We start from the raw sequence: 115,343 nt of genomic DNA, 5'->3' as shown, positions 1-115,343 counted from the left end.
TTTTGATCGTTCTTCTAGCCTGGCTATTTCTAGGAGTAAGGCTTTCCATCGCTGATTTACCGCTGGCAATGGAACCGGGTATCAAAGTTACTGAAGGAATTAGTCGGAGCTGGGAATTAACTGGAAGCAATTTTTGGCGGTTAATGCTGATTCTGTTCGTAACGCTTCTCATTACGTTTCCGCTTCAAGTGGTGGTACAGCTCCTTGTAGGTCTGGTGCAGGAGGCAACAGCTCTGCTGATGCCGGAAGATTCTGCAAGTTTTGCCGCGATCACCTCTCTGATCGGATTCATTCTGGGGTCGATATCGAGTATTTTTCTGCTGCCTTTATGGCAGGCAATCAAAGCCGTTATCTACTACGACTTGCGAAGCCGGCGGGAAGGGCTCGATCTCGAATTACGTGACTGGGGCGATCGCCTCCCCCCTGCCTGAGCCTTATGAAGTACTTCAACCGTTTTACCCTGGCTACCCCCGAAAGCGTTGAACTGGAGTTCGCCTTAGCCGGGATTGGCAATCGCGCTCTGGCTCTGCTGATTGACTATCATGTTCTCGCTCTGGCATGGGTTCTGGTCACCCTGCTGTGGTTTACAGTCTCACTACAGCTAATGGACTACCTGTCGCAACTACAGACAGACTACAGCTCAGTACCCCTGTGGCTGTTGGCCATTTATTTGCTAGTAACCTTTGCCCTCTACACGGGCTACTTTGTCTTTTTCGAGGTCAGCTGGCAGGGGCAAACTCCGGGTAAGCGGTTTGCAAAAATCCGGGTCATTCGAGATGATGGCCGTCCAGTTGGCCTTTCCCAGGCAATCTTGCGCACCTTGCTGCGGCCCATTGATGATCTGTTTTTTCTGGGGGCACTGCTGATTGTGATTGGCAAACAGGAGAAACGGATTGGCGATCGCGTTGCAGGCACGCTCGTCGTTCAAGAAAATCGGCCCATTCTTAAAAACGACTTGCACTGTTCTGAAACAGCCCAAACTTTAGCCGTGAAACTGCCCGAACTCACCCAATTAGAGCAGTTACAGCCGGATGATTTTGCAGTTATTCGGGAGTATTTGCGACGCCGTCCAACCCTTACCAAACGCTCTCGTGGTGAACTCAGTATGAAACTGGCTCACCAGATTAAAACCCTAATTCAGTTAGAAACCATACCGCCTGAACTGACATCCGATGATTTTCTGGAGGCCGTATATCTGGCTTATCAGGGGCGATCGTCTTCCCCTCTTCCTGGGGAATCAACAGGCTATTAATACACTTCAGTTCGGGATAAGCTGAAGTGCTCATTTTGGCGTGCGCAAAGCGCACGCCAAAATGAGCGTTTTCGAGTGCCGCGCAACGCGCGGCACTCGAAAACACCCTTAACCCGAACTCAGGTTAATACCGTTTTTATATGAATCCGCCCTGAATAACCTCGGTTCGGGATAAGCTGAAGTGCTTATTTTGGCGTGCGCAAAGCGCACGCCAAAATGAGCGTTTTCGAGTGCCGTGCGTCGCGCGGCACTCGAAAACGCCCTTAACCCGAACTCAGGTTACGTAAGTCTGCCATATCAGGTGATTTTGATTGGTGTGATGGGTCAAACACACTACATCCAACAAAAATGCATATGTCCTGCAAAGCTTAAAAATGTATCCTGCATAACTTAACCTGACCTTTACGTCCGGACATTACAATGCCAACGTTTGGCTATTCGAACGATTAGGATCCACCAGAACTATGGCATTCAATCTTTTTTCTAAGCGCACGGCTTCACTGGCTGTGTTGACGGCTGTTACGCTCTCTCTGGCTGCCTGTGGCAGTGGTACCAGTACAACGGCTGAGTCACCAGAAGCGGGTGCAACGGCAGAATCTCCTGCTGCGGGTAACCTCAGCGGAAGTATTCTGGCCGATGGTTCCAGCACCGTCTTCCCCATTACTGAAGCCATGGCGGAAGAATTCATGGCGAAGAATCCCGGTGTTCAGGTTACGGTAGGGACCTCTGGTACGGGTGGCGGCTTTGAGAAATTCTGCAACAACGAAACTCAGATCTCTAACGCGTCGCGCGGCATCAAAGACGAAGAAAAAGAAAAGTGCGCAGCGGCTGGTGTTGAATTCGTTGAAATTCCCGTTGCTACTGACGCTCTGACTGTTGTGGTCAACCCCGAGAATGACTGGGCAAGCTGCCTCACCATTGAAGAATTGGCCACAATCTGGGGTCCTGATGCTCAGGGTAAAGTTAGCAACTGGAACCAGGTTCGCTCTAGCTTCCCCGATGCACCTCTAGCTTTGTATGGCCCAGGCACCGACTCCGGTACCTTTGACTACTTCACCGATACGGTCAATGGTGAAGAGGGAGACAGCCGGGGTGACTATACCGCTAGTGAAGACGACAACGTTCTGGTACAGGGCGTTGAAGGCGACAAGAATGCATTGGGCTACTTCGGCTATGCCTATTATGCTGAGAATCAGGATAAGCTGAAGGCAGTTGAGATCGATGGTGGAGAAGGTTGCGTTGCACCTAACGAAGAAGACGTACTGAATGGCACGTACAAGCCCCTGTCTCGTCCACTGTTTGTTTATGTGAACAAGGCAGCTCTGGCAAAACCAGAATTTAAAGCATTTGTTGACTTCATCACAGATCCTGCTAATAAGCAATTTGTGAGCGAAACTGGATACGTACCCCTTTCCGATGAGCAATACACGGAAGCGAAGGGTCTGGTTAGCCAGTAACCAGCAATTGCAATAATGTCTAGGTCTGCTTTAGGTTCTCTGTGCAGACCGTAGTTGGGTCAGATTTGCTTTTTGCAAGTCTGACCTTTCCAGAACCAGTGCATTGAATTTTCTAAATCTATGAGACGGCTAGAGAGCAAGTCGAGGATTTATCCATGACAGAGAGTGCCCTGCCACCTGCTCGGCAAAATTCCGAGCTATGGCAACCCAATCGGGCCAAGAGCAAACGAGAAGAAGGATTGGTTAAGCTCGTCTTTGGGTCGTTTGCCCTCATTTCGGTTCTCACCACCCTGGGGATTGTTCTTTCCCTGATTACCGAAACGATCAAATTTTTTAGACAGGTGCCTCTGTGGAACTTTTTGACAGACACCCAATGGACACCGTTATTCACCAATCCCAAGTACGGGATTTTTGTGCTCATTAGCGCGACCTTTCTGACCTCTTTCATCGCGCTCCTGGTGGCAGTGCCCCTGGGTTTGCTGGCAGCTATTTGTTTAAGTGAATATGCCCCCCGAAAAGTGCGTGCTTGGCTGAAGCCCGCTCTGGAAATTCTGGCAGGGGTGCCAACTGTCGTTTTTGGCTATTTTGCATTGCTGTTTGTTACCCCTATTCTGAAAAGCCTGGTACCTGGTCTTCAGACCTTTAACGGCCTCAGTGCAGGGTTGGTTCTCGGTGTTGCGTTGCTACCCACAATTGCCTCCTTAAGTGAAGACGCAATCTATGCCGTCCCTGGAAGCTTGCGCCAGGCAGCCTACGCAGTAGGAGCGACAAAGCGAGAGGTCATCACAGGAGTTGTGCTACGAGCTGCACTCTCCGGTATTGTCGCCTCAGTTGTGCTGGCAGTTGCCCGCGCTGTTGGGGAAACCATGATTGTGGCCCTAGCTGCGGGCCAAAACCCAACCTTGACGCTCGATCCACGGGTTGCGATCCAGACTATGACCTCCTTTATTGTGCAGGTCTCCGGGGGCGACATTCCCGTTGGTTCGCTGAAGTATGACACGCTTTTCGCCGTGGGTATGACGTTATTTGTAATTACCCTGGCCCTGAACACATTTAGCTTCTGGTTTGTGCGGAAGTACCAGGAGAAATACGAATAATGGCAACTACGAATCCTAAATCCTTTTCCTCAGGTGGTTCTGCGGCCAACGATAGTCTGTTTGACTCTAATCTGAAGCAGCGCTACCGCCTTGATGCTATTTTCAGGGCCCTGACGTGGATAGCGACGTCAATTGGGTTGATTGTGCTGGCTATTCTAATCATTGATACCTGCATTGATGCACTACCTCGTCTCAACCTAGACTTTCTGACGAGTTTCCCTTCCCGCCGAGCTGAACGCGCTGGAGTTGCCTCGGCACTGGCAGGTACGGTCTGGTTATTGCTAATTACAGCAGCCTTTGCGTTTCCCATTGGTGTTGGGACTGGAATTTACCTGCAAGAGTTTGCTAAAGATAACTGGTTCACCCGCATGGTGGAAATCAACATTAGCAACCTGGCAGCAGTTCCGTCTATCATTTATGGATTGCTGGGTCTTACAGTCTTTGTTCAGGCGTTGCGCCCTATCACTAACGGTCGTAGTCTTCTGGCTGCTGGTTTAACCCTCGCTCTGTTGATTCTTCCAGTTATTATTGTGGCGACACGGGAAGCCTTGAAGGCAGTGCCAGATGGGTTACGGTTGGCAGGCATGGCCCTGGGTTCTACTCGCTGGCAAACCGTTTGGCATCATATCCTCCCCCTGGCTTTCCCCGGAATTTTGACAGGAACGATTCTGGCTCTGTCTCGAGCCATCGGTGAGACCGCTCCCCTCATTGTGATAGGTGCACAAACCTTTGTAGCATTCTTACCCAATGGGCCTTTTTCGTCCTTCTCTGCTCTTCCCATTCAAATCTTTAACTGGACCTCTCGACCCCAAGAGGCTTTCCATGCAAACGCTGCTGCTGGCAGTATTGTTTTGCTAGTAGTGCTGTTGTTAATGAATGCCACTGCGATCTACCTGCGGAATCGCTTCCAGAAAGAGCGTTAGTGGCCGACGAATACAATACGACAGTTTATGGTTTATCAAGTTTCACCTGACCAAGGGTTATCCCTCATGCAGTCAAATACTATGATTGGTACGGATCTGACATTTCGTGTTGAGCGGGCAAATTACTACTATGGCCCGGTCCTGGCAGTCAAGGACGTATTCTTAGAGGTTCCCGAACGAAAAATTACGGCGTTCATTGGCCCCTCGGGCTGTGGCAAAAGTACGGTACTTCGCTGCTTTAACCGCCTCAACGATTTGATTCCCGGTGCTCGAGTCGAGGGCAAGATCTCGTTCCGGGGTACCAACATTTATGACTCGAGAGTGGATGCAACAGAGTTGCGTCGCCGGGTTGGAATGGTGTTTCAGAAGTCAAACCCCTTCCCTAAGTCGATCTACGAAAATATTGCCTTTGGTGCCCGCATTAATGGCTACAAGGGCAACATGGACGACTTGGTAGAGCGGGCTCTGCGGGGAGCTGCTCTGTGGGACGAAGTGAAGGATAAGCTGAAGGCCAGTGGTCTGTCTTTGTCGGGTGGTCAACAGCAGCGCTTGTGTATTGCGCGGGCGATCGCCATCGAACCCGAAGTTCTTCTGATGGACGAACCCTGCTCGGCCCTCGACCCGATCTCCACCCTGCAAATTGAAGACTTGATGCAGGAGTTGAAGACCAACTACACCATCATCATCGTGACCCACAACATGCAGCAGGCCGCACGGGTATCCGATATGACGGCCTTCTTTAACGCTCAGCAGAATGATAAGGGTGGCAAGCAAGGCTACCTGGTCGAGTATGCTCCTACCGAAACAATCTTTAACCACCCGGCACAGCAGGCCACGAAGGATTATGTGAGCGGCCGTTTCGGCTAAACCACTGGGTGAGGTTGAGCAACTCTCTTCGAAAGGGTAAAGCCAACCAGCATCCAATCGCTTTTGTTGGGAGTAGGACAGGTTTGTGTCTAAAACCGTCATCCCCTGGCATCGGTGAAAGACTGTTTTCCAAGGACGTTTCAAAGATTTTTGCCTGTGCTTCTTTTGGGGGTACGGGCCATTTTCGTTAATCCCTATAGGGCGCATTAGAGCTGTGCCAGCTGACTCCAATCCAGTCAACGCAACTTCATGGCGGGAGCTTTGAGGAGAGTAAATGGAGGCTGTTAGCCAAAATCTTGACTGGCTCTGACGGTGTCCCAGGGGCCGCTTCAAGGCGCTAAACTGTGGACTATTGTCTTCTAAGCGTTCAGGTACAACGGCAGAAATCAACATCAAACGTCCGTAACGGTGGGATGGGGTGCTGTAGTTACTGAGGTTTAGTGGCGAGCAGTGTTTTCGGATGGGCCTTATGCAACCTTCCCTGTCGGCTGGAGTAACTCTTCAAAATCGTTATCGCCTTCTAGGCATTTTGGGGCAGGGCGGGTTTGGCCGTACCTATCTTGGGGAGGACTTAGGCCGCTTCAATGAGCGATGTGCCATTAAAGAATTTATTCCTCTCCAGACGGGGGATAGCGCGATGGCGAAGTCTCGGGAGCTGTTTCGCCGAGAAGCCGAAATTCTTTACCAAATTTCCCATCCCCAGATTCCTCAGTTTCGCGCCACCTTTGAGGAAAACCAGCGCCTGTTTATCGTGCAGGACTATGTGGCCGGAAAAACCTACCGAGAATTGTTGAACGAGCGGCAATCACAGGGCATGGCCTTCTCCGAATCGGAAGGGTTGCAACTGCTGCGGCAACTCTTGCCTGTACTGGCTCACATTCATGCTCGAGGCATTATCCATCGCGATATTGCGCCGGACAATATTATTCTGCGGCAATCTGATTATCAGCCGGTGTTGATTGACTTTGGGGTGGTGAAGGCGATCGCCACTCAAATTCAACTCCAGGGCAGCACCGGGCAGTCTAACGTCACTACCGTTGGCAAGCTGGGTTATGCCCCCAGCGAGCAAATGCAGACTGGGCGGGCTTACCCCAACAGCGACCTGTATGCTTTAGCCGTGACCGTTGTGGTCTTAATGACCGGGCATGAGCCCCAGGATCTCTACGATGACATCAGTTTGACCTGGCACTGGCAGCGCTACGTCCAGGTCAACCCCAACTTTGCGGGGATTCTGAATAAAATGCTGAGCTATCGGCCGGGCGATCGCTATCAATCCGTTGCCGAAGTGGCCAAAGCTTTACAAGACATTGGCGCTTCTCCTATAGGGCAGACCGCAGCGCCTCCTACGGCCCCAGCCACTTATCCGGCAGCCGTGCCCCAGCACACCCTGCCTCCCCTACCCAACCCAGCCGCCCAAGCTCCTGATCTATCGCACATGCAGACAGTGGCCGTAGGCCGTCGGGCTGTTCCGTCCCCAACGGGCATGGACCCAAACGCATCCCGCTCCCGTCGCGCGGCTTATCCACAAACGGCTCAAGTGCCAGGGGTCCAAACACAACGGAGTATGTGGGACAACCCCCTATCGGTGATTGGGATGGGGTTAGGGCTGGCCCTCATTACAGGCATTGCCTCCTGGGCTGTGGTCAGTGCATTGATGAATTTGCAGGCTTCCAGGCCAGACCCTACACCCACCGTGACAGCGACTCCCACAGTCATTCCCACCGCTTCTGCGACCCCCTCTCCCAGCCCAACGGATAGCCCCTCCCCAGACGACGAGCCTGTGGTATTTGACCAACGGGTTAATCTGGAAGCGGATTCCCGTTCAACCCTACGGGGCACCTTACGAGCCAACCAGGCGATCAACTACATCGTTTCTCTGGATGCAGGGGACTCCCTCGCAGCTCTTCTGGAGGCAGACAACATGGTGATGAGTGTGCTGGATGCCAACCAGGATCCTTTAGATGGCCCCACGGTAGATGTAACCCGGTGGCAGGACACGGTCAATGAAGCCGGGGACTACATTCTTCAACTAAGGCCAACGGGGAATGCCGATCGCGTAGATTATGCCCTGAACCTGCGGCGTGAAGCCACGATTCCCAACCCACCCCCTGATGAACCGGATGAACCCGATGAGCCCGACGATCCCAGTCCTTCTCCCGACCCGGATGTTAGTCAGGAAACGATTAGCGTGAGCCCGGGTAGTAGCACGGAGGTGACAGGGCAGGTGCAGAGCGATCGCATCCAACGCTACTTAGTAGCCCTCTCTCCTGGGCAGGTCCTGAAAGTGGATGTGCTTCAAGGCGACGTATCGATTAACCTGCGAGAACCAGCCGGGCAGTCTACCGGGCAGGTGAGCGGTAGCAGTGGGCAGGTTGAAGCAGCAACCCGTGGCTATTATCAAATTGATGTGTCTGGCAACCAAGTTGTTAACTTCGCGCTGCGGGTTGAGGTTCAATAAGGTTAGAGGATGTCGTTTTAATCCAGGAGCTTTGACTTGAACGCGCTGTTGATCGCAGGAACCGATTGCCAGGTCGGCAAGACCGTTTTGACATCCGCTCTCGCTGCTTACTGGCAGAGTTACTATGCTGGGCGATCGCTCGGCATTTTTAAGCCAGTGCAGGCAGGTGGAGGCGATCGCGACCTCTATCAACGGCTCTTTTCCCTACCTCAAACCCTTCAGGAAATTAGCCCTGCATACTTTGATGCCCCCATTGCCCCACCGCTGGCTGCCCATCAGGTCGGGCAACGCGTAGATCTGGCTCTGATTTGGAATACGTTTGAGAACTTAGCCAGTCAAAAGGATTGGGTGCTGATCGAAGCCTTCGGTGGATTGGGCTCCCCCCTGACGGACGATAGTACCGTTGCTGACTTGGCCTGGGATTGGCGCTTACCCACGGTGTTAGTGGTGCCGGTGCGAGTGGGGTGTATTGGACAGGCGATCGCCCATGCAGCCCTGGCTCGTGAATGTCGCATTCACCTGAAGGGCATTGTGCTCAATTGCGTTGAACCCTGTAGCCCCGAAGAAGCAGAGCAATGGGCCCCCATCCGGTTAATTCAGAAACTCAGCGGGGTACCCATTTTGGGAACCATTCCGCATCTAGAAGACACTACCAACCTCAACAAGTTAGCCCATGTGGCTTCTAACCTTGAGTTGGAGCGGCTGATTCCTCTGAGTCTCTGGCAGTAACCGTTGGTTTCGAGCCATTACACCTCCTACATAAATCGGTTCTTGAGGGCAATAATTCATGCAGGAGGTCTATTGTTTTCGAACCGTTGTTTCCAAACATGCAGAAGCGCCCGATGCCTAGAGCACCGGGCGCTTTTCACGACATAATCCCCAGCTAGAGCTTCAACTAAACTCTGGAGGGCTCGGGAGGAGTGGGCACCTCAGGGGCATCCCAATCCGTGTGGAAGAACTGGCCTCGAGGCTGATCCACACGCTCATAGGTGTGAGCCCCGAAGTAATCGCGCTGCGCCTGGGTCAGGTTTTGCGGTAGAACTGCACGACGGTAGCTGTCGAAGTAATCCAATGACGCACTAAAGGCGGGAACGGGGATACCGTAACGGGCCGCGTAGGTAATAACCTCGCGCCATGCTCCTTGCCGATCCAGAATGGTCTGTTTAAACTCGGGAGCCAGCAGCAGGTTGGGTAGATTCGGGTCTTGCTGGAACGCATCCTTAATCTTGTTCAAGAAGCGAGCTCGGATAATACAACCCCCTTTCCAGATGCGAGAAATTTCGCTCAGGTTGAGGTTGTAGTTGAACTCTTTGGAAGCCCGACTGAGCAGCGCCATTCCCTGGGCGTAAGAGCAGATCTTCGAACAATAGAGGGCATCCCGTACCTGGTCCACAAAGGTCTGGATGTCACTGTCCAACCGGCCCGATGGCCCGGTGAGCTGCTTCGATGCCATCACCCGCTCTTCCTTGATAGAAGACATGATGCGGCCATTCACCGCTGCAATGATGGTAGGAATTCCAACCCCTAAATCCAAAGCTGTTTCTACCGTCCATCGTCCGGTACCCTTCTGACCGGCAGCGTCTACGATCATATCCACCAGGGGAGCCCCAGTCTGAGGATCGTACTTGCGGAAAATATCAGCGGTAATTTCAATCAGGTAAGAGTCCAACTCATCGGTGGTGTTCCACTCGGAGAAGACATCATGAAGTTGGGCGGCTGAGAGCCCACCGACGTTTTTCAGCAGATCGTACGCTTCAGCAATCAACTGCATGTCGCCATACTCAATGCCGTTGTGCACCATTTTGACGTAGTGACCAGAGCCACCAGGGCCGATGTAGGTGACGCAAGGGCCATCGTCGACCTGGGCCGCAATCTTGGTGACAATGGGTTCAACCGCTTCATAAGCCGCAGCTGTGCCACCGGGCATCAGACTGGGGCCATTCAACGCACCGGTCTCACCACCACTAACCCCCATGCCCATAAAGCGCAGGCCAGTGGATTCCAACTGTTGCACTCGTCGTTCGGTGTCTGTATAGAGGGAGTTGCCTCCATCGATGATCATGTCACCTTCGTCCAGCATCGGTTTGAGCTGGTCAATCACCGCATCAACGGGACCACCCGCTTTCACCATCACCAGAATTTTTCGGGGACGTTCCAACGACTGGACAAATTCTTCAAGGGAATAAGCGGCTTTAACGTTTTTACCCTGTGCACGGGTCGCGGCAAACTTTTCGGTAACACTTGCCGTCCGGTTATAGACAGCGATGGGAAAACCATTGCGTTCAATGTTGAGGGCCAGGTTTTCGCCCATCACGGCCAAACCAATCAGACCAAAACTGTATGTCATAAGACCTGCCTGTGTGTCTATGGCTGAGCAATTCTGAACAACACCGGGGCTGAGAGCATTCTGTCTAGGATGACAAACAATCCCTGCTTATCCAGGTCAACCCTGGCCAATGGCGCGGCTGCAATCCTCAGGGTTGTCTTTATCAGAGTAGACAACTTTTCTCGATAAACTCGTCTACCCAAAGATTTTCTTTATGCCTGACCGCGATTTTGGTCAAGAGCTTCCGGGGATCACCTTTACAATCCGTAATATTGTCACCGTTATGTAGTGAAAGTGACGTTGAGGAAAGGAGGCGAGGCTTCATACACGTCCTCTCTCTGGCCAAGAGTGAGGCGAAAGGGCTCTCCGTAATTCTTCCAGCGCTCCTGGTCCGAAACTTAGGACACGCTGGATAGAGGAAAAATTAAGCGACAGCTCCAGACAATGAAAATACAGCTTGAGATGCATGGCAACCTGCCTGGTCTGATTGGGGGCTGAGTTCACTAATACAATATGACCAAAAAATTTATGCCTTATGGGGTAGAAGGTTTAATCACAAATTCAATCTCCCCAGCGGGTATAGAGGTGCAGGTTAAATCACCGAGTACGCCTATCTCAACATAGGCAAGCTCATAGTGCTGAGTATTAGGAGCAAATAAGGGGGAGGAGGGCGATCGCCCTCCTCCCCCTTATATACCCAAGAAACTGTGAATTGCTTGAGAGAACATACAGAGCCTTTTGCAAACTGCCTTCCAGGGCAATTCACTTCAATTCGGCTTGATCCCAGCAATTCTCAGTATGGGCATCAAAGCCAAGAGTTCACGCCCTACGGGCGTGAACTCTTGGCTTTGATGCCCGAAAACCGCGCGCCAAAGGCGCGCGGTTTTCGGGCCTGATTTCAAAATGAGAATTGCTGGCTTGATCCCGACGAGAGAAGGTTGGGAGCGATCGCACAATATAATGAGGGGCGTACTTTTGATTGATCAGGTTGGTATCGCGGGCATGTCTGATGTAACGAATGCAAATGATTTGGTGGGTGCGGATGCGGTGGATACAGCGATCGCCCAGGGAATCGATTTTGATGGCACCCCCATCCCTGCCGAAAAGTTGAACTTATATAACAAAGTTATGGGTCTGGAGGCCGGACGGCAACGCAGCGGGGTGAGCAATACAATGCGCTCACGCATTGTCCGCATTGGGGCCAAGCACATTGCTCAAGATGAGCTCAATCAAATGTTACAGAATGCGGGGTTCGCACCCCTCAAAGATAAAGAAATCGCATTCTATTATGGGGGGAAGTGATAAGCCTTAAGGCGTAGTTCCCAAATCCCTTTTCACATGATTGATTTTGCCAGCTTGTTCGATTTTTCCCGGCAGCATTGTGTAGCGATCTGTGCGGTTCTGGTGCCAGCAAATTTGCTCGCGACTTTTCAAACCCTCCTTTTTACGGGGCTTCATCGTCCTGCCAGCAGCCGCCATTGGATTACTCTGGCCGCTAGCACCTATGCCCTCTTGATGCTGCTGCATGTCATGACCTGGTATGTGATTGGGGTAGTGATGGCTCCGACCTTCATCTTGATGGGGTTAGGGCTGTTTTGTATCACCGTGAATGGATGGGCGATCGCCCGTCCCCAGAGTCTAGAAGCCTTCCTCCGTTCACTGGTGCTGTTTATTTCCCACCGAGTACGCCAATGGAACCGACTGAAACCTCAAACTTAATTCTGGGCGGAGTGGCGATCGCCATCCTTCTGTGTGGATTTCTGATGATGTTCACAACGATCTTTACAACCCGCAGTCGATAAAAAACAGTTAAAGAGGTTGACGTTTTGAGTCTTCTAAAGACGAAAAATCAACCTCTTTCAATAGACCTCCTGCATGAATCGATTTGTGAGAGCGTGAATCGTTGCGCCGCGCAGCCGCGCAACGATTCACGCAGGATGTCTAATATGTATGTGCATTAAATGCAAAAAGTGTCCCGCTGCCTGCGACGGCGGGACACGGACAGTTAAACACCGATTTCAGTGTGAAATATCTATCTCCCGTCATCCCGATAGATGTGACGCTTTCTCAAACGTCCATATACCCCTTTCCTGTGTTTTACTCAACAGGATTTACGCATTTATGTTGTAGTTGAGGCGCGGAGCACCTTAACTACAACATAAATGCGTAACCCGAATTCGGATTACGGGCGTTTTTGAGTGCCGCGCAACGTGCGGCACTCCGAAATGGCACTTCAGCTTATTCACTTGCTCGAACTCATGAGCAGTTGGTGTATCAAAAAACGTAACCCGGAGTGGAAGAAAGGGCGATCGCCCTAAGCTTTAAACATCACTCCTTATGCGCCGCGCAGCTCCTCCGGGGGCTGCGATTTTTATGCAAACCAACCCAGGTGAAGGATAGCTTCCTCGATAGCCTGGCGAGCTGACCATCCTACAGCCAGTCCCAGTGCCGAGGTAAGAGTCATGAATAGCAACGCCTGCCACTGGTTTAAGCCAGCATTCTGAAGGTCAAGCCGGGCCAGGACTTCGGCGGCGGCTACAAGTACAAAGTACTCAAAGACGTGGTACCACATCAACGCCAATGTCACGGAGAAAGCCGCAACCATGACAACCGAAAAATATCCCAGGTCAGACTCCAGCCAATTCTTTAAGAAGGTGCGAAATCCGCGAGAGAATGTCGTCAGCAACAAGGCCTGAAACAGCGCGAATACGGCTACGAGAATCCACACAAATCGGGGTGCCGTAATTCGGTATAAAAACCAGCTCAAGACGCTATAGGCTGACATCAAAAGAACCATTGAGGTCAGGAGAGAACGCACTGGAGAGGGGCGAGAGGAAGCCATAGTTTCTCGTTACAAGTTGGTAGAAATGGCATCAACTGGGCAGGTAGGGATGCACTGTTCACAGACAATGCATCGCGATCGCGTAAACATCAGCTTAAAGGTTGTGGGGTCCAGGCTCAGAGCTTCTGTTGGACAGACTCCCGTACAAAGCCCACAGTGAACGCAGACGTCTTCTGCAATTAAGATTTCACGGCTGGCTGTAGAAATGCCGATATCCTGCGATCGCAACCACTCCAAGGCCGCGTCCAACTGATCAATATCACCCGACAGCTCAACCACCAGGGTACCCACCTGGTTGGGAGCAACCTGGGCCCGAATAATATTGGCTGCTACATTAAAATCCTTTGCCAGCCGGTAAGTGACGGGCATGTGCACAGAGCGTTTAGGAAACGTGAGAGTGACGCGTTTTTTCACAGGAAAGCCTTGGGGGTGAGTTCCGCTAGACTGGGAAAGAGGGGCCGTGTGGCCCAGCTTGATGAATCTACCTAAATTTTAGGCGCATCTTTGCGACGCATATGACCCTGAATTCCCCAAATCCTTCCTCTGCTGAACCCACCACGACCTCAATGGCCGGGCGGGTGCGTAACTTCTTAATTGCCCTGGTGGCGATCGCCCTGAGCGCCGCTATTTTTCTAGGCCTTCAAACTGAGTCGGGCTCCTCTTCCTTGACCGCTCAAGCAGAGGCATCCACCCCTCTTGATATGGCCCTGAGTAATGGCAAACCAACCTTGATGGAGTTCTATGCCAACTGGTGTACCAGCTGCCAGGCTATGGCTCCCGACATGGAAGCCTTGAAGCAGGAGTATGGCGAACGCATCAATTTCGTCATGCTCAATGTAGACAATGACAAGTGGCTGCCAGAGCTGATGCGGTATCGGGTGGATGGCATTCCTCATTTTGTATTTTTGAAGCCGGATGGGGGAGCGATCGCCAGCATTATCGGGGAGCAACCACGCCCCATTCTGGCGGCTAATTTAGATGCTCTGGCAGCCGGTAGCGACTTACCCTTCGTACCCCGCCAGGGACAGGTTTCCCAGCTGGAGGCAGCGTCCAACCGCAACCCGGTTCAGGATGATCCTCGCAGCCACGGAGCACAAGTGGTCAATTAACGGCATAGCTGTTTAATCCCCTTATGGAAAGCGGGCAGTGCTGAGCACCGCCCGCTTTCCATAAGGAAATTTAAGCGAATTTAGAGCCCACCAGCGGCCGATTGTTCCAGGTAGGAAGCTTGTTCCCGTAGCATTTGAGCCATTTCTGTATTACCTTGCTGAGCATAGAGATCAGCAGCACGGTTGTAGTTGGCGACAATGTTGCGGGCTTCCTCTGGGCGGAGTCGGGTGGCTTCCGTGTAGAGCGCATCGGCCATATCTAAATAGGCAACTGGCTGGTTGGGATCTGCCTGGGTAGCTTCACGAAAAGCATCGATCGCCCCCAAGAAATTACCAGACTGAACAAGGTTAACCCCGCGTGCATACGCCTCATCGTAAGCCGTAGCGGGACGCACATTCACCGTGTAGCTACCCGCTTGACCGTAGGAAGAACGGGCTAAAATTTTGTAAGCTCCCGTGCTGGGCAAGGTGATGATAATGGTGGGGTTTTGGCTGCGGGCGTAGTCTTCGTTGGTGGCCAGTTCTGTGCCGTTAGGAGACAGCAAGGTCAACGCCCCGTCAAACTCGGTGCTGGTGAGGCTAATAGCAACTCGTTGCCCCGCTGTGCCGTTGTAAACATGCTCGCCCTGGAGAGAGCGGAGACTTCCCTCCCGCTCCAGAATAGGAGTTTGAGCTAGGGCCGCTGAGGAAAAGCATGCACTTCCAGCAAGGGTGGCGATCGCCCCCATTACACCAAGGGCACGGAGCGGCAACATCATTCGAGTCATAAAATCTCCCTAAAAATTGAAAATATCTGGCCACAGCCACATCCCCTACGAATCTCTCCAGATGTCGCCCCGGTCAGTGTTCTTTCACACTATGATTCAAAGCAAGATGGCCTGTTTCCTGATAACTCTATCGTTTGTTTTTCAGGCAAACAAAAAAATCTTGAGTGACCCGGAAAACATCGCAAGGATTAACCCGCCTTTAATATATAGTTTGAGAGGGTTCTAGCCGTTCGTCACCCTCATCTAATTCATCTTCATCTACTTTATTTAGCTCAGTCTAGCCATGCCCCTCCCCCGTGTTCTCAGTGCCATTGTTGCCATTATTCTTGCCGTGGGGATGACGACCCTGGGGGGTTGGTATTACACCGTTGGAATTGCGCTGCTGGTCTACTTAGGGCAGTTGGAGTTTTTTCAGTTGGTCCGGGCAAAAGACATTGTCCCTGCAGCCAAGACAACCCTGGTTGTCAGTCAGGTGTTGCTCGTGATTTCCACTGCGGTCCCTGGCCTGGCAGATGCTGTCGTTCCTGTAGCAGGGACGTTTATCTGCTTTTATCTTCTGTTTCAGCCCAAGCTCGCAACGATTGCAGACATCTCTACCTCAATTTTGGGGCTGTTTTATGGGGGATACTTGCCGAGCTATTGGGTGCGATTGCGATTGCTCGGTCAGGACGATGTGGCAAACCTGCCTCTCAGTGGTTATTGGCCTGGCAATCTGGATCTCCGGCATATGCCTATGGGCTTGACTGCAACGCTACTGGCCTTTGGCTGCATTTGGGCGGCTGATATTGGAGCCTATGTGTTTGGCAAATTTTTTGGCCGTACCCGTCTCTCCAACATTAGCCCTAAGAAGACAGTCGAGGGAGCAGTTTTTGGGGTGATGGGCAGTGTTACGGTAGGGGCGTTTGGTTCATGGTGGCTAGATTGGGGTGGTTTTCCTCTCACAGGCATGGCTCTGGGGCTGCTTATTGGCATTGCTAGCCTACTGGGAGATTTAACAGAGTCCATGATGAAGCGGGATGCTGGGGTAAAAGACTCTGGACAACTTATCCCAGGGCACGGTGGAATTTTGGATCGAGCCGATAGCTATGTCTTTACGGCACCACTGGTGTATTACTTTGTGACACTACTGGTGCCACTTTTGCCCTCTTAAACAAAGGTTGAAGTGCCCATTTTGGTGTGCTTCGCGCACCAAAATGGGCGTTTTCGAGTACCGTGCAGCACTTGAAAACGCCCTTAACCTGAACTCAGGTTGCACCGTAAGGCTGAGTCTCACTGTGCAATGTTGATGAAAGTTTTAGCGAAGCAACAGACTATACCGTTGTTCCAATAACTCTGCCAGACGTGGGTCAGTAAAGTCAGGAATAACCAGGGTAGGGTTAAGGGTTTCTAGATAGTCAGCAGGGTGGCCACTGGCGATCGCCACTGTTGCAATGCCCGCTGCGACTGCCGACTTGATTCCCGATGGAGAGTCTTCAAACACAAGTGCTTCCTCAGGGGCGACTCCGACTCGTTGCAAGGCAGTCTGATACGGCAGCGGATCAGGTTTCCCACGGGGTAATTCCTCCGCAAGCACCACGATAGGAAAAAGGTCTATCCATCCCAGCACTTGCAGCATAAAGTGTGCGTTTTCACGGGGAGCATTGGTGACGATCGCCCGCCCTAAATCCTGAGCTTGCATCCACTCAATCACCTGCGACGACCCTGCCAAAGGTTGTAAATTTCGGGCGCGCTCCCGAAAGGTTGCTTCTTTCAAGTTACTCAGTTTCTGCCGCTCGGTTGCATTTAGATGGGGAAGCAGATCCTGCAAAATCTGATCGTTCAAGCGCCCACTGATGTGCGTGTTATAAAAACCTTCATCCATGGCAATGCCATGGTCTTGCAGAATGGCCTGCCAGGTCACATAATGCACCGGATCTGAGTGAGTCAGGGTGCCGTCAAGATCAAAGAGGAGAGCTTTCAGCATGGTGAAACAGTAGCCTGTGATTTTTTAGCGTAGCGACACCGCCGCCACGCTAAAAAATCACGGATAGAAGAGTTGTTGATACACTTCACGCGCAAACAGCAACCGTTTAATGAATAACCTCTTGGGCAATACCCTCAATCACCCGAGAAAGAGAGTTTTCGGGATACTTCAGCGAGAAGATGCCACTGCTGGCTAGCACCATCATTTCATCGGAGTGGGGCAAAATTCCTGCAACATGGCTTCCATAGGTTTCTTCAACCCGCACCTTGAGCTGGTCAAAATCAAACACCGTAGGAGCTTTATTAACTACCATCAGCAGTTTGGGTACCTCCAGCTTACGGGCCACATCGACCGTTACTGCAGTCCCCTGATAGTCTTGCTGGTCAGGGCGCAGGATCAGAACCAGTACGTCAGAAATCGTGATGGAAAGGAGGGTTTCTTCGTTGAGACCGGGATGGGTATCGATGAGCAAGTAATCTAGATCAAGTTCTTCAATCAGTTCCTGAAATCCTTCATTCAGGAGACCAACGTCGTAGCCTTCCCGTAGAACCCGAGCAATCTCTCCGGCCTTGACACTAGAGGGCACCAGAAAGACTTTGCTGTCATTGGTACCGCGACCTTCCAAAACATGGGTGACGTCATAAGCCACTTCGGCAATGCTCCGCCGCCCCCACAGGTAATCGTTGAGAGACTTGGTAATACTATCCTCGTCAAAACCAAACAGGACATGGATTCCGGGAGATTGAATGTCTGTATCCACAATACAAACCCGGTTTCCCATCCGTGCGATGGTGGCTGCCAGATTAGCAGTTGTATTCGATTTGCCGGTGCCGCCTCGGTAGGAATGGATTGAGACGATCTTGGCCATGACATACCTCCAAACGCAGGGCTATTCATAAGGGGAGCAGTATTGCTCTATCATGCAGCGACTGTAACCCAGATATCCTCGCATGATTGATCATCCAGGGGTCAGGGTACTAGATTCAGGAGCTGCGACAGAGGCGCAATGCTAGAGATACTAAGGGGGAACGGCATTTTGAGCAACTCTTTGAGCGGAGATTTGCTCTCTAGCAAGAATTAACCCAAAACGACTGCCAGTGCCTGATCAATTGCGGTGCCCCCAACACTTAAATTTAAAATCTTTTGTAGAGGCAAATATCCTTCAAAAAATTTCTTGGCAGGTTACTACAGATATTCGAGGGGGTTCACGGGTTCGCCATTGCGACGCACCTCAAAATGTAAGTGAGGCCCAGTGGAAAGGCCCGTGGAGCCCACAGCGGCGATCGCCTGCCCCCGTTCAACCGATTGCCCCTCCTGCACAAATACACGACTGGCATGGCCATAGAGTGTTGTTAGGCTGTCACCATGATCGATAATCACAGCGCGGCCATAGCCGCCGTACCACCCAGCAAAAATAACCGTTCCCCGGTCTGCTGAGTAGATAGTACTTCCATAGGCCGCTCCAAAGTCTACGCCAGCATGGAAGCGGCGGTAACCCAGGATGGGATGAACACGATATCCAAAGCCACTGGTCAGGGGGGCACTACAGGGGAGACTAAAGATCCCAGTACCCCGTACTCTCAAACGGCTGCCAGCCGCCAGGCTGAGCCGTTGGCGAATCAGACCCGCAATGTTATTTGAATCGCGTTCCAGTTGATTCTCGGCAACCTCCAGGGCCTTGCGATCCTGGTTTAAGCGATTCACCAACTGTTCCTGAGTTTTGGCTTGTGCTTCGAATACGGCTTTACGGGCCAGGAGTTGCTGACTAATCAGTGCAATTTCATTCTTTTGCTGCTCAACCGCAGCATGGCGGCGATTGATGTCCTCGGCAATGGTTTTGAGATGATCTAGAAAATCCCGGTCAGACTTGTAAACCCGTCGCAGTTGCGATCGCCGCTCCAAAAACTCATTAATATTCTGGCTATTTAACAGCACAGCCCAACCCTGGCTTCCCTGCTGTCGTTGCAGGAATTGTAGCCGGGCGACCGTCGCGGTTTGTTGCTTCTGGAACTGGTCTTCAGCTTTTGCCAGTTCTGCTTCAAGGGCTTTCAGACGGGCTTCGGCAGCTTTGAGTTGTTGCTCGTTTCGGCGCACCTCATCGGCTGTCGTTTTGATCTGATCTTGCAACCCATCCAATCGATTTTTTGCCGACTTCTCTTGTTGCAGGAGCTGGTTACGCTCGCGCTCCAGACGCTGGCGCTGTTGGTCAATCTCCTGGCGTTGTTGCCGTAACTCATCGATCGATTGGTTAGCCTGAGCAACTTCTATGGTTTGGGCAGGGAGTGCAAAGGCGGGAACAGCTCCTAACCAGACACCGCAAACTACGACCCCCACGCCGATGAGAGCAAGGCAACGATGCCAAACGCTGTAATGATAATTCCGGAACCTCTGTTGAGCCATTGCAAGTGGCGAGCCGTAAGCCGAGTTTTGAACAAACTAACCCCTGAACTAAGAAGCAGCCACCAGAGGGCTGACCCCAGAAACACCCCAAACACAAGGACAAGCGCCGTGGTGCGATCGCCCGCCGCTGTCGCCAACCCCAACCCTGCAAATACTGCTACAAACGACAAAATAGTTGCCGGGTTGGTTAAGGTTAACACCAGGGTGGAGCCATACACTCTCCAGAGAGTATCGCCTTGAGCAGAGACCGCTTGCTCCGCTGGTTTGGAACGGAATGTGCAAACCCCCAGGTAGATCAGGAAGATCCCGCCCACCAGACGAAACCAGAAAACCTGCTGCATCAAGATAGCAGAAATTATAGTCAATCCGAAGGCCGCGATCGCACCATATATAGCGTCAGCCGTAGCCGCCCCCAATCCCGATAGCAACCCGGCAATCTGACCGCGCGCGAGGGTTCGCTGAATACACAGCAAACCAATCGGGCCCACGGGGACGGCGATCGAAAACCCAATAACGAAACCCCGCAAGAAAAAATTAGTATCCATGGTTTTCTCCATCTTCCTGGCAGACCCAGGGCGTTTTCGAGGAGTTGGTTTTTCATCCCGACAGGTACGAAAAACCAACTCCTCTAGGATTCGGGAAGGGGTAAGGGGATTTGGGGAGTTTCCTTAACTGTGGAAAGAGCGATTGTGGTACGAGTGCGTAAAACCCCACGAACCTGCTTAATCTGATCACTAATAATTTGCTCTAGATGGCGCGTGTGACGGCACCGTACTTTAAGCCAGTAATCATCCTCGCCAGCCATGTGGTGGCATTCCTGAATTTCAGGCATTTGTTGCACCACCATCAGGAATTCAGCTCGGTGCTCAGGCCGCTCCAGGGTGACCGCTACATACGCCAACAAATCCATTCCAACAGCAGGAGCATTAACCAGAGCAGCATAGCCCTGAATCACCCCTCGCTCCTCCAGACGACGGACCCGATCCGCCGCGGCTGGAGCCGAAAGCTGTAAAACACCAGCCAAATCAGACCAGGTCATCCGCCCCTGCCCCATCAACTGTTCAACGACTTTATAATCTAAAGAATCTAGGCTCATGGCTTAACTTTATAAGGTAAATTGGCGTTTTAAAGCTAGATAGACAACATTTTTTCTAAGTAGATGGCGATCGCTCAAAAGAAATGCCAATCTGGAAGGGAACCTCACACGTTACACAAAGCGTCTACCTATAAGATTCACCTATATTGGCTTCTGACCTATGGCGTTTAACCGTTTTCAATGGCATATTGCCCTCGCATTTCTAGGGATGGTGCTGGCCCCGGTAGCAGCCTCTGCTCAGACCCAGTTCCCTGTGAATGATGCCCTAGCAGATATTCGGGGGGGTACCTCCATACCGATTTACCTACCTGAGGTCTATCCTGTTTCTGAGCCCGTCTATGTGAATGGTTTGACGAGCCCCGATGGGTACTACCTCACCCTTGACTACACCCCCAATTGCGAAGGCGCGACCGCTTGTAGCGTGGGGAACCTGACCGCTGAGCAGGATGGCTATCGCTATACCGAAAGTGACCTTGAGGCAGGCGATCGCCTCGAAACCGTCCCCTTGGCCAATGGGGTTACAGGTCAGTTTGTTAATCTTTGCGGTGCCTATTGTTCCGCTATCTTGCAATGGGATATGCAAGGGGTGCTCTACACCGTTTACATGAAGAATGGCTCTTTGGAAGATGTTGTCGAGATCGCCAACTCGGCGATTCAGGCAGGGCCAAGAAACTAGGACGGAAAGCACAAGAAAACGCGAATGCTTTGATAAGCAGAAATCAAAGGGCAGGGAGCAGCAGGAAAACTTGCATGCTTTCTGCCTTTTCCTATTAACAGAAACGCCTTCTGACCGTCTGTCCCTTGCCTTCGCTAAAATAGGCCCATAGCGCTACGGGCGATCGCCCATCTACGCCATTTTTATGGATTCTTCCAAAATTGTTTTAACGGGTTTGAAGGCCCATCATTTTCGCCATCCCCTTGACCTGGAGGCAACTCAAGCACTTCAGCAGATTCCTGGGTTGGACATCATCATTCGCAGCGTGCTGGGGTCGGTTGGGGAGCAGTTCTTTCAGTTGGAGAACCTGGCGTCTGGGGTGCAGGTAAGCGAGAAGCAGTTACCCCATCTCCACGAGCTTCTATTGGACGCCTGCAAAATTCTGGAGTTAGAGCCGCCCCAACTCTTCGTTAAGCAGAATCCAGCTCCCAACGCTTACACCTTTGCTATGCGTGGGCAACAGCCCTTTATTGTGCTGCATACCTCGCTCATTGACATGCTGACGCCCGAAGAAATTCAGGCGGTGATTGCCCATGAGCTAGGCCACCTGAAGTGTGAGCATAGTGTTTACTTAACCCTGGCAAATTTGTTGATTCTGGCGGCCAGCACAACCGTTTTAGGGTCGATCGCCGCCCAAACCCTTCAGGAGCGCATGATGGAGTGGGTGCGCTGTGCCGAGTTTACCTGCGATCGCGCAGCTCTGTTGGTCACTCAAAATCCTCGTACAGTGGCCTCGCTGCTCATGAAGCTGTGCGGTGGTTCTCCCGCCTTGGCCCCCATGCTAAACCTGGATGCGTTTCTAGAGCAGGCCCGAGCCTATGAAAATTTGAGCACCTCCGAAATGGGCCGCGTACTGCGTCAAGCCCAGACGGCGCAACTTACGCATCCGGTTCCAGTGCTGCGTGCGAAAGAAGTCGATCGCTGGGCAACCAGTCCAACTTACGAAAATCTTTTACAACGGCGCACAATCCTATATAATAAGGAAACCAAGCCCGAGGGCGGGTGGCGGAATTGGTAGACGCACCACACTCAAAATGTGGCGGCTTCGGTCATGCGAGTTCGAGTCTCGCCCCGCCCATTCACATTACATAGAAAGCGCGGCGTTATGCGCCGCGCTTTTCATTGAGTCCCTACAGCGCTTTTCGTTTGAATCAGCTATGGCTGTCTTTGTGAAAGCCGCGCGGAACGCAGTTCTCACAGAAGCAACCAGATTTTAAGCACTTGAAAAGCGCTGTAAGGCAGGTTCTACAGATAGGGCATTACTTATCGCGGGCAGACCATACACCTGACACCAACATCAGCATGCCACCTGCGAAGAAGGCGATCGCAAACCCTGCTGGAATGATATTCATCCAATCTATGTTTTCCACAGTGCTCCTCTGGGTCGTACTAACTCGTCTACAGCTACAGCTATCAGGTTAAGCCAAAAGGAAAGAGCGGATGCGAAGCATCCGCTCTTTCCTTTTGGCTTGAACGAGACTGGACTACCCGGCTTGGGCACGACGGACTGTAGCGATCGCCGTCTGAGCCACATTGCGCCAGTCGGTTTCATCGCTATAAACCCCTTTGACCAGTTCTCCCTGAGAAAAGACCCGACAGAACAGTACGCTTTCATCGGACCCGGCCTGGGGGGCAATGGTGAGAGGATATTGTAGTTGGGCCGGGGTAAGTTGGGCGACTGCACTCAACAGCCCTTTGCTAAAGTTGGAATCGTGACCAGCCTCAACGATATAGGGGCGATCGCCCTGGAAAAACGCCTGCAACTTAACCGTTTCCCGCCCTCGCCGTTCTAGTTTGGGAAAGGAAATATCGGTTAGATAAGCGGTTAGAGCCGTTTGAGTAACGGGTGTGACGGCGCCATCAGTAACGGTATACCAGAGGCATCCGTTGGAGCGATTGGCATAAATCCGCATGGCTCCTGCGCTGTCATGCAACCCAAGCTGGGGTTTATCAAGTTTGGCCAGAATTTGTTGAAGCAGGTGGTTTTGCTCTCGGAGTACCAGCATCAGAGTGTTGGTCAGGTCTTGCGTTTGAAGCGTGGAGGTCATAATAAGAACCCGAGGGATAGGGGGTACAGAAGTTATGCCCCTGAGGAGTGCGACAAAATCTAGTTTTTGTGCACAAGGTACACAAAAACTAAACTTTTCAAGACTCTACAAGCATCAATTCTGATGATTGCAGGCGCGATCTGAAATCAGCCAGCTCATCCGGGGGAAGCAGGGTTAATTGGGTCGTTTGATGGCGATCGCCTTCAGGTAGCCATGGCATGACTGATTCTGGACGGGCAGGCAATGCATCCAACACAGCACGGCACCGGGCGATCGTTTCGTTTGAAATGTAAGCTTCCATCATTTGATCCTCTAGAAGATGTTCGAAACGCTGATTGGTTAAGGGGGCTAACCCAAGGACATCAGCCATTCCTAATCTGCTCTAGCAACCCCTTCGATGCGTTCTGGCATTAGAGAAAAGGGGTCAATGACATAGTTAGCAAGGGATCAGGGCTATTCTGCTCCCAAAAGCTTCATGCCTGTAAAATAATATTAGTACAAGTGTTCTAATTTGTCTTGTTTTCGTTCGTTATTCTTTCTGGCGGTTGCTAGCAACGGGTGCATCCCACGTTTGCAAATTTGGAAACCCACTTTTGTAAGTGAAGCGGACGAAGCCCGCTTCACTTACAAAAGTGGGATACATCCCCAGCAACCGAGGCTTGTTTCTTGTGAGGGGTCAGCTGCCTCTCCTCTCACGATAAACAAACAAAATCGTGATCAAGGGGAATTCACGCGAAATTTTTAAGGTCGTGCCTTAGAGTAAAAGCAGTACTCAACCAGGGTGAGAACAGAGTATGGTCGAAATCCTGGCCGCCCTTTCTATCTCAGCGGCAGCAGGAATCCGGGTCGCATTGCCATTGTTACTCATTGGCATACTTCGGAGCGATATTCTGTGGACGAATATGCCAATCCTTTCACGGGTGCCGCCCAGTGTCGTAGTGGGCGTTTTGGTGAGCTGGTCTTTGGTAGAGTTGATGCTCTCGAAAGACCGCCTGATGCATCGATTTCTGCAAACAATTCAGCTAGGGTTAGGGCCGATTGCAGGGGCGATCGCGGGCATTGGTGTCGCTCGCACCCTGGGCATTGACGCCTCGATCACCCCCCTTATCGGGATTACCGGAGGTGTCCTGGCCCTGGTGCTGCAACTGGTTCAGGTTGGCTGGTTTTACCGCATCAACAATATTCCCCTCTGGGTGATCTTTGCGCAGGATGTCCTTTGCGTTTCTCTGGCAATTTTCGCCTTTGACGCCCCCGAACATGGCGGTCTACTTGCTCTCCTACTCCTCTGGCTGGCGATCCGCAGCTCTAAGGAATGGCAGCGCTGGTATCGCCACCAGGCCGCTCCAGACTATAAAGATGATCCTCGACGAGGGAAAGAAGACCCGGACTGAAGCTGGTGGATGGTTGTTAGAGAAGCGGCGTTTTGTGCTGTTTTCATAACAATCATCCATAGCTCTAGAACAGTTTCCTCATGCTGGCAATCTCTCCATTCCCATGCCAGCAGTTCTCATTATGAGCTTCAAAGCCAAGATTGCGCGCCCGTTGGGCGCGCAATCTTGGCTTTGAGGCCCGAAAACCGCTTGCCCTCGGCAAGCGGTTTTCGGGCCTAATTCCATACTGAGAATTGCTGTTCCCATGCAACCTTTTACCCAGTGCGATACATTACTTAGGTGCATTGCCCCAAGAGATGGGGCGTGGTAACTAGAACTGCAATGTCTGACTTGCCTGAGACGGAAAATAATCCTTTAGGGGATTTGCCAGAGCGATTAATTAAACATACCGTGCGTTATGCCGATCACCGGGCGGTGAATCGGGAGGCCTTGACGCCCATGATGCGGCACTACGCGGAGCTGAAGGACGAGTATCCACACGCGTTGTTGCTGTACCGCGTGGGTGATTTTTTTGAAACCTTTTTTCAAGATGCGATCGCCGTTGCTCGTGAATTAGAACTGGTGCTCACCAGCAAAGATGCTGGCAAAGAAATTGGTCGGGTGCCTCTAGCCGGCATTCCCCACCATGCGCTGGATCGCTATTGTGCCTTGCTGGTAGAACGGGGATTTGCCGTCGCGATTTGTGACCAAACTGAGGACGCTTCTGAAGTTCAGGGGCGACTGGTACAGCGCGAAGTGACACGGGTGATCACCCCAGGCACAGTGCTGGAAGAGGGGATGTTGAATGCCCGTCGCAACAACTATCTGGCCGCGGTGGTGATTGCAGGAAATCATTGGGGATTGGCGATCGCTGATGTCTCCACGGGAGAATTTCTCACCACCCAGGCCAGTGAGCTGGATCAACTCACTCAGGAACTCATGCGCCTGCAACCCTCTGAGGTGCTGGTGCCCACTGATGCACCGGATTTAGGGCGGTTACTGCGTCCGGGGGAAGGGGGTGCTGGAAGTGGCTTACCTGAGTGTTTCCCGCCGAGCTTTTGCTATACGTTGCGATCGCAGTCTCCCTTCATCCTGAGCGAGGCCAAGCAACGATTGTTGGAGCGGTTTCGAGTGCGATCGCTGGAAGGCATGGGCTGTGAACACTTGCCGTTGGCCGTACGCGCAGCGGGAGGATTGCTGGCGTATTTAGAAGAAACCTCGGAACGTCAGGTGGAACTGCCGGGACAACCCAAATCCAATAACCGCATTCCGCTACAACCCCTTTGCACCTATACCCTGAGCGAGTTTTTGGTGTTGGATCACCAGACTCGCCGCAACCTCGAAATCACACAAACTCAGCGAGATGGCACATTCCACGGCTCCTTACTTTGGGCGCTGGATCGGACAGTAACCGCCATGGGCGGGCGGCGATTGCGACGTTGGCTATTGCAGCCATTGTTGGATCGGAAGGGCATTGGCGATCGCCAGGAAACCGTGAAAGAACTCGTCACCCATGGTCTTTTGCGACAACACCTGCAACAACTGCTGAAACAGATCTACGACCTGGAGCGGCTGACCGGACGAGCCGGGTCAGGCACCGCCAATGCCAGGGATTTATCGGCTTTAGCAGATTCGCTGATTAAGTTGCCAGAGCTAGCGGCAGTGCTGGCAGAAGCGGCTTCCCCCTACTTAATGGCGCTGCAATCGGTACCCATTGAATTGGAGGAGTTGGGTCATCGGCTCCGGGCGCATCTGGTGGAGCATCCCCCGCTCTATCTGACTGAAGGAAATCTCATTCGTTCAGGCATCCATCCCCAACTGGATGAGCTGCGGCAAAAGCTGGATGCGGACCAGCAGTGGATCGCCAACCTGGAGAGCCAGGAACGCCAACGTACAGGTATTTCCAGCCTCAAGGTGGGCTATAACAAGGCGTTTGGCTATTACATCAGCATTTCGCGGGCCAAGTCAGGAGACAAGGTGCCTGAAGGCTACACGCGCAAGCAAACCCTGACCAACGAGGAACGGTACATCACCTCTGAGTTGAAAGATCGGGAAACTGCGATTTTTAACGCCCGCGATGCAATCAACAAGCTGGAATATGAAATCTTCGTCGGCTTACGGGAAGAGGTGAGCCAATACGCCGAGCCAATTCGGGAGGTAGCCGGGGCGATCGCCGCCGTTGACGTCCTCTGTGCCTTTGCCGAAGTCGCCATCTACCAAAACTACTGCTGCCCCACCATCACAGAAGGAAGACAAATTGCCATTGAGAATGGCCGCCATCCCGTCGTTGAGCAATCCTTACCCGCCGGTTTTTTTGTGCCCAACTCCGCAATGTTGGGAGCCACCGCCCAGGGGTCTGAAGAGAAGGTTCCAGATTTGATTATCCTGACCGGACCCAATGCTAGCGGGAAGAGCTGCTACTTACGCCAGGTGGGGTTGATTCAACTCATGGCCCAAGTGGGTAGCTTTGTGCCCGCAACTCGGGCGGAATTAGGAGTGTGCGATCGCATTTTCACCCGCGTTGGAGCTGTGGATGACCTGGCTACGGGACAATCGACCTTTATGGTGGAGATGAATGAAACAGCCAACATCTTGAACCATGCGACGGCGCGATCGCTCGTTCTTCTGGATGAAATTGGTCGGGGTACAGCCACCTTTGATGGATTGTCGATCGCCTGGTCAGTGGCAGAATATTTGGCAAGCGAGTTGCGCGCCCGCACCATTTTTGCGACTCACTATCACGAGCTGAATGAGCTGGCGTCGTTGCTGCCCAACATTTCCAACTATCAGGTTGTCGTGAAAGAGCTACCTGATCAGATTATCTTTTTGCATCAAGTGCGTCCGGGAGGAGCCGATCGCTCTTACGGAATTGAGGCGGCCCGGTTGGCAGGCTTGCCTCCCTCCGTCATTCAGCGGGCGAAGCAAGTCATGGCACAAATCGAGAAGCACTCTCGTATTGCCGTAGGCTTACGCAAATCCGGCTCCACGTCTGAGCTGCCATCCAAGAAGCGAAATCTTGTGTCTGAGGATTTGCCTTCCAGTCAGCTCGATATTTTTAGCCTGTAGGGTCAGATGTTCTCCAGCATGCCTGCCATTTCAGCAAGGCTTCGGTAAAATCAGCCCAAACCAACTGAGCTGAGCGCATAGTTTGGACAGTGCAGTCAAGGGCAACCCTGTGTACGATGTCCAATCCCTTACACCGATGGAACTCATGATGAAAGGTAGACCCTATGGCAATGTTTTTTGATGTGTTAAGTGCGATCAACAACCCTAACCTTCAGGGAAATGTTGCGCAGCTTGAAACAGTAGTCAACACCGTTCAGCAGTTTGCAGCGGATCATCATATTCCACCTTCGACGATGCAAACGATTTTGTCTGCGCTGGGGGGTTTGGTACAGGCAAACATACGGCACGGCGGGCTCGGCAGTGGTCAATTAGGAAATTTGTTGGGTCAAACCCTGGGCGGTGGCGGAGCCGCAGGAGTGCAAGCGCTTTTCCCACCCCCAATACAGCAGCAGTTTGCCCAGGAAGTCGGGCAGCGTACAGGTCTGGATACTGGCGTGATTCAGGCGGGGCTCCCCTTACTGTTACCGGCAGTGCTTAAGCTGTTAAATATGGGAAATCCTAAATCGGAAGCGGGTGGAGCTAATCCCCTGTTAACGATGTTTTTGGATGGCGATCGCGACGGCGATACTGATCTTGGAGAAGTATTCCGACTGGCAACCCACTACATCAACCCCGAAAAGGTTTAGAAATTCGTAAGAAACGTTGTTTTCTCTACTTTGCACGTAAGAATTAACACTTCTAGAACCTTGCCCAACCGCTTTTTTAGGAGAAATCCATGTCAGATGCCACTTTTTCGCGCGACGAAATGACGCAGTTGGCTGCCGCTGTTATGGTCACTGGGATGGCCGTCTCTATGGTGGATGTGGGAATTGTCTCATCGGCCATTGAGGCAACGGCCATGGGTCAGGAGATTGCTGCTGCATCGGAACGTTATCCGAACAATGCCATTATTCAAGCGCTCTTTTCTCAGGAAGCTGTGAAGCAGGCCCGTGAGGAGGGGAGCTTAAATGTTCAGCTCACCCCCGATGAGGTGAAGCCCGAGACCGTCGTGGATACGGCGATCGCGCGCATTCAAGCGGCCTTAGCAGTCCTTAGCAGCAAGGCTAGCCCTGAAGACATTCAGCAGTACAAAGAATTCATCTACTCCTGTGCAGAGCGGGTTGCCAAAGCAGCGGGCAGCGGATTGTTCGGCTCAGGCAGCACAAAGGTCAGCGATAAGGAGGCCATAGCCTTAGAACGCATCAAAGCTGTTTTAGCGCTATAACCCTCGCTTACATCTCAGAAAAGCTTTATTGTGCGAGGACGAAGTCCTTGCACAATAAAGCTTTTGTTTTGGAACACCGCTGGGCAGAAATTTTAGCGGGGTGCTGTCCAGGTTTTAATAACACGACCTGTAATCACTTGCTCCAGCCAGGGCGTGTTGTAAGAGCGGGATTGAAGTACTTGAGGGGTAATTCGCCAGCGATCGCTTGGGTCAAACAAAACCAAATCAGCCGGTGCTCCGGGAGTAACCCCTGTAGGGGTCTGTTGAAGACAGGTCTGGGGAGAGAGACTTAAAGCTTTCCATAGCGTCAGGGCTGACCATTTTTCGCTAGCCACCAGCCCCTGCCAAAGAAGCGGCAGTGCTAACTCCAGCCCAATGACCCCAGGAGGAGCTTCAGCGAAAGCAACCGTTTTCTCTTCATAGGTGTAAGGGGCGTGGTCGATGGCGATCGCATCAATCACCCCTGATTCAACTCCCTGAATTAACGCCATCTGATCTGCTGAAGTGCCCAAAGGCGGCTCTACGCGCAGATTGGGGTTATAACTCTTGAGATCACTGGTGTTTAGCAACAAATGTAACCAGGTGGTGCTGGCAGTAATGGGTAATCCCTTCTGTTTTGCATCGGCAATCAGCTCGACACTGCGGGCTGTAGAAACCCGCATGACATGCACAGGGGTACCGATGGTTGCCACACACTCCAGCAAGGTAGCCAGAGCCGTTGTTTCTGCCAGGGCCGGAGTACCCGGTAAACCCAGTTGAATGGAATCCATCCCCTCGCGGGCAACCCCACTGCCCTGAAGTTGGCGATCGCACCCCCACAAAGCCACAGGTTTCTGCAGTGGATGGGCGTACTCTAACACCCGACGCAGCAACAATGGATTTTGCAACGGTTGGCCATCAGCGAATCCGATCGCCCCCGCTGCCGCTAAATCCGCCAATTCTGTCATTTGCTGCCCCTGCACCCCCTGGGTTAAGGCTCCCCATAGATGCAGACGTGGGCCTGTAGCTGGCCAGTGGGATGTAGCCCAGGTTATGCCTGTGGGGGAATCAACGGTCGGATCAGTATCCGGGAGCAGGGTTAGTTGAGTGAAGCCACCTGCGATCGCTGCCCGTGCCAAAGTTTCCATGGTTTCGCGAGACTCATTTCCTGGCTCACCAGAATGGCTGTACAAGTCAACCAGTCCTGGTCCTAATACCAGCCCCGTACCATCTCGCACCTCTGTACCTTCCGGTACGTCAGTAATGTGCTCGGTAATATCCCGAACAACGTCAGACTCTAGCCACACATCCGCGCAACTATCCCGTCCATTTAGGGGATCGAGTACGCGAACCTGACGTAACAATTCACCAGCCATAAACCAGAAGACCCTGTGCAGAAGCACCAACTTGGAGGCCAAATAGCCTTATTTCATTGTCCATTGTCGGGCACCCGGAAACTTTTCAAAATAATCGTTTTCATCCAAACTCTCAATCCCCTCAGACCGCTATGTTGCGACAGCGAGTAGCTCAACTCAATTACATACAGCACTTTTAAATTTATGCAGGAGGTCTGGTGAGGTACAAGAGGGGGATGCGGGACTTCGTTCCACATCCCTCTCTCATACCCCACGAAGTAGAAACATGCTGTAGATGGGTGAGGGATGATTTCGTTCCCCCGACGGATACGGAGCAAAGCCGAAATTTGCGATGGTACCGACAGCATCAATGCGTGGGAACACAACGTCATGATTGGTAATCGTTTGAGGACTGCTGCACTACTAGGTTTACTGAGTGGCCTGTTAGTGCTGGCTGGATACTACCTGGTAGGAGATGAGCGAGGCTTGTATGCGGGGTTGGCGATCGCCGCCTTCACCAGCTTTAGCTCCTGGTTTTACTCAGACAAAGCTGCTCTGGCTGCCTTCCAAGCTCAACCTATTTCGCAGGCAGAGGCTCCTGACCTGCATGCAATGGTACATCGGTTGAGCGATCGCGCTGGAATTCCCACTCCTCAGATCTACATCATTCGCAACGAGTCACCCAATGCTTTTGCCACAGGCCGCGACCCCAACCATGCTGCCGTTGCGGTAACGGAGGGAATTTTGAATTTGCTGACACCTGAGGAGCTGGAAGGGGTTTTGGCCCACGAGCTAACCCATGTCCGTAACCACGACACCCTGACCCAGGCCGTCGCCGGAACTCTGGCCGGAAGCCTGACCTTCCTGGGGCGGATTCTCACCTTTGGTGCCTTATACTTCCCCGTTTCAAACAACAATCGTCGGGGTGGTAATCCACTGGCCATTTTATTCCTGGTTATTCTAGCCCCGATTTCAGCCTCCATCATTCAACTGGCGATCTCCCGCACCCGTGAGTTTGCCGCCGATGCCGGAGCCGCTGAGATCACTCACAACCCTATGGCACTGGTATCAGCGCTGGAAAAACTGGAACGAGTTGGCCATCAGATTCCTATGAATGGGAACCCTGCCATGTCCCCGCTGTTGTTTATCAATCCCCTCTCTAAAGAAGGTTTGGAAGTCCTCTTCCGCACTCACCCCTCCACCGAAAATCGGATTGAGCGCCTCAAGCAGCTTGCAGCAAGCTTACAAACACCTGCGATGGCATCGTAAAAAGTTAGCCAATTTCTCAAAGGATGGGCGGTGCTGTATACTGCCCATCCTTTTTTACAGTCATTTTTTACAGTCATTTCGGATGCTGGAGTGTAAGCCCTTTACCATCCGAAATGACATCTTCAATTCTTGCCCCATAGCAAAAGAAGGTTGAATTTTACAGGATACGTCATTGGAAAGACGTTATCCATGAATACCCTTTTTACGATCAGAACAATTGAAGGCAATCCTTCAGGCACTACTTCTGTGGCATCCAAACAACACGCCCAGAATGGAACGTGTGAAGCCGCTATACAGGATTTAACAGTCATGAATACAACGCAGACTCGGCCCCTGGCGGTCGTAACAGGTGCGTCCAATGGAATTGGTTTCGAGCTAGCCAAACAATTTGCACAGAATGGATTCGATTTAGTGGTCACCTCCACAGGGCCTAGCATCGAAAAAGCAGCCGAGGCATGTAAAGCCTTTGGTGGCCAGGTGCAGACTGTGCAGACAGATCTAGCAACCTATGATGGCGTCGAGAAGCTATACAGCGAAATCAAAGCAACAGGCCGACCGGTAGAGGCGATCGCTCTCAATGCTGGGGTTGGAGTTGGTGGCGAATTTGCCCACGAAACTGATTTGAAGGATGAACTCAATCTCATCAACCTCAACGTCGTATCCACTGTTCACCTCGCCAAGCGGGTCGTGAAAGACATGGCGGATCAGGGGCATGGGCGTATTTTATTTACGTCCTCGATCGCCTCCATCATGCCCGGTCCCTTCGAGGCGGTTTATGCCGCGTCTAAATCCTTCGTCCATTCCTTTGCCGAAGCACTCCGCAATGAGTTGAAGGATACTGGGGTAACCGTCACGTCATTGATGCCAGGACCAACGGATACGAACTTCTTCCACCGGGCAGGAATGGATGATACGAAAGCAGGTTCGGAGCATAAAGACGATCCGGCGCAGGTAGCAAAGCAGGGTTTTGAAGCGCTGATGGATGGCAAAGATTCCATCATTGCCGGGTCCTTGATGACCAAGGTGCAGGGCACGGTGAGCAAGGTTCTACCGGATATGGGTAAAGCCGCACAGCACCGCCAACTGACAGAACCCGGTTCAGGTAATAAGTGAGGCAATCGTTATGACAGAGAAATTTAAGAAGGGCGATCGCGTCGAATGGCATTCCTCCGGCGGCACATCACAGGGCGTGGTCAAGAAAGTGATCACAGAACCTACAGACTTCAAAAACCATCACTTTGCAGCCTCTAAGGATAAGCCCGAGTATCTGGTGGAAAGTGAGAAGAGCGGCAAGGAAGCCATCCACAAAGGCGAGCAGTTGAAGAAGATCGCAGAGGATTAACCATGGCACACCACACCGCAACAGACAACGAGACGGCCCTGCGGGAGTTCCGCGAGGCGGTTAATATGTCTGCTAAGGAACTCGATGCCTGGCTCAAGACCGAAGAATCCAAATCCGTCGGCTGGAAGGAACATGAAGGCGACGAATCTACCGGCCATCAATCAGGGCGAGCCATCGTGGAACTTCTACGCCATAAAGGCAACGATTACTCTGACGAGGACTATCATCAGATGCGCCGCGTCGTCAGCTACGTACATCGTCACCTCGCCCAACGTCCGTCAGGCGACATTGAAGACACTCGCTGGCGCTATTCCCTCAAGAACTGGGGACACGAGCCCTTGCAAGACAAGTAGCAACGCTGGCTAACCATCACAAAAAATGTGCGAGGCACTTTATGCCTCGCACATTTCCTAGTGGCAGTACACTAGACCTCCTGCATGAATCGATTTCTGAGAGCGTGAATCGTTGCGCGGTGCAGCCGCGCAACGATTCACGCAGGAGGTCTACTACAATTCCCACAAATCTTAGACTTTCTGCATGAATGGTTGCGCGGCAAGGTCGCCCCCTAGACTGCGCTAACGGTTGGGCTGTAAGCCTCAAAATAAAAACTGGATATCTAACGTTTTGAGGTTAAGGATGTGCAAGTGGCCCCAGGTTTCATTCCAGGTGGCAATTAATAGGCCGTGGGCATCGAAGGGCACGATTGCAGTTGCTGGAAAGGGCAGATCAATACGGCCAACCCGCTGCCCGTACTCATCCAACATCAAAACCTGTCCCTTGGCATCAGCAACAACATAACCCCAGGGAGCTACAGCAATAATTTCAGGAACAATGCCTAGCGCAAATCGGCTGATGCGGTAGGGTTTTAGATCAATCGTCACGAGAGATTGAGGATCACGGCGATCGCTCACCACCAACCGATAGGGAAATGCCGTTTTAACCACCTGCCCCATCTGAATCGGCAGTTCAAATCGCCCCAAATGCTTACCACGCCGCGCCAATACATCCATCCAGGAAGAATGCGTCTCAGCCTTCGAACGTTGGGAAATGGCGACCAGGTGGCGATCGTCGAGAAATACCAGATGTTCAACCTGGGTCTGGGCCTGGGCATAGGGTACTGAAACCAGGCGAGGTGGGACATTCTCCGATTGCAAAGATAGCACTCGGAGTTGCCAGGTCGGCAGATCAGGTTGGGGAGCTGCGATCGCCAACCATTGCTGTTGCGGAGACAACGCCGCGATCGCCCCTGGCTCCAAATGGGTTAGTGGCACAGGGGGAAGGTCTGCCCGGTATGACCAATTAATCTGATAAAACGCCCGCTCGGTTAGCGCATAGCACCCCTCAGAAGTAGGCACCAGTTGCCGAATCGGGTCTGGCAGCTTAACCGTATGAGAAAGGTAAGAAATCGGGTTTTCTGTTAAAGCCGTTTCACGCTGCTCTATGCTGAGAGCCTTGCCTTTGGCAACACATAATTTCAGTAGTGCCGGAAAGGGCTTAAACAGTTTTTGATTCTGCTCAGGCAGGGGAGCGATCGCCTGAAAGGGCTCCCCAATGCGATCGGTACGATTTTCTGACAGGCTGGCTGGGGTTAGCTCTGTGTTCGACTGCAGCAGTGGAATTGTGACAGGTTGCCTTTCGATCGAACTCAAAATGCCATCAGCTGCGGCTGCCTGTTTCAACGCGAGCAGCATGTCCCCCGCCGTCTGGAAGCGTCGAGCCACTAGTTTCTGAAGAGCCATCAGCAAGACCGGATACCAAACTGGGGCAATGGCATCTGGAAATTTTAGTGGCTTGTTCAGATGGGCTGACATCAGCTCGCCGGGAGTACCTGAGAAGGGGCGATCGCCCGACAGCAACTCAAACAGCAACACGCCAACCGAGTACAAGTCTGAAGTCTTGGAATACTGCCCGTAGAACCGTTCTGGAGCCATATAGGCCGGTGAGCCCGTATTGCCGGTGCCTGAGTGAGGGTCCGCAGCTTCGCTTTCCTGGCTCAACCGTGCAATTCCAAAGTCAGAAATTCGCGCTTTCCAACCATGAGGCTCTAAATTCAGCAGAATGTTCTCTGGCTTGATGTCACAATGCACAATCCCCCGTTGGTGCGCTTGCTCCAACCCTGAGAGAATATCCATCGTGAGCTTAATGCTTTGCGGCAGGCTGAGGCGTGTGTCCTCCTCCATCAAGCCCCGCAGTGTGCCCCCTTCGCAGTAATCCATCACCAGGTAGCGTCCGGTGCGAGTGTGCTCCAGGGAGTGGCAGGTAACAATATTGGGATGTTCCAGGCTCAACAAGAACCTCAGTTCCCGCAGAAACTTGTGCGTTGGAAAGCGCTCGTGATCCAGGTCTTTTAAGGCTACAAGCTGCCCGGTACGGCGATGCACCGCACAGTATACACGTCCGAATTGCCCCTGTCCGACCAGCCCTAACAGTCGATAACGTGAACGCCTCAGATCTTTTCCCGGCAATCCCAATGGAGTAGACACGACAGCTTTAGACCGTGAGGACGGTTGAACAGGGGTAGTTTAACGTTATAGCTGGGATCTCTGCTAGATCACCTATGACAGAGATCTCCGAAACCCATGGCTTAGCTGCAGAGCTGTTGAATGATGGCATCGTGCTCTAGATTGGTGACCATCGTTTCGGCAGGCTCCAGACGTTTGGGTAAGCCCACGATAAAACGGTTACAATCTGCTCCCATGGACTCACACGTCGTTTGGACACAATGCAGCTCTCGCCCGGCAAGCTGGCTGAAGAAGGAAGCTAAAATCCCTGCTTCTAAGGGGCACATGGGTTGGTTCTGTTTGGGAGCCAGGCGAGCGTAGGGAGAATTGGTGATTTTAACCACCAGCAAACCACGGTGTTGATGGGATTCATCCAGTTCAATCTTGCCCCAACCGTGGGTAATCCAGCACTGCTGCAATGCTTGAATAAATTCCACCATGGGCATGTCTGATAGAGGCGTGCCGTAATAGTCAGTCAGTTCTTCGCAAAAGCGGCTATAGAGGTTTTTACCCCACCAACGGCCGCAATTGAACAATACCAAACGGGAAGCCTGTCCAGTTTCCCTATCCAAGCCAGAGTAAATAGCCTGAATGAGTGTCTCTGGAAGGGCCAGTAGGCGATCGCCCTGACGGTTTTCCAGCAAGCCCATCTCCAGGTCACTGCGAACATAGGCATCCGTGGCGAAATAGTTGCCCGGAATTCGGTTATTTACCAATAAATCAGCGACGGAAATCATAGGAGTCTCTCAGCTTAGTTCTAATGGTTCTGACGGTTGCCCTCGGCCAATTGCCCGGGAGAGGTGAACCGTCGTGCACTTACCACCCCAGAACCGAGGCGGTGAGGGGTTCTTCCGCAGCACCCAGGAGGGTGTTTTGAGCCAGGGCTAACAGCGGCTTCAGCAGAGCCACTTGAGCCGCACTCAGAGACTGAGCTAGATGCTTGTCAAGCAGAGTGTAGAGTTGGGTTTCAATCTGGGGGGTGTCGTAGGCTTGAATGGATTCTTTGAGCCAGCCTTGAATGCGGCCTTGCACAAAGCTTTCATCCTCCAGCAACATACCCATAGCGCAGTAGCGCAACACCAGCAACGCGTTGCGGATACTCCGCTCTAAGCGAGGCTGAGACTCGCCGGGCATGGCAGCAACCAGATCATCAGCAACCTTTTGCATGATGTCGAGTTCGCGATCGCGTAACACCCGATAGGTATCCAGACGCTCAGGTAGAGACGATACATATTGGCTGAGAACACTCAGTTCTTCAGGCTTCAGATAACGGTTTTCAGCTTCATCAAAAACGGATTCGAGTTGTGGGTGCATAGGTTTTCATTCTAAGAAAGTGAAGGACTTGGATAACTAAGGGGGTTAGAAGAGATCCGAAAAGTCATCCAGGGTGAAATTATTGGCGGGCTCCTCCAGCAACTCTGCCAGGAAGTTGTCGGCAGCAGGTGGAGCGACGGCGGCGTCATCATCCCAATTCACCGCCGCAAAGAACTGACCGACCGTCAAATCACGGCTCAAATCTTCCGCAGTGGGGTTCTCTGCAACCTTCTGTTTAATCTCTTGAATCTCGGGTGGGTTATCGTCCCAATTGACGGAGGAGAAAAACTTCCGGGTTGAGGTTTGGAGCCAGGCATCCATGGAGATATGAGGTTTCGAACCGTTGGTATGGAGAAGAGTAGCACTGCTCATGACAACCTTTCTCCAGAACGCAGCCGTTTTTCAATGTCGCGGGCGGTTGCACCTTCATTCATCCAGAAGGAAGCCGCATCAATCCGGTCTTGGCCCCCCAGCAGGAACTTGCAATAGGTTTCGCCCATGGAGTAGCACTGAATTTCAATACAACTCAGTTGCTTTTTCACTAGCTCAGTGAAGAATCCGGCAAATAAACCGGCGTAGATATAACAAACCGGCTTACCCACATCTCCCAGCGTGCGAGCTACAGCGGAGTCAAAAATGTTGATGAACATGAAGCCTTGTTTGCGATCGCCCATGTCCACTTCCCAACGCCCCCAACCCTGAGAGGTGAAGGGCCACCACCAGGTTTCTAGTAGAAAAAGCAGATTGGTTTGGCGAATATTCCGCTCAAATTCTTTCTCAAACCACTTCTCGAAAAAGAAAGCATCCTTCTGGCCCCACTCACAACCAATGGTGTACATAATGGCGGCAGAGGAGTCACCAACTTCTTCTTCGAGGCCCTCAACAAGGCCAATAATAAAGTCTTCGGTGGTCAGGAGGTTTTGGCTCCCGTTCCAGTCCATAATCGTGCCCTTGTCAGGGTCAAATTGAAAGAAGTCACGGAACCCATAGTGGTTATGTTTTTTAGGGTTACGGAGCTTTAGTATGCTATCGGATGCAGTCACCATAGGAATCCCTTAGCTGTACTGAACTATGTATGCGTTGTGTGCTTTCGCCCCAATGACAGGCTATTTAAATCCATCCCATGGGAGTGCAGGATTCATGCCGAAGGGCAAAGTTCGAAAGTGCTTGGTAGATACTTCAACCATTCGGGAAGGCATTGTAGGCGGTAGCCTATCGCCAACGTGCTATCATCTCTAACTTCCAATTCCAGTGTTCCCTTTAGGGGGTAGATTAAACCCTGGGTGGGGTGGTTTCCTGTAGATTTTTGTGAACTTAAGTCAGAATTACAAAACTCAGAACTGCCAGAAAACATCACGAAATAGAAGTAAGAGTAACGCCATAATCTGTGACGAATCTTCTTCTAGAATTGCCCGTTATTAGCTCAGATATAACGGGTCGTGTTGATTTTTTTACAAATATTGATTGTCTCTTAATAGGACACGGAGATACCAAGGAGTTCAGGGCGAACCGATAGGAATCCGGACGGTGCCTTGAGGGAACCTGGGTTCGGGTTAAAGGCGTTTTCGAGTGCAGCGTGTTACGCGGTACTCGAAAACACCCTTCTTGACGTGCGCCTCACGCCAAGGTTATGCGCGGGCTTGCAACTCAGAATTCACTTGGCGCACTACTCGTCCTAAGCAGCGGGAATCAACCTATGTGTAAAGATTAGGAAAGATTAGGGTGGTTCATGTCCCTCCCCTCCACAGATGGGCATGGGCAAACTACCTCCCGCCTTCCGCCCATGAACCCATCACCCTCTGCCTTATTCATTCAACGTATTCAGCAAAAACTGTGTAATCGACTCTGGCTGAATAGTTTCCAGGTGACGGGTGTGAACGATGTCAAAGGCAGCGCCAGCTTCCTGAAGGTTTTCATCGAGGGCGGTGAGGAAGCCAGTAGCGATCGCGTTATCCCCAATCTGCAAGAAACTAATGCCCAGTTCCTCATCAGAGTCCATCTGGTGGGTAGCCTCCCGAATGGTTCGCGCCACTGCCATACGATCTTCGGGCTCCCCATCCAGCAAAATTACAAGCATCTCGCCATTAGGTTGAGTTTGTCCGGCAGTTTTTCGCGTAAAGTAGCTGTCCAACGCAGCTTTTAGTACGGTTTGAATTTGTACTTTGCGAGGTGGGTAATTATCTTTAATCACCGATAACAAACTTCCACTGGTCACATTTTCGTACTGGAGAAACTCGCAATCCCTTTCGTTTCCCTGACAAGCGACATAGAGTGTAATTCCATCAGGGTCAAAGGTTTCGCAGGTTTGGGCTAGCATCACAATAGATTCCAGGGCAGCGTTCCAACGCTCGGAAAAATGTGGTGGGTTAGGAGCAAATTCGTCGGCTGTACGGGCAATAATCAACGTATAGTCGCGGTTCTGGAGAAGGTTAGTATCCATGAGGTACCACTGGCTTGAAGGATTTTTGCTCAGGGAGGACAATTTTTTTGATGCCCTCCAAAGAATAGCAACTTCACCAGATTCAGCAATAAAAAACCAATACTGAGTCTTGATATAACCTTTGTTGCGCCAGCTAGAACATCCGGAGCGAATGGGAGCAGTGCTCCCATTCGCTCCGTTTTATTGAGTGTGGCGTGTAATGGAAAAAACACTCAATAAAGACGCCATCACGAACCAACGGCAAACAGCAATGTGTCGAATGGAGCTATGAAATGGGATGTGGAACCGTAGTTCCACATCCCATTTCATAGCTCCATTCGGTTACGGGCAAAAAGTTATGAAGAGCAATGAACACTAAGGTAAAGCATCTTGCAGCGTGTATAGAGCGTAAAGCGATCGCAGATACCACATCCGCAAACCGGGTAATGGAAAAGCCTTCAACGGCTGGCGATAGACAGCGGAAAAATCAGTGAGCTGAGCTTGATCTGTCATGATCTGAGCGATCGCCCGCCCACTCCAGGTCGCTGCTGCAACCCCGTTTCCGTGATAAGCCAGAGCATAGAAAACACTTGGATCTTCTGCAAAGCTGCCAATGTGGGGCGTAAGGTTAGCGCTGGTACAGGCTAAACCATTCCAGAAATGGGTAATTTCAACCTCGCTCCAGGCAGGGAACGTACGACGGAATTGCTGAGTTAAAACGTGGCGGCGGCGATCGCTCTCCTCCTGCGAACCCACCATTCCCCCACGCCCACCAAACAAAAATCGACCATCCGCCAATAACCGGAAGTAAAACAATAAGTTCTGCGTGTTGAAGACAGGAGTTTCTGTGTGCCAGCCCTGGGCTGCTAATTCCTCTGAGGTAAGGGGTCGCGTAGTGAGAATATTGGACATCACAGGCAGGAGGCGCCCCTCAAAGGCTGGGAAAAGAGCTTCTGATGTATAGCCGTTTGTCGCAATCAGTACGCGGCGGGCAACTACAGTTCCTCCAGGCGTGTGCAATTGATGCTTGGCGTCCGTTTTCTCCCAGGCTTCGACAGGGCTGTGAGCATAGAGGGCGATCGCCCGCTGCCTGACAGCCGTCGCCAACCCCTGCACATATTTCATTGGATTCAGGCCAAACCCGACCCCCAGCCATAAAGCACCATAACCTTCAGGGATTTGAAGAGCTTTCTCGGTCAGCTCCTCAGACGTCCAAAGAACACAGGGATACTCTGCGACATCTTTAAAGAATGCGTACTGGTTCTCCAATGCCGATCGGCGCGAGGGACGGTGAGCCACCTGAATCTCTCCATTTCCTTGCGCGTCAATGGAAAGATTGTACTGCTGCGCCAGGTGACGAACCAGTTCCACACCATCCCGCTGGTGCTGAAAAAAGCGATAGGTTTCGTCCCGGCCAAACCGTTGCAACAACTCCTCATCTGAAAGACGGGTAGAGCCAACACAGCAAAATCCACCATTGCGACCAGAGGCACCCCAACCGGGAGTTCCTGCTTCAAGGATGCAAACCTGCTCTCCCGCTTCAGCTAGATGCAATGCCGCAGAAAGTCCAGTAAAACCACTCCCGATGATGGCAGTATCGCAGTGAAGAGTATGGCTGAGGGGCGGGTCTACCATCGGTGAGGGAACCGTTGTTTCCCAAAAACTTCCGACGGGACGGGTGCGATCGTACATTGACGTATCATAAAGCCTGGCCATGGAGCACCTGCTCTGATAGAAGCAGAGAAAAACCACACGAATGGGTACACCATTCGCCATAATGGGTTGGCTCTGCGTGAACAAATTTGTTCATTGGGTAGTCTAGTAGAGAAGCAGAAAACGCTTCTTGGATAGACTGGCCTGGATTGAATTGTTGTTGTATTAGCGTTCCGTTTTGGAGTTGAGTTTCAATGAGGAAGTTACGGCGCGATCGCCACTACCCCCGGTCTTCTGCCACCACTGTGGCCGTAGCCGCTACTTCGCCTGTGTTTTCGTCCCGCAGCCTGGATCTGATGTCCCTGGCGCTGTGCTCCTGTGCATTGACCCTACTGTGTCACTCGGCGGCTAACCTCCCGACCTCGGGGGTTACGGCCAACAACTCGATGACAACTCAGTCAGGGCCAGCACAGAATGTGGGAGCCTCGGTTCAGCCATTCACCCTGACCTCCCCGCGCCCATCAGTCAAAGCGAACGACGCAGACGAGTAATCTAACCCAACCCAGGCTGATGGAATTAGGCTTTGGGTGTGCCGTGGCTAGGGCAGGGCGGAGCCTGAATGGATCGATCAAGCCAACCGGTGGCCTGCTGTAAGCGGGCTAGCGCTTCCTCCGGTTGATCCTTGAGCAGATAGACCAGGGCGATCGCCGCTTGTTCTGCGGCCCGTGCTTTGCGGTTAGATTTGAGGCGGTGCCAGTCGTTGGGGCCAATAGCCAGGCGAGCGGCAAGCGCTTGAACCAGTTCAACGTCAGAAAGATCCGCCAGGGCGGCAGGACCGGCCGTTGCTAGACCGTTGCTAATCAGGGGTTGGGCTTCGGTGGATTGTGTCATTGGAAGAACCTGAGGGGTGCTGTCAACCGATATAGACCCTTCATTCTGTCGGGCTGTTTTGGGCAGAATAGGGTAAATACCCGTATTTCTATTCTTTTAGCCTACATGAACTCTCCCAATGATGCGCCCACCTCCCATGAGCCAGATATTGAACTAACCCTGGCAGAGATTGAGCGATCGCTTGAACAATTTAAATCTCGCTATGCTCAGGTCAAACGCGACCTGGATGAGCAGGCCGAGTTGCAAGACCAATTGCGCCAGGCTCAAGCAAGCTACCGCCGAGAGAAAACCCCTGCCATGAAACAGGAAGTTCGCCAGATTCAGCAGCGCTTAGAAGAATTAGAAATCACGCTGGAAAGCCAACTCGTCTCGTGGGGTTGGGTGCGAGAAACCTTTTGGCAAGTGGTGCGGTTTGGAGGATTGGGCATTGTGGTGGGTTGGTTACTGCGATCGTGGGCAGGGTAAGCAGCAAAGCCTGGAGTTTAGCCCGAAATCCATGGTTCGCGTTATGAGGACAAGAGAGCGTGGGTTTAACCTGCGCGCTCTTGTTCTCATAACGCAACCACCCATATAGCAATCTGCAAGTGCGTTAAGCACACCACCGTACCTAATCAACGCGCACGCTATAAACAAAATCCCGGCCTTCTGGCCGGGATTAATTGGGTGAGGAGCATGATGCTCTTATTTAAAGTACCGGGCTCGTGTGGCAGCCATGTGTCGAAGGTGAGACATTTTTGTTGGCGCATCTCATCAGAAGCAGCCCCTATGCCACTCTTTATTGGCTTACAGCGCTTTTCAAGCACTTAAAATCTGATTGTTTTTATGAGAGCTGCGCTCCGTGTGGCTCTCATAAAAACAACTGTGGCTGATTCAAGCACAAAGCGCTGTAGTACAGGTGTGGTAGCTTAGGAAAACTTGTCAGTTGATGGACATTGATGACACCCACTGCGCCTCCCGCCTGGAAAGTTGGGCTAATAGTTACCATCGGAATTCTGGCTGTTTCCGCATCGGCAATTTTCATTCGCCTTGCTTTTCAAATATCCGGGGAAACGGGCTTTGGGTTTAGCCTTGTTCTATCCGCATCGCGCCTCACCATTGCGGCCCTCCTATTCGCCCCAGCCTGGCGGAATGTAGGCATTCCTGGAGCCTGGAAGCGGGGATGGCGTTTTTCTGTAGGTGCTGGGATATTTCTAGCCCTGCATTTTGCCTGCTGGATTACGTCGTTGTCTTATACCTCTATTGCAGCGTCGACAGCATTGGTAACGACCAATCCCGTATGGATGGCGTTGTTGTCCTGGTTGTGGTTTAAGGAGAAACCGGGTCGACAGTTAACCTTGGGAATTGCGATCGCTCTTCTAGGAAGCCTCCTGGTCGGACTTGGAGGGGCAGGGACCAGTGGAGCGGCGTTGAATCCTGCCTTAGGTAATGTGTTAGCGTTAGTGGGGTCCTGGGCTGTGACGCTGTACTTTTTATTGGGTCGAGAGGCTCAACGGTGCGGCCTCGATATCAGTGGTCATGCCGTCTTAACGTATACGACAGCAGCATTGGTGTTATTGCCACTGCCACTATTGCTAGGCAGTAAGTACACCGGATACCCACCCCTGGTCTACCTTTGCATTGCCTTGATTGGGCTCTTTCCTCAAGCGATTGGACATACGAGTTTGAATTGGGCCGTTCGCTGGGTTTCGCCGACTCTCGTGACGCTAACGATCCTGGCAGAACCCGTTGGTTCAAGCATTTTGGGACTCTTAATCTTTCGGGAAGACCCAGGAGCGATCGTCTGGATAGGAGCGGCTATCATCCTGGGCGGCGTTGCGATAGCCGCTCTTAGCCAGAGATCGCTTAAACAGGCAGGCGAATGATGAAGCTGAAAGCCAGAGGAATAGTTTGCAAGGTAAATTTTTCTGCACTAAGTGCATGAACAACCTTCTCTAAAGGCTGGCTTCTTCCGGTAGGGAACTTCGATAGTCATCCACGGTCGAGAATAGGGGAAATAAACGTTCAACCCCTGCTAATTCCAACAACATATGGGCTTGTCCATACAGCGAGGTCAAAACCAGTACAGCTCCACGTTCATAGGCCATGCGACGAGCAGCAACTAAGCTTCCTAGCCCGCTACTGTCCATAAACATGACATTTCTCATATCTATTACCAGGTGCTTTGAGCCTGCATCCAGTTTTTGACGAATCCAAGACGTGAGATCCGAAGCATTACTCGCACTTAGCATACGAGTAGGTTTAAAAACGTCAATCTTTGCCATAAGCAACCACGGTAAGCTCAAGTAAATTAGCCGTAATAGTTGAGAGCACCCCGATCGCTAGCACGGGAATACATAGCAGGTTTTTCCTGTTGGATAAACCTATTTGCTTTCAAAAAGACCGATGGGTAGAGGCTTTAGAAGGCGATAGGCCGGCTTGCCAACCTGACAGCTTTTGTTGGAGATGCAAGGGTAAGGCCGTTCTCTCAAGACCTATCTGCAGGTCACATTCATAGATAGGGCTTAAGAAGGCACAGTTCTTGAACCAGATTAGAAGAGTACAAGACGTTACTCTCTTAACCTAAATTCCATGAACTCAAGAGGCAGGATTCGCGAGGTCTAGGCAACTTCTTTAGACCTATCCTTATTCCTTATGTTTTCAACCTTACAGTTTGTAATACGGGAGAGATCAGCTTGAGAGGCCACTTTATAGTGAATTTAAGAACAAGCCCCTATTTGTTAAGTGATTATCCGGTTTCTCTCTCCTCGCTCGACCTCTAGCGTTGTTTTTCTGAGCCAGGTGCCGGGGTATGAGCGGTTTAACCTATTAGAAGCATTTAACGGGGTGCATCCCAGTTTTGTTAATGTGGCGGGCGACGCCCGCCACATTAACAAAACTGGGTTTTCAATCTGCAAAAGTGGGATGTACCTCATTTAACGTCACTGAATACATCCGCTTCCGGTCTGGAGGCACGAGAGAGGCTGTATCAGCCTGCTGGCTGGAAAACTTGCTTAGAATAACGGAAAGACCGAAATTGTAGAGGGTCATGGGCAAGTATTTCTACGTTATCTACGACGGGTTATGCAACCTCTGCGTAAATCTCGTCAAGCTGTTAGAACAACTCGACCAGGGCAAAACCTTTCAATACGTGCCCATGCAAGCGGAGGAAACCCTGAAAAACCTGGGCATTACACCGAAAGATTGTGAACAGGGCATGATTCTCCTGGAAACCGATGAGCCGTTTCGTCGCTGGCAGGGCAGTGACGCTGCTGAGGAAATTGGCCGAATTCTACCCATGGGGTTTCTATTTGTGGAGGCCTATCGTCGGTTGCCAGGATTGAAGTGGATGGGCGATCGCGTCTACGAGCAAGTGCGCGATAACCGCTATGACTGGTTTGGAGGGCGCGATCGCCTCTACGAGTCAGAGTATCCCGTCTGTGAAACAGGTCATTGCAAACCCTAAATTGAGGGTGATGAGACAAATCACCACCCGCAATATTTACGGTCGAACCCGTCTCACACGGCGGGTTTGTTGACGTGCCTGTTGCAGCCTGCGGGTTAAGTACTGCGTATCTGCCGACTGTCCCCCGTAACGCCAATGCAAATAAGCATTGGATATTTCATCCACGATATCTACAGGGATCGGGGCTTGTTGATAGCGCACCTGCCGAGCAAACTCCAGAGGTGTTTGCACAGAAGACTTTTGAATGCCTTGGGATTCTAACCACTTCAACATGCGCTGGTAGAGCGATTCCATGGGGGGTAGCTTGGCGAGCCAGCGCTGATAACGCCAGGAACTCCACCCACTCCAGGCGATCCATCCCAAAAATGCCAGCCCCGTCACCAGACCCGCACCGAGCAAAATGCCCACCCATCCCCGATTAAATAGGGTAGTCAGCTCTGCAAAGATCCAAGCGACTGTTCCAGCGATCCACTCAAACACCCCACCCAGTAATCCAGCAATCGGTGAAGGAAGCCATCCGGCTATCCAATTCCAAAACTGCCGCAGTACGCTGAAGGCTTGATAGTCGTTAACGGTAGGTGGTATGGCTTCCATCCCAGGAATTGGGTTGAAGGCAAACCACCCATAGCCGCTAATGTAAACTTCAGTCAGGGCGAAGGCATCCGTGTTTTTGACAACGTAGTAGCCCGTAAATGGGTTGAACTGTCCCGGCAGAAATCCAACCACTAACCGTGCCGGAATCCCGACAGAACGCATCATCAGGGTCAGTACGGTGGAAAAATGATCGGGATATCCGCCCTGATAACGATACAGAAATGCTTCGGCTAAATCTTCAGAACCACCAAAGAAGGGTAGATCTGGCTGAAGCGTGTAGTTCTGCTTGAGATACTGGGCTAAGTAGAGCGACTGCTCATAGGGAGTGGTAATGGGAGTGGGGGCAGCATTCAAGATGTCTTGAGTCGTTTTTTGAATGCGTTGCTGCAAGGCATCAGGTACTCCCAGATAATTTCTAATAACTTCTTCGGGATAGCGGCGGGAGTTGCGTTGCAGTTGGGTGCGATTCCGGTAGGGAACATCTGAGACCACCGTATAGGTCAAGCCTTCGGAAAGCGGAACTGGCGCACGCAGCCCTCCATCCAAATCAATCGCCACCTCCTTGGTGGGGAAGTAGAGCTGGCGAGCTTCATACATCACAGGAATGACATTGGGTAACTCTGCCACCACTGTGTAAGACTGGATCACTTCTTTCCGACGACCGAGAGTGGGCTCCAGGGGCAAGTTGAAGCGGAACGTCCAGTTCGGGCGATCCAACTTACGCATTTGCTCAGGTTCGTTGCGAGAAATCTCCCAACCCTGGCCTGTGTAGTGATCGAACGCGAGTACGCGGAGGAACCCTTCGGCTTGCGATCGCACCCGCATCACCACGCGAGGCGTCAAAGTCCCCCGCAGGTTCTGATTGATGCGACTGCTGAAGCCGTAGTAGGAATAGTCATCCATCTGCCCGGCCCCGGTACCGCTTTCCTGGCCAGTGCCCCCCGTTCCATTACCAACCCCATCTCGCACATAACCGGGATTCGTAATGGTTTCGGCGTTGAATTCACCCTGGAAGTTAATGGGGGCACTGACCGGAAAGTTGCGTAACTGGTAGCCAGGAAATCGGGGCATGACCGCAAAAATTGCCAGGCCCAGGGCCAAGATAATGGCCAGAAATGTACCCAGACGTCGGAGGGATAGATCCGATCGCACGCCTCGGAAGGAGGGAGCCGACAGCCCCAACCTGGAGCGGTAGTCCAGCATCAGGACAGGGATGGCGATCGCCACAAAGGCCAGTAAAATCGGTGCAAAGAGGAGCGTCTGGCTGAGGGTGGCGGCAACCCCCATCAAGATCAACCCAATCACCAGGGAATAGCTCAAGTCTTTGCGCCGGGGCAGGTCAAAGCTGTGGAAGACCTGTAACTGAATCAACAGCTCTGCCAGCACCAGCCGCGTGTCGTTGCTATCCCCAACGAGCCTCATGAAAAAGACCGCCAAGGCAATCAGCATGGCGATCGCAATACAAAATTTAACGGGAATATTAGCTTTATACCGGCGATACCAACTCCAAAAGCCCCCGATGATGCTCACCGGCACAGCCCAAAAGCTAACTCCCGGCGAATCCACGACATCCGCCGCCGCTACGTCAATAGCAATGACCCCAACAATGACCAGTAGCTGCACCAGTACCCGCAGAGGAACCGAATCTTCCACCTCTGCCGGATCTGTAGATGCCAGAGTTCGCCGGAGTGCCTGAAATTTTGCGGGATCAATGAAACCAGAGCGTCGTGGTAACCCAGTGGACATTGTGTGAAACCGAGCTATTTATCCACCCTATGCTAACGAGGCCATGCGGCCACGTCACCTATGCCTCATCGAGCAGGGAAATCTGGAAGAACAGCATGGGTTGGTCAGGTAGAACCAGAGAGACTTCCAGGGGGTAAGCCCGACGCGGTGCCAGATCAAACAGCTCAACGCTGAGCAGTCCGGCGTCAGGACGCTGGGCCATCACCTCAGACTCCATGCCACGAAATTCCATGCGACCACCACAAGGCAATTCGCCACGCACCCGCAGGCTTCCAGACTCAGAAGACTCGGCCCGCAGACGAATGGGGCCTGCTTCGGTCTGCCACTCCCGGCTCACAGGACCATGGGTGCGGGATACAGACAGAGTCAGATTTTCAATAATTTCACGAGCAGCCATCAACGAGAGGGCCATCTTTTGGGTATCCGTTGCCGCGTCATAATCCACAGGCAGCGGAGCATCCTTTGTCACCAGCGCCGCTTCGCTAGAACGGGCGGGTGCCGCCATGACCAGGCTGGCTAGATTATTAAGACTGGTTTCTTGATTGGGAAATAGAGATTCCACCGCACGTACCAGCCGAGTCCCTTCCTGAAGGGAGGATTGCAGAACAGCTTGGCACTGCTCCAACAGGTGCTCCAGCAATGAATCAGGAAGCTTCAGCGGTACGTCCAACTGACGTAGCTGGGTCATCCAGAAGCGCACAGATGCGGGCTCTGCTTCGTAATCGAGCAATTCCCCTTCCCAGGGGAACAGGGGCGGCTTCTGCTCGATCTCGGCACGTAATCGCCGCTTAATTAATGAATAAAAACGATCTTGCACAACAGAAAACTCTCCTGGTTTGGATAGTGGGGTATCACGAAATGAAAAAACGTCCGACCGGCGAGCCTGCCCTTCGGAATTTAGGGCTGTCTCAACGTCGAGCTCGTTTTTATTATTCAGTTCCAATGGATTGAGGCTCTGACTGTTTGCCTCGATTGAGGGATCGAGGCTCCCTGATGGCGCTTCTTCATCGGTCAGAGCCAGTTGTTGCAGAAGCCAAGACATAAACTGCTCAGCTTCTGATTCTCTATTCATCGGTCGATACCCCTGCTCCGGAAACTAAATTATTTCGAATTTCCCATGCCTGTTCCAGTAGTTTAGACCACTGTTTCTGAACTTGATTCACTGTGCAACCAAGATTTTGAGCGATCGCCATATCCGACGCTCCCTGTTGCTTCAATCTCAACAGGTCAGATTGAGCCCCCGTAAGGCGTCTAAGCAGAGTCTCCCATTGAGCTGGCGTTAATCCTAAGTTTCTTTCCAGATCCGCTTCTAACCATTGATGCACTAATTCCCAATGGTGTGCCAGGGCAAATCGGATCAGGTGATATTTAAAGCGTTGCTGCAAGTAGTCTCGCTGCCGGGGAGTTAGGCCCAAAATTTCCTCAATTTCATGGGCCGGGAGATCCCGAAGTCGCAGCGCAAAGTAATCAGCACAATCTGATTGCTGCCGCTCCTCCAGGTAACTCATCAACTCCGTAACAACGGTTTTGCGGAGAGTATCTTCGGCTACTTCAGGCTCCTGAGCCACCATTTGTTCCCGCAACTGTTGCAGAGGAGCCGCACTCCGGGGCTGATCCGATTCGCCATTACCCCCCTCAGCTGCCTGCTCAATGTCAACGGAAGTTTCCGGGGGCTGTTGCTGAGAAAAGGTTTGGGCTCTCAGGATAATCAACTGTTGATTGCGCCGTCCGGGTAACGGAATGCGCCGTTTGGCATAGCGTTCCGTAAAGGCCATGTATTCGGCCAGTTGAATCAACGTACGTGGGCAGTAATCAGAGGGGAGCTGATTTTCCCGCCGAAAGGCATTCAGCGCTTCAATATAGAAGCCCTGCAAAAAATCCTCAATCAGGGTAAGACGGGCCTGATAGCTGGATTGCACCTGGGGCGGAGTGATATAGCGGTAGATCACCGCACTCAAGGTACTGTGCAACTCTACCCGGCCTCGCCGCGAGCCCAGTTGATAATATTTGAGGCATTGTTTTAGCCGGTGACGGGCCAACGCCGTTGACCAGGCTTCCACTTCGCCGGAGGCTTGAATCCGTTTGCTTTCAACGCAAATGCGGTTGACTTCCCCCGTAAGCCGAAGGGCAACGTCTCGACAGGCCTTCTCCGAAGCTCGGGTGGCTTGTTTCAATTCATGACTGAGTAGTTCAAGTATGGCTTCCACGCTCTATACTTTTTCTCCCTGATGGTTGTTTGGTCGGCCAACGGTAGCACACCCTTTTTGTTTCCGTTGCGCGTAAAATCCAGGCAAAGACCCTCGTTCGCCCGAGATTCCAGGCGCTACTCCTCAGGGAAACCCAGGAGAACTCGCTCCGTCGTCTAGACTGAAGGAAAAACGAGGTTTTCTTACCGATATGGATTTAGACCAGCAAATTCAGGAATTACTCGACCAAGCTCCCGATGACGGGGTAACACCCGGTGCCGTTCAGGCGATCGCCCCGGCACTGAAGCTTGTAGCTGGACAGTTGAAGCACCCGCAGTACCACATTCTGCAAACCCTGGATGGACGTTGGGTCATGATTACCATGAACCATCAGACTCAAGCCGATACGTCCAAAAATGTGGTGTATGCCTTTTCGACGTTAAAGGATGCAATGACCAGCCCGGCGACGAAAGATCCGCAAGTGATCGCGGTGCCTATCCCTGTGACACACATCCTTTTCCAAATGGTAGCAATGACATCTATCGATGGCATTGTTTTCTTCGAGACCCCCGGCAACCCCCAGCAGGGGAGTGAAGTGACTCGCGAAAGCATTCAGCAGTTGATTCAGGCACATCTGCGCCCATTACAACAGCCTTCTGCGTCACCCCCATCAGATATCGCCTGACGGTGCCAGGAACCTAAGAGATTCCTTCCAAAGGAGGATAGGAACGATCCGGGTGGTTTCTCCACCCAATATGCCCAATCTCACTTAGTATGCCCGGCTTAAGACATAATCCTTCAAATTAATTAGTGCTTCTCTAGATGTGGAAGCTGGTAGCCCTGCCAAATGTTGCACAGCCAGTTGTGCATGGTGGGCTGCGAGTTCCTTGGTTCGCTCCAGACCCTTGCTATCGAGGACAAGGGCGACGGCCTGTTCCAAATCATCATCCTCTGCAAATTCCCGCTCAATGAGCGCCTCGAGATAAGGCTTCTCTTCCATGGCATAGAGGACGGGAGCCGTCAGGTTGCCACTGCGGAGGTCAGAACCAGCAGGCTTACCCAGCGTATCGGCGGAACTGGTGAAGTCTAACAGGTCATCCACGATCTGGAAAGCTAATCCCAGATGGCGACCATAGTTATAGAGGTTAACGGCCATTTCTGGAGACACGTCGCTCAGAACCCCAGCCGCCTTACAGCTATTCGCAATCAGGGAAGCGGTTTTGTAATAGCTTTTCTCTAAATAAGCTTCGATGGAAAGGCTAGTATCAAAGCGATTAAGCCCTTGCTGAATCTCGCCTTCCGCCAAATCCATAATGACCTGGGAAAGTAGCTTCACCACTTCCAGGTTATCCAGATTGGCAAGGTACCAGGAGGATTGGGCAAATAAGAAGTCTCCAGCTAGAACAGCTACACGGTTGCCAAAGCTGGCATGCACCGTGGGCACACCCCGACGCAATTCGGCCTCATCTACCACATCGTCATGCACCAGGCTGGCGGTGTGGATCATCTCAGTAATTTCGGCTAGGCGGCGGTGGGTAGCATAGATGCTCTGATCAGGAGATGTAGCCCGAGAGACCAGTAGAACAATGGCAGGTCTTAGGCGTTTCCCTCCAGCTCCAAAGAGATGCTCAGCGGCGGCATAGAGGATCGGATGGCGAGCTCCGACCAGGTTCTTCAGATTCTCCGTCATCTGACAGAGGTCTGCATCAACCGGGGCAAAGAGGGAAGCGACTGAAGTCATGAAGCGGCAGCTCGAAGGTTACGAAATTTTACATATTATTCTAAGCTAACCCTCCGATCTATGGGACTCGCTTTAGCAAACTCGACCACTTCCTGCCCAGTAAATTAGAAAACCTGCTTGAAAAGATTCGCTTTTCGTGCTCCTCAGTAAAGGGTTGACCGCCCTAAGTGAGCCACCAAGGGAATTTTGAAGGTCTTACCTTGAAGCTCGAAGAATTAAATCAACAGGCTTGAGGAGTATAAATCCTTAGAAATACTTAGCTGGAGACAACTCATAAAGCTTCAGGGAGGCATTTGAGATTTGTATACAAGGAATTAGCCAGACCAGGGGAAGATTTCTGAAAAATTTCTACCGCAATTTTGCCGAGTGGGAGGCGATCGCCCGTCCTCATAAATCCCGAAAGCCCTTCAGGGCAAGCATTTCAGGATACGAGAAAAATGTGTGCAAATGTAACAAAACATTTACGTTGCCCATGAGATCTATGTTAGGATTCTGGAAGAAGCTATTCAAAAAACTGATAGTTGAAATCGTCACCCGTTGTTATCTGGCTCTGAGAAAGATACGTCTTACGAGGTATTTTTCCAGTTCGCTGCTCAGGGACGGGAGATGTTGAAGCCCCCAGAGTTCTGGGTGTTTTCGTTCGCCTATCTTTAGTTGGCTTTATTGCTGCATGAAGGCGTCCGATTTTTTCGGGCCTGCTGCCGTGCGCCTATGGTTCGGGTTCGCTGCTTGCTACTCCAGGTTTCTTAGGGTTAGGCCAATGTCTTATTTTTTCGATATTCCCATCATTATTCCCATACTGGCTGCGTTCTATTTAATGGTTGTCTATGTAGTACTGGCCGTTTTGCAACGAAAACAGGCTTAGACGTTGAATTTTGCGTGGAGTAGTCTGCGCAACATTATTTCTTCTTGAGGTGGTTGAATTTGTGGGTGCCTGGCATACACAAATTCAACCTTTTTTATTGGTTCAGGGTTCACATAGCGCTATCGGCCGCTTCGCTTCGCATCGGTGAAGTTTGGATCAGGTATGGGTGATGTCGTTGCAAGCAATGCTGTACCGGTACTCTGGGAACCTGGTGTTTTCAGAAAGACCAGGTTTCTGGATTGTCAGCCCTAAGCAAGTTGAGCTGGCGGCTCTACTCCATGCATTTAAGGCTTGATGTACTTTGGTCGCTCTTGCTGAGTCTGTACTAACCAGGCTTCGAGCTCAACCCAATTTGAGTTTTGAATGTTTGCGATACACCTATCTAACTGGGTGCGGTATTGGGTTAGGGCTGCTAGTAGAGCCGCAGTATTGTGTTGAGCCATCATTAGTCCCAGTTCGGGGTTGCCACCACCTACTCGGCTCGTGTCTTTAAATCCTGAGCTGGCTAGTGCTTGTGCGAGTTCTCGTACGTTAGCGTCTACCTCTCCCGTGCAAGCGGCGATTAGAGCGGCGCTTACCATGACAGGCAAGTGCGAAATCCAGGCGACTGCTCGGTCGTGTTCAGCAGGGTCGCAGATGTGGATGGTGGATTGGAGCGATCGCACCACCTCCATCATCGTTTCTACAGATTCCTGTGGAGTAGATTCTGTTGGCGTCAAAACGTAGGGGCGTCCCACAAATAAGTCACGCTGGGCAGCTTCCAGGCCTTGTTCGGCAGTGCCTGCCATCGGATGCCCACCTACAAAGTTCGGCCATTGGGGGGAAATCCGTTCAACAATGGGCTGCTTAACGGAACCCACATCCGTCAGGATAGTCGAAGAAGTAAGGTGAGGGATTAAGCGTTCAGCAATGGGGGCGATCGCCTCAATGGGGGGGCACAGCACAATTACATCTGCTTCCGCCATGTCCAGCAAATCGGGACTGGCGTGATCCACAACCCCCAGAGCAACGGCCTGCTCACAGGTTTCGGGACGACGACTGGTACCCAGCAGGGTATGTCCCAACCGGCGCAAATCCAACGCGAGTGACCCGCCAATCAATCCCAGCCCAACAATGGCAATTTTCATCTCAAACCTGATTTAGCCTTTACCGCAATCGTCGATTATCCCCCATCTGGGCTGCGTTCGCTGAGGGAGAATGCATGGCTTAACTTTCTTGCCTTGTCAAGATGCTGTTTAGAGCCGTCAATTTCTCTGACAGATACCCATCGGAGGAACCCTGAGGTTTGTGTCACAATGAGTTTCAACCCTAGTAGTAAGGCACCTGTGATCGAGGTCGAAGTCCATCAGCAATTAAGAGCTTTTCTGCGGCAGCAGGGCGAACCTTACTGGCACCATCACCTGACGATGGCCCGCCTGGTTGCCCGCGGTCTGCGCTTGGGCCGGAGTGCATTGATCCAGGCGGGTGCTCCATCTGGGTATCACGGTCGCTACCGCCTCAGCTATCTGATGCCAGCCCTCCTGTGGCAAGGTCCAGTTATTTTGGTCGTGCCAGAAGCCTTACAACAACGGCTATTAATGGTCGAGATTCCCCGACTGCGCCAGTGGATTGAAACTCCAAAGGCGATTCGGACGGGCGATCGCTTCCCATCAGAAGATTATGATGGCCTTTTGTTGACATCCCCAGAGTCATGGTTGCGCGATCGCCTCTACTCTGAAGGACGTTTCCCTGCTGGCATCCCCACGTTGATCGACGGAGTCGATGACCTGGAGGATTGGGTACGGCAGGCCCTGACTGTCAGCATTTCGCCAGCCCAGTGGGATGAGCTGATGCTAGCCTATCCCGAGCAGGCAGAAGACATCCGCAACACACGGGTACGTCTGACTCATGCAGTTTTCCAACATCCTGCCAACCCCTACGAATGCTACCCCGTAGAATCCTGGGAGCAGAGCTTGTTACGGGAATTAGCAGATGGGTTATTGGCTCATGCAGGAGACAACCCAGCTCCATTACCCGAACCCTGGGCCTCAGTGCTAACCCGACTTCATTCAGATGATGTGTTGTTTTGGGCGGAAGTCAGTCGTCTCCATGGGCAGTTCTCCCTCTTCACCTGCCCATTAGATGTGGCATCCTACTTACAGCCGATATGGGAACAGCAACCCCTGGTACTGATGGGCGGCACACTGGATCCCGAAACGAAAGCCTTAACCTATCGTCAGCGCCTTGGATTAGGGGATTTAACCTGTGTCAAGTTTTCGCTAGATCGTCAGCACGAGTTGATTCAGCTCTACTTGCCTGATGGTTTACCCCTGCCCAACACCCCGCAATTTCAACCCGTTCTGATGCAGGAATTGCGGGCGTTGCTTACTACAAAGACGGCCCGGCAAGGGTTGAGCGTAATCTTGGTAGGAGATACGCCCCTACGTGCCCAGATTGCCGCTGTTCTCGCGGCAGAATTTGGGTCACGGGTACAGATGGAGAAGACCTGCCTTGATGAGATGGGAATTTTAGTAACAGGTTGGGAGTTTTGGCGTGAGCACCAGGGTGTGTTGCCTACTCCACGCCTATTAGTCATTCCAACCTTACCCATCCCATCTCTGGAAAATCCGCTTGTTGCCAGCCGCGTAGCGTATTACAAGAAGCTGCGTCAAGATTGGTTCAAGCTGTATTTACTACCAACGGCATTAAGTGAGTTGCAACGGGCGATCGCCCCCCTTCGTGACTCCCAAGGGGTGGTAGCCCTTTTGGACAACCGGGTTAATTACCGCACCTATGGTCAACAAGTTTTGACCGCTCTCCACCCCCTGGCGCGAATCAATTATGTAGATGCCAGCCTCTTCTCTACGCCGGATTACTCCTCGGTTGATTAGCAATCCATTAGTACGTAACCTCAGTTCGGGATAGGCTGCAGTGCTTAATTTGGCGTGCGCTTTGCGCACGCCAAATTAAGCGTTTTCGAGTGCCGCGCGTTGCGCGGCACTCGAAAACGCCCTTAACCCGAACTCAGGTTACGTAGGATAGGAGCGTGGCTGACCCAGTTATCAAGCCGAAACAAGTCTGAAAATTTAGCTTGGAGAAGAGGCACATCCTCTCCATTTGCCCCGTTCTTCTCAGGGCAGAAGGGATGGATGGGCTGAGCGCTTATCCGTCCCTTCTGCCCTAAGAAAAGGGGTTAGAAGACGTTATGATCAAGGCAAACTTTGGACTAACCAGTTAATCAACAGAACATTATGGGTGATTCAAAACGCCGTAAAGAAACGCTGGGAGAAAAGTACGGGCAAGAACAAAATGTTCTTCCTTGGTTGCCCTTCAAAAAATCCCAAGCCGCACAGTTTGTGAAATGGAGTACAGCAGGAGCCTGGGCTGGGATTGGTCTTTTGGTGGCCTATTGGGTGGTCATCCGCTTTTTAGGCCCCGTTTTAGGCTGGTGGCAAGTCAATCCCTAATTCTGGTTACAACCCACCTTACCGTCAGATGTACTTCATCTGGCCATGGATGAACTTGAGAACCCGCAGTTACCGTAAGTTCGGCAATTGTGGGTTCTCAAAGCTTTAAACCTGCCCTAGAGAACTCCTACACCCATCTTGCAGAGCCTAAAATAGCGAGTTTGTTCCCACCCAAAATGACAGACTTAGCATTCTCGGTTTTGATTTTTGAATATGGGCAAAATCCACATATAGCAAACTTACTGTAAATCTATACCGATTGATCCCTCTTGATCCACCGTTGGAGTGAGGCGTGAATTGCGTCAATCATCTACTACTAAGAAGTGAATTTTAGTGAAATTCATTACTATCAGCAATTTCCATGGAATATTTTTAGGAAGGGCTAAAAATACTCAAACATGAGTAAAAGTCTTTATTAACTATTTTATTTACTCTTAAAGCAAATCAGGAACATGTTTTGATGGATACGGAATTTATTATTACTTCGTTATCTCAAATTCATCTGCTGCTTTAGAGGCTTGGCACAGATCATCAGGAGTACTGAGTGCTCAAAAGTATTACAAACAAAGGTACTGCAAGGATTTTGTGTTAAGTTTCTGAATTTATCCTGATTATCAGGAGATGCTTTTGAAACTTATATTTATGTAAGTAAAAGATAAGAAATATACTTCAGAAATCTTTTTTGGCACTCTAATATCCATGAGCCAAACTCATTTATTGATATGCAATGAGTTGGAATCAAGTTGACATTCTCCATTACAATTACTATTTGACGGATCATCTGAAAAATTGTTAAGACAGATACGAACATTTCCAGAATTTTTGATTAGCCTATTGATAACATAAGGTATCAAAAAGGGAAGGCTATTCATCAGGGCGATCGCTCATTATTCGCCTCGTTGTTACCAGATTAACTCTCAAGCTTCTTGCGTTTTCGGTTGTATACCCCTAAATGGGTGATTGGCATACTCCTGCCCAGGGCGATAAGATGACCGCAAGATGGAAATATTAAAAAAACATTAAAGCGCTAGAATGGATTATTGGTGATTGGAGGCTAAGGATGTTTGTAAGACTTGCAAAGCAACACCAGCAGTTAGTACAGGACCTCGTCATGAATCTTCAAGCACTGGCAACAGTGCTGGAGCGTCAGGGCTATCTCGCTTCCTGCTATACCTGCGGTGGTCAGATGAACAGCGCTTCTTTTATGGTCAGTCTGGGAGAGAATCATCTGATTCGTTTCCTAGTGTCTGATTATGGAATTACCTGGACTGAGATGCGGGACGATCGCGAACTCATGAAACTAGAGGGCGCAGAAGCCATCAGCCAACTTCAGGAGCTGGCCAACTTAGTGAAGTACCAGATTAAGCCATCTGAACAGTCGCTCGTCCTGGCGGGTTCAGCGTCTGACCTGGTTGGGTAGATAAGTGTTTCTTGCGCGGCCCCAGCGTGAGGAATTGACATAAGTTGAGTAGTTGACTTCTAATCTAACTGTGAAACCGAGGTTGCACTGGGTTAACATTTTGATGCGCTACTAGTTAAAATTTGTGGCCTGTGCCCTCGTGAGGGGATCATTTACCCCACAAAATCCCCTCCTCAAAAGTTAGACTGCACCCAAACGAGTTGGATATTAGCCCAGAACTGGTTGTTAGGTTATACGAGTCTTGCTTAAAGATGCGCGGCTCAAAATCAACGAGAAGGCCCGCGATAAAAGTATTACATCTACCAAACAGTAGGGATTAGAATTCTAATCCCTACTGTTGTCGTATAGAAAAGGGCGATCGATTCTCAGGTGAGCCAAAGTATCTTTGTTATAAATAACCTGAGTTTGGGTTAAGGGTGTTTTCGAGTGCCGCGCGTTGCGCGGCACTCGAAAACGCTCATTTTGGCGTGCGCAAAGCGCACGCCAAAATGAGCACTTCAGCTTATCCCGAACTGAGGTTAAATAAACTCGCATGAAAGAAGCTTGTTATCTGCTAGGGCGATGTTCAAGTTTATGAGGTGTAGGTGGCGTGTAGCACTGAGTACCACAGCACCTACACTTCATTAATCTGCACAGTGCCTTATAAGATTTTTGTGAATCATTAGCTTTGACAGGAGGAGCAACTTCGCCTCTCCTATCAAAACTGGTGCAGTAAAGCCCTACTAGTAGGCTGCGGCCTAAGTTCGCAACCTATGTTTTGTGTGGGGTGCTTCGCACCCCACACAAAACATAGGTGATGGATTTCCGCCTCAGCGTACTAGGAAACTTGAAGGAATAGATCAAATAGCGACAGCATAATTTCAATCACGATGAGGGTTACGACATACCACTCAACACGTAGGCTGCTGTTGTGTTGCAGGAGGTCTAGCACGGTTTCAGCAGTGGTTGAAATGAGTTGGAGTTTCCGCTCCAAAGTCGTATGTCGTTCACGGATTTCATACTCATCTTCCAAACGGCGGTGTAACCGATCTAGCTCAGGAGAATCCCAGAGGAGATCGGGTTTATCGATAATCTCAACACGGCCTACAATCTTGTGTTGAATGGCAAGGGTAGTTCCCAATTGCCGCAAGAGTTCTTTGCCCCAACGCTCTGTTTTAGTAGAGAAGGCAAGTTCGTTCGCAACAGGCTCAACTTTGTCGAAGACTTTGGCAGTACCTTCTTCGTATTGGGCTAAAACGACGCTTTTGGCTAGCACATCTGCCACAATTTGTAGAGATTCAATGGAAAGACTCTGCAGGTAAATGACGCCGTTGTCAGCCTGTCCTGCTCCAGCAGCCACTAACTTCAATGTAACTTCTTCCGTTTCAGGCGTCTTAAACGGGCTTACAATTAAGGGCCGTAAATGGGTAAGGAATGAGGCTTCCTGAATGGGTTCAAGCCCAAACATAACCACAGCCCCGTAGTCAAAAAGAACGGCATATCCCTGTTGCCCAGCAGATACAACTAACGGCTTTTTGGCTAGATATTCCGTTTGCGCTAGGGAATGAAGATCAAGCTTTTCCCCAAGAAAAATTGCTTGAGCGCGAATAGTCTCGCGGTCTTCGAATAATAACTTTTCCATACCATCCGCCTAAATTTTTGCTGATAAAACAGGAGCTTATGAAGCAGATAACCTTTAAGATTTGGGCCATTTTCTATTAACAGCTTCGAGCGCCCAACATCTTCATTAACAGGTATTAAAACCGCTTCACTACTCGCTCTCCTGCTTCTGGGCTAGCAAAAACCACTGGTTATTCAGCAGAACTACGAATTTTTGCAATTCTGATATGGAACATGTAGGGATCATAAACGGTTAAGGCGGCGATCGCTTCTCAGGAAACAATGCCGTGTCCTAAATGAACGACTGATCAATAGACGTTTTCTTATATAAAGTTTACCGCGCCCTCGCCTCTAGTTCTGGCTTAGGGATTACAGTAAATTTCGCCAACGAATAACTGGCTTTGCTTTCAGAATTTAGAGAGCCGTATTACCAGTTCCTTTATTGATACAACCGTTTTTTTGAGTATGGCGACAAACCCGTTGCCACAATACATCCCGCGTACTGGGCGCCCCGAAGGCAAACTCAACGCGATCGCCCATGACACCGCAGGGCACGATTTTAACTTGGCACACCGGGCACGTTTGAGTGACTGTTTCTGCCATACGCAATCTCTCCCTTCGAAACCAATGAAGCGCAATACCTATCTAAGGTAGGGTGTTTAGAGGAAATGCTCCTAAATTCTCCACCCAGAGACGGACCTTTGCTCTTCAGTTTAGGTCGCAACTTGGGGTTCAGCATCCTCCTTTTGGCGGCACCAGCCTCGGCCATACAGAATCCTCCTGAGAAACGAGTTAATTAACTCTTTTTAGAGATGCTGAAGTTAATTCTAGAAACTCAGCGTAGCTGACAGAATTTCCGTTCCCGATCCAGTTGGGGTTCTTGCCAGGAAAAAGCGAAGTGGCTGACAGTTTGGATCTGAGGAGCCGCCTGGCGAATAGCTAGCATTTGTGCTTCCAAAGACGGCCGGCCGCTCATGGATTGTCCCCAGTTTCCAGCGAGGACAGGCTTGACCTGAGACGAGCTAGATGCCTGGGCAACAACCCGTTGCACCTGGCTCACAATGCAGGTTGTATTGCCACAGGTGGCATAGGACATGGGATGCAATTCTAGGGATTGTGGAAACCGATCCCAGGGTTGGAGCCTTGAATCCAGGCCGTTTTGTCCTACAACTTGATTGCCTTCCGGGAAAAATACCGCACCGGCTGGAATACCCCGTTGTTGGGCTGGAGCAGCAGCTTGCGTGAGAAAGTCGATCACACCTTGATAGGCGTGGGCGATCGCCAACCGCCACAAACCCTGTTGTAAGTAAGGACTCCGCTCCTCAGGAGAAGCCAGAGCAAAGGCGGGATCGGGGTTAAGACTTTGCCATAGGGGCTGAGGTTCTTGGGGATAAATAGCTTGCAGATCGATAGCATCCTGCAAGGTAATGTAACCCTGCTGAAGAAATCGGCGCATAGCATCCTGGCCACTCTGGTTCATCGCTCGCTGCAAGAAGGATTGCTGGGCGGATGGGCCATAAATCCACAAATCCTGTACTCGGCTGGCTACGGACGACGCTCCGGATCCTCGTAAGTAGCGAATGTAATCGAACAAGATACCGTCGGGCTGGCGGCGTAGGACAGCTTGCACGAGTGTTGCGTAATCTGTTCGAGCTTGAGCACTGTAAGGGTCGACAAAAACTTCTTCGCTATGGATGCTGCCATCCGTGTTGACACCGGCTGAGCGAGCAGCTTCCAAACTCGTCTGGCCGTAGCCGTTATAAGCTAAAGCCTGGGATGCGCCTGGCCGTTGCAAGTAGGAATAACCAAAATTCATGCTGAACATCCAGGCGTAAACCTTGAGCCCTCGTTCATGACCTTTGGCGATCGCCTCTGCCATCAAATCCCGCCGCTCATAGCCTGATTCGCGTAATACCGCAGGCCACACGGTTGGATTATCGCCGCTTGGCAACAACACTTGTCCAGATCCGAAGACTTCAATGTAAACCTGGTTATAGCCTTTGCTCACAATACGATCCAGAACGCGTTCCATCTCCCCAGGACGAGCATCGCAGGGGTAGAGCCGCAACCACACCGCTTGGTTTTGGGGCCAGGTTTCGTCTCGACAATCTTCCAATTGTTCGGCATGTTGGCGAACAAGACGTCGGTATTGGTTAAGACTGTCGCGATCGCCCTCTAGACCTCGTTGTCGTAGCTGATCCTTCTGGGTTACTTGTTGGCTTGTGAGCTGGCAGAAGGAGGTACGTTGGGCCTGGGCCTTGGGCGGTGAAACAACCCATCCCAGTAGGGTCAGGGTTAACGCCAGGCTTAAGCTGTGAAAACGCTGGATTACGTGCATGGGTGTTGGCAGTACAGGGGTAGCGAATGATGATTTTGCAGGGTTGAAGCCGCTAGAGGCGTTCGACGCCCAATGTTAACTCAAGTGTTTTTTTCTATTACCAAAAATGTGGCTTTGGGGGTTTGTTTTGAGCATTTCAGGTGTGCTTGCAGCGAGTGTTAAGCGTTAGCGGAGATTTAGTTAGAGAGCAAATTATCCTACTTCCAGTTGGGGCGATCGCCACCAACTCGCCTTGACCCAGGAATTTTGTAGCAGCCATATTGGGCTACTCCGCGTCTACGGGGTTTGAAGTAGATTGAAGTACTGCTAAAGGTTAGATTTTCAGATTGTTAGCCAGATTGGACAGTTCTTCTTTCATTCTCAAGTTCTGCGATCCGGGTATTGCTTGACCAACTGGACAGGGGCATAGCTTTTCCACGCCCTTCTTGAACTGGTTAGAGCAAGTCGAGTAAGCAAGCAGCAATGCGGGCAGCGGCTCCCGGAGTACCCATACGGCGACGGCCATTTAAGGCAATTTGGTGACGATAGTTCTTGTCGTGCCGTAGGGTGCGAATGGTTTCTGTCAGGGATGTAGAACCCTGTAAATAAAGGATGGAGGAACCCAGGAGGCGAGTCTGGGCTTCTGCAAAGGCAGGAGTGAATTGCGGACCTTGGCCCGGAAAAGTAATCACAGGTTTTCCAAGACCAACAGCTTGTTCAGTGGCGGTACCGGCCATTGCGATCGCCAGGTGTGCCCGCTGTAAGGTGTCTGCAAATTCGGTCTGGGTTAATCGTAGGGAGTGGTGTTTCTGGGTAAAGGTTTGGGGAGCAGTCTTCTGCCAGCCTTGCTGGAGTAGAGCCATAACCAGGGGTTCGAGCGAAAGACTGGGGGCGATCGCTCCCACGAACTCTATCGGCTCCGCTTCCTCCACCAAGCTCTGGATCTTCTGAAGTATCAGCTTCCAGTTTTCATAGGCTTCGGGATGGCGGGATCCAGGCAATAACGCAATCGTGATCGGCTCCGTTTCCCAGGATGGCTGAGGGCTATCGGTGTCCAGACCATCCATCATTGGGTTGCCTAAATCAAATACGGGCATGGACCAGCGTTTTAGGGTATCGGCAGTCAGATGATCGCGAGGGAAAACAGCCCGACACCGAGAATGGGCCATAAACCATCGATCCCAAGGTAAATAGACAGATCCTGACCAGCTTTCCATCTGCTCAAACCAGGTGCGCCGCGTTAGCACTCCCGATTCATCCCGGAGATAATATTCCGACTTTGCCGTGCCTATAAAGCTATAAGATGCCCCACTGGCCCAGGCAAACATGAGAGGGACAATATCGCCCACCGCCAAAATATGCCCCCCATCGGCAGCCCATTGGCGCACAGTACGGATTTGGGCCAGAGTCAATTGTACGAGTCCACCCCTTAGATCTCGGGCTAGTTGCCGCCCATCCATATAAACAAAGCCACCAGAGGGCATTGCTTTGACGGTCCCGACAATCGGAATACCAGCTCGCTCGTAGGTACTTCCCTCCCCTACGATCGGCAGCGCTACGAGTTCCTTTTGCCCAAGAGCCTGAAGAGCTTGCAAGACTCGCACGGCGATCGCATCCTCGCCATGGCCATTACTCAAACACAGTAGTCTCATTCCAGGAGCATCCTTTACATCAGGCTGGGGCATCCCCCAAGCGAGCCACAACCTGAGACACCACCTTATCCAATTCCATCGAACGGGATGCCTTAAAAAGGAGGCGATCACCAGGCTGCACCAACGCGCTGAGCCGTTGTGCCAGAGTTTCATGACTTTCAAATGCTTCTGCAGGCACTGGAGCGGCCCCAGACATTAAAGCTTCCTGCTCAGCGGGGTCAGCCAGGACCAGCAAACGATCGAGCTTCAGCTGGCGTACAGCAGCACCGACGCGGTGGTGGAGTTCGGGCGATCGCTCTCCCAGTTCTTTCATCGTGCCCAATACTGCAATGCGTCGCTGACCTGGCGTTTCTGCCAGCAAATGGAGAGCAGCCAACATGGATTCCACTCCCGCGTTGTAGGTTTCATCCAAAATCACCACATCCCCGGGAAGACTGTATCGCTGAGCACGCCCTTTCGGTAATTCCACGGTTATTCCCTGGGTAAGAGGTTCCCAATCAATGCCCACAATGCGAGCTACGGTTAGGCCTGCCAGGAAGTTAAGCGCATTATGTCGCCCGGGCAGAGGCAAAGGAAACGTCAAGCCTTCAACTTGAAGGGTTTGAGCATTGAGCAGGTGGCCCTGAATGTCACCGCCTTCCAAGCCATAGGTAAGGGTTTTTCCGCTCCAAACCTTGGCTGCCGTACTGATCAACCGGGCATTGTCATGGTTCAAAACCGCAATCCCTGTTTCAGGAAGCTGCTCCAGCAGTTCGCACTTGGCCTGAGCGATCGCCTGCTCTGAGCCCAGACGGCCAATATGGGCCGTACCGACATTGGTAATGACCGCAATGTCAGGACGGGCAATCTGGGTCAAGAGAGCAATTTCTCCACTGGCCCGCATTCCCATTTCCACCACAGCAAATTGATGAACCTCAGGATCTAGCTCCAGCAAGGTTTTGGGAACACCAATTTCGTTGTTGAAATTGGCCTGTGTTTTAAGGACAGAGCCGCAAGTTCCCAAAACTGCCGCAATCATTTCCTTGGTCGTGGTTTTGCCAACAGAACCTGTAACTGCAATCACAGGGCCGGGAAATTGCTCCCGCCACCAACGCCCCAGAGTTTGATAAGCCACCAGAGTATCGGGAACCTGCAGGACAGGCAGATCTTCAATGCCCGGAACGGGTTCTGAAACAACAGCAGCGATCGCTCCTTGCTCTAGAGCCGTCCGAACAAAGGCATGGCCGTCAAAGCGATCGCCCCGCAATGCCACGAACAGTGACCCAGGAGGTACAACACGACTATCCGTTGTCACCCCCTGAATAGTTTGTTCGCGGGGCAATCCCCCCTCGCTCACCCGTGCCGCCAGAACATTCACGACTTGCGAAAGCAAACACCGACAACCCATGTTCAAGATTCGCCCATTAGATCAGCAGTCATCATACCGTTTTGCATGGCGCTCCTGTGCTCTCTACCTAAATTGGCAGCAATTCTCATTTTGATATCCAACCCGAAAATAGCCCGTCGAAGGCGGGCTATTTTCGGGTTTCAAAGCTAAGAGTTCGTGCCCGACGGGCACGAACTCTTAGCTTTGAAACCCATACTGAGAATTGCTGCTCAATTGAGTTCATTGGCGAGGAATGGAAAGCGCATCTTCCTCGAAAACATTTTTAGTCGGGATAACCGACTGCAAGTTTGAGGAAATATTGCATTCCTGTGCAGCTCTTAAAATGTTTTTGAAGGTTGAAATGAGTACGGTTTATTTCAACTTTCAAAAACATTCAGGGTTACTATCAATAGCCCAACTCATTAATCATAAAATCCCTAGAAGCTGTGCCGTCTGCCAACTGAGTAGCAAAGCTTTTGGGGATTTTATGATTAATTAAACCTACCATTTTAATAGGCTTTCTAAATGTTCAACCTCTATCGTTGCATCACGTTTCAACCCAGATTTTGCTGCCCCTTCCATCCTTCTCAAGCCTTATACAGGGGAGTTATGAGTATGTTCAGTTTTGCTGTGCCGCAGGAACGCAAAGGGTTGAGCCCTAACTCCCTGAAGTGGCAACAAAACTGAATGAACTACCAAGATAGAGGGTTTCGCCCATCACGCCTAATTTCAATTCACCCGGCATAGTAGATTGGCATCAGCCCTGTTCCTTACAAAATGATTGAGGTATCTACCTGAGTTTCAGTGTAGGTACGGGGTATGCAAAGGGTGCCGAAAGTCAGCAGAATTACCGGATACAACCGTAGGGGAACGATGTAGGTTTAAGTCGTTGCTCCACAACGGTTATTTTGCCAACTTCATCAAAAATTTAAGGGCCTGGTGACTTTGATCACATGGGCTTGATCGGAGCTCACGTACTATTGGATACATAACAGATTCAGCAATGTGCCCTACCATCACAGTTGTGTGTTGGCGGTGGCTCCTTTATTCATTTTCGGTGTCACAAAAAGCCTTGTGTAAAGAGGTGAACTATGAGATGGTGTGAAGTCGAAATTGAATTTAGGAGCGATCGCGAGGAAAACCACACGGCATAGAGCAAGGTTGATGTGATCTATCAGTTGGTTAACGGATAAAGAAGGTTACTCATTTAGGACAGAGGGGAGTGCTGAGGTGACAGCAGCAGTAAGTGGAAGACTACATCGACACATAACTCCCGATGAGCAGCGGATCTACGACCATCTGCTCCACTGGATTGATAAGGAAACGCCCGAGGAAATGCTGGAGCGATTCCGCTCTCTCTTCATTGAGGGAACAAACTATCCTGATCCTGAGATCATGGCGTCTCTGGAACGGGTTGTAGGATCGCGTGCAGCCGCCGACGAGTTTCGCTTCGTACTCAATCGTTGCTGCCACATTTTAGTGAACCGTTGGCAGGCCAATCACTCGCACCAGATGGCCATTCCTAAGCTAATGGAACTGTTTGAGGTGAGTTCTACCTCAGCTTATGTCAGCACCCGGACTCGCGCCAGATCCTTTAAACGTCAGCGCGATTTAATTCGACAATTCACCGAAACTGAACAGTATCATACGCTCCATCGTCTAGCCGAGGTGCTCTCTCAGGCTGCCGAAGCAACCCCTACGAATCGTACCCTGGGTACTCTGATTCGCCGCTACCCTTACCTCTATGAGCACTGTCTGCTCAGCGAGGATGCCACCTCTGAGCATCAGAGTACAGTGCGGCAAATTCAGGTTGAGATGCAGCGGAAATTCGAAATTGACTTGTCCCAATACGTCACTTATCAGGTGCGCCGGGCTCAGTCTGAAGCCGTTTCTCGCGTTCTAACCACTCCTTCTCCCCGGATCATTCAGCCAGTCGCAAACCCGACATTACTGAGTGAGCAAGAGTTTAAGCAGGCTATCAAGCATTATGTAGGCCGGGTAGACGGTTCCCGCTCCTACAAAGACATTGCCCATAGTTTCCTGGTGCAGAGTACGCACAATCAGACCTTCCGCAACTTCAAAGATGATTTGTACGACTACATCACTGTTTCGGTGGGAGGGGATTACGGGCGCCGCAAGTTTAACAAGCAACTGAGCACACATCTGGATTCCATTCTGCCCGACAGCAATAACCAGAAGCTGAATGATTTCCTCATGGTGCGAACCTGTAGTCAGCTTTTTAACTTCCTGGTGGTAGAAAGCTTCCAGTCCCCTAATCACTTTGTGTTTGTGGATTTGCTGACAAACCTTGGCCCTATCCTTACCACAGGAATTCTGCTCAAGATCGTCCTGCTGTGCCGCAAGGTGAAGCCCGTTTTAGAGCGGCGTTTCTCGATTCTATTCTCCCATTACGAAGAGCACACGCGGGATATGGTGCAGTGGCTCGTGATGGCTATGGAGAATTTGCATCTCGCTCTAAGTGCAAACTTTGGTTCCATCGATTTGTCTTTTATTCGTTAAGTATTGAAAGCTTGTTTACTGAGAAATCCGAGGAAGGCTTTGTGCTTTTCTCGGATTTTTATTAGTACTCTGTCAAGGAATTTTTGAGAGGCCTACAACCCCCCAAAAACTCCTTAAATTTCCTAAATTTAATGTTGAAGTGAGGGGTAACCTCACACTTAAACATTGACAGATCACTAGGCAGGCTGAACTTATAAAGACCTACAGCAAAATCTATTGCAGGCGCGACATTCAGGGTCGTTTGAACCGGATGAGATCCGGTAAAATGTGTAAGGTTATTCTGGTTCGATGTGTTTCTGTCGATAGAGCAGCGGGGTGTTGACGGAAAATCGTTATTTTAGGTTTTGTATCCGCTATTCTGAAAAAAGTCCACAATCTTAGAGTCCATTGTCAAGGAGTGTTTCGCATGACCCAAGTGGTCTTAGGAGAAAACGAGGGGATCGAATCTGCATTGCGTCGGTTTAAGCGTCAGGTTTCCAAGGCTGGAATCCTGGCCGATGTAAAGAGCCATCGTCATTTTGAAACGCCGCTCGAAAAGCGTAAGCGTAAAGCGGTAATGGCTCGTCGCAAGCGTCGTTATCGTTAATCTCTAGCTGCTTGTTCTCGGTGCCCCTCATCAGCCCATGGTCTACCTGGATGAGATCTGCTTTTAGGCGATCGCACTCCTCCGTAGCCCTCCAGATTGATGGGGGGCATTGTCTTATTACTAGAGGCTGTTTTAAAGTCATTTTTCGTGCGCTTGGCGCACAAAAAATGACCCTTTTAGTCAGTTTTAAAACATGCTCTAGTGTCGCATTTAGTTAGGAAATTTGGGGAGCAAGTGAGAGCAGTTCTCCCACTTGCCCCTAATGCCCTAATTAAATGCGACAAAGGCTAGATATAGGGACCGGATGATCGGCGTTTCTCTGCTTTACAACCTAATTCTGTACGGGTTCTACGACCCCAGAAGCAATGCATTAGACGATAGGCTTAAAGAGTGGGTTCTACGGTTAATGTGTGCTGATAGAAACCACTCTTTGAGTGTTCACGTCGCCGGGAGGATAGGGTTGTGAGTTTTTCGGCATCGATACCCGAGCCAGAGAAGCAGACTGGGCGCTTTAACTCTCCCCCTGATGCCACAGCGATCGATCGGGACCTGGAGTCGATCCTTGGCGATTTCCGCGATATTCAATCGAACCTGCACTACGAACGCGCTCGTAATGCTCTACGAGATCTGGTCAATAATTTAGATTTGACGGCACGCGAGCGTAGCGGCCTGGAGCCAGACATCCATAGCCTACAAAACCTGTTGGAGAAACTAGAACACCAGGTTGTGAATATTGCCGTCTTTGGGATGGTAGGGCGGGGTAAATCCTCCCTGCTCAACGCCTTGATTGGACAGCCCGTCTTTAGAACAGGGCCAATTCATGGAGTAACCCAAGGCGTAGAAACGGCGAACTGGACGGTGCAGAAGGAAGCGCTTGCAGGAAGCGATCGCCCCATCGTGCGTGTCTCTTTAACGGGTGCAGGCGGCTCTCAGATCCAGGTTATCGACACCCCCGGTATTGATGAGGTGGATGGAGAGACCCGAGAGTTTTTGGCCCATCAGGTAGCCCGTCAAGCCGATCTCATTCTGTTTGTGGTGTCGGGCGATATGACCCGAGTGGAATACGAGGCACTGTCACAGTTACGGCAGGCTAGTAAACCGATGCTATTGGTATTCAACAAAATTGACCAGTACCCCGATGCCGATCGGCTGGCGATTTACGAGAAGATTCGGGATGAGCGGGTGCGAGAACTGCTGTCTCCTGATGAGATCGTCATGGCCTCGGCGGCCCCCATGGTCGCGACAGGCGTACGTCGGCCCGACGGCACCCTGGCAATGCAGATGCAGCGGGGAGAGGCTCAAGTAGATACCGTCAAGCTCAAAATTTTGGAGGTTCTCCATCGAGAAGGAAAATCCCTGGTAGCGTTGAACTCGATGTTGTTTGCAAACGATGTGAACGACCGTCTGGTACAGCGCAAATTGGAGATTCGCGATCGCAGTGCTAACCAGGTGATCTGGAACAGCGTTATGGCAAAGGCGGTAGCGATCGCCCTCAACCCCATCATGCTGGTTGATGTCGTGAGTAGTGCCGTTATCGACGTAGCGATGATTCTGGCACTATCGAACCTCTATGGGTTACCCATGACTCAAAGAGGTGCCACTTCGCTGTTGAAAACCATCGCCATTGGCCTGGGGGGTGTCACATTCAGTGAACTGTTCGTTACCCTGGGATTAGGATCCCTGAAGAGTTTACTGGGAGCAGCAGCTCCTGCCACAGGCGGGCTGTCTCTAGCTCCCTATGTCTCAGTGGCCTTAACGCAGGCCGCAGTAGCTGGGGTTTCGACCTACGCTATTGGCCAAGTAGCCAAGGTTTACCTGGGAAACGGTGCATCTTGGGGACCTGAAGGCCCTAAAACGGTGGTCAAGACCATCCTGGATTCTCTGGACGAAGCCTCCATTCTCAGTCGGATTAAAGATGAACTACGGACAAAGCTGGATTTACAACGTCGGCATCCCTCGGACGCGCCGCTGGAAAACGAGCCGCGCCAAGGTCGGCAGTAGGAGTCGTAAGCGGATGGCCAGCTATCAGGTGTTTGAGCAGTCCATTCAAGTCAATGCGAGTGCGACGTCAGTGGAGCAGTGCTTTACCGATCTGACATTGATGCACCGCTGGTTAAATCCTGCGCTGCGGTGTGAAGCTCTGGGAACCTGGTCTACCGAACTGGACAGCAAAAGCCGCTTTGTGATTCAGGTGCCGCTAGTGCATCCGGCACTGATCAGCACGGTGGTGGAACGGGAACCAGGTCTGGTGGTGTGGCAGTTTTCAGGATTCTTTGAAGGGCGCGATCGCTGGGAGTGTCAGCCTAATGAGCAGGGAACTCGGCTGGTCAACCGCTTCGAGTTCAAAATTCCGAACCCCGTTGTTCGCTTCGGTTTCAATACCTTTGCAGCTCGATGGACACAGCAAGATATGCACGCGCAATTGCGGCGCTTAAAGCGAGTCGCTGAAGAGGTGTATCGGCTGACAGGCCGACTGTAAGAGAACTTACATATTTGTGCCGGGTGTGGTGTACTTCGTACACCACACCCGGCACAAATGCTCTCAGTATTTTGTATGAATAGAACGACTATAGCTGAGTGCGATCGGTCAGAATTTCATAACCCGTTGCGGTCACCAGAACCGTATGTTCAAACTGGGCTGAGAGGGAGCGATCGACCGTTACCACGGTCCAGCGATCGCTCAAGGTCTTGGTAAACTTACTGCCCACATTGACAATCGGCTCAATCGCCAGAGTCATGCCCGGTTTCAGCTTCACATTGGGCAGCTCCTTGGTGCGGTAATTGAACACCGAAGGTTCTTCGTGCAGATTGCGCCCAACACCATGTCCGGTGTAGTCCTCCACGATATGGAGACCTGTGGGTTTGACATAATCCTCGATCGCCCCAGCAATATCCATCAGGGTATTACCGGGCTTCACCTGCTCAATGCCTTTGTATAAGGCTTCTTCCGCTACCTTAATCAGTTCTGCCGCTGGCTTTGAAACTTCACCGACTGCAATCGTGATGCAAGAATCACCATGAAAGCCCTGGAAGTAAGCGCCGGTATCGACCTTGAGCACATCCCCTTTGCGAATTACCTTGCGGCGGTTGGGAATACCATGCACGACTTCATTGTTAATACTGGAACAAATAGACCCCGGAAAGCCATGATATCCCTTGAAACTTGGGGTTGCTCCCATCTCGCGAATGCGATGCTCAGCATGAGCATCCAGATCTGCTGTGGTCATACCCGGCTCCACCATCGCCGCGATCTCGTTTAACACAGTCGCAACGATGCGGCCTGACTGCCGCATGATAGCGATTTCCTCAGCATTTTTAATTTCGATACGGCGGCCCTGGTTGGTAACACGGGGCGGTGGTGTGGGCAGGGAAAGCAGATTGGTGAGGAAATTCATGGGTAATAGCAGACAGGGGGTGGAGTGTCAGTACAGGTAGGGTGGGCAATTTTTGGTGGGATGGCAAAGTTAAACCGGCCCATTTTTAAAGTAACGCAAGTTATTCCGAATCCGCTGACGATCAGCAAGAGTGGCGCTACGCAGCGTACAGAACCACCCCTTGCAAGATTAGGGGGCGATCGCAAGCTCGCCCACCATGCCACCTTCAGCGTGTCCTGCAACGGTACACTTCAGCTGATAGGTGCCAGCTTTCAAGGGCACAAACACCCATTCTGCCACGGCACCTGGCTTCAGTTCCAGTTCATGGATTGCCCCTTTCACTTCTACGTTGCCTGCTTCGACTTTCTGGGTCCAGATACCGTCAGCAAAGTCCTTCGAGGTGAAATAGTGCTTCAGAGAACTGGGGTTATCGAGGGTCAGGCGATAACGCTTACCTGCTGAAAACTCCAGGTGGTCGGGTACAAATTTGAGGTCTCCAGCTTCAGTACCCAGGTGAACGGTTACATCAGTCACCATGTTCTGGTTAGCGGGGCTGGCGAGCGCCACTGCCGCTTCAGGTAGGACTCCCCCAATCCATACCAGGGCAACCAACCCCACCAAAAGAATGTTCCAGATCCATTGTGTTTGTCGCATTACGAACCTCCTGGGATAGGGGGAGTAGACCCCATTCTTTTACCGTTAAGATGTTGGAAGCAAACCGATAAAGCACTTCCAGGCTCAAACCTAACCAATTGTCTTTACTCTACATTTCATTGGGGTAGTGTTCTAGAGCTGTGGATAGGGTGTGGTGAAGGGAGCCGTTATGCCCCTTTCACCACACCCTATCCACAGGTTTGAACCATGACACTTTAGATGAACTGAGATAATTGGAAAGCAGAGGTCCATAGTTCTGGAGACATCGCAGCATGGATGACCCCATCCCAGTCGAATTTTGGCAAGGTATCGACGAGTTCAATCAGGGCGAGTATTACGCCTGCCACGATACCCTTGAGGCTATTTGGATGGAAGCGTCAGAACCACACCGCACTTTCTACCAGGGCATTCTACAAATGGCTGTAGCTCTGTATCACCTGGGCAATGGCAATGGCCGGGGGGCAGCCATTCTTCTCGGGGAGGGCATGAAGAGGCTGAGACCCTATCAACCCGATTATGCTGATGTGGATGTAGAAAGCCTTTTGGAGACGGGCTATGGCTTGCTTGTGGTGCTGCAATCCCTGCCGCCGGAGAGCCTACCAGAGTTCTGGCAGAGCCTGCTTGCAGGGAAGCATTCTGAGGTTTCTCTGCCCAGGGTTACCCGAGCAGCTCAGGGTGACACCTCACCTGCCCTAGAACACTAAGGAGATTTCCAGATAAGAACTTCCCCATTATTTGGAAAAAAGGCGCGGCTTCGCCGCGCCTTTTTTCCAAATAATGGGGAAATTGTTTCTCAGAAATCTCCTAAATTCCTTTCAGTCTGTTTCAAACGTATGGATGGGGTGTGGAAGGGACATTTCGTGCCCCTTCCACATCCCATCCACCGTCTAGAACACTTCCCTCCCTTCCGATTTAATTGAAACTCACTTTGGGATAAGCCTAAGTACACATCGAAAAAGCCTTTCACCCAAACTTCGGTTAAAAAGGTTTTTGAGATTTGATATGAGGCCGTGAGCTTCCCTGGAACCCAAGGCCATTGTCTAACGTCCGGGATCTCACCTGTCCGCCTCGTAAAGAGAATCAGTGTATGATGAAAACGCGATTCTGACGGATTCAGAACGCATTTCATCGTCCAATATTCGGTCTGGCTTCTCTTCGAGTTCTTCTATGAAGTCTCCGTTCCCTATGGCTCAACTATTTCGTCGTCGCTGCGCTGCCGGGCTCGCGATAGCTACGCTGACTACCGTTGTGGGAGTTGGGTTCATGCCCGCGAAATTGTCGGAGGCGATCGCCCAGACTGCCCCGGCCGTTGATCCCGAAGCTCGTCAACCCCTGCGCCTGGAATCTGACATCCAGGAAGCGAACTCCATCACAGGGGTCGTCACAGCTCGAGGTAATGTGCGCATCTTCTATCCTGCCCGCCAAATGCAAGCTACCGCTGTGCAGGCACAATACTTCAGCCGAGAGCGTCGCATTGTACTCACAGGCGATGTTTATGTGCTGCAAGCAGGCAACAGTATGCGCGGAGAAGCCATTACATACCTGCTAGATGAAGGGCGATTTGTGGCCTTCCCCGACCAGGGTGAACAGGTCGAAACCATTTACCTGGTGCCAGATAACACCCTGCCGGAGACGGTTCCAGGTGCCGCTGCTCCCCCGGCCGATGGCTTCAATCCAAAACCAGATTTTAAGGGGCCGACGAGCAATCCCTAGCTTCTTTAAAAATCTTGAGAGGTCTTCGGCCCCTCAATATTTTTGAAGTCTAGCGATTGACAAAACACCTGTTCAGGTCGCCGGGGCCAACCTGCTGGTAAAATCACAAAGACAGTCTTGGCACCGTATGACTGGGGTACGCCCTTGAAGATCCAGCTGGAAAATATCCATAAATCCTACGGCAAGCGAGCAGTCGTGAGCCGGGTCAATCTGTCGGTCGCGCAGGGAGAAATCGTTGGGCTATTGGGGCCAAACGGAGCCGGAAAGACCACCACTTTCTATATGGTGACGGGTATCGAAAGGCCGGATACCGGGCGTGTTTCCCTCAACAATCAAGATATTACCTCGCTGCCAATGCCTGAACGGGCTCGTCTAGGCATCGGCTATTTAGCACAAGAACCCAGTGTCTTTCGCAACTTGACCGTGCGAGACAATATCCTACTGGTGTTGCAGCAAACTCAAGTTCCCCGAGATGAGCAGGGCGATCGCCTGTACAAATTGCTCAAAGAATTTCGTTTAGAAAAGGTGGCCGATACCCTCAGTAGCCGTGTTTCCGGTGGAGAGCGTCGCCGTACCGAAATTGCCCGGGCTTTGGCCTCGGGTCCTGACGGTCCCAAATTTTTGCTGCTGGATGAGCCCTTTGCTGGAGTTGATCCGATTGCCGTTGCCGAGATTCAAACGATCATCGCCCGGTTACGCGATCGCCAAATGGGCATTTTGATTACCGACCACAATGTCCGGGAAACCCTGGCGATTACCGATCGTGCTTATATCATGCGCGACGGCCAAATTCTTGCCTACGGTACCACCCAGGAACTCTATCGCAACCCCCTGGTACGACAGTATTACCTGGGAGAGGCGTTTCAAGTTTAACGGTTCGCACATTCAAAACTTTTTGTTATGGCTACCAGCATTTCTAACTCGCCGCAACCGTTGTCCTGGAGCGATCGCCTCTTCCGCATCTCCGTGATGGATCGCTATTTATTTAGCGAATTGCTGGTTCCCTTTCTGTTTGGAGTCGGCATCTTTACTGCTCTTGGAGTCTCCCTCGGTAACCTGTTTTACCTGGTTAACCAGGTCATTGATAAGGGGTTGCCGATTACAGACGCGATGCAGGTAATGTTGCTGAACATTCCCCAGTTCATCGCCTATTCCTTCCCCACATCAGCGCTGCTCTCGGCTCTACTCACCTTCAGCCGCCTCTCCAGCGATAGCGAATTAGTCGCACTTAAAAGCTGTGGTGTAACGGTCTACCGCATGATCATCCCGGTCATGGTGTTTTGCGTGCTGCTGACGGGTCTGTTATTCCTCTTCAACGAAAACCTGGTACCTGCTGCGAATTACCGGGCGAAAACGACCCTCAACCGAGCTTTAGATCGCGCTGATCGCAATTTTCGCGAAGAAGATATTCTTTATCAAGAATTTGATAAAGTGCTGCGTCCCAATGGTCGAGAGGGCGAAATGATGTCTCGCCTCTTTTACGCCAAAGAGTTCGACGGCCAACAGATGAGGGGACTGACAATCCTGGATTTCTCCCGAGGTGAACTCAGCCAGATTATCAGTGCGAAAACGGCCGTTTGGGACCCTGAGACCAGTGTTTGGAATTTTCAGGATGGGACGATCTATGCCGTTTCTCCAGACGGTTCGTTCCGAAACATCATCAAATTTAAGCAGCAAACGCTTCAAATTCCTCGAGGCCCCTTGGATCTGGCGACAGAATCCCGTGATTACGGCGAGATGAACATTGCCCAATCCTTGGATTACCTTGACGTAATGAAACAGAGCGGTGACGTTGACAAAATCCGGGAATTAGAGGTCCGCATCCAACAAAAGTACGCCTTGCCCTTCACCTGCATCGCCTTTGGGCTTGTCGGAGCGGCCCTTGGGGCACAACTGCGTCGTACGGGCCGGGCAACAGCTTTTGCAGTCAGTATTGTGCTGCTCTTCGCCTATTATTTAATTGCATTCTTGACGGGGGCGATCGCCCAGGTTGGAGTCATTCCGCCAAGCTTTGGAGCCTGGTTCCCCAACCTTTTCGCTTTCAGTGCAGGGCTTTTCCTGCTGTACCGTGCATCTCGATAAATGAGGACTGATGCAATGTTGCGTGTGGTGTGCAAATACACCACACGCAACATTGCATCAGTCCTGAAGATATAGCAATGTGCAAGTGCGTTAAGTACAGCAACGGTGGTGTGGGGCACGAAGTGCCCCACACCACCGCACTTAATCAACGTGCACAGCGCTATATTACGACTGGGAGACCTGGCGAGGGGGGGCCTGGGCGATCGCCCGCGCAATGGCATTCCAGGCAAGTTTTGGCCGATGGTTCTGGTCGTAGGGAAGGGGCCGTACCGGGAGACCGTCTCGGCGAGGTTTTTCCCCAGACAACCAGGTGTAGCGATCGCTTAATCCCCAGGTAATCACCCCAATAACAGCTGCTTCCTGTAGCAGGATCGTCAAATAGTCTTCATAGGTAGCCGCGACGTAGCGATCGCGTAAATCAATATCTCGGGGTAACTGCTGGTCAATTACATCCAGCTCTGTCACCATAACTTTCAAGCCTAAACGAGCAATGCGGCCAAAATACTGCCGTAGCTTGCCAGCATGAATTTGCTGCAACTTGGCTGCATTCAAGTGAGCCTGGGTCCCCAAACCATGGATAGGAACTCCCTTATCCAACAAACGTTCGATTAATTGCAGGACTGCAACCCGCTTTTTCTCATCCTTGGGGTTAGCAAAATCTAGATTGAAGTCGTTGTAGAACAGCAAGGCTTTTGGATCAGCCTCATGGGCTAGCCGAAATGCTTTTTCGATATAGCTTTCACCCATTAACCGGAGCCAGGGTGTATTGCGAAGTCCCCGCGCTTGCCCCTGCCCCGGAGCGATCGCCTCATTCACCACATCCCACGAATGCATTTGCCCGGCATATCGTGATACCACGGTCTGGATATGGTCTGCCATAAACCGCTCAGCATTATTGGCATGAACAGTGTCCTTAAACCAGGGCGGTAAACCCTGGTGCCACACCAGGGTATGACCGCGCAGCATCATGTTGTGTTTCTGGGCAAAGTGAATCAGGCGATCGCCCCGCTCATAGTTATAAGTTGTGGGGGTTGGACGTAAAGCCTGCCACTTCAGCTCATTGGCAGGCACCAGCATGGCGCACTCCTGGGCAAACCGCTGGGCATAGACCGCATCTTCCCGGATGGGACGAGCGGTAGTGGATGCACCAAAGATGAGATTCTTGTCCCGAGCTCGGGCCTGAAGTGACTGAGAACCTTCAACGCTAAAATCGCGATCGCGAAGAGAACGTTCCAACCCTGAGGTTGCATCGATAATCTGATCCGTAGAGGCTGTGGCGAGCGCTCCCACCACGACTCCAGCCCCAAACTTCAAAAAACCGCGCCTGTCGAGGTGGTCACCCATGTGTCTTAATCCCTTCTAAAGACCCAAACAGATTGTGCGCGGTACGACGCACCACGCACAATCTGTATTGATCAGTTTTAGTGCTAAGGCGTACTTGAAAGCTACTCAGAAGGGTTGTTTTTCGTACAATTCACGCACGCAAAACAACTCTTGAGGCGGTCCTAATGCTTGCTTGGCATAGGCCTCACTAGATTGGGCAATTTTTGGGGAGGAATAGGAGCATACAGCCCTGGTGTCAGAATTGATGTGTGGCTCTGGGGTGGAATGCCCTGGGCAATACTGCCCTCTGGCAAAATCGAGACATGAGGCACATCCGAGCGGGAGGGGGCAGATGGGGGAAGAAAGGTTGGCAGGGGGGTCTGATGATCGTTGGTGTGAAAGACGGAGCTTCCCAAAATGGTTGTATGGGTTTGAGGTTTGATGCTCGATAACGAGGAATCAATCAGGAGAGATTCCTGCGGCGGCGATAGAAAAGCTTCGACGGGGTTGCTACCTCGAGGGGGAATAATTGAGCCGCTATATTCCATAGTTCTTAGCTCCAGATAAAGGGTGAATCAGGCCCAAATGATGAAGCGCGCGGGCCATGTTTCACTATATCGGCTTTAGTCTTCGTGGGATATGAATAAATACAGCAGACAGCAATTCTCAGTATGGGCATCAAAGCCAAGAGTTCACGCCCTACGGGCGTGAACTCTTGGCTTTGATGCCCGAGAACCGCGCGCCTTTGGCGCGCGGTTCTCGGGCCTGATTTCAAAATGAGAATTGCTGTACAGCAGAAGAGATAGAGTGCTAACCCTTGTCAGGGGAAAGCATTCAGTAGACCATTCCAGCTTCCCGGTAAATTCTACTGAATGCTTCGCGCCTACCCTCCTGGGAAAACGAATGCCCTAGAAGTGACGGATAATAGCTTCAGCGAACTCCGAGCACTTCAATGGTGGCTCAACCGGAGGCTCCATCAGGCGTGCCAGGTCATAGGTGACTTCCCGATTGGAAATAGCTGCGGCAATCCCTTTTTTAATCAGGTCTGCGGCTTCCTGCCAGCCCATGTACTCCAGCATCATTACGCCCGAAAGGATGACCGAACCGGGGTTAATCCGATCTAACCCAGCATGCTTGGGAGCGGTACCGTGGGTCGCCTCGAAAATGGCAGCTTCGTCCCCAATGTTTGCCCCAGGCCCCATACCCAATCCGCCAACGATCGCCGCTGCCGCATCGGACAGGTAGTCCCCATTCAGGTTCATCGTTGCCAGAATGGAGTACTCATCGGGGCGGGTTTGAATTTGCTGGAAGATACTATCGGCGATGCGATCGTTCACCATCACCTTGTTCTTCCACTGGCCATTGCCATGGGTTTCCCAGATGGCATCCAGCACAGATTGCACCTCATCACAGGCCTGGGCTTTCTTCTCAGCAGTCAGGTTGTCATACCCCGGCTCAATCATCCGGGCGTTATCTTCCAGACTGATGTCGGGATTCTTCTCCTTATTGCTGAGAATCCAGGATTCCCGTTCCGTCACACACTCGTTGCGGAATTCCGTCTGGGCTAGCTCATAGCCCCAATCTCGGAACGCCCCCTCCGTGTATTTCATAATGTTGCCCTTGTGCACCAGGGTGACCTGCTGCTTCTCTTGAGGCAACCGCAGGGCATGCATAATGGCACGGCGCACCAGGCGCTGCGACCCTTTTTTACTAATGGGCTTAATACCAATACCAGAATCCAGGGGAATGCGCTTCTTACCGTGTTCCGGAGTGGCAGGGATAAGGTCTTCGTTAAGCAGTTTGATGAGGCGATCGCCCACCTCACTTCCCTGTTTCCACTCAATCCCCAAGTAGATGTCTTCCGTGTTCTCCCGATAAACAATAACATCCAGCTTTTCAGGAGTTTTGTGGGGTGAGGGAGTACCGTCGTAATACTTGCAGGGGCGGACGCAAGCATACAGGTCAAAGATTTGTCTCAGAGCTACATTGAGGGAGCGAATGCCTCCACCAATGGGGGTCGTTAGCGGTCCTTTAATGGCCACTTTAAACTCACGGATGGCCTCTAACGTATCTTCGGGGAGATATTGATAGGTGCCGTAGAGGTCGCAGGCTTCGTCGCCGGCATAGACCTTAAACCAGACGATGTGGCGTTCGCCCCCGTAGGCTTTTTCTACCGCTGCATCAAAGACCCGCTGTGCCGCAGGCCAAATATCTACCCCCGTCCCATCCCCACGAATGAACGGAATAATGGGGTCGTTCGGCACTACAGGTTCATTATTTTCAAAGGTAATGCGAGAGCCCTGCGTGGGAGGCGTAATTTTTTCGTACATAAGCCGAGACGGGAAGAGGTATTAGGATCGTCGAACATGAGGCATGATAGCCCCAAAGGGGTGCCGATTGCAGATGTTCTGCCCTCAATTTAGAGAACCTATCCAATGCAAGCTGTTCATTAACAACAGTCATGAATAGATAACTCGCCGCTAATCTATACCCCTTTTCGAACTGAGCGGGATGCCAGACTTCGTCCCACGCCCCTCAGTTCGAAAAATGCTGTAAGACTGCGTTCAGAAAGATTCCTCTTATAGAGTAGCTGCCACACAGCCTGTACTCCTAGTAGGCTGCGGCCTAACACGACCTATGTTTTTGTGTGGGGTGCTTCGCACCCCACACAAAAACATAGGCAATGGATTTCCAACTCAGCGTACCAGTCAGAAGTGGGAGCCTTACTTCACTCCTTATCATGAGTACAGGCTCTATGGTTATGGGTTAACAGGAAAATGAACGATTGTTCAGCCATTGCGTTATGCTTATGGTTTCAAACAATAACCTGCCTGCGGGGTATGTATTCCAATCGGGTTAGGCATTGTATATCCTTCCCTTTGAAAATATTTAACCTTGAAACCACCCATAGCCATTCCAGACCAACACAATGAAATGTAGGGATAGATGGACATGAGGACGGTTCGCAAGGCGAATCATATTTTTCAAGCCGATTTAACACCCCTTTGTTTTAACTACAGAGTGCGGCAGGAGCCATGCTGATACTCGAATGAAACGGATATTGATTGTTGATGATGACGCAACATTGCGAACAGCCTTAACCCGCTATCTGCAAAATCGTGGATATGTGGTGCAAGAGGCGCGGTCGGGGTTAGAAGCGCTCACAATCTTTGAAAGCGACCCCGCCGATGTAGTCGTGTCAGACGTCATGATGCCTGAAATGGATGGGCTAGAATTCTGCCGCCGCCTTCGAGCTACACGAATGGGGCAATTGGTGCCCTTCATCTTTCTCTCCAGCCGTAAGGAACTGGAAGACCGGGTAGAAGGCCATCAAACTGGAGCGGATGATTATCTGGTCAAGCCTTTCGAGTTAAAGGAACTGGTGGCCAAAATTGAAGCCCAGTTAGAGCGATCGCGCCGGGTCAACTCAGAGATCGTACGGCTGATGCAGCAAAACGCTCTGGTTACTCCTAGCCCTGCACCACCTACAGCCCTACGACCTCTTCCACTAACGCCAGCAGAGGAAAAGGTGTTTTGGGAAGTGATCAAGGGCTATACCAATAAGCAGATTGGCGATCGCCTCTTTGTCAGCCCTCGTACCGTACAAACGCACCTCAGCAATATTCTCAGCAAGCTGGGGCTCGAAAACCGTCTACAGCTGATTCGGTATGCTTTTGAGCATGGCTATCAACCCCCCGAATCCCTTGATGAATCGGAGTTGTAGTCCCTGGTTCCTGGCCTCTATCTATCTAAAAAACAACGTTTCAAGCATCTTCTAGGCAGAAATCCTTCCTGAAAGCCTTGAAACGTTCCCCTTTCCCGCTAAAGTGAAGAATGGCAGGTTGCTAACCTGTCGTTCATTCGCGCGTTACTAAGGTATCCACAGTCATCATGGTTGAGGGGCAAATTGGGCAAAACTATCCCACCACATCTCAGGATGATGCCGCTGAACCAAATCCTACCGAATTTATGAATGAGTTTTTAACCCGGCTACGGTCGGAATCTGAGAAAAACCAACTGCGCTTGGTTCAGGATCTGGCCGATAAGGGCGAGGCAGGTCTGGATGCTCTGATGGAGTGGTGCCTAGAACGGCAGGGTATGCCCGCAGCTCCTACAGATGGGAAAGTGCATCAATTACTGGTGGCCGCTAAAACCCCAAAAACTGAGGCATTTGTAGGCAAGCACTTGGTAGAAGGGGTTGTGGAGCTCCGTTCTCAAGCCTCTGTTGATTACCGTCCCATTGCTCAGCTGTTAGCCCAACGAGATTTCGAAGAGGCCGACCGTACCACGCTGGCAAAGCTGTGTGAGTTGGCAGGTGATACGGCCGTAAAACGTGGCTGGCTCTACTTTACTGAGGTCGAACAATTTCCCAGCGAAGACCTGCAGACCCTCGATCGCCTCTGGCGCGTTTACTCTGAAGGCAAATTCGGCTTTTCAGTACAGCGGGAATTATGGCTCGGTACAGGTAAAAATTGGGACAAGCTATGGCCGATGATTGGCTGGAAGAGCGGCAACACATGGACGCGTTATCCTAAAGAATTTATCTGGGATCTATCAGCTCCCCGGGGGCATCTACCTCTCTCAAATCAACTCCGAGGTGTCCGCGTCATGGCCTCACTACTCACCCACCCAGCCTGGTCATAACACTTTTACCTTTTTAGTACTTCACCCTATCCCACCTGTCTTGAATAGCTGCAGCCATTCAAGACAGGTGGGGCGGAGCGTTGTGCTTCACCACTCTTCTTGTCCCAATAAAATGGTCAGAACTTACGCATTTGTGTCGGGTGTGGTGTACAAAGCACACCCGACACAAATGCTCTCAATATACTGAACTTGCGTAAGCCCTGATGGTTTTGCTGCATGATCTCAGCAGTTCTCAGTATGGGCCTCAAAGCCAAGAGTTCGCGCCCTACGGGCGCGAACTCTTGGCTTTGAGGCCCATACTGAGAACTGCTGGCATGATCTACAGCCTCTCAGCGCTGTAGATCATGCAGCCCGTGAATCGTTTCCACGCATTTTTGGGTTACCGCTTCCAGGACTTCTCGTTCGCCTGAAACGGGAGGAGGAATGACTTCGCCAATGCGAATGGTTAGGGGAACGGGTTGGGGAAACCTGGCTCCTTTGGGGATGATGTTCTGAGTTCCCCAAAGGCTGACCGGGAGCAAAGGGGTCTGAGTTTTGGCAGCAATCATGGCGGCCCCTAGCTTGGCTGCAGAAATACGGCCATCGGGAGTGCGCGTACCCGAGAGAAACACACCAACCGCCCAGCCTGCTTCAAGTTGTGCGATCGCAGCCCGAATTGCGCTCCGATCTGCAGACCCCCGCTTCACCGGGTAAGCTCCGTACAGCCGGATCGCCTGCTTCAATATCGGCACCTTGAACAGTTCCTCCTTTGCCATGTAGGACACTGGGCGACGCACACTACAGGAGAGCAGCGGCGGGTCAAAGTCGCTGGCATGGTTTGCCACAATCAACAGTGGCCCGTTGCGAGGCACATTCTCAGCGCCGTAAACCTTTCCCCGAAAATAAATACCCAGCGTGGGAGCGACCACCGACCATTTGAACAGGTGGTAAAGGGCAAGACTGGGCCAGGGTTCGCGATCGCGGCTCACGGTAACTCTACAATTAAGTACAACAAGAAATGCCATGAACGCAGGCGCTACCCACGCTCATTTAGGGTTTAAACGCTCAGGCGCTCGAGGTCAGCGATCGACCCCACATTCTCTAAAGCTAAATCAGGACTGGTACGCTTCACCAAACCAGTCAGCACCTTACCAGGGCCAATCTCGATCACCTGCTCCACCCCTTCTTGAGGAAGTTGCAGGGAAATTTCGCGCCACCGTACCGAACCCGTCATTTGTTGGGAGAGACGATCCTTGAGCACCGACGCGTCGGTTGCAGGTGTTGGATCTACATTAGACAGTACAGGTACGGACGCATCTTGGAACGAGATGCTATCCAAAATTTGCTGAAATTCGCTCGCGGCATCTGCCATCAGTGGCGAGTGAAACGCACCACTAACATTTAGTTTTACGGCCCGCTTTGATTTCACGTTAGCCATTACAGCATCGACAGCCTGAGGGGTTCCCGAAATCACAACCTGAGCGGAGTTGTTGTCGTTGGCAAGTACGACATCGGGGGTCTGGGCGATTTGCTGCTCCAATTGCTCTCGATCGAAGCCAATGAGGGCAGCCATTGCCCCCTCAGAGGCAGTGTCCATCAGTTCAGCCCGACGCTTGACCAATTGCAGACCCGCTTCAAAACTGAGCACACCAGCCGCGTAAAGGGCCACGTATTCGCCCAAGCTGTGGCCTGCCACAACAGTAGGCCGATGACCTCGTTGGCGCATCAGATCAACCAAAACAGCCTCAATGACATACAAGCAGGGTTGGGTGTAGAGGGTCTTGGAAACCTTGTCATCCTCGCTCTGGCAAATCTCGGGAACCGACCAACCCAGAATGGCCTCAGCTTGCTCAAAACGCGCCTTACCCTCTGGCAGGTCAATCAAATCAGCACCCATGCCAATTGCCTGTGATCCCTGTCCGGGAAACACCCACGCTGCATTCGTCATTTCTCTAACCTGAATCTAAACAAATTCTTAAGGGATGAAAGCCAGAGGCTCCCCCAAAAATCCTACCGGAATGGGTAACACTTGAGAGGTTTCCGTTCGAAAAGTTATCCGCTCAGAGCAAAGGCTCAGGCTTTCATGCGCTGAAACAAAAGTCTTTCGTGCGCATTACACACGAAAGATGAGGCCTCGGCGGCCTGCTCAAAATGTATTTTTTCAAACGTTACCTATAAAACAGGCTTTAGCGGCCCCAGCGGAAAATAGATGAGCCCCAGGTTAGACCTGCTCCGAATCCTGCCGTTACAATCACCTGACCCGGTTGCACTTTACCCGATCGCACCCATGTATCCAGAGCCAAAGGGATTGAGGCAGCCGAGGTGTTACCATACTCAGCCATATTGCTCATGACCCGCTCTGCTGGGATGCCCAAACGATCAGCAACCGCATCAAGAATGCGCTGGTTAGCCTGATGTAGCAACAGCCAATCTACCTGATCGACGGTCAGATTGGCCCGGAACAAAGCTTTTTCAATGACTTCAGGAACACGCCGCACAGCAAAGCGATAGACTTCCTGACCATTCATCGTAATGGGGTGGAAGGTACCCTTACGGACTTCGACTTCATCTCTAAGGACATGGGCTTCGCTCTGATACGCCAGATTCAGGCAACCATTAAGGGTGCCATCGCTGCGCAATTCAAATCCTAGAAGATTGTCCTGAGTATCGCTTGCTTGTAGAACGACAGCTCCAGCACCATCCCCAAAGAGGACACAGGTACGGCGATCGCCCCAATCCACCCAACGAGATAGCACATCCGCCCCAATCAACAACACAGTCCGATAGGCACCAGTGCGAATGTATTGCGAAGCCGTCACCATGCCAAAAACAAAGCCTGAGCAGGCCGCTGTCAGATCAAAAGCAACGGCCTGGGGGGCCCCCAGCTCGTGCTGAATCTGACAGGCAGTGCCAAACAGGTCATCCGGTGTAGAGGTCGCTAATAGAATCAGATCCAGAGATTCTGGAGCAACCCCAGCCATTTCGAGGGCTTGGCGACCTGCGGTAGCAGCAAGCGATCGCAGCGAATCCTCAGGGCCAGCAATACGCCGTCGGCGGATGCCTGTGCGGCTTGAGATCCACTCGTCAGAGGTCTCTACGACCCGGCTAAGGGCGTCGTTATCCAAAACTGTAGCGGGGGCACTGGAACCACATCCTGTGACCATTACCCCTGCACCGAACCGTTCCAGCATTACTCGTTAACCTCTGGTTGATCAGTGCTCCGGGAGAGAGCTTGGCCCTCAGCCGCTACTGATTCAGATTGTTCAAATTGGGCACGAATCCGCTCCAGGACACGGTGATCAACCGCTTCCTTTGCCATACGGATAGCATTGAAAATGGAGGGAGCCTGGGAGCTGCCATGGCTAATAATACAAACCCCAGCGACCCCAAGTAACAAGCCACCGCCATGCTCGGCATGGTCAATGCGTTGTTTAATGCGACGCAGGTTTGGCTTGAGCAGCATGGTTCCAAGTTTCCCATTGAGGCCCTGAGGCAGCTCCTCCCGAATGGTTTGAAGCATCACCTCACCAATGGCTTCAGCGAACTTCAGCAACACATTCCCGACAAAGCCATCACAGACCACCACATCGAAATGCCCCGACAGAACATCTCGGCCTTCAGCATTTCCAACGAAGGAGATACGGGGGTTGTCTTGCAGCATCTGATGAGCTCGGACGGCCAAATCATTTCCCTTGGTGGATTCCTCCCCAATATTGATCAGGCCAACCTTTGGCTCGGCAGTACCCAGCACATACTTGGAATACACCTGACCCATCAGGGCAAATTGCTCTAGAAACTTAGGTCGGCAGTCAACGTTGGCCCCAACATCCAGCACCAACACGGGCTTGGAAACCATCGTCGGTAGTACCGCTCCAATAGCAGGGCGATCGATGCCTGGTAGACGCCCCAGGCGCAGTAGAGCAGAAGCCATCGCTGCTCCAGAGTGCCCCGCTGACACGACCGCATCAGCTTGCCCCTGCTTCACCAAATCCATTGCGACATTAATGGAGGCACGAGGCTTACGACGGATACCAGTAAGCGGTTCCTCGTGCATCTCGATGACGCCCTCTGCCGGAATAATTTCCATATTTGCTGAAGCATTGTGTTGCTCCAGGGATGCTTTGACCTGCTGAGGGTCTCCGACTAGCAGAACGTCGGCATCCAATTCTTCCTGTGCCCTCAGTGCCCCAGCGACAATCTCTGAAGGGGCATAGTCTCCGCCCATCGCATCAACGGCGATCCGTGCTCGAGTTAAACCCATTCGCTCGAAGTGATAGAAACCTCAAAAATTCTATCAGATGGACGATCTCCCCTAACGGCTTTGAAGGAAGAAATCGCTCATCCAAGTACTTTTTCTTCCCCAGGTGGGACAATTCGCTGGAAGAGATAGCCAGTACCACGGGCTGTCAAGATTAGTTCAGGGTTGCTGGGGTCATCCTCCAGCTTGGCCCGCAGACGGGAGATGTGTACATCCACGACTCGGGTATCTACATGACGCTCAGGAGTGTAGCCCCAAACTTCCTGGAGGATTTCGGAGCGGGAGAAGGGCTCGCCGGACTTACCAACTAGCAGTTCTAGCAGGCTAAATTCCATACCTGTGAGCCGAATGCGCTCGTCACCTTTGTAAACTTGACGCTTGTTAGTATCGATACGAATTGTATTGATCTGGATAACGCCAGAGCTGGGAATACCCGTGGTACCCGTCTTTTCGACGCGGCGCAGAACGGAGCGGATGCGGGCTTCCAGTTCTTTTGGGGAGAAAGGCTTGACGACATAGTCATCGGCCCCTAATTCAAGGCCGGTGATCCGGTCGGCAACGTCTCCTAAGGCCGTTAACATAATAATAGGGACGTCAGATTCTTTACGCAGCTCTTGACAAACCCCGTACCCGTCTAGCTTTGGCATCATCACATCGAGCACAACGAGATCGGGGTCAGCGTGCCGGAAGGTATCCAGCGCTTCTTCCCCATCGGCGGCGGTGACAACGTCGTATCCAATCATGGAGAGACGGGTTTCAAGGATACGACGGATGCTGGCTTCGTCATCGACTACCAGAATTTTTTCTTTGTGGTTCTCCAATTTACTCAACACTCCTTGAAACGAATCTTTTGGATGTTAATTTCTTTCACCCTTTCACTAAAGATAGTAGCTTAATTGACTTTTCATAGATTGTCGAAAATGTGGTGAACCATACATTTCAGCCTTTTTTAATATTTGTACAAAGTTTAGCGGCTGCAATAAGTTTTGTTCTGGTTGTTTTGATTAAGTATTGTCAACCAATTTGCGTTGATCCCCTTCATAGCCCCTGACATCTTTCGTTTTAATCTATGCCAAAATCCCGCTCGGTTTACGTTTGTAATGAATGTGGAGCAACATCAGCCCAATACTTCGGTCGTTGCTCCTTCTGCGGCAGCTGGAATACCTTAATTGAACAGGCTGCTCCTGCGACAACAGCAAGTACGACTCGGAAGGGAACAGCAGTACGGCCCGGACGTGGGGGCGCGGTGGGGGTCGTAGGGCAATCGCAACCCCTAGCCTCTCTCACCCTCAACCAAATCACCGACCATCCCCAAATTCGCCTTTCTTCAGGCTATGGCGAACTCGATCGCGTTCTCGGTGGCGGGATTGTTCCTGGTTCTCTCGTTTTGATTGGTGGCGATCCGGGTATTGGAAAATCGACTCTCTTGCTTCAGGCGGCAAATCGCCTAGCCCAGAGCTACCAAGTCCTTTATGTCTGTGCAGAAGAGTCCGGTCAGCAGGTGAAACTGCGAGCTCAGCGGTTGGGAGTTGGTGTGGGAGCCGAGGAGCCGAAGAGCAGGCGAGCCGAGGAGCCGAATGAAAAGACAGATGAAGTACAGTCCGATTCTCAGCTTTACTTGTTGCCAGAAACCGATCTAGACACGATTTTGGCGGAGTTGGAGGCGCTTCGACCTCAAGTGGCAGTCATCGACAGTATTCAGGCGTTGTACTTCGCTCAGTTAACCTCGGCACCGGGGTCGGTGGCGCAGGTACGGGAGTGTACGTCAGCACTGATGCAGTTGGCAAAGCGGAATCATATTTCGCTGTTTATTGTGGGGCATGTGACGAAGGAAGGGGCGATCGCCGGTCCCAAAGTGCTCGAACACCTCGTGGATACGGTGCTGTATTTTGAGGGCGATCGCTTCGCCAGTCATCGTCTTCTCCGCTCGGTCAAAAACCGCTTTGGTGCCACCCAGGAATTGGGAGTATTCGAGATGGTAAATCGGGGTTTGGCAGAGGTTTTGAACCCCTCAGCGTTGTTCTTGGGGACGCGGGATGAGGAAACTCCCGGTACGGCTACCATTGTTGCTTGCGAGGGCACACGGCCTCTTCTGGTGGAGTTGCAGGCGTTGGTGAGTCCCACCAGTTATCCCTCGCCTCGGCGTTCTACAACGGGGATTGAGTACAACCGCTTTCTGCAAATTCTAGCGGTGTTGGAGAAGCGGGTGGGGATTCCCCTGTCAAAGTTGGATGCCTATGTGTCGTCGTCAGGGGGAATTAGTGTAGGGGAACCGGCAGCGGATTTGGGAGTGGCGATCGCCGTAGCCGCTAGTTTTCGCGATCGCATTGTTGACCCAGAAACCGTCATTATTGGTGAGGTTGGGTTGGGAGGACAGGTGCGGCCAGTGTCTCAGCTGGAGTTGCGGTTGCGGGAGGCAATGAAGCTGGGGTTTAAGCGGGCGATCGTACCGGCGGGGCAGGCGAATATTCCGGGGTTGCAGATGGAGATTTTCCCGGCGGCGCGGGTGGTGGATGCGTTGACGACGGCATTGGTGGTGCGATCGGTGGCGGCTCCACAGGAATCGGCTGTTGCGGATTAAGCAATGGGGTATATTGCAATCATCCCAAAAGCTTATCGGTGATGGGGAAGGGTAATAGCGAAGGATTGTGAATTAACCTCAGTTCGGGTTAAGGGCTTTTTCGAGTGCCGCGCTTCGCGCGGCACTCGAAAAAGCCCATTATTGCGTGCGCGTCGCGCACGCAATAATGGGCGGTCCGGCTTATCCCGAACTGACGTTGAATTAGTTGCAGAGATCTAGCTTGAAGGCGCGTCGCCCTTCAAACCTCCCGACTGGTGGACGGGGTGCCCCTCCCCCAGCCCCCCTAGGCAAGGAGGTTTTGCAAAGGTGGTGTTAGGTCGCTTCACATCTGTGGGGTTTGGATCAGGCTGGGGTGATGTTGTAGGTCAACAGTAGTGGGTTACAGCGCTTTTCAAGCGCTGAAAATTTGGTTGTTTTTGTGAGAGCTGCGCTCCGCGTAGCTCTCACAAAAACAACCGTAGCGGATTCAGGCGCAAAGCGCTGTAAACAGTGAGGGGTGGCACGTTGTGCCACCCCTCACTGTTTTCTCGTGCAGTTGTTGCTTAACAGCCGAGAACCTGTTTGGCGCGTTTCAGGTATTTTTCTCGGTCGGCGAGGCCGTTTTTGCCGCCGTTGACTTGACGGGTTACTTTTAGCAGGTCATCCTGATCCGCAGCTTTATTGATGTTGCGGGTATCCCAGAACCAGCCAGCGGCGGTGACAGCGTATTGGGGGGATGCGACAAGGTCCGGATTTGATAGAAAATCAACACCCATGGCTTTAGAGAACTGCGCATAGTTGGCACGTCCAGTCAGCTGGATTACTCCGCGCCCCATATAGCGCTTGCCATCTCCGGCTTGGGTATTGCCAAGATTTTGGGCTAGCCGGGAGGGAGGTTCGTAGCGGGTTTGAGCATCGGTTGGCCCCCAGAGTTCCCGGAGCCAGCGGAAACCGCCACTTTCGTGCAAAATTTGGCCGAAAAAGTGGGCCATTCGTAGCGGAGTATTGATGTTGAAGCGCTTCAGGGTCACGTTAATGCCAGGCATCATAGCATTGACGCGATCGCTATGCTGGGTCGACCCGATGATTTTGAACATCTGGTCGGAGGTTACATAAATTTTGGAGGGCGTTGCGATCGCCGGGCCTGTGATAGATGGAACGTCAGGAGTGTCTTCCCGGAGAACAAAGAGCCGTACGTAAGGGTCACTACCCGTTGGCCGTTCGGGTAAGTCTGACAGCTTCCGAATCCAGCTGTCGACTTCACCATCAAGGGAATTGAGAGCGGGCAACTTGAGCATCAGATCTTCCAGCCGATCAGTTGCACCATCCCGATATTGCTCAAAGGTGAAGGCAGCACTGTAGATGCCCTGATAGGGAGGAGCTCCGGTTGGGGCGGGAGGTAACCCGGAGAGTTGGCGAATCGCTTTATCGACAAAGCGATCGGCGTCGTTGGCTTGGGCGGGCAATTGAAGCAAGAGTTGTTCCAACCGATCCAACCCGAGTTGGCGGTAGGATTTGAGTTGAGTAGCGTCCATGGAATGACCCCTTGATTTACAAGTGGGCAGCTAAATTTTGAGGGTTGTGGGTAGATTCACCACAGGCCCCAATGATTTCCAAAAAGTTCCCATTTTTTCGCTGTTACTCTTTAATCAACCCCAAAAAGTTAATGTAGCGATACAGCACTAGCACTCAAAACAACGAAGTACAGGGTGCGATCGCCCTGTATTTCGTTGTTTCGAGTGAGTAGCGGTTCACACCCCCCTGAAATAAAAGGGAATAATTTGTGAAGGAGTATTTCATCTCTCACTATCCAACCCATCATTGGTAGGACTTACGTAAGTACACTATACCTAGAGCATTTAAGTTGTAGGTGGTGTGCAAAGCACACCACCTACAACTTAAATGCGTAAGTCCTGATTGATCTAAGCAGTCTGAGTTCGGGTTAAGGGCTTTTTCGAGAGGTGCGCTTTGCACGCCTCTCGAAAAAGCCCTTTTCTGTGTACGCAATGTGTACGCAGAAAAGGGCTCTTGGGCTGATCCCGAATTGAGGTTAAAAAGGTTGGGAATGCTACCTCAACGGGCCAGCTCGTTTACCGCTGACCAGTCTTGTTGAGCTACAGTCACAGGTTTGTTAAACAATACCATTGTCGTTGTTTGGTTTTCCTCGAAGCCAATGCGCTCGTAGAAATGCTGCTGATTGGTTGTCATCAGATAAACTCGCTCGGCCCGGTTGACGTGCGGGTGCATCAGCACCGTCTCAACCAATTTGCGCCCCAGCCCAGCCCCCTGATAGTCAGGATGAATAACGACATCCCAGATAGTAGCTCGGTACACCCCATCGGAAGTGGCACGGGCAAAGCCGATCTGGCGATCGCCATTCCACGCGGTCACGACAGGCTTACTGTTAGTAATGGCGATCGTCAAATCTTCCAGAGTCCGCTCTGCTGCCCAGAAAGCCGCCACTCGAAACAATTCCTGAAGCTGATGTAAATCCACCGAGCGAGAACCTGTCCCAGGATTCAGCCCTTCGTGGAGATGAAACTGTACGTGGCGAAAATCCGTAGCTTTTTCCATTTCCGATTCCCATTCCTGTGTATCGTGGTAGGACTTGATCAAACACTGTTCTTGAAGGCTGCTGTAGGGGTCTAAAGGGGCAGGTAAAGAACAATACAGCAGAGGCCGAAGCCATAGTGCGAGAGAACTCTGTTAATTGATGTGAAATATTATGACTGAAATTACATCAATCGCTTAGGCGTCTTCCTCACTCCACCGGGTTATCCTGATGGCGATTTCTCTACGACTTTTTCCGCAACATTTTGGCGGTGACCGCCGTCTTGCTCCTTTCAGACACCTGTGTCCGACGAAGATAGAGTGAAGACTGGATACAGAGTTAGTGATTCAAGGGGCAGCGATTTGATCCAAAAGAATAGCGGTTTCCTCGAGAGTTGCGTTGAGAAAGGCAAAGATTATAGTTAGGAATTGCTGACTTTTTCAGTTTGAGCGTTATCCGTTTTACGTTGGTTGAGGTGTGGTTTTGCGCAGGTATTCATTGCTCAGTTGGCTTCGCGTCCGGATTTTCGAGCTTACAGGTCGTCTATCTTTTCCAAAAAAGATGCGACCATTTCTCCCGTCTTCCCTGGGAGTTGCTCTGATAGTTGCTCTGTGGAGTCTAGGGTTGGGGTGGGGGTTAGCTCAGGCCAGCGAGCCCACCCGCCCGCCCGAATTTACTGTGGCGTCGCTAGACGTCGTCCCAGAACGCTTTCAGTTGGGTGAACAGGTTTATCTGCGGGAATGTTCCTCCTGTCACATTGCACCATCTCCAGCCGTGATGCCAACTCAATCCTGGGGTCGCATCCTCGTGCAAGAACAGCATTATGGAACACAGATTACGCCTCTCCGATCCCCTGTACTGGATCTGGTATGGAACTACTTGCAATTTTCTTCCCGGCCCCTTCGAGCCAATGAGGAAGTACCTCAACGCATTGATGATTCCCGCTTCTTCCGGGCCCTACACCCCGATGTGGACGTCCCCCGTGCTTCTTTAGCCAGTTGTGTCTCCTGCCATCCGGGAGCCACTAACTACAACTATCGGGAGTTGAGCCCCGAGTGGCAGTCCACCCCTTAACGCTTTTAATACAGCCTTTGGAACTGCAACAGGACTTACGCAAGCCCGCTATCTGTAGTGTATTTGTGTAGTGGGTGGGGTGCTTCGCACTCCACCCACTACACAAATGCGTAAGTCTTGTACAAAATAGCTCCGATAGGGCCGTTTTGCAGTTCCAAAGGCTGTATCTACAGCACCAGCAAGACGGGGAGTCGAATTGTAAATACACTGCCTCGACCGGGCTCACTCTCAACGTGGACTGTACCCTTATGGGCGTGGACAATGGCCTGCACAATGGCTAACCCTAGACCGGCTCCCCCCGAGTGGCGCGATCGCTCCTTATCCACGCGGTAGAAGCGGTCAAAAATTTTGCTCTGAGCTTCGGGTGATATTCCGACTCCGGTATCTTTGACACGAATTGTCGCTTCATAGGTTGCCTCATTGAGCAACTGCACAGTTACCTGGCCACCCGCAGGAGTGTATTGAATTCCATTGCTCACTAAATTAGCCACAGCCCGGTGCAGTTGCTCAGGCTGCCCAAGCACATGCACAGGCCCAGCAGTTTGCAGTTCCAGGCGTAGCTGTAACTGAGCGTTGATGGCAATTCCCTGGAACTCATCGATTACATCCTTGAGTAAAAGGCTGAGGTCGCAGATTTTTCGAGTGTGGGTTTCCTTATCCTGCTCCAGTTGCGAGAGTACGAGGAGGTCTTGCATCAACCGAGAAAGCCGTTGGCTCTGGCGATCCACGGTTTGCAGCGTCGCATTCACCTCTTCGGGCGATAACTCTGATGAGCGGAGGGCAGCTTGTACCATGGCTCGAATCGCCGCTACCGGGGTTCGGAGTTCATGGGCCGCATCAGCGGTGAATTGCTGCATTCGCTCATAGGATTGCTGCACCGGTTGCATGGCCATCCCGGCTAGCCACCAACTGGCATAGCCCACCAGGGCGATCGCCAGCAGTAACAGCCCCAGCAACGTTAACTCCACTCCTAATAGGTAAATATCCAACGTGTTGAGGGAGCGAGCAATTTGCAATGTGCCCCATTCATCATGGTTCAGGGTATGGAGGGGATAGCGCTTTTGATGATAGTGCTCGCGATCGCCATCGCGCAGCCATTTCCAAAATTTCTTCGACGTGCAAGATGTGTTGGTTTGAGGGATGCTAAGGGTCGCGACTGGGTTTCCTGCCAAATCTAGAAATCGGATGCAGTATCTATCCTTCGCCAGAGATGACATGTCATCCAGTTCGGTTTGAAGTTGCGTAATGAAGGGCTCAGGGCGAGCAGAGGAAAAACAGGGCATATCCTTCACACATAGGCCCGGTAGTTGCTCTCCCTGGCTCAAATCAATCTGGCCAGGTTGTTCCAGCATGGGCTGAAGACGGCGTTCCAGGACGATCGCCATCTGCTGCATTCCCCGTTCCAGGTGCATCCAACGGGCATGCACCACCAGGCGATAAATGGCATAGCTTCCGGCAATCAGGATCAGGGACATGACCCCGGTATACCAGGCAGCGAGGCGGCGGCGGCTCAGGCGAAACGGTGGGCTACTGGACATAGGTGGGATTAATGCGATAGCCCATGCTGGGCACAGTTTCGATCAGGTCAGCGTAGCCATATTGGGCCAATTTACGCCGCAGCAAACGCATCTGGGCAGCGACTACATTACTGGCAACTTCGGTTTCCATTTCCCAGAGTTGGGCCAGGAGTTGCTCGCTGCTAACAAGGTGATGGGGATGACTCATAAAGTACTCCAAAAGCTGAAATTCTTTATTAGTCAGAACAATGGGTTGCGGGTTCTCAGACGCTTCGGCCTGGTAAAACACTAGGCGGCTCGTGTAGTCAAGCAGGAGGTTACCGATGCGGACCTGCTGCACGGGGTGGTGGGGCGATCGCCGCTGTAAAGCCCGTACCCGTGCTAATAACTCTTCCATATCAAAAGGCTTGATAAGATAGTCGTCGGCTCCGGCATCCAGACCAGCCACTTTGTCCGCAAGGCGATCGCGTGCCGTCAGCATCAGTACGGGCAGAGGGTTTTGCCGTTGCCGCAACCGTTGGCAAAGCTCAATACCCAACATTCCCGGTAAGAGCCAATCCAAAATGGCAACTACATAGTGGGATGTAGGGTTGTCCAGATACTCCCAACCCTCCGGCCCCGTTTGAGCCCAATCCACTACATACTTTTCCTGCTTGAGAGCCCATTTAATAGCCAGGCCCAAATCGGGCTCATCTTCTACCAGAAGAATTCGCATATGCCTCTTATGTCACTGCTGTGCTCAACTACTGGAGTCCCCCAGAGCTAAGGATTAACCCTTAATGGGTTTCCCATAGATGCTGGAGGAAATTAACTCAGAACTGCACGTTTATAACCCTATCCACCACCCTAGTAGGCTGCGGCCTAAGTTCGTAACCTATGTTTTTGTGTAGGGTGCTTCGCACCCTACACAAAAACATAGGTGATGGATTTCCGCCTCAGCGTACTAGGGATTAACCCAGGGAGGGCGGTATTGAATACAAGATCCTTTGGGAGCAACCTCATTTTTGTCAGAACTAAATTGATACTACAGGAGCAAAATCGGTCTTCACAAAGGAGCGGTTTTACCCTCGACCTCATGAAGGCAGTTTTTGCGCTTGTAGCCATGGCTTCCAGGCAAGTACACCCAAATTTGCTCAACAATTTGAGCCCAAACTTTGGCAGACTCTCTGCGGCAACGACTCGTCCTAAACGCTCTAGCCCTGAATATTAGGTCAGCAACAGGACCACAGGCGCTTCATCGTTTCGGGATCACGGGCAGCATCAGCCAACGTACGCGAACTGCTACGGCTCTGAGCAATAGACATAAATTGGCGAATCTGACCCAGGCTGAGCGATCGCACATCCTCACCGACCTGATAGGCTTTCGTCCAATCCACAACCCAGCGAAGCGCTGTCTTCAAATCCAGAACAATGTGCCATCCCAGGCGACTGCGAGCCTTTGTAGAATCCAGCTTGAGGAAAGCGCGTTCGTACAGGTCAGATATCTCAGCCTCTGGCTGCCAGTTGTTAGGGCTGCCCCACAGGATGTAGAGTTGGTCGGCGATCGCCCCTGCCATCTCACAATGGCGTTCATCCGGGCCAAAGTTCCAGGGTTCCGCAAAGATAATCCCTTCCTGGTAAAGCCGTTCTGCCAGTAACAGGTAACCTTGCAGGGGTTCTAGAACATGCTGCCAGGGGCGGGTTGCTCGGGGGTTGCGGACGACCACTGATTTACCTGCTAACAATGCTTTCATCACATCCGGCACCAGGCGATCCGTCGCCCAGTCCCCACCACCGATAACGTTACTGCTGCGAGCCGTCGCAACAGCTACCCCATGGTCACCGTAGGACAGAGGGTTGAAGAAGGTGTTGCGATAGGTTGCTGTCACCATCTCCGCACAGGCTTTGCTATTGCTGTGGGGGTCATAGCCACCCAGAGGGTCGGTTTCTCGATAGCCGTTCTGCCATCCCCGGTTTTCATAACAGGCGTTAGAGGTTACATTCACGACCGCCCGTACACTGGGGGTTTGCCGCACGGCTTCTAACACATTCACGGCACCCATCACATTGGCCTGGTAGGCCATCGCTGGTGCACTATAGGACGATCGCACCAAGGCTTGGGCCGCCAAATGAAACACAATTTCAGGCTGGCTATCTGTCATCGCCTGCTTTAGCGCTACTGGGTCACAGACGTCGCCGTGAATCGACACCATGCCGGTTCCCACTTGCCCCAGCTCAAACAGATTGGAAGAGGTAGGCGGGGCGATCGCATATCCGGTAACCTGTGCCCCCAAATATTGAAGCCAAAGGCAAAGCCAGCTTCCTTTAAAGCCCGTGTGCCCTGTCACAAAAACCCGCTTACCGCGCCAAAATTCTGGGTCGATCTGGTTCCACTGGTTCGTTGGATACATATGCAGAGTGCTTCTCAACGGAAAGGGGTAGACAGTTTTACAGCATGCCAAGGAAGCGTGAAATCCCTATGAAATGCCTGAGACCTACAGGTAACTCGCTCAAAACGTTAGGGACTTAACATTAACCGGGCTCTACAGAAGGGTGGCCCGGCGAATGAAGAAAACCAATATTAAAGATGCAACCGAACTCTGTTGTGTAGCTATATATTTCAACCTTCAAATACATCTTTGAAACCCATCCAAAGGGTGAAATAAATGCTTCAACAGCCCGTATCAGCCACAGAACAGCTGTGAAGATTTGGATCAAAAGGATACGATGCCTGTCTAGCAAAGCATTGCAGTTTCCCACTACAAATTTTTCTTAATTTACCAGGTACCCCCCTAATTTCCTTCGTACTTTCAGTTACAAAGTCAAAGCTTTCTAAAACTTCTTCCAAGAAAATTTTCTACAATCATCCAATTTTTCATAGATATTTCACTAAGGTCATAAACAATTTATTGGGTAAGACCAGGAACATCGTTGTAGCCATTTCTGGTTCGACGCTCCAGATATTCCGGTAGGGCTTTTGTGGCGATTGCCCTTGAGCGCGACTGCCTCTGAGCACTCTATCGGTTCTAGCTTTTGCTGTTAAACTCCCAACTTCCCTCCCGTATCGCCAAACTATCCTCCCGTATCGCCAAACTATGCCTGCCTCCCGTCCTTACCAACCCCTATTACTTCGGTTGCTGCATGGTCTAACCGGGGGGTGTGCGATCGCTGCCATCCTCACGGCCTACTGGACTTACACGACCTATGACAATCGTTGGGGTGGCTTGCCGCTTCCCCTATGGCGAGCCGTTGAAGGTATTCATGGCACCTTCGGGCTGTGGACGTTGTTGCTCTTTCCTGCGCTAACTATTTACGCCTTGCGACGCGGTCAGAACCGCCTACTACAAACCAACACAGCCGATCACCTGCAACAGATCGGTCAGCCTATCTGGTGGTACACCCTACACCGGGCCACCAATAGCCTCATGCTACTGGCCCTCACGACAGCCTTGTTCACCGGAAAGATGATGGATTCTACCTGGTTACCTCAGGGAGAACTCACCCACGCTTGGTACTATGCCCATTTAACGGCCTGGGTCGGTCTGGTTATGGCGCTGGCGCTGCACCTGCTCATGAGTGCCAAAATTGGTGGTCGGCCCTTGCTCCTATCCATCTGGGACTGGCGCTTCCGTCCCCAAGATCATCCTCGCCACTGGTGGCCCCAAATCCTCCAAAGCCACAAAACCTGGAGTTTGGATGCGATCGCCCTCTGGGTTCAAACCCTCACAGCCTACAAGGTGGCAGAAATAAGTATTCTGCTGAGTCTGGCGATCGCGTGGATCGCTCCCTTGTTCAAATAGCCAGTTCAGAGTCAGGACTACTTTGATAGTCACGTAATGTGCCGCTATTAAAGCAGTCCTTACCCCGAACTTAGGAGGTTTCTGCATAAGAATTTACCCAGAATGTTGGTGCTTTGCCCGCGAAGCGGGCAAGGCACCAACATTCTGGGGGTAATTTCATTACTGGAAATCTCCTTAGAATTAACACGGCTTACACAAGCCACCTATATAAGGAAGAGCACGCTTGAACCGGGATCTTTCCTCTACCTCCTAACTTTCTCCTAACTTTCCTGATTGAGCTATTACCGGTTGGGTTAAAAAGAGAGGGTATGCTTCATTCCCCTCTCCCTTTAACCCAATCGGTAACGATAAGTTATGCTCGTGACAGGTGCGGGCATCCGCAATTCCGGTTTTGTGGCCAGGTGGTAGGATGAATCTACGTGGCTATAACTGTTCTGGCGATCGGCTTCGCCGTCTCCACAGGAATCGTTCGCAAGCGGTTTCAGCAGTTTCAGGCTACTGCCGGAGGGTCGACTAGACCCTTTGCCCTCCGCTCCAATCCCCATCAAACGCAGCATACTTTACACTTTTGCTTTGCTATGTTGAAAACTCTGTTAGGTGATCCCAACGCCCGCAAGCTCAAGAAATATCAACCGGATATCGCGTTGGTGAACTCCCTCGAACCCGACATGCAAGCACTGTCGGACGAAGAATTACGAGGCAAAACCGCAGAGTTCAAACAGCGGCTTGAAAAAGGCGAAACCCTGGATGACCTGCTGCCTGAAGCTTTTGCAGTTGTTCGAGAAGCGGGGCGTCGGGTACTGGGCCTGCGCCACTTCGATGTACAGCTCCTCGGCGGTATGGTCCTTCATGATGGCCAAATCGCTGAAATGAAAACTGGGGAAGGTAAAACCCTGGTATCGACTTTACCGGCTTACCTGAACGCACTCTCCGGAAAAGGCGTTCACGTTGTGACTGTGAACGACTACCTGGCCCGCCGGGACGCCGAGTGGATGGGACAGGTGCACCGTTTTCTTGGCCTGACGGTTGGTTTGATCCAGCAATCCATGTCGCCCCCCGATCGCCGTCGTAACTACGGCTGCGACATCACTTACGCCACCAACAGCGAGTTAGGGTTTGACTACCTGCGCGACAACATGGCCACCACGATGGACGAGGTGGTGCAGCGCCCCTTTAACTACTGTGTCATCGACGAAGTAGACTCTGTACTCATTGATGAGGCCCGGACACCGCTGATCATTTCGGGTCAGGTCGATCGCCCCAGCGAGAAATACCTGCGAGCCGCTGAAGTCGCTGCTCAACTCAACAACGAAGAGCACTACGAAGTCGATGAGAAGCAGCGCAACGTACTGCTGACAGACGAAGGTTTCATCCGCGCTGAGCAATTGCTGGGCGTGAAGGACCTGTTTGACCCTGCCGATCCCTGGGCGCACTACATCTTTAGCGCCATTAAGGGCAAAGAACTGTTCATCAAGGACGTAAACTACATCGTTCGAGATGGCGAAGTGGTGATCGTGGACGAATTTACCGGACGGGTTATGCCGGGTCGTCGCTGGAGTGATGGTCTACACCAGGCTGTGGAAGCCAAAGAGCATGTAGAGATTCAGCCAGAGACTCAGACTATGGCGACGATCACCTACCAGAACTTCTTCCGAATCTATCCAAAACTGGCGGGGATGACCGGTACCGCTAAGACAGAAGAGGCGGAATTCGAAAAGATCTACAACCTGGAAGTCACTATCATCCCCACTAACCGCACTAACGTGCGGCAAGATTTGTCGGATGTGGTTTACAAGACGGAAGAAGCGAAATGGAAAGCCGTCGCCCAGGAGTGTGCTGAGATGCACGAAATGGGCCGCCCAGTACTGGTAGGAACAACCAGTGTGGAGAAGTCTGAAGTTCTCTCCAACCTGCTGTCCCAATTACAGGTGCCCCACAACCTGCTGAACGCAAAGCCAGAGAACGTAGAGCGAGAATCTGAGATTATCGCTCAGGCAGGCCGTAAGGGGGCTGTAACCATTGCCACCAACATGGCAGGCCGGGGAACCGACATTATCCTTGGGGGTAACGCCGAGTACATGGCTCGTCTTAAAGTACGGGAATACTTCATGCCCCGTATTGTGCAACCAGAAGACGACGGGTTCGGTGTCGTTCGTCCTATGTCGGGAAATGCTCGCCGTAGTGGTGGGCAGGGCTTTGCCAACGGCCCCAAAAAGGTCAAAACCTGGAAGGCATCGCCACAAATCTATCCCGCCCAACTGACAGCCGAAGCGGAGAAGATGTTGAAGGAAGCGGTAGATTTCGCGGTGCAGCAGTATGGCGAACAGTCTATTCCTGAACTGAAAGCGGAAGATATGGTGGCGACGGCTTCTGAAAAAGCCCCGATTAACGACCAGGTCATCCTGCAGTTACGAGAAGCCTACAACCTGATCAAGTACGAATACGAGCAGTACACCAAACGGGAACACGAAGAAGTCGTAACTCTGGGTGGTCTGCATGTCATTGGTACAGAGCGTCACGAGTCTCGCCGGATTGATAACCAATTGCGGGGCCGTGCGGGTCGCCAGGGCGACCCCGGTTCTACCCGATTCTTCCTGAGCTTGCAAGATAACCTGCTGCGGATCTTCGGGGGCGATCGCGTTGCCGGCTTGATGAACGCCTTCCGCGTTGAAGAAGATATGCCGATTGAATCGGGTATCCTTACCCGCTCCCTGGAAGGGGCTCAGAAGAAAGTGGAAACCCACTACTACGACATCCGGAAACAGGTGTTTGAGTATGACGAGGTGATGAACAACCAGCGTCGTGCTATCTACGCTGAGCGTCGCCGGGTTCTAGAAGGTCAAGACCTGAAGGAACAGGTGGTGAAGTATGCCGAGTTGACCATGGATGACATCGTCAACGCCTACGTCAACCCCGACCTACCACCCGAAGAGTGGGAACTGGACAAGATGGTGGGCAAGGTTAAAGAGTTTGTTTATCTACTGGCGGATCTAGAATCCTCCCAGTTGGAAGACCTCTCTCCCGGCGAAATCAAGACCTTCCTCCATGAGCAGGTACGCATCGCCTATGACCTTAAGGAGGCCCAGGTAGACACCATCAAACCCGGCCTGATGCGGGATGCTGAGCGATTCTTCATCCTTCAACAAATCGACACCCTGTGGCGGGAACACCTGCAACAAATGGATGCTCTGCGAGAGTCAGTTGGCCTGCGGGGTTACGGCCAGAAAGACCCACTCATTGAGTACAAGAGCGAAGGTTACGAGTTGTTCTTGAACATGATGACGGATATCCGTCGGAACGTGGTTTACTCTCTGTTCCAGTTCCAACCCCAGCCCCAACCTGCTGTTCAGGTTCAGGCAACGGAATCAGTCTAAACTGAGGCTCAAATACAAAAAGCAGGAGTGCCTTTGTCACTCCTGCTTTTTATTGGATTTCTATAGCCTTTGTCACTTTAGTTAACTTCAGTTCGGGATAAGCTGAAGTGCTTATTTTGGCGTGCGCAAAACGCACGCCAAAATAAGCGTTTTCGAGTGCCGCGCGTTGCGCGGCACTCGAAAACGCCCTTAACCCGAACTCAGGTTAAATATTAGGCTAAGAGGAAAAATTCGGCCGAATTGGCGATCGTCCCCACTTCTGTTAATCTCAGCGTTGGAATGCACGCAACTATCCTCACAACTGCTGCCATGACTTCCCAGGCTCCTTTGTTTGTATTAGCATCCGCTTCTCCAGCCCGTCGTCGCCTCTTACAAACGGCAGGTATCGAACCCACAGTTCAGGCCAGTGATTTTGATGAAAGCCAAATTCAAAGCAGCAACCCTGTAGAGCTGGTACAGCAGTTGGCTCTGGGTAAGGCAGAAGTAGTAGCTCAGCAGTTTTCTAAAGCGCTGGTGTTGGGCTGCGACTCTGTACTGGCGATCGATGGAGAAATTCATGGCAAGCCTGCGGATGCAGAGGAAGCGATCGCCCGATGGAAACAAATGCGGGGCCAGATGGGTCAACTTTATACAGGGCATGCGTTGGTAGATACGGACAACTCGCAAACCTTGGTTCGCTACCGGATGACCGAGGTTCACTTTGCAGAGGTGAGCGATCGCCAAATTGCAGCCTACGTCGCTACAGGGGAACCCTTAAGCTGTGCTGGGTGCTTTGCCTTGGAAGGCAAGGGGGGACTGTTTGTCGAGAAATTGGTCGGGTGCCATACCAATGTCATCGGCCTCAGTCTGCCACTGCTTCGGGAAATGCTAGAGGAATTGGGGTATGATGCTGTGGATTTCTGGCCGAAGTGTCCGTAGAATCCAGGATTTTCCGTAGGAGTGCGTAACCCTTAGTTAGGCCTCATAGGTCTTCCTCAGTCCCTGAGTGCCGCTTCTATCCCTGATTTCACCAGATTTACGGAAGTATCTACCCCGGGAATTTGTGACAATCTTTATAAACCCTTTATTTCCTTAAAGTCTTTGTGCAGCTAGCTCATGAGATTTCTAAGCTCTCTATAGCTTCTGTTAATCTTTGTCTAATGGGGATGGTAGCGGCTTCTCTGTAAGCTTTTCCGAAGATTTTCCCTGATTCTTTGGCATTCATTAAGTTTCGTTCTAAAATTTCTACAATCAAAGCTACTCTGTCCAGGTCTGCTACCCCTGCGAGGTCTATGGATTTTTCTACAGCCATACTGAACTCTCGTCGCTCCAATCCCCAGGGATCTACGGACTTGAACGGAGCTTGCGGTACAGAACAACGGTTTCGCGATCGCTACCAAGTCATTAAAGCCTTAGGAAGAGGGGGCTTTGGGGTAACGTTCCTGGCCCAGGATATGCTACTTCCTGGAAATCCCTATTGCGTTATCAAACAGTTGTGCCCCAAGGTAAACAACGATGTTGCCATCAAGCGAGCCTGCGAACGATTTGAGCGAGAAGCAAAAATTCTCAGCCAACTGGGTAGCCATGCCCAAATTCCACGCTTGCTGGATTATTTTCAGGTAGATGGAGAGTTTTACCTTGTACAGGAATATGTACCAGGTAACACCCTAGCCAAGGAAATTAAAAAGAACGGCCCTCAATCCGAAAGCTACGTTAAACGCTTTCTACGAGAGATTCTTCCGATTCTTGATTATGTCCATAAGCAGCAGGTTATTCACCGGGATATCAAACCCCCTAACATCATTCGCTGCGATGATGACGGTCGCCTCGTTTTAATTGACTTTGGTGCTGTTAAAGAAGAGATTGTTGAAAATGACCGTACAGGCGGCGGCATGACCACACAATTTGTGGGTACTCTGGGCTTTGCTCCACCCGAGCAGTTGGCAATGCGGCCCACCTTCTCCAGCGACATTTATGCGGTCGGTGTCACTTGCCTCTATCTCCTCACAGGCAAGCCTCCCATGGAGTTTGACTACGACCCCTTGACCGGCGAATTGCGCTGGGAACAGGAAGTCTATGTTAGTGATTTCCTGGCCCGCATCCTTGACAAGATGCTGAAAGTGTCGGTGAGCGAGCGTTACCACACGGTTGAGCAAGTCCAGCGAGCCCTCGAACTGGAATCCTACATGGACAACCTGGCGGATTGCATGACAACTAAACGCCAGTTGACTGACAGTGTAGAAGAAGACTCCTCCTCTTCGAGCTATTCCCCCTTCTCAAGAACTGCAGAACAAATTCGGCAGTGGCGCTCCCGACTACGCCAACATCAAAAAAAACAACGGAAAGATCTGCTCGGCTCTGAGTACAACTCTCGCCGGTATCCCTCTTAGAGAGTTTTTGCCTAAGAATTTACCCAGGATGTTGGTGCTTTGCCCGTTTTGCGGGCAAAGCACCAACATCCTGGGTAAATTCATTGCTGAAAATCTCCTTAACTGCAAACTTATTTCTTCTTGGATGATCTAAAGTACCGGCTGAGCAGGTACTTTACAGAAAATACCCTTGTTTTTGAGCAATCCTATAAGCTGAAGTGCCCATTTTTGCGTACACTAAGCGCACGCAAAAATCGGAGTTTTATAGGGCTTACGCATTCTTGTTGTGTGATGAAAGCACACAGTACATAACAAGAATGCGTAAGCCCTGTTTTGTTTAGGGACGCCTAGTTTAGGGCAAAAAGAGAAGGCAGGTATTTTACCCTGCCCTCTCTTCTTACTCAGAGCTAGATGGCTATCAGTGGTTAGTAAACAGAGAAGGAATTTACAACCTTACGAAACTGGTCTTGAACTTTTTCCCATCGACGCTGGGTGGTTGAGAGATTGAAGGTGAAGAGCTGACCCCGACGCACAATGACACTCGCAAGGTTGTGTCGAATTTGATTCGGGAGTTTGACTTCGTACTCCAATAAGTAATAAGTTTTCCCGTCAACGTCTTTGCGATCGGCACTAATGAGTTCTGCTTGCCGCCCAGAATCGGCAGGGGCGATCGCCTGTTTCTGTAAGCGATACCCAACTTCGCTGGGAGTACCCAGATCTTCCAGAGTTTTGCCATCGGGTACGGGGTTAATGATGACACTCACGTTTTCTGTTTCTTCAATCAGGTCATGCAGCACCACATCGGGACCACCGGGTACTTTGACTGTTACCCAACCATTGGGATACAAAAACTCGTATCCATCATAGTTATCTGCATAGCTCTGCAACGTTGTTCCGACCGAACACCCCTGCAAGATAACCACCAAACTGACTAGCAGGAGAACGGCAATTCGTTTCAGCATGACCCTTGCTCTCGACAAAACTGCTTCTATTCTCCCATCTTCAGTAACTTACAAAACATTACAGATTAACGTACGTTGTACATCAATCTGTAATGCCTGATTTGGGGCGTGTTTTTCGTGCGCTTCGCGCACAAAAAACACGCGCTCATAACGAGTTTGGGTGGGTATGCCTTGGGTTTGAAACCTGGTTTCATACTCCAGAACATAGTTAAACTAATCTTCTTTAGGCTGGGCCGCACCATTCTGGGCACAGGTCTCCGTCCCAACCAAGAGGATAGAAGCCGCAGATGAGCATCGCTCGATTTTCCCCACATCCATAGGCAATGCCGTGGTAGTGAATGCAATCCTGGCATACAAGTGGACGGGTGTTTTCCGCTTCGCGAAAACCGAGTTGCGATCGCAGAATATGAAGTTTACTTTGTTGTCGATGCCAACGAGCGTGAGCTGCTTTACGAAAACAATCGTTGGCCATTTGAAAACCGGCTCGTCGGGACGCGTTCATAGGCAGTAGCACAGACTTGATCCGTGAAGAGACAGTGCGTTCAATGCGACCGAAACGTGTGGTGAAGCGTCGGTCGGCGGCCCCTGGCTATGAAATTCCTACGTATTCGCGACAGGCTCGACTGATGTGCAGTAGCCGAGACGCTCACCCCAGGAGACGTTATAGGGTTAACTACCCCTCATCTCCATGATAAACCTGAAAATTAGACAACAAAATATGGCTATGGGCTGCAAAGGGCTATAGCTACGTCAAAATTACGAAAAACTCTCTTCGGATAGAGTCTCCCACGATTTGCTATAGGAAGAAGTCGAACATAAAACTATAGTTTTATGTTCGACTTCTTCCTATAGCAAGTCTTTTTCTATGAGTAGTTTACTGAGAGCTTAGGAGGCGTTGCGATAGTGAAGGAAACGCAACATCAGCTTACTAATAAGCCTAAACACTATAGCGCTCTTCTTCCCACGGGTCACCCCGATGATGGTAGCCATTACGCTCCCAAAAGCCTGCCTCATCGTGATCGAGGAACTCTAGCCCGCGAATCCACTTCGCACTCTTCCAGGCATAGAGATGGGGAACAACTGTACGCATTGGCCCACCATGGGGCACAGGAAGGGGTTCGCCAAACAGGGTGTGGGCAAAAAAGTTTTCGTCTCGCACAAAATCTTCGAGAGGAAGATTTGTGGTGTACCCTCCATAGCAATGCTGCAACACATGGGTTGCAGTGGGAGGCACCTCAATGTGCTTCATAAAATCGGTAACTTTCACCCCAGTCCATTGCACATCCAGCTTTGACCAGGTTGTGACGCAATGAAAATCAGCGGTGAAGTCGCTCTGCGGCATCGCCATAAAATCATTCCAGTGGAATGTGGCGGGTGTGGCGAGCCCCCAAACGTGAAACTCCCAGGCGCTTTGATCTACCGATGGCGTTTCACCATAGGTGAGAACTGGGAAACCGCTCGCGAGGTGTTGGCCTGGCGGAACGCGATCGCCTAGTTCAGGATCAGGCTTGCGAAAGAACTTGCCCAGCATAGGAACTTACCCTAAAAGAGCTGCCATTACCGCCAGCATACCGGATTCGTAACTGTATGACGAATTTACTCTTCGTCTTCTTCCTCGTCAGTGGGATATACGAAGCTAGAGGAACGCCCAGTCAGAACCGACTTACCCAAAGAAAGGGCACGCTTGGCCTGAAGCTCAGCTTTCCGACGCCACGTCGCACGACGCTGATCTCGCTTAGATTTCGAGGTTTTCTTCTTAGGAACCGCCATGATGACTGCGCCTATCAAAATGTTCACAACCTTTCAAGGTTAGTGCAATGAGAGTAAAAAAACAAGGGGTAATAGAAACAGCAAGTTGTTCCTGTTACCCCTTAGCTGAAAATCCCCGAATGCCGTCATTTCATGCATTCACTTTTGGGAAGTTGCGCTATGTTTGACTGTTAGGAAATCAGCTCATCTGGCTTTGAAGTATGGATCGATCCAGCGGGCTCAGGTGGGAATCCTGTAGGCAGTTATAGGCGCGAGGGGTAGGGCATCAAAATTATGGTGAATTACTGGGCGATCGCCATTGGAATCAACCAATACGAGAACTTTCAACCGCTGACCTATGCAGAGCGGGACGCCCAGGCCATGCAACATGTTTGGGCGATGGAAGGGGGAATCCCTATTGAGCAATGTTTTCTGTTAAGTGATAACGCGACACCGGATGGGAGCAGTCAGCCTGCGCCAAACCGAGACACAATTCTGGATTTGCTAACGGATGTGTGCCAGCACCGTCTATGCCCTGATGATGTGTTGTGGTTGTTTTTTAGCGGATACGGAGCTCAATATCAGAACAAAGACTACCTCTTGCCCATGGATGCCGAGCCGACTCGGATTCCGGCCACGGCGATTGCAGTTGAAGATTTATTCGGTATCTTGCAAGCAGCTCCAACCCGTAACATTCTGACGTTGCTGGACATGAACCGTAGCCAGGGCACGCTAGGAGGTGAGGGGGCAGGGGCACAGACTCTTGAGTTAGCTCAGCATTTACAACTGCCCGTTATTCTGTCGTGTCGCCCTGAGCAGTTTTCCCATGAAACACTGCTATTACGGCAGGGTCTGTTTACCAGTGTTTTGTTAGAAGGGTTGCGAAGCTACGGCTGCCTGACACCGGAGCAGTTAGCTCAATTTTTGCGCAATCGCCTTCCTGAACTGAGTGAACACCACTGGCGGCCACGTCAAGATCCGGCCGTCGTCATTCCGGATCAGCAACGCTATCAACTGTTGCTTCCCGGCAAATCGCGCCCATCGGAGGCTCACTCATCTGCTGACGAGGATGGAGTTTTGCAATCCCCTGAACCACCCGTGGCCCCACTGCCACCACCACCGCCACCAGATATGGGCAACGGGACGGCTCCCTCCGAGGAGCAGGTGCCCGTAGAAGATGAGAAAACCTGGCAGAAGTTACTTCTGTTTGGAGGATTAACACTCCTAGCATTGTTGGCTCTGGTGGTGGTGAGAAATGGAGAAATAGTAACCCGTCCAACCACGACCCGACCGTCTCCCGGAACACAGGAGACGTTACCACCCTCTCCTAGCGTACCCCTTGGCGAATCGGGAACAGAAGCAGCTCCACAGCCATCACCCACTGATTCAGGCACACCGTCACCTACCGTTCAACCTGAACCGATCCCTGCCGCACCTCAAAATCCTGAGTTACCCCCTGTGGGCTCTGGAGGAGATGACTCATCAGGTAAAAATGATTTGGCTGCAACGGATCGTGATCGCCAGATCCTCGATAGTGCCCGAGCAACCCTTACCCGTTTCCGTAGCGACGCACCGACTAATCAGGTATCCGAGATTGGTGAAGCAATTCGTCAACTCCGACAAATTCCTCCTGGCAACCCAGTGTATGCAGAGGCACAGCAATCTCTCGATCGCTGGAGCGCCATGATTTTTGACATTGCCATTGGCCGAGCCGCTCGGCAAAATGGTGGAGATAGTGTAATTGCGGCCCAAAACTACCAGGCAGCGATCTCCGCCGCTCAACTGGTGCCGAGCGATCGCCCCGAAACTTACCGGGCAGCTATGCGCTCGATTACGGTTTGGAGCCAGAAAACCATGGATTTGGCTAATCTCAATGCATCTCAGGGAGCATTAGGTTTGGCCATTCAAGTGGCCAACTATGTACCGCCCAATACTCCCGCCTATGCAGAGGCACAACGGGCGATCGCTACCTGGCAAGCCCAGGTACAACCTCTTCCCGGAACTCAGCAAACGGCAGAGGTGCCTCCTCAATAATGTCTGGCAAACCGGACGGACGGTAGCCGTAGGAAGCAGAAATTTCTTTGGATGAAGAGGGGGGAGCCAGGCTCCCCCCTCTTCATTTATTGTTCTCCAGGAGTGAGTTCAGAACTTGACTGTAAATTGCGGGGATCAAGGGCATCTCGCAAGCCATCCCCCAGGATGTTAAAGGCCAGCACAGTTAGCACAATCAGAATTGCAGGCGACCAGACGAGCCAGGGTTGAAGAACCAGGATAGAAGCATTGGTAGCAAGGGATAGCATGTTCCCCCAGGACGGATCGGGCTGCTGAATCCCCAGCCCAATCAGGCTTAACACAGCCTCCGATACGATGAAGCTGGGAATCGTCAGAGTAGCTGAAATAATGACATACGTGGCCGTTTGGGGCAGCACATGGCGCAGGATAATGTAGAGGGAGCGGCCTCCCATCGCTTTGGCAGCCTGAACAAATGGTCTTTCCCGAATCGATAAAACTTCTCCTCGAATGACCCGAGCAATCCCAGCCCAGCTCACAAACGAGGTAATCAGCACAATCAGCAGAAAGCGTTGCGCACTGCTCAGGCCGGGAGGCAAGACGGCAGCAAGAGCGACTAATAGATAGATCGCTGGGAGAGTCATGAGAACTTCTACAATGCGCATCAAACCCGCATCGATCAAGCCTCCGAAGTAGCCTGAAATACCTCCCACTAATAATCCCAGTGGAAAGGAGATGAGAATCCCCACAATGCCAATGCTGAGGCTGATGCGACCACCGTAAACTAAACGACTGAACTGATCACGCCCCTGCTCATCTGTGCCCAATAGATTTAGCTTGCCCGGCCCCGTCGTACCAAACAGATGAAGATTACTAGGAATGCCGGGCAATAGATCGATTTCTTCAAACTTGGGTTGAGTGAGGGAAAACTGCGTGGGTAGTGGCAGACGAAGCTGCAGCCATCGGTAGGAATCTCCCTGCACGAACAGACGAATGGGGGAGGGTTGGCTGAAGTCTTGCTCAAGAGTGCGATCGCCCGTCTCCAGCTCTACCGGCCCCTGAATAGTGGGATAGACATGCGGCCCTAAGAATTGCCCATCCTGGGTGCGCCAGTGGATTTGGGTTGGTGGTAGGAGCGAACCATCCGACTGAGCAACGTAGGGATCGTAGGGTGCAACGAACTCAGCGGCGATCGCTGCCAGGTAAAAAATCAATAACACTATTGCCCCTAGCCGAGCCAGAGGATTCTTCTTCAGCTTGTGCCACCACTTCATAGGTCGTTCAGGAAAGGTCTAAGCCGGTTTGCTGCATGTAACTGAGGAGCCAATTTGCCATCGTCGCCCGCCGAGTCAGCCGGGGTACGAGTTCGCCCACCTTATAGCCTGAAAACCCCAGTTCCTCCTTTAAGAGTTGCTTGTTTTGGGCCGGAATGGCGCGTGTTAGCTTAACCGTGGCAGGACGGCTCTCGATAAAGTTGGGAGGTTCAGGATAGGCTTCACGCCACTCTGGCGAAACCTCCGAGGTTTCCCACCTTCCGAGGGTTTCGTCGTACCGATATCCTAAACCATTCCACACCAAACGATTGACGGTATCATCATCCAGTTCGTTATTGAGAATGGCCCAGATAGTTTGGCGGGTCAGGGGTGGAAGATTAGTCACAGAAATTATGAAATGGAAAGCAACACAGAGATTTATAGTACTGCTAGAGACTGCTTTAAGCGTTGTTTCTTGTGCACTTCGTACACGATAAAGCAAGCCTTTCAGCCGGCCAACCCTACTCCAGAGGCCGTCTGAGTACCGAAGAGATTTGTCTGCTGTTTGCCTTCAATTACCAGGAGTTTGATATGACATCATTTCAACCGATTCCACCGCCGCGTGGCTGGTCTCCTCCCGTCGAACCTGTTACCCCTTCCTATCACTCTACTTCGTCAGCAGAGCCCTACATTCCACCTCCGATTGGCAGTGCTCCGGCTAATCTAGTGGCCAGCCAACCTTTAACACCTGCGATTGGAGGGGCATCCTTACCACCTATCCCACCTCCCATCGGCGGCTATCCAGCTTACGCCGCCCTCCAACCGGGCTCAATTCCACCACCAATTGGCTCCAAACCCCCAGTGGCTCCCTATGCACCACCTCTAGGGGCCGACCCAGAAACACTGCTGGCTAGCCAACCCATTTCCCCACCGATTGGGTCAGCTCCAGCGGCCATGTTAGGCGGAACCATGCCACCACCGGTAGGCTGGGCTCCTTCAACACGACCGGAACATCAGATGATCCGTCCACCCATTGGTGGGCCACCAGCACCCTAACAGCAGGGGTTTCAGCAAAAAAATGACGGGAGCTTTCCCCCGTCATTTTTTGCTGAAGATTAAACTATTTTAATTGGGTCACGCGCCAGTTGAGCTTGAGGTTAATCCAGAAGTTCCAAACAGTGACAGCGGCGATCGCCAACAAGTTTGCCAGATAAGCATTTATCCCAAACACGTTAAACAGAAGATTCAGCAGCAGCACCTTTAACACCAGGCCCATCAGACAGACGATGTTGAATTTGAGGAAGCGTTTGGCGATCTGCCGCCAAGCTTGCTGTTCACGCGCGATGTCACCAAACGTCCAGCGATCGTTCCAGATAAAGTTATTGATGATGGCAAATTCAGCAGCGATAATCGCGCTGCGAGTCAACCTCAGCTCAAATACGTCGTATAGCAAGTAGAGGATACCCATATCCACAAAAACGCCGCTCGCGCCTACCATCCCAAAGCGCAAAAAGCGCCCCATGGGGAACTGAAGGTGACGGCGAATGCGCCCCAGTCTACCCAGAGCTACACGCAATCGTAATAGATGATGGAGGTAATCCAAGTACTGCCGCCAGGTCACTTTGCTTTCCCCTTCCTGACGCTCCTGGAAGACGTAGCCAACCTCCGCTACCTCGTCAATATTGCCTCGGCCTAGCACCTCAATCAGGATCTTGTAACCCAGCGGGCTGAGGGGACGTTCGGCGATCGCCTCCCGCCGCACCATAAAATAGCCACTCATGGGGTCAGAGACGCGACTTACGACATCCGGCAGGAGCACTAGTCCCACGAGCTGTGCCCCTCGCGATAAAATCCGCCGTGTCAAGCTCCAGGTGCTGACCCCACCCCCAGAAACATGGCGACTGGCCACTGCCAAATCTACCCCCGCTTGTACGGCCTTTAAAAGTTGCAGCAGGGTTTCTGGCGGATGCTGAAGATCCCCATCGATCACCCCCAAAATCTCGCCTTGGGCCACCTGCCAACCCCGAATCACCGCCGTAGATAGCCCCTTTTCTCCCTGCCGCCGCATAACCCGCAAATGTGGATACTGAGCCCTGAGGGATTCTGCGATTGCCCAGGTCTGGTCAGGGCTATCATCATCTACCACGATCAGTTCATAGCGATCGCCCAAGGTTCCTTCCAAGAGCTGGCTGAGAATCGTGACCAGGGAAGTGATGTTCTGGCTCTCGTTATAAGTAGGAATAACCAGCGAAAAGAAAACCTCCCCCGACCCCGGAGAAAAGCTCCCTGGAGTAACCGGAGGGGCAGCTGGTATAACAAGAGGGCCAGTTGGAACAGTCAGCAAAGCAATATCCGTTGGGTTTTATGGGAATAGGTGTTTCCTTTAAAGAGATTACCCAGGCCCAAACAACGGACACTACTCTAGCACCTCTGCCAGCAAAAGCAATTGCACAGCCATGAATCATCTAGGCTCAGTGCAAGGCATGGTCTAGATAATTTATGGCTGTGCAGTTTGATGCTTACTTTATAAGTGCTAGCGGCTTTGAAAAGTAAATAAGGTTCTAAGCGTAGACCTGCCGATAATAATCCTGGTATTCCTCGGAAAGCAGGGGTTGCCACCAGTCACGATTTTCCAGGTACCACTGCACAGTCTTACGGAGACCGCTTTCGACCGTTTCCTGGGGTACCCAACCCAGTTCTGTGCGGATCTTAGTGGCGTCAATGGCATATCTGCGATCGTGGCCCGGGCGATCCTTCACAAAGGTAATTAACTGTCGGGCCGGGCGAACCGGGAGGTCTTCCGCCATTTCATCCATCAGGTCACAGAGCATGCCAACCAGATCGATATTTTTCGCCTCGTTATTGCCGCCGACGTTGTAGGTTTCACCGGGCACAGCATTGTGAATGACACAGTCTAGAGCACGGCAGTGGTCACGCACATACAGCCAATCCCGTACATTTTGCCCATCCCCGTAAACAGGCAGCGGCTTGCCCAGCAGGATGTTGATACACATCAACGGAATCAACTTCTCAGGGAAGTGATAAGGGCCGTAGTTATTAGAACAGTTGGTGATCAGCGTCGGCATCCCATAAGTATGGAAGTAAGCCCGAGCCAGGTGATCACTTCCTGCTTTAGAGGCAGAATAGGGACTGTTAGGGGTATAGGGCGTAGTTTCCGTGAAGGCAGGGTCATTAGGACCCAAGCTGCCATAAACCTCGTCCGTAGACACGTGCAGAAAGCGGAATTCCTCGGGTTTGCCCTGAGCTTCCCAGTAATGGCGGAAGGCTTCTAAGAGCGTGAAGGTACCAACGACGTTGGTACGAACAAACGCATCCGGACCGAGAATAGAGCGATCCACATGGGATTCTGCGGCGAAATGGGCGATGGTGTCGATCGCCTCTTCTTGTAACAGGGCATCGATCACGGGGCGATCGCAAATATCACCATGCACAAATCGCAGGTTTGCTGTCCCTTCCAGAGGGGCCAGGGTGCTGCGATTACCAGCATAGGTGAGGGCATCCAGCACGATGACGCGATCGCCCGGATAAGTTTCACACCAGTGATGAACAAAATTGGAACCGATAAATCCGGCTCCTCCAGTGATGAGAATTGTGCGGGGGCGGCGGGCTACCTGGAGGGATTCAGTCGTCATCGTTTACCTCGTCAAGACGGTTGGGCAGTGGAACGGAAAGGAGGGCAGGGAAAAGGGTGTGAGGGGCGATCGATAGAGCCAGAAGAAATCTAACCTAGATGAGCTCGACCTGAGAATCATCGCCAACCATAAACCGCAGCGCTTTAGGCCTGCGCGGTGCTTCCACAACCTTGGCTCGCTGGCCAATTAAGCTATCAACGATGCGCTGGTGCACGTTACAAACCTGAGCACCCTGGAGCAGTACGCTGTGTTCCAGGTCAGCATGCAACAGCTTCACATCACTGGCGATGCTGCTGTAAGGGCCGATAAAGCAGTTCTCGATGTGGCAATTGTCACCAATGATGACTGGCCCTCGGACCGTGGAGTTGATGATTTGAGTACCTTTGCCAATGGTGACGCGACCGATCACCTGGCTGTTCTCATCCACAAACCCCTGGTTTACGGTCTCCACATAGCTATCCAAAATGACGCGGTTCGCTTCCAGCAAGTCATCCTTCTTCCCGGTATCCAGCCACCATCCCTGGAGCTGGTGGGCAGCAACGCCTTGGCCGCGGTTAATCAATTCCTGAATGGCGTCCGTAATCTCCAACTCACCCCGAGCGGAGGGCTGAATGCTGGCGATCGCCTCATGAATCAGGGGAGAAAACAAATAAACCCCAACCAGAGCCAGGTTTGATGGAGGTACCTTGGGCTTCTCAACCAGTTGAAGCACCCGACCTTGCTCGTCCACCTTTGCCACCCCGAAGGCTGTGGGATTCGCTACGGAGCACAGCAAAATCAGGGCATCTAGAGGTTGGGACTTGAACTTGTCCACCAGAGCCCCCAGACCGCCCTGCACCAGGTTATCTCCCAGGTACATGACGAAGGGTGCATCCCCCAGGAACGACTGGGAAATTTTAACGGCGTGAGCGAGGCCAGCAGGTTGCTCTTGCAGGATGTAAGTAATATTGACACCGAAGCGCTCACCGTTGCCTGTTTTGGCTTTCACCTCTTCCCCGGTTTCGGGGCTGATGACGATGCCAATATCTGTAATGCCAGATGCTGCGATCGCCTCCAGGCCATACCAGAGAATGGGTTTGTTAGCAACCGGAACCAACTGTTTCGCGCCCGTATAGGTCAAAGGGCGCAACCGAGTACCTTTACCACCCGACAGGATGAGTGCTTTCATAACGCTGACTCAGAGTATCTCCCTATCATTAATCCCTATCCAGCCACTTACGTACCAGTCGTTCTCTGATCTTCAAAATGAGGACATAAGCCCAAGGATTTTATGAAGCTTTGACAAATCAATCCGGAATTATATCCAGAGTCTTTTTCAAGTCTTCTACAGAGACGATAAAACCATTGGGGACTTCTTCGCCCACAACAAAGCTATAGTTCACATCCAGGCAATCAGCATAATCTTTGTAGGTGTTGTTGAAGCGATAGGGTGGTTGTAATGCCAGAAATGTTCCACCCTCAGCAATACCATAGATGCCATGGGCCATGTGGCTGCCTTCAACACTAGCAACCACCTTTGCCCCCAGAATTTTTTGCATCACTTCGGCCGCACTCAAGTTTTCCTGGTCAACGATAGTAAAGCCAACAGATTGAAAGAACTCTTCAATCGCGCTTTCATTCACCAGAGTCCGGCTCGCACCCGACTTACCTCTTCGGATAAAAACCCCGGGATGTTTTGCTTGCCCAGCCTCACCCTGCTTTAAAGAAGAACGGAAATATTCATATCGCTTTTGCTTGAAGCTATTCTGACTGTAATCATCAAACACGATCAACTCACGGCAGCGAGCCAAGCCGACAGATTTTGAATGGATTTGAAATAACTCTCGATAGCCTGCTTCATGCAAGTAGGGAGATCGGTGAACTGAAAGCTTTTGAAAGGGGCTGAAATCAATAATTGATGCCGTTACTTCATCACGTATCCAGTGACCAAAAAAGCGATTACCATACCAACCGGCAACCAATTGCGCTTCAGAGAGTTCTTCAAAGGAGCCATTTAGCCAAAGTTTATCTCGTCCTTCTTTGATGGAGTATTTCATGGCTCCTTTGTAGAAATGCCCATCAATAATTTCAATATTTCGAATCAGGTAGGCCATGGTTGGAGCATATTCTCGTTCCCCACCCTGGATCAGTTTCAATTCCCTTTCTCGATTGGTAAACTCACAAACTTCTGTGACTCTGTCCAGCATTTGTTCGAGATAAATGGATGGGCGTTTAACCTTACTCTCAGAAGGCCAGAGAACCCAACTTTTGTCACTTATTTCGGGGAGTTTCTTACGCCCCGTAAAGGAGCGAATCATGGCATTTTTCAACAAAGCTTGATTGATCATTACGGTAGATTCCATCTAGTTGAGCAGTTTGTTTAGGCTTGAAAGAATACTTTTAAAACAGACTCTAAAGTTTAAGAGGTGCCGCATAGAGCGGAATGATCTTCAAGCATCGCCACAATGGGCAATCGAAGCATACTTAGAATGCCCATTCCTGCCGCAAGCATAACCTTATTTAACCTGACGGATTAAGGGCTTTTTCAAGAGGCGCGCTTTGCGCACCCCTCGGAAAAGCCCTTTTTGGGTTATCCCAAATTGAAGTATTTAAAGAGCCTAATGTAACAGCATGCTGTGTTAAATGTTTATAAAAAAAGTGGTGCAACGCAAAGGCTACACCACTTCTTTTGGGGAGGGGGGAAACCCTCCTAACATTGTTGCCGTAAAGTTCCCCTTAGGCTTTGAGAGCTAGCCGTATTAGTTGCCGGCAGGCTCTACAGTGGTATCGTCTGTATCCAGATCTGAACCATCTGGACTAACCGTCGCATCGGTCTCTACCGTTATCGTTACTGTATCGGAAGCTGTATCATCGACCTCCACTGTTGTATCCTCTGCAGCATCCAGAGTTGCATCATCTCCGGCATCTAGACTTGCACCATCATCGATGGAATCATCTTGTGTATCATCGTCAACCGTGCTGTCTGTGTCGATGGTTGTGCCGTCGTCGACTACACTATCTTCTGTATCAACCGTTGTGCCGTCGTCGACCACATCATCTTCCGTATCAACAGTTGCACCATCATCGAGCACATCATCTTCTGTATCAACGGTTGTATCATCGTCGGTTACATCATCTTCCGTATCAACCGTCGTACCATCGTCGACCGTGTCTTCATCCGTATCAACCGTTGTACCATCGTCAACCGTGTCTTCATCCGTATCAACATCGGTGTCGTCGGTTTGGGAATCGACAGTGGTATCAGGCGAGAGTTGACGCAAGCC

General features: G+C 51.6%; 106 protein-coding genes and 1 tRNA gene (2 of these 107 running past the window's edge). 49 read left to right on the top strand and 58 right to left on the bottom strand.

The features are described 5' to 3' along the window. The 8 genes from NDI52_RS01215 to bioD all read left to right on the top strand — a co-directional run. Positions 1-431: the end of a glycerophosphoryl diester phosphodiesterase membrane domain-containing protein gene (locus NDI52_RS01215; protein WP_190772773.1), read on the top strand. Its footprint begins 559 nt before the window's first position; 431 of the gene's 990 nt are visible here — the last part of the coding sequence; its start codon lies beyond the left edge, outside the window; it ends in the stop codon at positions 429-431. A 5-nt stretch (positions 432-436) separates the two neighbouring features. After that, positions 437-1,252 (top strand): RDD family protein, encoded by an 816-nt coding sequence (locus NDI52_RS01210; RefSeq protein WP_190772774.1) that lies wholly within the window; start codon positions 437-439, stop codon positions 1,250-1,252. A 464-nt stretch (positions 1,253-1,716) separates the two neighbouring features. Continuing rightward, positions 1,717-2,709 (top strand): phosphate ABC transporter substrate-binding protein PstS family protein, encoded by a 993-nt coding sequence (locus tag NDI52_RS01205; protein ID WP_348256311.1) that lies wholly within the window; start codon positions 1,717-1,719, stop codon positions 2,707-2,709. Positions 2,710-2,864: 155 nt separating this feature from the next. Further along, positions 2,865-3,806, top strand: a complete 942-nt coding sequence (pstC, locus tag NDI52_RS01200; protein ID WP_190772776.1) for a phosphate ABC transporter permease subunit PstC — start codon at positions 2,865-2,867, stop codon at positions 3,804-3,806. Next, positions 3,806-4,729: a phosphate ABC transporter permease PstA gene (gene pstA / locus NDI52_RS01195; RefSeq protein WP_190772777.1), complete on the top strand. Its 924-nt coding sequence runs from the start codon at positions 3,806-3,808 to the stop codon at positions 4,727-4,729. The genes pstC and pstA overlap by 1 nt, the downstream gene beginning before the upstream one ends. A gap of 66 nt (positions 4,730-4,795) precedes the next feature. Further along, positions 4,796-5,596: a phosphate ABC transporter ATP-binding protein PstB gene (gene pstB / locus NDI52_RS01190; protein WP_242036023.1), complete on the top strand. Its 801-nt coding sequence runs from the start codon at positions 4,796-4,798 to the stop codon at positions 5,594-5,596. A gap of 469 nt (positions 5,597-6,065) precedes the next feature. After that, entirely contained in the window at positions 6,066-8,054 is a 1,989-nt protein-coding gene (locus tag NDI52_RS01185) for a serine/threonine-protein kinase (protein ID WP_190772778.1), read from the top strand. 36 nt (positions 8,055-8,090) lie between these two features. Next, complete coding sequence (gene bioD, locus NDI52_RS01180) at positions 8,091-8,783, top strand: dethiobiotin synthase (protein ID WP_190772779.1); 693 nt, start codon at positions 8,091-8,093, stop codon at positions 8,781-8,783. Positions 8,784-8,949: 166 nt separating this feature from the next. Here bioD and gnd read toward each other — a convergent pair whose 3' ends face one another. After that, positions 8,950-10,401, bottom strand: a complete 1,452-nt coding sequence (gene gnd / locus NDI52_RS01175; protein WP_190772780.1) for a decarboxylating NADP(+)-dependent phosphogluconate dehydrogenase — start codon at positions 10,399-10,401, stop codon at positions 8,950-8,952. Positions 10,402-11,382: 981 nt separating this feature from the next. On the opposite strand from gnd, the gene NDI52_RS01170 reads away from it, so the two are divergent. Both NDI52_RS01170 and NDI52_RS01165 read left to right on the top strand, forming a co-directional pair. Then, complete coding sequence (locus NDI52_RS01170) at positions 11,383-11,682, top strand: DUF4090 family protein (RefSeq protein WP_190775613.1); 300 nt, start codon at positions 11,383-11,385, stop codon at positions 11,680-11,682. Between the two features lie 36 nt (positions 11,683-11,718). After that, on the top strand, positions 11,719-12,099 hold the full coding sequence (locus NDI52_RS01165; RefSeq protein ID WP_190775561.1) for a hypothetical protein: 381 nt from the start codon (positions 11,719-11,721) through the stop codon (positions 12,097-12,099). Positions 12,100-12,751: 652 nt separating this feature from the next. On the opposite strand, the gene NDI52_RS01160 is transcribed toward NDI52_RS01165, so the two are convergent. Together NDI52_RS01160 and NDI52_RS01155 are read right to left on the bottom strand one after the other, a co-directional pair. Then, positions 12,752-13,222 carry a hypothetical protein gene (locus NDI52_RS01160; protein ID WP_190775562.1) on the bottom strand — a complete coding sequence of 157 codons (471 nt, stop codon included), beginning with the start codon at positions 13,220-13,222 and terminating at the stop codon, positions 12,752-12,754. Positions 13,223-13,231: 9 nt separating this feature from the next. After that, positions 13,232-13,636, bottom strand: coding sequence for an NIL domain-containing protein (locus NDI52_RS01155; protein WP_190775563.1), 405 nt, complete (start codon positions 13,634-13,636; stop codon positions 13,232-13,234). Between the two features lie 101 nt (positions 13,637-13,737). Here NDI52_RS01155 and NDI52_RS01150 point away from each other — a divergent pair, with 101 nt between their 5' ends. Next, on the top strand, positions 13,738-14,331 hold the full coding sequence (locus NDI52_RS01150) for a thioredoxin domain-containing protein (RefSeq protein ID WP_190775564.1): 594 nt from the start codon (positions 13,738-13,740) through the stop codon (positions 14,329-14,331). 80 nt (positions 14,332-14,411) lie between these two features. Here the strand turns inward: NDI52_RS01150 and NDI52_RS01145 are convergent, their stop codons facing one another. Beyond that, complete coding sequence (locus NDI52_RS01145) at positions 14,412-15,098, bottom strand: pre-peptidase C-terminal domain-containing protein (RefSeq protein ID WP_190775565.1); 687 nt, start codon at positions 15,096-15,098, stop codon at positions 14,412-14,414. Positions 15,099-15,381: 283 nt separating this feature from the next. Here NDI52_RS01145 and NDI52_RS01140 point away from each other — a divergent pair, with 283 nt between their 5' ends. Further along, on the top strand, positions 15,382-16,248 hold the full coding sequence (locus NDI52_RS01140; protein ID WP_190775566.1) for a phosphatidate cytidylyltransferase: 867 nt from the start codon (positions 15,382-15,384) through the stop codon (positions 16,246-16,248). 144 nt (positions 16,249-16,392) lie between these two features. Here the strand turns inward: NDI52_RS01140 and NDI52_RS01135 are convergent, their stop codons facing one another. The 5 genes from NDI52_RS01135 to NDI52_RS01115 all read right to left on the bottom strand — a co-directional run bounded on the left by NDI52_RS01135 (position 16,393) and on the right by NDI52_RS01115 (position 20,557). Then, positions 16,393-17,061 carry an HAD-IA family hydrolase gene (locus NDI52_RS01135; protein WP_190775567.1) on the bottom strand — a complete coding sequence of 223 codons (669 nt, stop codon included), beginning with the start codon at positions 17,059-17,061 and terminating at the stop codon, positions 16,393-16,395. 106 nt (positions 17,062-17,167) lie between these two features. Then, positions 17,168-17,929 carry a MinD/ParA family protein gene (locus tag NDI52_RS01130; protein ID WP_190775568.1) on the bottom strand — a complete coding sequence of 254 codons (762 nt, stop codon included), beginning with the start codon at positions 17,927-17,929 and terminating at the stop codon, positions 17,168-17,170. Positions 17,930-18,246: 317 nt separating this feature from the next. After that, a complete protein-coding gene (locus NDI52_RS01125; RefSeq protein ID WP_347280091.1) occupies positions 18,247-19,395 on the bottom strand; it encodes a peptidoglycan DD-metalloendopeptidase family protein in 1,149 nt (382 codons plus the stop codon). Next, positions 19,383-20,006 (bottom strand): LysE family transporter, encoded by a 624-nt coding sequence (locus tag NDI52_RS01120; RefSeq protein ID WP_190775570.1) that lies wholly within the window; start codon positions 20,004-20,006, stop codon positions 19,383-19,385. The genes NDI52_RS01125 and NDI52_RS01120 overlap by 13 nt, the downstream gene beginning before the upstream one ends. Positions 20,007-20,089: 83 nt before the next feature. Then, positions 20,090-20,557: an Lrp/AsnC family transcriptional regulator gene (locus tag NDI52_RS01115; RefSeq protein WP_190775571.1), complete on the bottom strand. Its 468-nt coding sequence runs from the start codon at positions 20,555-20,557 to the stop codon at positions 20,090-20,092. Positions 20,558-20,717: 160 nt separating this feature from the next. Here NDI52_RS01115 and NDI52_RS01110 point away from each other — a divergent pair, with 160 nt between their 5' ends. From NDI52_RS01110 to NDI52_RS01100, 3 genes are all read left to right on the top strand, one after another. Beyond that, positions 20,718-21,233, top strand: a complete 516-nt coding sequence (locus tag NDI52_RS01110) for a hypothetical protein (protein WP_190775572.1) — start codon at positions 20,718-20,720, stop codon at positions 21,231-21,233. 184 nt (positions 21,234-21,417) lie between these two features. Beyond that, positions 21,418-22,290 (top strand): M48 family metallopeptidase, encoded by an 873-nt coding sequence (locus NDI52_RS01105; protein WP_190775573.1) that lies wholly within the window; start codon positions 21,418-21,420, stop codon positions 22,288-22,290. Next, positions 22,269-22,350: transfer RNA gene (locus NDI52_RS01100), tRNA-Leu, on the top strand. Before NDI52_RS01105 ends, NDI52_RS01100 begins: the two co-directional genes overlap by 22 nt. 406 nt (positions 22,351-22,756) lie before the next feature. Here NDI52_RS01100 and NDI52_RS01095 read toward each other — a convergent pair. Continuing rightward, complete coding sequence (locus NDI52_RS01095) at positions 22,757-23,320, bottom strand: hypothetical protein (protein WP_199308074.1); 564 nt, start codon at positions 23,318-23,320, stop codon at positions 22,757-22,759. 97 nt (positions 23,321-23,417) lie between these two features. Then, positions 23,418-23,690: a hypothetical protein gene (locus NDI52_RS01090; protein WP_190775574.1), complete on the bottom strand. Its 273-nt coding sequence runs from the start codon at positions 23,688-23,690 to the stop codon at positions 23,418-23,420. Between the two features lie 424 nt (positions 23,691-24,114). Here NDI52_RS01090 and NDI52_RS01085 point away from each other — a divergent pair, with 424 nt between their 5' ends. From NDI52_RS01085 to NDI52_RS01070, 4 genes are all read left to right on the top strand, one after another. Further along, the gene (locus NDI52_RS01085; RefSeq protein WP_190775575.1) at positions 24,115-24,711 is read left to right on the top strand and encodes a DUF4126 domain-containing protein; all 597 of its coding nucleotides are present in this window, start codon (positions 24,115-24,117) and stop codon (positions 24,709-24,711) included. 321 nt (positions 24,712-25,032) lie between these two features. Continuing rightward, a complete protein-coding gene (mutS, locus tag NDI52_RS01080) occupies positions 25,033-27,756 on the top strand; it encodes a DNA mismatch repair protein MutS (protein ID WP_190775576.1) in 2,724 nt (907 codons plus the stop codon). A gap of 164 nt (positions 27,757-27,920) precedes the next feature. Further along, positions 27,921-28,442 carry a DUF937 domain-containing protein gene (locus tag NDI52_RS01075; protein ID WP_190775577.1) on the top strand — a complete coding sequence of 174 codons (522 nt, stop codon included), beginning with the start codon at positions 27,921-27,923 and terminating at the stop codon, positions 28,440-28,442. Between the two features lie 89 nt (positions 28,443-28,531). Continuing rightward, positions 28,532-29,020, top strand: coding sequence for a hypothetical protein (locus tag NDI52_RS01070; protein ID WP_190775578.1), 489 nt, complete (start codon positions 28,532-28,534; stop codon positions 29,018-29,020). A gap of 92 nt (positions 29,021-29,112) precedes the next feature. Here the strand turns inward: NDI52_RS01070 and NDI52_RS01065 are convergent, their stop codons facing one another. Further along, complete coding sequence (locus NDI52_RS01065) at positions 29,113-30,375, bottom strand: dihydroorotase (protein WP_190775579.1); 1,263 nt, start codon at positions 30,373-30,375, stop codon at positions 29,113-29,115. 369 nt (positions 30,376-30,744) lie between these two features. Between NDI52_RS01065 and NDI52_RS01060 the strand changes: the two genes are divergently transcribed. The 4 genes from NDI52_RS01060 to NDI52_RS01045 all read left to right on the top strand — a co-directional run bounded on the left by NDI52_RS01060 (position 30,745) and on the right by NDI52_RS01045 (position 33,318). Continuing rightward, positions 30,745-31,623: a M48 family metalloprotease gene (locus NDI52_RS01060; protein WP_190775615.1), complete on the top strand. Its 879-nt coding sequence runs from the start codon at positions 30,745-30,747 to the stop codon at positions 31,621-31,623. A 309-nt stretch (positions 31,624-31,932) separates the two neighbouring features. Then, a complete protein-coding gene (locus tag NDI52_RS01055; RefSeq protein ID WP_190775616.1) occupies positions 31,933-32,736 on the top strand; it encodes an SDR family NAD(P)-dependent oxidoreductase in 804 nt (267 codons plus the stop codon). A 10-nt stretch (positions 32,737-32,746) separates the two neighbouring features. Continuing rightward, positions 32,747-32,965: a DUF2945 domain-containing protein gene (locus NDI52_RS01050; RefSeq protein ID WP_190775580.1), complete on the top strand. Its 219-nt coding sequence runs from the start codon at positions 32,747-32,749 to the stop codon at positions 32,963-32,965. A gap of 2 nt (positions 32,966-32,967) precedes the next feature. After that, positions 32,968-33,318, top strand: a complete 351-nt coding sequence (locus tag NDI52_RS01045; protein ID WP_190775581.1) for a DUF3140 domain-containing protein — start codon at positions 32,968-32,970, stop codon at positions 33,316-33,318. A 243-nt stretch (positions 33,319-33,561) separates the two neighbouring features. Here the strand turns inward: NDI52_RS01045 and NDI52_RS01040 are convergent, their stop codons facing one another. From NDI52_RS01040 to NDI52_RS01010, 7 genes are all read right to left on the bottom strand, one after another. Continuing rightward, a complete protein-coding gene (locus NDI52_RS01040; RefSeq protein ID WP_347280012.1) occupies positions 33,562-35,448 on the bottom strand; it encodes a serine/threonine-protein kinase in 1,887 nt (628 codons plus the stop codon). Positions 35,449-35,549: 101 nt separating this feature from the next. Further along, a complete protein-coding gene (locus tag NDI52_RS01035) occupies positions 35,550-36,203 on the bottom strand; it encodes a V4R domain-containing protein (protein WP_190775582.1) in 654 nt (217 codons plus the stop codon). A 79-nt stretch (positions 36,204-36,282) separates the two neighbouring features. Beyond that, positions 36,283-36,780 carry a hypothetical protein gene (locus tag NDI52_RS01030; RefSeq protein ID WP_190775583.1) on the bottom strand — a complete coding sequence of 166 codons (498 nt, stop codon included), beginning with the start codon at positions 36,778-36,780 and terminating at the stop codon, positions 36,283-36,285. Positions 36,781-36,825: 45 nt separating this feature from the next. Next, positions 36,826-37,152 carry a hypothetical protein gene (locus NDI52_RS01025; protein WP_190775584.1) on the bottom strand — a complete coding sequence of 109 codons (327 nt, stop codon included), beginning with the start codon at positions 37,150-37,152 and terminating at the stop codon, positions 36,826-36,828. Beyond that, positions 37,149-37,826, bottom strand: a complete 678-nt coding sequence (locus NDI52_RS01020; RefSeq protein ID WP_190775585.1) for a V4R domain-containing protein — start codon at positions 37,824-37,826, stop codon at positions 37,149-37,151. The genes NDI52_RS01025 and NDI52_RS01020 overlap by 4 nt, the downstream gene beginning before the upstream one ends. Before the next feature lie 758 nt (positions 37,827-38,584). Then, entirely contained in the window at positions 38,585-39,220 is a 636-nt protein-coding gene (locus tag NDI52_RS01015) for a hypothetical protein (protein ID WP_190775586.1), read from the bottom strand. A 354-nt stretch (positions 39,221-39,574) separates the two neighbouring features. Continuing rightward, on the bottom strand, positions 39,575-40,915 hold the full coding sequence (locus NDI52_RS01010; RefSeq protein ID WP_190775587.1) for an FAD-binding oxidoreductase: 1,341 nt from the start codon (positions 40,913-40,915) through the stop codon (positions 39,575-39,577). Positions 40,916-41,106: 191 nt separating this feature from the next. Here NDI52_RS01010 and NDI52_RS01005 point away from each other — a divergent pair, with 191 nt between their 5' ends. Further along, on the top strand, positions 41,107-41,403 hold the full coding sequence (locus tag NDI52_RS01005) for a hypothetical protein (protein ID WP_190775588.1): 297 nt from the start codon (positions 41,107-41,109) through the stop codon (positions 41,401-41,403). A gap of 25 nt (positions 41,404-41,428) precedes the next feature. Here the strand turns inward: NDI52_RS01005 and NDI52_RS01000 are convergent, their stop codons facing one another. Continuing rightward, a complete protein-coding gene (locus tag NDI52_RS01000; RefSeq protein ID WP_190775589.1) occupies positions 41,429-41,743 on the bottom strand; it encodes a DUF6439 family protein in 315 nt (104 codons plus the stop codon). A 105-nt stretch (positions 41,744-41,848) separates the two neighbouring features. Between NDI52_RS01000 and NDI52_RS00995 the strand changes: the two genes are divergently transcribed. Both NDI52_RS00995 and NDI52_RS00990 read left to right on the top strand, forming a co-directional pair. Then, positions 41,849-42,208 (top strand): DUF2203 domain-containing protein, encoded by a 360-nt coding sequence (locus tag NDI52_RS00995; protein WP_190775590.1) that lies wholly within the window; start codon positions 41,849-41,851, stop codon positions 42,206-42,208. Positions 42,209-42,678: 470 nt separating this feature from the next. Then, complete coding sequence (locus NDI52_RS00990; RefSeq protein WP_190775591.1) at positions 42,679-43,605, top strand: DMT family transporter; 927 nt, start codon at positions 42,679-42,681, stop codon at positions 43,603-43,605. Between the two features lie 69 nt (positions 43,606-43,674). Here NDI52_RS00990 and NDI52_RS00985 read toward each other — a convergent pair whose 3' ends face one another. Continuing rightward, on the bottom strand, positions 43,675-44,004 hold the full coding sequence (locus NDI52_RS00985) for an STAS domain-containing protein (protein ID WP_190775592.1): 330 nt from the start codon (positions 44,002-44,004) through the stop codon (positions 43,675-43,677). A 764-nt stretch (positions 44,005-44,768) separates the two neighbouring features. On the opposite strand from NDI52_RS00985, the gene NDI52_RS00980 reads away from it, so the two are divergent. Beyond that, positions 44,769-45,185, top strand: coding sequence for a DCC1-like thiol-disulfide oxidoreductase family protein (locus NDI52_RS00980; protein ID WP_190775593.1), 417 nt, complete (start codon positions 44,769-44,771; stop codon positions 45,183-45,185). Between the two features lie 36 nt (positions 45,186-45,221). Here the strand turns inward: NDI52_RS00980 and NDI52_RS00975 are convergent, their stop codons facing one another. From NDI52_RS00975 to hetZ, 3 genes are read right to left on the bottom strand one after another with little or no spacing between them, the layout of a single operon-like run. After that, positions 45,222-47,525, bottom strand: a complete 2,304-nt coding sequence (locus NDI52_RS00975; RefSeq protein WP_190775594.1) for a DUF3488 and DUF4129 domain-containing transglutaminase family protein — start codon at positions 47,523-47,525, stop codon at positions 45,222-45,224. A 58-nt stretch (positions 47,526-47,583) separates the two neighbouring features. Further along, positions 47,584-48,597 carry a PatU gene (locus tag NDI52_RS00970; protein ID WP_190775595.1) on the bottom strand — a complete coding sequence of 338 codons (1,014 nt, stop codon included), beginning with the start codon at positions 48,595-48,597 and terminating at the stop codon, positions 47,584-47,586. After that, positions 48,590-49,732 carry a heterocyst differentiation protein HetZ gene (hetZ, locus tag NDI52_RS00965; RefSeq protein WP_190775596.1) on the bottom strand — a complete coding sequence of 381 codons (1,143 nt, stop codon included), beginning with the start codon at positions 49,730-49,732 and terminating at the stop codon, positions 48,590-48,592. Before hetZ ends, NDI52_RS00970 begins: the two co-directional genes overlap by 8 nt. Positions 49,733-49,922: 190 nt before the next feature. On the opposite strand from hetZ, the gene NDI52_RS00960 reads away from it, so the two are divergent. Further along, positions 49,923-50,396, top strand: a complete 474-nt coding sequence (locus NDI52_RS00960) for a hypothetical protein (protein WP_190775597.1) — start codon at positions 49,923-49,925, stop codon at positions 50,394-50,396. Between the two features lie 84 nt (positions 50,397-50,480). Here the strand turns inward: NDI52_RS00960 and sds are convergent, their stop codons facing one another. Beyond that, positions 50,481-51,452, bottom strand: coding sequence for a solanesyl diphosphate synthase (sds, locus tag NDI52_RS00955; protein ID WP_190775598.1), 972 nt, complete (start codon positions 51,450-51,452; stop codon positions 50,481-50,483). Between the two features lie 1,149 nt (positions 51,453-52,601). Next, on the bottom strand, positions 52,602-53,444 hold the full coding sequence (locus NDI52_RS00950; RefSeq protein WP_190775599.1) for a prephenate/arogenate dehydrogenase: 843 nt from the start codon (positions 53,442-53,444) through the stop codon (positions 52,602-52,604). A 168-nt stretch (positions 53,445-53,612) separates the two neighbouring features. Here NDI52_RS00950 and NDI52_RS00945 point away from each other — a divergent pair, with 168 nt between their 5' ends. The 3 genes from NDI52_RS00945 (at position 53,613) to NDI52_RS00935 (ending at position 57,183) form a co-directional block, all read left to right on the top strand. Further along, positions 53,613-55,187, top strand: a complete 1,575-nt coding sequence (locus NDI52_RS00945; protein WP_199307655.1) for an ATP-dependent DNA helicase — start codon at positions 53,613-53,615, stop codon at positions 55,185-55,187. 360 nt (positions 55,188-55,547) lie between these two features. Then, positions 55,548-55,763, top strand: coding sequence for a DUF2839 domain-containing protein (locus NDI52_RS00940; protein ID WP_190775600.1), 216 nt, complete (start codon positions 55,548-55,550; stop codon positions 55,761-55,763). Between the two features lie 1,060 nt (positions 55,764-56,823). Further along, the gene (locus NDI52_RS00935; RefSeq protein WP_190775601.1) at positions 56,824-57,183 is read left to right on the top strand and encodes a DUF1815 family protein; all 360 of its coding nucleotides are present in this window, start codon (positions 56,824-56,826) and stop codon (positions 57,181-57,183) included. 817 nt (positions 57,184-58,000) lie between these two features. On the opposite strand, the gene NDI52_RS00930 is transcribed toward NDI52_RS00935, so the two are convergent. The 5 genes from NDI52_RS00930 to murF form a co-directional block, all read right to left on the bottom strand. Then, positions 58,001-58,804, bottom strand: coding sequence for an RMD1 family protein (locus tag NDI52_RS00930; RefSeq protein WP_190775602.1), 804 nt, complete (start codon positions 58,802-58,804; stop codon positions 58,001-58,003). 392 nt (positions 58,805-59,196) lie between these two features. Continuing rightward, positions 59,197-59,385, bottom strand: coding sequence for a hypothetical protein (locus NDI52_RS00925; RefSeq protein WP_190775603.1), 189 nt, complete (start codon positions 59,383-59,385; stop codon positions 59,197-59,199). A 232-nt stretch (positions 59,386-59,617) separates the two neighbouring features. Further along, positions 59,618-61,120, bottom strand: coding sequence for a family 10 glycosylhydrolase (locus NDI52_RS00920; protein WP_190775604.1), 1,503 nt, complete (start codon positions 61,118-61,120; stop codon positions 59,618-59,620). Between the two features lie 434 nt (positions 61,121-61,554). Next, positions 61,555-62,751, bottom strand: a complete 1,197-nt coding sequence (locus NDI52_RS00915) for a lipid-A-disaccharide synthase-related protein (protein WP_190775605.1) — start codon at positions 62,749-62,751, stop codon at positions 61,555-61,557. A 19-nt stretch (positions 62,752-62,770) separates the two neighbouring features. Continuing rightward, positions 62,771-64,138, bottom strand: coding sequence for a UDP-N-acetylmuramoyl-tripeptide--D-alanyl-D-alanine ligase (gene murF, locus NDI52_RS00910; RefSeq protein ID WP_190775606.1), 1,368 nt, complete (start codon positions 64,136-64,138; stop codon positions 62,771-62,773). Positions 64,139-65,347: 1,209 nt separating this feature from the next. On the opposite strand from murF, the gene NDI52_RS00905 reads away from it, so the two are divergent. From NDI52_RS00905 to NDI52_RS00890, 4 genes are all read left to right on the top strand, one after another. Next, the gene (locus NDI52_RS00905; RefSeq protein ID WP_190775607.1) at positions 65,348-66,637 is read left to right on the top strand and encodes a hypothetical protein; all 1,290 of its coding nucleotides are present in this window, start codon (positions 65,348-65,350) and stop codon (positions 66,635-66,637) included. Between the two features lie 406 nt (positions 66,638-67,043). Then, positions 67,044-67,223: a 30S ribosomal protein S21 gene (gene rpsU / locus NDI52_RS00900; protein ID WP_190775608.1), complete on the top strand. Its 180-nt coding sequence runs from the start codon at positions 67,044-67,046 to the stop codon at positions 67,221-67,223. Positions 67,224-67,703: 480 nt separating this feature from the next. Further along, positions 67,704-69,224 (top strand): DUF697 domain-containing protein, encoded by a 1,521-nt coding sequence (locus NDI52_RS00895; protein WP_190775619.1) that lies wholly within the window; start codon positions 67,704-67,706, stop codon positions 69,222-69,224. A 13-nt stretch (positions 69,225-69,237) separates the two neighbouring features. Then, positions 69,238-69,702, top strand: coding sequence for an SRPBCC family protein (locus tag NDI52_RS00890; RefSeq protein ID WP_190775609.1), 465 nt, complete (start codon positions 69,238-69,240; stop codon positions 69,700-69,702). 88 nt (positions 69,703-69,790) lie between these two features. On the opposite strand, the gene map is transcribed toward NDI52_RS00890, so the two are convergent. Beyond that, positions 69,791-70,618 carry a type I methionyl aminopeptidase gene (gene map, locus NDI52_RS00885; RefSeq protein WP_190789384.1) on the bottom strand — a complete coding sequence of 276 codons (828 nt, stop codon included), beginning with the start codon at positions 70,616-70,618 and terminating at the stop codon, positions 69,791-69,793. A 168-nt stretch (positions 70,619-70,786) separates the two neighbouring features. Then, entirely contained in the window at positions 70,787-71,251 is a 465-nt protein-coding gene (locus NDI52_RS00880) for a cupredoxin domain-containing protein (protein ID WP_190775611.1), read from the bottom strand. 272 nt (positions 71,252-71,523) lie between these two features. On the opposite strand from NDI52_RS00880, the gene NDI52_RS00875 reads away from it, so the two are divergent. The 4 genes from NDI52_RS00875 (at position 71,524) to NDI52_RS00860 (ending at position 75,046) form a co-directional block, all read left to right on the top strand. Then, positions 71,524-71,955 carry a DUF309 domain-containing protein gene (locus NDI52_RS00875; RefSeq protein ID WP_190775612.1) on the top strand — a complete coding sequence of 144 codons (432 nt, stop codon included), beginning with the start codon at positions 71,524-71,526 and terminating at the stop codon, positions 71,953-71,955. 463 nt (positions 71,956-72,418) lie between these two features. Next, entirely contained in the window at positions 72,419-72,964 is a 546-nt protein-coding gene (locus NDI52_RS00870) for an LptA/OstA family protein (protein WP_242035779.1), read from the top strand. 144 nt (positions 72,965-73,108) lie between these two features. Further along, on the top strand, positions 73,109-73,837 hold the full coding sequence (lptB, locus tag NDI52_RS00865; protein ID WP_190774704.1) for an LPS export ABC transporter ATP-binding protein: 729 nt from the start codon (positions 73,109-73,111) through the stop codon (positions 73,835-73,837). 27 nt (positions 73,838-73,864) lie between these two features. Then, a complete protein-coding gene (locus NDI52_RS00860; protein WP_190774703.1) occupies positions 73,865-75,046 on the top strand; it encodes an LptF/LptG family permease in 1,182 nt (393 codons plus the stop codon). A 165-nt stretch (positions 75,047-75,211) separates the two neighbouring features. Here NDI52_RS00860 and NDI52_RS00855 read toward each other — a convergent pair whose 3' ends face one another. The 3 genes from NDI52_RS00855 to NDI52_RS00845 all read right to left on the bottom strand — a co-directional run bounded on the left by NDI52_RS00855 (position 75,212) and on the right by NDI52_RS00845 (position 78,699). Further along, positions 75,212-76,390 carry an endo-1,4-beta-xylanase gene (locus NDI52_RS00855; protein ID WP_190774702.1) on the bottom strand — a complete coding sequence of 393 codons (1,179 nt, stop codon included), beginning with the start codon at positions 76,388-76,390 and terminating at the stop codon, positions 75,212-75,214. Positions 76,391-76,551: 161 nt separating this feature from the next. Further along, positions 76,552-76,917 carry a hypothetical protein gene (locus NDI52_RS00850; protein ID WP_190774701.1) on the bottom strand — a complete coding sequence of 122 codons (366 nt, stop codon included), beginning with the start codon at positions 76,915-76,917 and terminating at the stop codon, positions 76,552-76,554. Between the two features lie 360 nt (positions 76,918-77,277). Beyond that, positions 77,278-78,699 (bottom strand): NADP-dependent isocitrate dehydrogenase, encoded by a 1,422-nt coding sequence (locus NDI52_RS00845; RefSeq protein WP_190774700.1) that lies wholly within the window; start codon positions 78,697-78,699, stop codon positions 77,278-77,280. 719 nt (positions 78,700-79,418) lie between these two features. Between NDI52_RS00845 and NDI52_RS00840 the strand changes: the two genes are divergently transcribed. Further along, positions 79,419-80,093 (top strand): response regulator transcription factor, encoded by a 675-nt coding sequence (locus tag NDI52_RS00840; RefSeq protein ID WP_190774699.1) that lies wholly within the window; start codon positions 79,419-79,421, stop codon positions 80,091-80,093. A gap of 245 nt (positions 80,094-80,338) precedes the next feature. After that, on the top strand, positions 80,339-81,013 hold the full coding sequence (locus tag NDI52_RS00835; RefSeq protein ID WP_190774705.1) for a GUN4 domain-containing protein: 675 nt from the start codon (positions 80,339-80,341) through the stop codon (positions 81,011-81,013). 329 nt (positions 81,014-81,342) lie between these two features. On the opposite strand, the gene NDI52_RS00830 is transcribed toward NDI52_RS00835, so the two are convergent. From NDI52_RS00830 to rpaB, 5 genes are all read right to left on the bottom strand, one after another. Beyond that, positions 81,343-82,017: a lysophospholipid acyltransferase family protein gene (locus NDI52_RS00830; protein WP_190772472.1), complete on the bottom strand. Its 675-nt coding sequence runs from the start codon at positions 82,015-82,017 to the stop codon at positions 81,343-81,345. 32 nt (positions 82,018-82,049) lie between these two features. Next, the gene (gene fabD, locus NDI52_RS00825; RefSeq protein ID WP_190772471.1) at positions 82,050-82,940 is read right to left on the bottom strand and encodes an ACP S-malonyltransferase; all 891 of its coding nucleotides are present in this window, start codon (positions 82,938-82,940) and stop codon (positions 82,050-82,052) included. Positions 82,941-83,178: 238 nt separating this feature from the next. Beyond that, the gene (locus NDI52_RS00820) at positions 83,179-84,183 is read right to left on the bottom strand and encodes a beta-ketoacyl-ACP synthase 3 (protein WP_190772470.1); all 1,005 of its coding nucleotides are present in this window, start codon (positions 84,181-84,183) and stop codon (positions 83,179-83,181) included. Continuing rightward, positions 84,183-85,253, bottom strand: coding sequence for a phosphate acyltransferase PlsX (gene plsX, locus NDI52_RS00815; RefSeq protein ID WP_190772469.1), 1,071 nt, complete (start codon positions 85,251-85,253; stop codon positions 84,183-84,185). The genes NDI52_RS00820 and plsX overlap by 1 nt, the downstream gene beginning before the upstream one ends. A 77-nt stretch (positions 85,254-85,330) precedes the next feature. After that, the gene (gene rpaB, locus NDI52_RS00810; protein WP_190772468.1) at positions 85,331-86,083 is read right to left on the bottom strand and encodes a response regulator transcription factor RpaB; all 753 of its coding nucleotides are present in this window, start codon (positions 86,081-86,083) and stop codon (positions 85,331-85,333) included. 236 nt (positions 86,084-86,319) lie between these two features. On the opposite strand from rpaB, the gene radA reads away from it, so the two are divergent. Further along, positions 86,320-87,831, top strand: a complete 1,512-nt coding sequence (gene radA, locus NDI52_RS00805) for a DNA repair protein RadA (RefSeq protein WP_190772467.1) — start codon at positions 86,320-86,322, stop codon at positions 87,829-87,831. A gap of 542 nt (positions 87,832-88,373) precedes the next feature. On the opposite strand, the gene NDI52_RS00800 is transcribed toward radA, so the two are convergent. Together NDI52_RS00800 and NDI52_RS00795 are read right to left on the bottom strand one after the other, a co-directional pair. Further along, positions 88,374-89,345, bottom strand: a complete 972-nt coding sequence (locus tag NDI52_RS00800; RefSeq protein WP_190772466.1) for a glycoside hydrolase family 19 protein — start codon at positions 89,343-89,345, stop codon at positions 88,374-88,376. A 538-nt stretch (positions 89,346-89,883) separates the two neighbouring features. After that, a complete protein-coding gene (locus tag NDI52_RS00795) occupies positions 89,884-90,384 on the bottom strand; it encodes a GNAT family N-acetyltransferase (protein WP_190772465.1) in 501 nt (166 codons plus the stop codon). A gap of 538 nt (positions 90,385-90,922) precedes the next feature. Between NDI52_RS00795 and NDI52_RS00790 the strand changes: the two genes are divergently transcribed. After that, entirely contained in the window at positions 90,923-91,435 is a 513-nt protein-coding gene (locus NDI52_RS00790; protein WP_190789383.1) for a cytochrome C, read from the top strand. A 167-nt stretch (positions 91,436-91,602) separates the two neighbouring features. Here NDI52_RS00790 and rppB read toward each other — a convergent pair whose 3' ends face one another. The 3 genes from rppB to rfbG all read right to left on the bottom strand — a co-directional run bounded on the left by rppB (position 91,603) and on the right by rfbG (position 95,342). After that, positions 91,603-92,973, bottom strand: coding sequence for a two-component system sensor histidine kinase RppB (rppB, locus tag NDI52_RS00785; RefSeq protein ID WP_190772463.1), 1,371 nt, complete (start codon positions 92,971-92,973; stop codon positions 91,603-91,605). Beyond that, positions 92,963-93,667: a two-component system response regulator RppA gene (rppA, locus tag NDI52_RS00780; RefSeq protein ID WP_190772462.1), complete on the bottom strand. Its 705-nt coding sequence runs from the start codon at positions 93,665-93,667 to the stop codon at positions 92,963-92,965. The genes rppB and rppA overlap by 11 nt, the downstream gene beginning before the upstream one ends. 496 nt (positions 93,668-94,163) lie before the next feature. Further along, positions 94,164-95,342 (bottom strand): CDP-glucose 4,6-dehydratase, encoded by a 1,179-nt coding sequence (gene rfbG / locus NDI52_RS00775; RefSeq protein WP_199307810.1) that lies wholly within the window; start codon positions 95,340-95,342, stop codon positions 94,164-94,166. A 684-nt stretch (positions 95,343-96,026) separates the two neighbouring features. Here rfbG and NDI52_RS00770 point away from each other — a divergent pair. The 3 genes from NDI52_RS00770 to NDI52_RS00760 all read left to right on the top strand — a co-directional run bounded on the left by NDI52_RS00770 (position 96,027) and on the right by NDI52_RS00760 (position 101,023). Next, positions 96,027-96,731: a cytochrome b/b6 domain-containing protein gene (locus tag NDI52_RS00770; protein WP_190772461.1), complete on the top strand. Its 705-nt coding sequence runs from the start codon at positions 96,027-96,029 to the stop codon at positions 96,729-96,731. 578 nt (positions 96,732-97,309) lie between these two features. Further along, a complete protein-coding gene (gene secA / locus NDI52_RS00765; RefSeq protein ID WP_190772478.1) occupies positions 97,310-100,105 on the top strand; it encodes a preprotein translocase subunit SecA in 2,796 nt (931 codons plus the stop codon). 309 nt (positions 100,106-100,414) lie between these two features. After that, complete coding sequence (locus NDI52_RS00760; protein WP_190772477.1) at positions 100,415-101,023, top strand: nucleoside triphosphate pyrophosphatase; 609 nt, start codon at positions 100,415-100,417, stop codon at positions 101,021-101,023. 175 nt (positions 101,024-101,198) lie between these two features. Here the strand turns inward: NDI52_RS00760 and NDI52_RS00755 are convergent, their stop codons facing one another. Further along, the gene (locus NDI52_RS00755) at positions 101,199-101,396 is read right to left on the bottom strand and encodes a hypothetical protein (protein WP_190772460.1); all 198 of its coding nucleotides are present in this window, start codon (positions 101,394-101,396) and stop codon (positions 101,199-101,201) included. Between NDI52_RS00755 and NDI52_RS00750 the strand changes: the two genes are divergently transcribed. Beyond that, positions 101,377-102,474, top strand: a complete 1,098-nt coding sequence (locus tag NDI52_RS00750; protein ID WP_190772459.1) for a serine/threonine-protein kinase — start codon at positions 101,377-101,379, stop codon at positions 102,472-102,474. The two genes, NDI52_RS00755 and NDI52_RS00750, sit on opposite strands and share 20 nt — an antisense overlap. 404 nt (positions 102,475-102,878) lie before the next feature. On the opposite strand, the gene psbP is transcribed toward NDI52_RS00750, so the two are convergent. The 4 genes from psbP to rpmF form a co-directional block, all read right to left on the bottom strand. After that, positions 102,879-103,415: a photosystem II reaction center PsbP gene (gene psbP / locus NDI52_RS00745; RefSeq protein ID WP_190772458.1), complete on the bottom strand. Its 537-nt coding sequence runs from the start codon at positions 103,413-103,415 to the stop codon at positions 102,879-102,881. A 223-nt stretch (positions 103,416-103,638) separates the two neighbouring features. Further along, complete coding sequence (locus tag NDI52_RS00740; RefSeq protein ID WP_199307809.1) at positions 103,639-103,917, bottom strand: hypothetical protein; 279 nt, start codon at positions 103,915-103,917, stop codon at positions 103,639-103,641. A 435-nt stretch (positions 103,918-104,352) separates the two neighbouring features. Continuing rightward, the gene (locus NDI52_RS00735) at positions 104,353-104,946 is read right to left on the bottom strand and encodes a sulfite oxidase-like oxidoreductase (protein ID WP_190772457.1); all 594 of its coding nucleotides are present in this window, start codon (positions 104,944-104,946) and stop codon (positions 104,353-104,355) included. Positions 104,947-105,011: 65 nt separating this feature from the next. Next, a complete protein-coding gene (gene rpmF / locus NDI52_RS00730; RefSeq protein ID WP_190772456.1) occupies positions 105,012-105,185 on the bottom strand; it encodes a 50S ribosomal protein L32 in 174 nt (57 codons plus the stop codon). A gap of 273 nt (positions 105,186-105,458) precedes the next feature. Here rpmF and NDI52_RS00725 point away from each other — a divergent pair, with 273 nt between their 5' ends. Beyond that, entirely contained in the window at positions 105,459-107,198 is a 1,740-nt protein-coding gene (locus NDI52_RS00725; RefSeq protein WP_190772455.1) for a caspase family protein, read from the top strand. A gap of 86 nt (positions 107,199-107,284) precedes the next feature. Here the strand turns inward: NDI52_RS00725 and NDI52_RS00720 are convergent, their stop codons facing one another. Together NDI52_RS00720 and NDI52_RS00715 are read right to left on the bottom strand one after the other, a co-directional pair. Continuing rightward, positions 107,285-108,448: an ABC transporter permease gene (locus NDI52_RS00720; protein WP_190772454.1), complete on the bottom strand. Its 1,164-nt coding sequence runs from the start codon at positions 108,446-108,448 to the stop codon at positions 107,285-107,287. Between the two features lie 7 nt (positions 108,449-108,455). Next, a complete protein-coding gene (locus NDI52_RS00715; RefSeq protein ID WP_190772453.1) occupies positions 108,456-108,833 on the bottom strand; it encodes a DUF1823 family protein in 378 nt (125 codons plus the stop codon). A 185-nt stretch (positions 108,834-109,018) separates the two neighbouring features. Here NDI52_RS00715 and NDI52_RS00710 point away from each other — a divergent pair, with 185 nt between their 5' ends. Then, a complete protein-coding gene (locus NDI52_RS00710) occupies positions 109,019-109,483 on the top strand; it encodes a hypothetical protein (RefSeq protein ID WP_190789382.1) in 465 nt (154 codons plus the stop codon). A gap of 64 nt (positions 109,484-109,547) precedes the next feature. Here NDI52_RS00710 and NDI52_RS00705 read toward each other — a convergent pair whose 3' ends face one another. The 5 genes from NDI52_RS00705 to NDI52_RS00685 form a co-directional block, all read right to left on the bottom strand. Next, positions 109,548-110,771 (bottom strand): glycosyltransferase, encoded by a 1,224-nt coding sequence (locus NDI52_RS00705; RefSeq protein WP_199307807.1) that lies wholly within the window; start codon positions 110,769-110,771, stop codon positions 109,548-109,550. A gap of 217 nt (positions 110,772-110,988) precedes the next feature. Continuing rightward, the gene (gene rfbB, locus NDI52_RS00700) at positions 110,989-112,080 is read right to left on the bottom strand and encodes a dTDP-glucose 4,6-dehydratase (RefSeq protein WP_190772451.1); all 1,092 of its coding nucleotides are present in this window, start codon (positions 112,078-112,080) and stop codon (positions 110,989-110,991) included. A gap of 94 nt (positions 112,081-112,174) precedes the next feature. Beyond that, positions 112,175-113,248: a glucose-1-phosphate thymidylyltransferase gene (locus NDI52_RS00695; protein WP_190772450.1), complete on the bottom strand. Its 1,074-nt coding sequence runs from the start codon at positions 113,246-113,248 to the stop codon at positions 112,175-112,177. A 118-nt stretch (positions 113,249-113,366) separates the two neighbouring features. Next, on the bottom strand, positions 113,367-114,407 hold the full coding sequence (locus NDI52_RS00690; protein ID WP_190772449.1) for a glycosyltransferase family 61 protein: 1,041 nt from the start codon (positions 114,405-114,407) through the stop codon (positions 113,367-113,369). Between the two features lie 411 nt (positions 114,408-114,818). After that, positions 114,819-115,343, bottom strand: the 3' end of a protein-coding gene (locus NDI52_RS00685) for a hypothetical protein (protein ID WP_190772448.1). 1,668 nt of this gene lie beyond the right edge of the window; 525 of the gene's 2,193 nt are visible here — the last part of the coding sequence; its start codon lies beyond the right edge, outside the window; the stop codon is at positions 114,819-114,821.

This window comes from Leptolyngbya sp. PL-A3, from assembly GCF_039962325.1.
In the GTDB taxonomy this organism is placed as follows: domain Bacteria; phylum Cyanobacteriota; class Cyanobacteriia; order Elainellales; family Elainellaceae; genus Vacuolonema.
The sequence above is the reverse complement of the archived record's forward strand: the minus strand, read 5'-3'. Positions and strand labels throughout refer to the sequence as shown.

What these genes read in the sequence shown, in the direction of transcription:
- NDI52_RS00795 (WP_190772465.1), bottom strand. Translation starts at nt 90,384, where the DNA reads ATGGAAAAAGCTACGGATTTTCGCCACGTACAGTTTCATCTCCACGAA.
- NDI52_RS00890 (WP_190775609.1), top strand. Translation starts at nt 69,238, where the DNA reads ATGGCCAGCTATCAGGTGTTTGAGCAGTCCATTCAAGTCAATGCGAGT.
- NDI52_RS00725 (WP_190772455.1), top strand. Translation starts at nt 105,459, where the DNA reads ATGGTGAATTACTGGGCGATCGCCATTGGAATCAACCAATACGAGAAC.
- NDI52_RS01160 (WP_190775562.1), bottom strand. Translation starts at nt 13,222, where the DNA reads ATGGCTTCCTCTCGCCCCTCTCCAGTGCGTTCTCTCCTGACCTCAATG.
- NDI52_RS01110 (WP_190775572.1), top strand. Translation starts at nt 20,718, where the DNA reads ATGGCGTTTAACCGTTTTCAATGGCATATTGCCCTCGCATTTCTAGGG.
- rpmF (WP_190772456.1), bottom strand. Translation starts at nt 105,185, where the DNA reads ATGGCGGTTCCTAAGAAGAAAACCTCGAAATCTAAGCGAGATCAGCGT.
- NDI52_RS00985 (WP_190775592.1), bottom strand. Translation starts at nt 44,004, where the DNA reads ATGGCAAAGATTGACGTTTTTAAACCTACTCGTATGCTAAGTGCGAGT.
- NDI52_RS00980 (WP_190775593.1), top strand. Translation starts at nt 44,769, where the DNA reads ATGGGCAAGTATTTCTACGTTATCTACGACGGGTTATGCAACCTCTGC.
- NDI52_RS00875 (WP_190775612.1), top strand. Translation starts at nt 71,524, where the DNA reads ATGGATGACCCCATCCCAGTCGAATTTTGGCAAGGTATCGACGAGTTC.
- NDI52_RS01210 (WP_190772774.1), top strand. Translation starts at nt 437, where the DNA reads ATGAAGTACTTCAACCGTTTTACCCTGGCTACCCCCGAAAGCGTTGAA.
- NDI52_RS00830 (WP_190772472.1), bottom strand. Translation starts at nt 82,017, where the DNA reads ATGGCATTTCTTGTTGTACTTAATTGTAGAGTTACCGTGAGCCGCGAT.
- NDI52_RS01065 (WP_190775579.1), bottom strand. Translation starts at nt 30,375, where the DNA reads ATGGCTGGTGAATTGTTACGTCAGGTTCGCGTACTCGATCCCCTAAAT.
- NDI52_RS00835 (WP_190774705.1), top strand. Translation starts at nt 80,339, where the DNA reads ATGAATGAGTTTTTAACCCGGCTACGGTCGGAATCTGAGAAAAACCAA.
- mutS (WP_190775576.1), top strand. Translation starts at nt 25,033, where the DNA reads ATGTCTGACTTGCCTGAGACGGAAAATAATCCTTTAGGGGATTTGCCA.
- NDI52_RS00710 (WP_190789382.1), top strand. Translation starts at nt 109,019, where the DNA reads ATGACATCATTTCAACCGATTCCACCGCCGCGTGGCTGGTCTCCTCCC.
- NDI52_RS00845 (WP_190774700.1), bottom strand. Translation starts at nt 78,699, where the DNA reads ATGTACGAAAAAATTACGCCTCCCACGCAGGGCTCTCGCATTACCTTT.
- NDI52_RS00975 (WP_190775594.1), bottom strand. Translation starts at nt 47,525, where the DNA reads ATGTCCACTGGGTTACCACGACGCTCTGGTTTCATTGATCCCGCAAAA.
- NDI52_RS00740 (WP_199307809.1), bottom strand. Translation starts at nt 103,917, where the DNA reads ATGAACGCGTCCCGACGAGCCGGTTTTCAAATGGCCAACGATTGTTTT.
- gnd (WP_190772780.1), bottom strand. Translation starts at nt 10,401, where the DNA reads ATGACATACAGTTTTGGTCTGATTGGTTTGGCCGTGATGGGCGAAAAC.
- NDI52_RS00790 (WP_190789383.1), top strand. Translation starts at nt 90,923, where the DNA reads ATGCGACCATTTCTCCCGTCTTCCCTGGGAGTTGCTCTGATAGTTGCT.
- NDI52_RS00735 (WP_190772457.1), bottom strand. Translation starts at nt 104,946, where the DNA reads ATGCTGGGCAAGTTCTTTCGCAAGCCTGATCCTGAACTAGGCGATCGC.
- NDI52_RS00860 (WP_190774703.1), top strand. Translation starts at nt 73,865, where the DNA reads ATGGCTACCAGCATTTCTAACTCGCCGCAACCGTTGTCCTGGAGCGAT.
- NDI52_RS01205 (WP_348256311.1), top strand. Translation starts at nt 1,717, where the DNA reads ATGGCATTCAATCTTTTTTCTAAGCGCACGGCTTCACTGGCTGTGTTG.
- NDI52_RS01050 (WP_190775580.1), top strand. Translation starts at nt 32,747, where the DNA reads ATGACAGAGAAATTTAAGAAGGGCGATCGCGTCGAATGGCATTCCTCC.
- NDI52_RS00695 (WP_190772450.1), bottom strand. Translation starts at nt 113,248, where the DNA reads ATGAAAGCACTCATCCTGTCGGGTGGTAAAGGTACTCGGTTGCGCCCT.
- NDI52_RS00945 (WP_199307655.1), top strand. Translation starts at nt 53,613, where the DNA reads ATGAGTTTCAACCCTAGTAGTAAGGCACCTGTGATCGAGGTCGAAGTC.
- NDI52_RS01055 (WP_190775616.1), top strand. Translation starts at nt 31,933, where the DNA reads ATGAATACAACGCAGACTCGGCCCCTGGCGGTCGTAACAGGTGCGTCC.
- NDI52_RS01060 (WP_190775615.1), top strand. Translation starts at nt 30,745, where the DNA reads ATGATTGGTAATCGTTTGAGGACTGCTGCACTACTAGGTTTACTGAGT.
- NDI52_RS00995 (WP_190775590.1), top strand. Translation starts at nt 41,849, where the DNA reads ATGAACTCTCCCAATGATGCGCCCACCTCCCATGAGCCAGATATTGAA.
- rppA (WP_190772462.1), bottom strand. Translation starts at nt 93,667, where the DNA reads ATGCGAATTCTTCTGGTAGAAGATGAGCCCGATTTGGGCCTGGCTATT.
- pstB (WP_242036023.1), top strand. Translation starts at nt 4,796, where the DNA reads ATGCAGTCAAATACTATGATTGGTACGGATCTGACATTTCGTGTTGAG.
- NDI52_RS00990 (WP_190775591.1), top strand. Translation starts at nt 42,679, where the DNA reads ATGACACCCACTGCGCCTCCCGCCTGGAAAGTTGGGCTAATAGTTACC.
- NDI52_RS01130 (WP_190775568.1), bottom strand. Translation starts at nt 17,929, where the DNA reads ATGGCCAAGATCGTCTCAATCCATTCCTACCGAGGCGGCACCGGCAAA.
- NDI52_RS00940 (WP_190775600.1), top strand. Translation starts at nt 55,548, where the DNA reads ATGGGTGATTCAAAACGCCGTAAAGAAACGCTGGGAGAAAAGTACGGG.
- NDI52_RS00770 (WP_190772461.1), top strand. Translation starts at nt 96,027, where the DNA reads ATGCCTGCCTCCCGTCCTTACCAACCCCTATTACTTCGGTTGCTGCAT.
- NDI52_RS01120 (WP_190775570.1), bottom strand. Translation starts at nt 20,006, where the DNA reads ATGGATACTAATTTTTTCTTGCGGGGTTTCGTTATTGGGTTTTCGATC.
- rfbB (WP_190772451.1), bottom strand. Translation starts at nt 112,080, where the DNA reads ATGACGACTGAATCCCTCCAGGTAGCCCGCCGCCCCCGCACAATTCTC.
- NDI52_RS00750 (WP_190772459.1), top strand. Translation starts at nt 101,377, where the DNA reads ATGGATTTTTCTACAGCCATACTGAACTCTCGTCGCTCCAATCCCCAG.
- NDI52_RS00915 (WP_190775605.1), bottom strand. Translation starts at nt 62,751, where the DNA reads ATGAGACTACTGTGTTTGAGTAATGGCCATGGCGAGGATGCGATCGCC.
- NDI52_RS00840 (WP_190774699.1), top strand. Translation starts at nt 79,419, where the DNA reads ATGAAACGGATATTGATTGTTGATGATGACGCAACATTGCGAACAGCC.
- NDI52_RS00755 (WP_190772460.1), bottom strand. Translation starts at nt 101,396, where the DNA reads ATGGCTGTAGAAAAATCCATAGACCTCGCAGGGGTAGCAGACCTGGAC.
- NDI52_RS01010 (WP_190775587.1), bottom strand. Translation starts at nt 40,915, where the DNA reads ATGGCCAGGCTTTATGATACGTCAATGTACGATCGCACCCGTCCCGTC.
- NDI52_RS00935 (WP_190775601.1), top strand. Translation starts at nt 56,824, where the DNA reads ATGTTTGTAAGACTTGCAAAGCAACACCAGCAGTTAGTACAGGACCTC.
- plsX (WP_190772469.1), bottom strand. Translation starts at nt 85,253, where the DNA reads ATGGGTTTAACTCGAGCACGGATCGCCGTTGATGCGATGGGCGGAGAC.
- sds (WP_190775598.1), bottom strand. Translation starts at nt 51,452, where the DNA reads ATGACTTCAGTCGCTTCCCTCTTTGCCCCGGTTGATGCAGACCTCTGT.
- NDI52_RS01170 (WP_190775613.1), top strand. Translation starts at nt 11,383, where the DNA reads ATGTCTGATGTAACGAATGCAAATGATTTGGTGGGTGCGGATGCGGTG.
- NDI52_RS01015 (WP_190775586.1), bottom strand. Translation starts at nt 39,220, where the DNA reads ATGGATACTAACCTTCTCCAGAACCGCGACTATACGTTGATTATTGCC.
- NDI52_RS01150 (WP_190775564.1), top strand. Translation starts at nt 13,738, where the DNA reads ATGACCCTGAATTCCCCAAATCCTTCCTCTGCTGAACCCACCACGACC.
- pstA (WP_190772777.1), top strand. Translation starts at nt 3,806, where the DNA reads ATGGCAACTACGAATCCTAAATCCTTTTCCTCAGGTGGTTCTGCGGCC.
- NDI52_RS00760 (WP_190772477.1), top strand. Translation starts at nt 100,415, where the DNA reads ATGACTTCCCAGGCTCCTTTGTTTGTATTAGCATCCGCTTCTCCAGCC.
- NDI52_RS01145 (WP_190775565.1), bottom strand. Translation starts at nt 15,098, where the DNA reads ATGACTCGAATGATGTTGCCGCTCCGTGCCCTTGGTGTAATGGGGGCG.
- NDI52_RS01000 (WP_190775589.1), bottom strand. Translation starts at nt 41,743, where the DNA reads ATGACACAATCCACCGAAGCCCAACCCCTGATTAGCAACGGTCTAGCA.
- fabD (WP_190772471.1), bottom strand. Translation starts at nt 82,940, where the DNA reads ATGACGAATGCAGCGTGGGTGTTTCCCGGACAGGGATCACAGGCAATT.
- NDI52_RS00970 (WP_190775595.1), bottom strand. Translation starts at nt 48,597, where the DNA reads ATGAATAGAGAATCAGAAGCTGAGCAGTTTATGTCTTGGCTTCTGCAA.
- NDI52_RS01075 (WP_190775577.1), top strand. Translation starts at nt 27,921, where the DNA reads ATGGCAATGTTTTTTGATGTGTTAAGTGCGATCAACAACCCTAACCTT.
- NDI52_RS01185 (WP_190772778.1), top strand. Translation starts at nt 6,066, where the DNA reads ATGCAACCTTCCCTGTCGGCTGGAGTAACTCTTCAAAATCGTTATCGC.
- psbP (WP_190772458.1), bottom strand. Translation starts at nt 103,415, where the DNA reads ATGCTGAAACGAATTGCCGTTCTCCTGCTAGTCAGTTTGGTGGTTATC.
- NDI52_RS01085 (WP_190775575.1), top strand. Translation starts at nt 24,115, where the DNA reads ATGGTCGAAATCCTGGCCGCCCTTTCTATCTCAGCGGCAGCAGGAATC.
- NDI52_RS01005 (WP_190775588.1), top strand. Translation starts at nt 41,107, where the DNA reads ATGAGGAAGTTACGGCGCGATCGCCACTACCCCCGGTCTTCTGCCACC.
- rpsU (WP_190775608.1), top strand. Translation starts at nt 67,044, where the DNA reads ATGACCCAAGTGGTCTTAGGAGAAAACGAGGGGATCGAATCTGCATTG.
- pstC (WP_190772776.1), top strand. Translation starts at nt 2,865, where the DNA reads ATGACAGAGAGTGCCCTGCCACCTGCTCGGCAAAATTCCGAGCTATGG.
- NDI52_RS00950 (WP_190775599.1), bottom strand. Translation starts at nt 53,444, where the DNA reads ATGAAAATTGCCATTGTTGGGCTGGGATTGATTGGCGGGTCACTCGCG.
- NDI52_RS00690 (WP_190772449.1), bottom strand. Translation starts at nt 114,407, where the DNA reads ATGATCAATCAAGCTTTGTTGAAAAATGCCATGATTCGCTCCTTTACG.
- NDI52_RS01035 (WP_190775582.1), bottom strand. Translation starts at nt 36,203, where the DNA reads ATGATTTCCGTCGCTGATTTATTGGTAAATAACCGAATTCCGGGCAAC.
- NDI52_RS01030 (WP_190775583.1), bottom strand. Translation starts at nt 36,780, where the DNA reads ATGCACCCACAACTCGAATCCGTTTTTGATGAAGCTGAAAACCGTTAT.
- NDI52_RS00720 (WP_190772454.1), bottom strand. Translation starts at nt 108,448, where the DNA reads ATGAAGTGGTGGCACAAGCTGAAGAAGAATCCTCTGGCTCGGCTAGGG.
- rfbG (WP_199307810.1), bottom strand. Translation starts at nt 95,342, where the DNA reads ATGTATCCAACGAACCAGTGGAACCAGATCGACCCAGAATTTTGGCGC.
- NDI52_RS01140 (WP_190775566.1), top strand. Translation starts at nt 15,382, where the DNA reads ATGCCCCTCCCCCGTGTTCTCAGTGCCATTGTTGCCATTATTCTTGCC.
- rppB (WP_190772463.1), bottom strand. Translation starts at nt 92,973, where the DNA reads ATGTCCAGTAGCCCACCGTTTCGCCTGAGCCGCCGCCGCCTCGCTGCC.
- NDI52_RS01070 (WP_190775578.1), top strand. Translation starts at nt 28,532, where the DNA reads ATGTCAGATGCCACTTTTTCGCGCGACGAAATGACGCAGTTGGCTGCC.
- NDI52_RS01090 (WP_190775574.1), bottom strand. Translation starts at nt 23,690, where the DNA reads ATGGCTGATGTCCTTGGGTTAGCCCCCTTAACCAATCAGCGTTTCGAA.
- NDI52_RS01135 (WP_190775567.1), bottom strand. Translation starts at nt 17,061, where the DNA reads ATGCTGAAAGCTCTCCTCTTTGATCTTGACGGCACCCTGACTCACTCA.
- NDI52_RS01115 (WP_190775571.1), bottom strand. Translation starts at nt 20,557, where the DNA reads ATGAGCCTAGATTCTTTAGATTATAAAGTCGTTGAACAGTTGATGGGG.
- secA (WP_190772478.1), top strand. Translation starts at nt 97,310, where the DNA reads ATGTTGAAAACTCTGTTAGGTGATCCCAACGCCCGCAAGCTCAAGAAA.
- NDI52_RS00850 (WP_190774701.1), bottom strand. Translation starts at nt 76,917, where the DNA reads ATGGAATATAGCGGCTCAATTATTCCCCCTCGAGGTAGCAACCCCGTC.
- NDI52_RS00855 (WP_190774702.1), bottom strand. Translation starts at nt 76,390, where the DNA reads ATGGGTGACCACCTCGACAGGCGCGGTTTTTTGAAGTTTGGGGCTGGA.
- map (WP_190789384.1), bottom strand. Translation starts at nt 70,618, where the DNA reads ATGAATTTCCTCACCAATCTGCTTTCCCTGCCCACACCACCGCCCCGT.
- NDI52_RS00930 (WP_190775602.1), bottom strand. Translation starts at nt 58,804, where the DNA reads ATGGAAAAGTTATTATTCGAAGACCGCGAGACTATTCGCGCTCAAGCA.
- NDI52_RS00880 (WP_190775611.1), bottom strand. Translation starts at nt 71,251, where the DNA reads ATGCGACAAACACAATGGATCTGGAACATTCTTTTGGTGGGGTTGGTT.
- murF (WP_190775606.1), bottom strand. Translation starts at nt 64,138, where the DNA reads ATGGGTTGTCGGTGTTTGCTTTCGCAAGTCGTGAATGTTCTGGCGGCA.
- radA (WP_190772467.1), top strand. Translation starts at nt 86,320, where the DNA reads ATGCCAAAATCCCGCTCGGTTTACGTTTGTAATGAATGTGGAGCAACA.
- NDI52_RS00800 (WP_190772466.1), bottom strand. Translation starts at nt 89,345, where the DNA reads ATGGACGCTACTCAACTCAAATCCTACCGCCAACTCGGGTTGGATCGG.
- NDI52_RS00920 (WP_190775604.1), bottom strand. Translation starts at nt 61,120, where the DNA reads ATGCACGTAATCCAGCGTTTTCACAGCTTAAGCCTGGCGTTAACCCTG.
- NDI52_RS00820 (WP_190772470.1), bottom strand. Translation starts at nt 84,183, where the DNA reads ATGCTGGAACGGTTCGGTGCAGGGGTAATGGTCACAGGATGTGGTTCC.
- NDI52_RS01045 (WP_190775581.1), top strand. Translation starts at nt 32,968, where the DNA reads ATGGCACACCACACCGCAACAGACAACGAGACGGCCCTGCGGGAGTTC.
- NDI52_RS01095 (WP_199308074.1), bottom strand. Translation starts at nt 23,320, where the DNA reads ATGACCTCCACGCTTCAAACGCAAGACCTGACCAACACTCTGATGCTG.
- NDI52_RS01165 (WP_190775561.1), top strand. Translation starts at nt 11,719, where the DNA reads ATGATTGATTTTGCCAGCTTGTTCGATTTTTCCCGGCAGCATTGTGTA.
- NDI52_RS01020 (WP_190775585.1), bottom strand. Translation starts at nt 37,826, where the DNA reads ATGGTGACTGCATCCGATAGCATACTAAAGCTCCGTAACCCTAAAAAA.
- NDI52_RS00925 (WP_190775603.1), bottom strand. Translation starts at nt 59,385, where the DNA reads ATGGCAGAAACAGTCACTCAAACGTGCCCGGTGTGCCAAGTTAAAATC.
- NDI52_RS01025 (WP_190775584.1), bottom strand. Translation starts at nt 37,152, where the DNA reads ATGAGCAGTGCTACTCTTCTCCATACCAACGGTTCGAAACCTCATATC.
- NDI52_RS00870 (WP_242035779.1), top strand. Translation starts at nt 72,419, where the DNA reads ATGAAGTCTCCGTTCCCTATGGCTCAACTATTTCGTCGTCGCTGCGCT.
- NDI52_RS00960 (WP_190775597.1), top strand. Translation starts at nt 49,923, where the DNA reads ATGGATTTAGACCAGCAAATTCAGGAATTACTCGACCAAGCTCCCGAT.
- NDI52_RS01105 (WP_190775573.1), top strand. Translation starts at nt 21,418, where the DNA reads ATGGATTCTTCCAAAATTGTTTTAACGGGTTTGAAGGCCCATCATTTT.